The 114,305-nt window shown below is 66.4% G+C and carries 114 protein-coding genes and 2 pseudogenes (2 of these 116 running past the window's edge); 56 read left to right on the top strand and 60 right to left on the bottom strand.

The annotated features are described in order from the left end of the window. On the bottom strand, positions 1–457 hold the 5' portion of the coding sequence (locus tag GTV32_RS19205; protein WP_161061660.1) for an NAD(P)/FAD-dependent oxidoreductase. The gene continues 926 nt to the left of window position 1, outside the view; 457 of the gene's 1,383 nt are visible here — the first part of the coding sequence; the start codon lies at positions 455–457; the stop codon falls past the left edge of the window. Between the two features lie 11 nt (positions 458–468). Continuing rightward, positions 469–1,434, bottom strand: a complete 966-nt coding sequence (locus GTV32_RS19200; RefSeq protein ID WP_161061659.1) for a nitronate monooxygenase — start codon at positions 1,432–1,434, stop codon at positions 469–471. Between the two features lie 196 nt (positions 1,435–1,630). Here GTV32_RS19200 and GTV32_RS19195 point away from each other — a divergent pair, with 196 nt between their 5' ends. From GTV32_RS19195 to GTV32_RS19170, 6 genes are all read left to right on the top strand, one after another. After that, complete coding sequence (locus GTV32_RS19195; RefSeq protein WP_161061658.1) at positions 1,631–2,785, top strand: acyl-CoA dehydrogenase family protein; 1,155 nt, start codon at positions 1,631–1,633, stop codon at positions 2,783–2,785. Next, positions 2,782–3,705: an acyl-CoA dehydrogenase family protein gene (locus tag GTV32_RS19190; RefSeq protein WP_161061657.1), complete on the top strand. Its 924-nt coding sequence runs from the start codon at positions 2,782–2,784 to the stop codon at positions 3,703–3,705. Before GTV32_RS19195 ends, GTV32_RS19190 begins: the two co-directional genes overlap by 4 nt. Continuing rightward, positions 3,695–4,486 (top strand): enoyl-CoA hydratase-related protein, encoded by a 792-nt coding sequence (locus GTV32_RS19185; protein ID WP_161061656.1) that lies wholly within the window; start codon positions 3,695–3,697, stop codon positions 4,484–4,486. The genes GTV32_RS19190 and GTV32_RS19185 overlap by 11 nt, the downstream gene beginning before the upstream one ends. Further along, positions 4,483–6,567: an acetate--CoA ligase family protein gene (locus GTV32_RS19180; RefSeq protein WP_161061655.1), complete on the top strand. Its 2,085-nt coding sequence runs from the start codon at positions 4,483–4,485 to the stop codon at positions 6,565–6,567. The genes GTV32_RS19185 and GTV32_RS19180 overlap by 4 nt, the downstream gene beginning before the upstream one ends. Before the next feature lie 64 nt (positions 6,568–6,631). Beyond that, entirely contained in the window at positions 6,632–7,093 is a 462-nt protein-coding gene (locus tag GTV32_RS19175; RefSeq protein ID WP_161061654.1) for a TetR/AcrR family transcriptional regulator, read from the top strand. After that, entirely contained in the window at positions 7,030–7,236 is a 207-nt protein-coding gene (locus tag GTV32_RS19170; RefSeq protein WP_237421953.1) for a hypothetical protein, read from the top strand. The genes GTV32_RS19175 and GTV32_RS19170 overlap by 64 nt, the downstream gene beginning before the upstream one ends. Positions 7,237–7,532: 296 nt before the next feature. Here GTV32_RS19170 and GTV32_RS19165 read toward each other — a convergent pair whose 3' ends face one another. From GTV32_RS19165 to GTV32_RS19145, 5 genes are all read right to left on the bottom strand, one after another. Beyond that, positions 7,533–7,955 carry a nitroreductase/quinone reductase family protein gene (locus GTV32_RS19165; protein WP_161061653.1) on the bottom strand — a complete coding sequence of 141 codons (423 nt, stop codon included), beginning with the start codon at positions 7,953–7,955 and terminating at the stop codon, positions 7,533–7,535. 92 nt (positions 7,956–8,047) lie between these two features. After that, on the bottom strand, positions 8,048–8,716 hold the full coding sequence (locus GTV32_RS19160) for a hypothetical protein (protein WP_161061652.1): 669 nt from the start codon (positions 8,714–8,716) through the stop codon (positions 8,048–8,050). An 11-nt stretch (positions 8,717–8,727) separates the two neighbouring features. Further along, on the bottom strand, positions 8,728–10,395 hold the full coding sequence (locus GTV32_RS19155) for a hypothetical protein (protein ID WP_161061651.1): 1,668 nt from the start codon (positions 10,393–10,395) through the stop codon (positions 8,728–8,730). Positions 10,396–10,584: 189 nt separating this feature from the next. After that, the gene (locus GTV32_RS19150; protein WP_161061650.1) at positions 10,585–12,123 is read right to left on the bottom strand and encodes an AMP-binding protein; all 1,539 of its coding nucleotides are present in this window, start codon (positions 12,121–12,123) and stop codon (positions 10,585–10,587) included. Between the two features lie 90 nt (positions 12,124–12,213). Next, positions 12,214–12,669, bottom strand: coding sequence for a MarR family transcriptional regulator (locus tag GTV32_RS19145; RefSeq protein WP_161061649.1), 456 nt, complete (start codon positions 12,667–12,669; stop codon positions 12,214–12,216). Positions 12,670–12,714: 45 nt separating this feature from the next. On the opposite strand from GTV32_RS19145, the gene GTV32_RS19140 reads away from it, so the two are divergent. Beyond that, positions 12,715–13,263, top strand: a complete 549-nt coding sequence (locus GTV32_RS19140) for a maleylpyruvate isomerase N-terminal domain-containing protein (protein WP_161061648.1) — start codon at positions 12,715–12,717, stop codon at positions 13,261–13,263. Between the two features lie 32 nt (positions 13,264–13,295). Here GTV32_RS19140 and GTV32_RS19135 read toward each other — a convergent pair whose 3' ends face one another. The 7 genes from GTV32_RS19135 to GTV32_RS19105 form a co-directional block, all read right to left on the bottom strand. Then, positions 13,296–13,919, bottom strand: coding sequence for a lysozyme (locus GTV32_RS19135; RefSeq protein ID WP_161061647.1), 624 nt, complete (start codon positions 13,917–13,919; stop codon positions 13,296–13,298). Positions 13,920–14,007: 88 nt separating this feature from the next. Further along, positions 14,008–14,466, bottom strand: coding sequence for a polyketide cyclase (locus GTV32_RS19130; RefSeq protein ID WP_161061646.1), 459 nt, complete (start codon positions 14,464–14,466; stop codon positions 14,008–14,010). A gap of 96 nt (positions 14,467–14,562) precedes the next feature. Further along, on the bottom strand, positions 14,563–15,849 hold the full coding sequence (locus GTV32_RS19125) for a benzoate/H(+) symporter BenE family transporter (RefSeq protein ID WP_161061645.1): 1,287 nt from the start codon (positions 15,847–15,849) through the stop codon (positions 14,563–14,565). 94 nt (positions 15,850–15,943) lie between these two features. Then, the gene (locus tag GTV32_RS19120) at positions 15,944–16,450 is read right to left on the bottom strand and encodes a cupin domain-containing protein (RefSeq protein WP_161061644.1); all 507 of its coding nucleotides are present in this window, start codon (positions 16,448–16,450) and stop codon (positions 15,944–15,946) included. A 45-nt stretch (positions 16,451–16,495) separates the two neighbouring features. After that, entirely contained in the window at positions 16,496–17,953 is a 1,458-nt protein-coding gene (locus GTV32_RS19115; protein WP_161061643.1) for an NAD(P)/FAD-dependent oxidoreductase, read from the bottom strand. 162 nt (positions 17,954–18,115) lie between these two features. Next, the gene (locus tag GTV32_RS19110) at positions 18,116–18,571 is read right to left on the bottom strand and encodes an Rrf2 family transcriptional regulator (RefSeq protein WP_161061642.1); all 456 of its coding nucleotides are present in this window, start codon (positions 18,569–18,571) and stop codon (positions 18,116–18,118) included. Between the two features lie 4 nt (positions 18,572–18,575). Then, positions 18,576–19,334: an SDR family oxidoreductase gene (locus GTV32_RS19105; protein WP_161061641.1), complete on the bottom strand. Its 759-nt coding sequence runs from the start codon at positions 19,332–19,334 to the stop codon at positions 18,576–18,578. 122 nt (positions 19,335–19,456) lie between these two features. Here GTV32_RS19105 and GTV32_RS19100 point away from each other — a divergent pair, with 122 nt between their 5' ends. The 4 genes from GTV32_RS19100 to GTV32_RS19085 all read left to right on the top strand — a co-directional run bounded on the left by GTV32_RS19100 (position 19,457) and on the right by GTV32_RS19085 (position 22,460). After that, the gene (locus GTV32_RS19100) at positions 19,457–19,774 is read left to right on the top strand and encodes a metalloregulator ArsR/SmtB family transcription factor (RefSeq protein WP_343287459.1); all 318 of its coding nucleotides are present in this window, start codon (positions 19,457–19,459) and stop codon (positions 19,772–19,774) included. Continuing rightward, positions 19,771–20,190, top strand: a complete 420-nt coding sequence (locus GTV32_RS19095) for an SRPBCC domain-containing protein (protein ID WP_161061639.1) — start codon at positions 19,771–19,773, stop codon at positions 20,188–20,190. Before GTV32_RS19100 ends, GTV32_RS19095 begins: the two co-directional genes overlap by 4 nt. A 142-nt stretch (positions 20,191–20,332) precedes the next feature. Beyond that, positions 20,333–21,547: an acyltransferase gene (locus GTV32_RS19090; RefSeq protein WP_343287393.1), complete on the top strand. Its 1,215-nt coding sequence runs from the start codon at positions 20,333–20,335 to the stop codon at positions 21,545–21,547. A 31-nt stretch (positions 21,548–21,578) separates the two neighbouring features. Next, positions 21,579–22,460, top strand: a complete 882-nt coding sequence (locus tag GTV32_RS19085) for a siderophore-interacting protein (protein WP_161061638.1) — start codon at positions 21,579–21,581, stop codon at positions 22,458–22,460. A gap of 24 nt (positions 22,461–22,484) precedes the next feature. Here the strand turns inward: GTV32_RS19085 and GTV32_RS19080 are convergent, their stop codons facing one another. The 3 genes from GTV32_RS19080 to GTV32_RS19070 form a co-directional block, all read right to left on the bottom strand. Further along, positions 22,485–22,907, bottom strand: a complete 423-nt coding sequence (locus GTV32_RS19080) for a PPOX class F420-dependent oxidoreductase (protein ID WP_161061637.1) — start codon at positions 22,905–22,907, stop codon at positions 22,485–22,487. Next, complete coding sequence (locus GTV32_RS19075; RefSeq protein ID WP_161061636.1) at positions 22,908–23,615, bottom strand: type 1 glutamine amidotransferase domain-containing protein; 708 nt, start codon at positions 23,613–23,615, stop codon at positions 22,908–22,910. It abuts the gene before it with no gap. 125 nt (positions 23,616–23,740) lie between these two features. Continuing rightward, positions 23,741–24,580: a sulfurtransferase gene (locus tag GTV32_RS19070; protein ID WP_161062643.1), complete on the bottom strand. Its 840-nt coding sequence runs from the start codon at positions 24,578–24,580 to the stop codon at positions 23,741–23,743. A gap of 139 nt (positions 24,581–24,719) precedes the next feature. Here GTV32_RS19070 and GTV32_RS19065 point away from each other — a divergent pair, with 139 nt between their 5' ends. Next, positions 24,720–25,100 carry a hypothetical protein gene (locus tag GTV32_RS19065; RefSeq protein ID WP_161061635.1) on the top strand — a complete coding sequence of 127 codons (381 nt, stop codon included), beginning with the start codon at positions 24,720–24,722 and terminating at the stop codon, positions 25,098–25,100. Between the two features lie 19 nt (positions 25,101–25,119). Next, positions 25,120–25,683, top strand: coding sequence for a sigma-70 family RNA polymerase sigma factor (locus GTV32_RS19060; protein WP_161062642.1), 564 nt, complete (start codon positions 25,120–25,122; stop codon positions 25,681–25,683). A 209-nt stretch (positions 25,684–25,892) separates the two neighbouring features. Here the strand turns inward: GTV32_RS19060 and GTV32_RS19055 are convergent, their stop codons facing one another. Further along, positions 25,893–27,167, bottom strand: coding sequence for a hypothetical protein (locus GTV32_RS19055; protein ID WP_161061634.1), 1,275 nt, complete (start codon positions 27,165–27,167; stop codon positions 25,893–25,895). A gap of 234 nt (positions 27,168–27,401) precedes the next feature. Between GTV32_RS19055 and GTV32_RS23650 the strand changes: the two genes are divergently transcribed. The 11 genes from GTV32_RS23650 (at position 27,402) to GTV32_RS19005 (ending at position 41,632) form a co-directional block, all read left to right on the top strand. Beyond that, positions 27,402–27,593, top strand: coding sequence for a hypothetical protein (locus GTV32_RS23650; protein ID WP_237421593.1), 192 nt, complete (start codon positions 27,402–27,404; stop codon positions 27,591–27,593). After that, positions 27,578–29,209, top strand: a complete 1,632-nt coding sequence (locus GTV32_RS19050; protein WP_343287458.1) for a dynamin family protein — start codon at positions 27,578–27,580, stop codon at positions 29,207–29,209. Before GTV32_RS23650 ends, GTV32_RS19050 begins: the two co-directional genes overlap by 16 nt. After that, positions 29,206–30,642, top strand: coding sequence for a GTPase (locus GTV32_RS19045; RefSeq protein WP_343287392.1), 1,437 nt, complete (start codon positions 29,206–29,208; stop codon positions 30,640–30,642). The genes GTV32_RS19050 and GTV32_RS19045 overlap by 4 nt, the downstream gene beginning before the upstream one ends. A 76-nt stretch (positions 30,643–30,718) precedes the next feature. Beyond that, positions 30,719–32,605: an Hsp70 family protein gene (locus GTV32_RS19040; protein WP_161061633.1), complete on the top strand. Its 1,887-nt coding sequence runs from the start codon at positions 30,719–30,721 to the stop codon at positions 32,603–32,605. A gap of 88 nt (positions 32,606–32,693) precedes the next feature. Next, positions 32,694–33,494, top strand: coding sequence for a hypothetical protein (locus GTV32_RS19035; protein WP_161061632.1), 801 nt, complete (start codon positions 32,694–32,696; stop codon positions 33,492–33,494). Between the two features lie 114 nt (positions 33,495–33,608). Continuing rightward, positions 33,609–35,993: an ATP-binding cassette domain-containing protein gene (locus GTV32_RS19030; protein WP_161062640.1), complete on the top strand. Its 2,385-nt coding sequence runs from the start codon at positions 33,609–33,611 to the stop codon at positions 35,991–35,993. Between the two features lie 111 nt (positions 35,994–36,104). Next, positions 36,105–37,193 (top strand): NAD(P)H-binding protein, encoded by a 1,089-nt coding sequence (locus tag GTV32_RS19025; protein ID WP_161061631.1) that lies wholly within the window; start codon positions 36,105–36,107, stop codon positions 37,191–37,193. Next, positions 37,190–37,894: a type II CAAX endopeptidase family protein gene (locus tag GTV32_RS19020; protein ID WP_161061630.1), complete on the top strand. Its 705-nt coding sequence runs from the start codon at positions 37,190–37,192 to the stop codon at positions 37,892–37,894. The genes GTV32_RS19025 and GTV32_RS19020 overlap by 4 nt, the downstream gene beginning before the upstream one ends. Before the next feature lie 93 nt (positions 37,895–37,987). Further along, the gene (locus GTV32_RS24155; RefSeq protein ID WP_161061629.1) at positions 37,988–39,328 is read left to right on the top strand and encodes a CoA transferase; all 1,341 of its coding nucleotides are present in this window, start codon (positions 37,988–37,990) and stop codon (positions 39,326–39,328) included. Beyond that, the gene (locus tag GTV32_RS19010) at positions 39,322–40,731 is read left to right on the top strand and encodes an amidohydrolase family protein (RefSeq protein ID WP_161061628.1); all 1,410 of its coding nucleotides are present in this window, start codon (positions 39,322–39,324) and stop codon (positions 40,729–40,731) included. The genes GTV32_RS24155 and GTV32_RS19010 overlap by 7 nt, the downstream gene beginning before the upstream one ends. Before the next feature lie 124 nt (positions 40,732–40,855). Further along, positions 40,856–41,632, top strand: a complete 777-nt coding sequence (locus tag GTV32_RS19005; RefSeq protein ID WP_161061627.1) for an enoyl-CoA hydratase-related protein — start codon at positions 40,856–40,858, stop codon at positions 41,630–41,632. Positions 41,633–41,650: 18 nt separating this feature from the next. Here the strand turns inward: GTV32_RS19005 and GTV32_RS19000 are convergent, their stop codons facing one another. From GTV32_RS19000 to GTV32_RS18940, 13 genes are all read right to left on the bottom strand, one after another. Next, positions 41,651–42,061: a nuclear transport factor 2 family protein gene (locus GTV32_RS19000; RefSeq protein ID WP_161061626.1), complete on the bottom strand. Its 411-nt coding sequence runs from the start codon at positions 42,059–42,061 to the stop codon at positions 41,651–41,653. Positions 42,062–42,112: 51 nt separating this feature from the next. Further along, positions 42,113–42,973 carry an SDR family oxidoreductase gene (locus GTV32_RS18995; RefSeq protein WP_161061625.1) on the bottom strand — a complete coding sequence of 287 codons (861 nt, stop codon included), beginning with the start codon at positions 42,971–42,973 and terminating at the stop codon, positions 42,113–42,115. A 14-nt stretch (positions 42,974–42,987) separates the two neighbouring features. Continuing rightward, positions 42,988–43,476, bottom strand: coding sequence for a MarR family transcriptional regulator (locus GTV32_RS18990; RefSeq protein WP_161061624.1), 489 nt, complete (start codon positions 43,474–43,476; stop codon positions 42,988–42,990). A gap of 122 nt (positions 43,477–43,598) precedes the next feature. Next, on the bottom strand, positions 43,599–44,057 hold the full coding sequence (locus GTV32_RS18985) for a MarR family transcriptional regulator (RefSeq protein WP_343287391.1): 459 nt from the start codon (positions 44,055–44,057) through the stop codon (positions 43,599–43,601). Positions 44,058–44,169: 112 nt separating this feature from the next. Next, entirely contained in the window at positions 44,170–45,057 is an 888-nt protein-coding gene (thpD, locus tag GTV32_RS18980; protein ID WP_161061623.1) for an ectoine hydroxylase, read from the bottom strand. Positions 45,058–45,270: 213 nt separating this feature from the next. Next, positions 45,271–46,266 (bottom strand): glycine betaine ABC transporter substrate-binding protein, encoded by a 996-nt coding sequence (locus tag GTV32_RS18975; RefSeq protein ID WP_161061622.1) that lies wholly within the window; start codon positions 46,264–46,266, stop codon positions 45,271–45,273. Between the two features lie 43 nt (positions 46,267–46,309). Continuing rightward, complete coding sequence (locus GTV32_RS18970) at positions 46,310–47,173, bottom strand: ABC transporter permease subunit (protein WP_161061621.1); 864 nt, start codon at positions 47,171–47,173, stop codon at positions 46,310–46,312. Beyond that, positions 47,170–48,471 carry a glycine betaine/L-proline ABC transporter ATP-binding protein gene (locus GTV32_RS18965; protein ID WP_161062638.1) on the bottom strand — a complete coding sequence of 434 codons (1,302 nt, stop codon included), beginning with the start codon at positions 48,469–48,471 and terminating at the stop codon, positions 47,170–47,172. Before GTV32_RS18965 ends, GTV32_RS18970 begins: the two co-directional genes overlap by 4 nt. 257 nt (positions 48,472–48,728) lie before the next feature. Next, on the bottom strand, positions 48,729–50,099 hold the full coding sequence (locus tag GTV32_RS18960) for an FAD-dependent oxidoreductase (RefSeq protein ID WP_161061620.1): 1,371 nt from the start codon (positions 50,097–50,099) through the stop codon (positions 48,729–48,731). Positions 50,100–50,345: 246 nt separating this feature from the next. Beyond that, positions 50,346–50,894, bottom strand: a complete 549-nt coding sequence (msrA, locus tag GTV32_RS18955; RefSeq protein WP_161061619.1) for a peptide-methionine (S)-S-oxide reductase MsrA — start codon at positions 50,892–50,894, stop codon at positions 50,346–50,348. Further along, positions 50,891–51,367, bottom strand: coding sequence for a peptide-methionine (R)-S-oxide reductase MsrB (gene msrB, locus GTV32_RS18950; RefSeq protein WP_161061618.1), 477 nt, complete (start codon positions 51,365–51,367; stop codon positions 50,891–50,893). Before msrB ends, msrA begins: the two co-directional genes overlap by 4 nt. A gap of 41 nt (positions 51,368–51,408) precedes the next feature. Next, positions 51,409–52,389 (bottom strand): Gfo/Idh/MocA family oxidoreductase, encoded by a 981-nt coding sequence (locus GTV32_RS18945; protein ID WP_161061617.1) that lies wholly within the window; start codon positions 52,387–52,389, stop codon positions 51,409–51,411. A gap of 4 nt (positions 52,390–52,393) precedes the next feature. Further along, a complete protein-coding gene (locus tag GTV32_RS18940) occupies positions 52,394–53,059 on the bottom strand; it encodes a nitroreductase/quinone reductase family protein (protein ID WP_237421591.1) in 666 nt (221 codons plus the stop codon). A gap of 37 nt (positions 53,060–53,096) precedes the next feature. On the opposite strand from GTV32_RS18940, the gene GTV32_RS18935 reads away from it, so the two are divergent. From GTV32_RS18935 to GTV32_RS18925, 3 genes are all read left to right on the top strand, one after another. Next, entirely contained in the window at positions 53,097–53,663 is a 567-nt protein-coding gene (locus tag GTV32_RS18935) for a TetR/AcrR family transcriptional regulator (protein ID WP_161061616.1), read from the top strand. 348 nt (positions 53,664–54,011) lie between these two features. Beyond that, positions 54,012–54,398 (top strand): hypothetical protein, encoded by a 387-nt coding sequence (locus GTV32_RS18930; protein WP_161061615.1) that lies wholly within the window; start codon positions 54,012–54,014, stop codon positions 54,396–54,398. After that, positions 54,395–54,967: an AAA family ATPase gene (locus tag GTV32_RS18925; protein ID WP_161061614.1), complete on the top strand. Its 573-nt coding sequence runs from the start codon at positions 54,395–54,397 to the stop codon at positions 54,965–54,967. The genes GTV32_RS18930 and GTV32_RS18925 overlap by 4 nt, the downstream gene beginning before the upstream one ends. Before the next feature lie 29 nt (positions 54,968–54,996). Here GTV32_RS18925 and GTV32_RS18920 read toward each other — a convergent pair whose 3' ends face one another. Further along, the gene (locus tag GTV32_RS18920) at positions 54,997–55,827 is read right to left on the bottom strand and encodes an SDR family NAD(P)-dependent oxidoreductase (protein ID WP_161061613.1); all 831 of its coding nucleotides are present in this window, start codon (positions 55,825–55,827) and stop codon (positions 54,997–54,999) included. A 118-nt stretch (positions 55,828–55,945) separates the two neighbouring features. On the opposite strand from GTV32_RS18920, the gene GTV32_RS18915 reads away from it, so the two are divergent. Further along, positions 55,946–58,321 (top strand): MFS transporter, encoded by a 2,376-nt coding sequence (locus GTV32_RS18915; RefSeq protein WP_161061612.1) that lies wholly within the window; start codon positions 55,946–55,948, stop codon positions 58,319–58,321. 40 nt (positions 58,322–58,361) lie between these two features. On the opposite strand, the gene GTV32_RS18910 is transcribed toward GTV32_RS18915, so the two are convergent. From GTV32_RS18910 to GTV32_RS18895, 4 genes are all read right to left on the bottom strand, one after another. After that, positions 58,362–59,228, bottom strand: coding sequence for an ABC transporter ATP-binding protein (locus GTV32_RS18910; RefSeq protein WP_161061611.1), 867 nt, complete (start codon positions 59,226–59,228; stop codon positions 58,362–58,364). Then, entirely contained in the window at positions 59,225–60,061 is an 837-nt protein-coding gene (locus GTV32_RS18905) for an ABC transporter ATP-binding protein (protein WP_161061610.1), read from the bottom strand. The genes GTV32_RS18910 and GTV32_RS18905 overlap by 4 nt, the downstream gene beginning before the upstream one ends. After that, the gene (locus GTV32_RS18900) at positions 60,058–61,116 is read right to left on the bottom strand and encodes an ABC transporter permease (protein ID WP_161061609.1); all 1,059 of its coding nucleotides are present in this window, start codon (positions 61,114–61,116) and stop codon (positions 60,058–60,060) included. Before GTV32_RS18900 ends, GTV32_RS18905 begins: the two co-directional genes overlap by 4 nt. 149 nt (positions 61,117–61,265) lie before the next feature. Continuing rightward, positions 61,266–61,958 (bottom strand): TetR/AcrR family transcriptional regulator, encoded by a 693-nt coding sequence (locus tag GTV32_RS18895; protein WP_343287390.1) that lies wholly within the window; start codon positions 61,956–61,958, stop codon positions 61,266–61,268. A gap of 90 nt (positions 61,959–62,048) precedes the next feature. On the opposite strand from GTV32_RS18895, the gene GTV32_RS18890 reads away from it, so the two are divergent. Then, on the top strand, positions 62,049–62,792 hold the full coding sequence (locus tag GTV32_RS18890) for a nuclear transport factor 2 family protein (protein WP_161061608.1): 744 nt from the start codon (positions 62,049–62,051) through the stop codon (positions 62,790–62,792). Positions 62,793–62,856: 64 nt separating this feature from the next. Here the strand turns inward: GTV32_RS18890 and GTV32_RS24150 are convergent, their stop codons facing one another. Then, entirely contained in the window at positions 62,857–63,114 is a 258-nt protein-coding gene (locus GTV32_RS24150) for a hypothetical protein (RefSeq protein ID WP_343287469.1), read from the bottom strand. On the opposite strand from GTV32_RS24150, the pseudogene GTV32_RS23640 reads away from it, so the two are divergent. From GTV32_RS23640 to GTV32_RS18870, 4 genes and pseudogenes are all read left to right on the top strand, one after another. After that, positions 63,004–63,330, top strand: a pseudogene (locus tag GTV32_RS23640) (NAD(P)-binding protein); the annotation flags it as partial. The gene GTV32_RS24150 and the pseudogene GTV32_RS23640 sit on opposite strands and share 111 nt — an antisense overlap. Positions 63,331–63,341: 11 nt before the next feature. Next, positions 63,342–64,421: an NAD(P)/FAD-dependent oxidoreductase gene (locus tag GTV32_RS18885; protein ID WP_343287389.1), complete on the top strand. Its 1,080-nt coding sequence runs from the start codon at positions 63,342–63,344 to the stop codon at positions 64,419–64,421. After that, positions 64,421–65,260, top strand: a complete 840-nt coding sequence (locus GTV32_RS18880) for a short-chain dehydrogenase/reductase (protein WP_237421589.1) — start codon at positions 64,421–64,423, stop codon at positions 65,258–65,260. Before GTV32_RS18885 ends, GTV32_RS18880 begins: the two co-directional genes overlap by 1 nt. Before the next feature lie 163 nt (positions 65,261–65,423). Beyond that, a pseudogene (locus tag GTV32_RS18870) lies at positions 65,424–66,281 on the top strand (alpha/beta hydrolase). A gap of 15 nt (positions 66,282–66,296) precedes the next feature. Here GTV32_RS18870 and GTV32_RS18865 read toward each other — a convergent pair. Then, positions 66,297–66,893, bottom strand: coding sequence for a TetR/AcrR family transcriptional regulator (locus tag GTV32_RS18865; RefSeq protein WP_343287388.1), 597 nt, complete (start codon positions 66,891–66,893; stop codon positions 66,297–66,299). Between the two features lie 848 nt (positions 66,894–67,741). Here GTV32_RS18865 and GTV32_RS18860 point away from each other — a divergent pair. From GTV32_RS18860 to GTV32_RS18840, 5 genes are all read left to right on the top strand, one after another. Next, positions 67,742–69,799 (top strand): Ig-like domain-containing protein, encoded by a 2,058-nt coding sequence (locus tag GTV32_RS18860; RefSeq protein ID WP_343287387.1) that lies wholly within the window; start codon positions 67,742–67,744, stop codon positions 69,797–69,799. Positions 69,800–70,077: 278 nt separating this feature from the next. After that, positions 70,078–70,935 (top strand): oxygenase MpaB family protein, encoded by an 858-nt coding sequence (locus GTV32_RS18855; RefSeq protein WP_161061604.1) that lies wholly within the window; start codon positions 70,078–70,080, stop codon positions 70,933–70,935. A 294-nt stretch (positions 70,936–71,229) separates the two neighbouring features. Further along, positions 71,230–71,988: a TetR/AcrR family transcriptional regulator C-terminal domain-containing protein gene (locus tag GTV32_RS18850; protein WP_161061603.1), complete on the top strand. Its 759-nt coding sequence runs from the start codon at positions 71,230–71,232 to the stop codon at positions 71,986–71,988. Next, complete coding sequence (locus GTV32_RS18845; protein ID WP_161061602.1) at positions 71,985–73,667, top strand: acyl-CoA dehydrogenase family protein; 1,683 nt, start codon at positions 71,985–71,987, stop codon at positions 73,665–73,667. The genes GTV32_RS18850 and GTV32_RS18845 overlap by 4 nt, the downstream gene beginning before the upstream one ends. 6 nt (positions 73,668–73,673) lie before the next feature. Beyond that, the gene (locus GTV32_RS18840) at positions 73,674–74,108 is read left to right on the top strand and encodes a DUF1330 domain-containing protein (RefSeq protein WP_161061601.1); all 435 of its coding nucleotides are present in this window, start codon (positions 73,674–73,676) and stop codon (positions 74,106–74,108) included. A 1-nt stretch (position 74,109) separates the two neighbouring features. Here the strand turns inward: GTV32_RS18840 and GTV32_RS18835 are convergent, their stop codons facing one another. Beyond that, the gene (locus GTV32_RS18835) at positions 74,110–75,480 is read right to left on the bottom strand and encodes an FAD-linked oxidase C-terminal domain-containing protein (RefSeq protein ID WP_202421842.1); all 1,371 of its coding nucleotides are present in this window, start codon (positions 75,478–75,480) and stop codon (positions 74,110–74,112) included. 391 nt (positions 75,481–75,871) lie between these two features. Here GTV32_RS18835 and GTV32_RS18830 point away from each other — a divergent pair, with 391 nt between their 5' ends. After that, positions 75,872–76,807, top strand: a complete 936-nt coding sequence (locus GTV32_RS18830) for a serine/threonine-protein kinase (RefSeq protein ID WP_161062632.1) — start codon at positions 75,872–75,874, stop codon at positions 76,805–76,807. 110 nt (positions 76,808–76,917) lie between these two features. On the opposite strand, the gene GTV32_RS18825 is transcribed toward GTV32_RS18830, so the two are convergent. Next, positions 76,918–78,057 carry an amidohydrolase family protein gene (locus tag GTV32_RS18825; protein WP_161061600.1) on the bottom strand — a complete coding sequence of 380 codons (1,140 nt, stop codon included), beginning with the start codon at positions 78,055–78,057 and terminating at the stop codon, positions 76,918–76,920. Between the two features lie 133 nt (positions 78,058–78,190). Here GTV32_RS18825 and GTV32_RS18820 point away from each other — a divergent pair, with 133 nt between their 5' ends. Beyond that, positions 78,191–79,342 (top strand): FAD-binding oxidoreductase, encoded by a 1,152-nt coding sequence (locus GTV32_RS18820; protein WP_161061599.1) that lies wholly within the window; start codon positions 78,191–78,193, stop codon positions 79,340–79,342. 34 nt (positions 79,343–79,376) lie between these two features. On the opposite strand, the gene GTV32_RS18815 is transcribed toward GTV32_RS18820, so the two are convergent. The 5 genes from GTV32_RS18815 to dnaK form a co-directional block, all read right to left on the bottom strand. Then, positions 79,377–80,507: a hypothetical protein gene (locus tag GTV32_RS18815; protein ID WP_237421588.1), complete on the bottom strand. Its 1,131-nt coding sequence runs from the start codon at positions 80,505–80,507 to the stop codon at positions 79,377–79,379. 62 nt (positions 80,508–80,569) lie between these two features. Next, complete coding sequence (locus tag GTV32_RS18810; protein WP_161062631.1) at positions 80,570–80,965, bottom strand: helix-turn-helix transcriptional regulator; 396 nt, start codon at positions 80,963–80,965, stop codon at positions 80,570–80,572. A gap of 2 nt (positions 80,966–80,967) precedes the next feature. After that, a complete protein-coding gene (gene dnaJ / locus GTV32_RS18805; protein WP_161061598.1) occupies positions 80,968–82,167 on the bottom strand; it encodes a molecular chaperone DnaJ in 1,200 nt (399 codons plus the stop codon). Between the two features lie 170 nt (positions 82,168–82,337). After that, the gene (gene grpE, locus GTV32_RS18800) at positions 82,338–82,985 is read right to left on the bottom strand and encodes a nucleotide exchange factor GrpE (RefSeq protein ID WP_161061597.1); all 648 of its coding nucleotides are present in this window, start codon (positions 82,983–82,985) and stop codon (positions 82,338–82,340) included. Continuing rightward, entirely contained in the window at positions 82,982–84,838 is a 1,857-nt protein-coding gene (gene dnaK / locus GTV32_RS18795) for a molecular chaperone DnaK (RefSeq protein ID WP_161061596.1), read from the bottom strand. The genes grpE and dnaK overlap by 4 nt, the downstream gene beginning before the upstream one ends. Positions 84,839–85,249: 411 nt before the next feature. On the opposite strand from dnaK, the gene GTV32_RS18790 reads away from it, so the two are divergent. Further along, positions 85,250–85,819: a TetR/AcrR family transcriptional regulator gene (locus tag GTV32_RS18790; RefSeq protein WP_161061595.1), complete on the top strand. Its 570-nt coding sequence runs from the start codon at positions 85,250–85,252 to the stop codon at positions 85,817–85,819. Positions 85,820–85,902: 83 nt separating this feature from the next. Here GTV32_RS18790 and lon read toward each other — a convergent pair whose 3' ends face one another. After that, on the bottom strand, positions 85,903–88,230 hold the full coding sequence (gene lon, locus GTV32_RS18785; RefSeq protein WP_161061594.1) for an endopeptidase La: 2,328 nt from the start codon (positions 88,228–88,230) through the stop codon (positions 85,903–85,905). 131 nt (positions 88,231–88,361) lie between these two features. On the opposite strand from lon, the gene GTV32_RS18780 reads away from it, so the two are divergent. Then, complete coding sequence (locus GTV32_RS18780; protein ID WP_161061593.1) at positions 88,362–88,844, top strand: polyketide cyclase; 483 nt, start codon at positions 88,362–88,364, stop codon at positions 88,842–88,844. Here GTV32_RS18780 and GTV32_RS18775 read toward each other — a convergent pair whose 3' ends face one another. Then, positions 88,845–89,738: a hypothetical protein gene (locus GTV32_RS18775; RefSeq protein WP_161061592.1), complete on the bottom strand. Its 894-nt coding sequence runs from the start codon at positions 89,736–89,738 to the stop codon at positions 88,845–88,847. Between the two features lie 291 nt (positions 89,739–90,029). Between GTV32_RS18775 and GTV32_RS18770 the strand changes: the two genes are divergently transcribed. Further along, positions 90,030–90,782, top strand: a complete 753-nt coding sequence (locus tag GTV32_RS18770; RefSeq protein WP_161061591.1) for a cutinase family protein — start codon at positions 90,030–90,032, stop codon at positions 90,780–90,782. A gap of 102 nt (positions 90,783–90,884) precedes the next feature. Beyond that, positions 90,885–91,490 (top strand): dihydrofolate reductase family protein, encoded by a 606-nt coding sequence (locus GTV32_RS18765; RefSeq protein WP_161061590.1) that lies wholly within the window; start codon positions 90,885–90,887, stop codon positions 91,488–91,490. On the opposite strand, the gene GTV32_RS18760 is transcribed toward GTV32_RS18765, so the two are convergent. The 4 genes from GTV32_RS18760 to GTV32_RS18745 form a co-directional block, all read right to left on the bottom strand. Further along, positions 91,462–92,112, bottom strand: coding sequence for a dihydrofolate reductase family protein (locus tag GTV32_RS18760; RefSeq protein ID WP_161061589.1), 651 nt, complete (start codon positions 92,110–92,112; stop codon positions 91,462–91,464). The two genes, GTV32_RS18765 and GTV32_RS18760, sit on opposite strands and share 29 nt — an antisense overlap. A gap of 413 nt (positions 92,113–92,525) precedes the next feature. Further along, entirely contained in the window at positions 92,526–93,143 is a 618-nt protein-coding gene (locus tag GTV32_RS18755; protein ID WP_161061588.1) for a glyoxalase, read from the bottom strand. A gap of 78 nt (positions 93,144–93,221) precedes the next feature. Beyond that, entirely contained in the window at positions 93,222–94,379 is a 1,158-nt protein-coding gene (locus GTV32_RS18750; protein WP_343287386.1) for an epoxide hydrolase family protein, read from the bottom strand. Continuing rightward, complete coding sequence (locus tag GTV32_RS18745) at positions 94,376–95,737, bottom strand: glucose-6-phosphate dehydrogenase (protein ID WP_161061587.1); 1,362 nt, start codon at positions 95,735–95,737, stop codon at positions 94,376–94,378. The genes GTV32_RS18750 and GTV32_RS18745 overlap by 4 nt, the downstream gene beginning before the upstream one ends. A 76-nt stretch (positions 95,738–95,813) precedes the next feature. On the opposite strand from GTV32_RS18745, the gene GTV32_RS18740 reads away from it, so the two are divergent. After that, positions 95,814–97,577 (top strand): glycoside hydrolase family 15 protein, encoded by a 1,764-nt coding sequence (locus tag GTV32_RS18740; RefSeq protein WP_161061586.1) that lies wholly within the window; start codon positions 95,814–95,816, stop codon positions 97,575–97,577. Between the two features lie 108 nt (positions 97,578–97,685). Here GTV32_RS18740 and GTV32_RS18735 read toward each other — a convergent pair whose 3' ends face one another. Next, positions 97,686–98,435: an SDR family NAD(P)-dependent oxidoreductase gene (locus GTV32_RS18735; protein WP_161061585.1), complete on the bottom strand. Its 750-nt coding sequence runs from the start codon at positions 98,433–98,435 to the stop codon at positions 97,686–97,688. A gap of 159 nt (positions 98,436–98,594) precedes the next feature. Between GTV32_RS18735 and GTV32_RS18730 the strand changes: the two genes are divergently transcribed. Further along, positions 98,595–99,425 carry a helix-turn-helix transcriptional regulator gene (locus GTV32_RS18730; protein ID WP_343287385.1) on the top strand — a complete coding sequence of 277 codons (831 nt, stop codon included), beginning with the start codon at positions 98,595–98,597 and terminating at the stop codon, positions 99,423–99,425. Positions 99,426–99,444: 19 nt separating this feature from the next. Here GTV32_RS18730 and GTV32_RS18725 read toward each other — a convergent pair whose 3' ends face one another. After that, a complete protein-coding gene (locus GTV32_RS18725) occupies positions 99,445–100,386 on the bottom strand; it encodes an oxidoreductase (RefSeq protein ID WP_161061584.1) in 942 nt (313 codons plus the stop codon). A gap of 92 nt (positions 100,387–100,478) precedes the next feature. Continuing rightward, the gene (locus tag GTV32_RS18720; RefSeq protein WP_161061583.1) at positions 100,479–100,892 is read right to left on the bottom strand and encodes a hypothetical protein; all 414 of its coding nucleotides are present in this window, start codon (positions 100,890–100,892) and stop codon (positions 100,479–100,481) included. Between the two features lie 142 nt (positions 100,893–101,034). Here GTV32_RS18720 and GTV32_RS18715 point away from each other — a divergent pair, with 142 nt between their 5' ends. Then, on the top strand, positions 101,035–102,546 hold the full coding sequence (locus tag GTV32_RS18715; RefSeq protein WP_161061582.1) for an FAD-dependent oxidoreductase: 1,512 nt from the start codon (positions 101,035–101,037) through the stop codon (positions 102,544–102,546). Between the two features lie 66 nt (positions 102,547–102,612). Here the strand turns inward: GTV32_RS18715 and GTV32_RS18710 are convergent, their stop codons facing one another. Then, positions 102,613–103,149, bottom strand: coding sequence for an SDR family NAD(P)-dependent oxidoreductase (locus GTV32_RS18710; protein ID WP_237421587.1), 537 nt, complete (start codon positions 103,147–103,149; stop codon positions 102,613–102,615). Between the two features lie 103 nt (positions 103,150–103,252). Here GTV32_RS18710 and GTV32_RS18705 point away from each other — a divergent pair, with 103 nt between their 5' ends. From GTV32_RS18705 to GTV32_RS18695, 3 genes are read left to right on the top strand one after another with little or no spacing between them, the layout of a single operon-like run. Next, entirely contained in the window at positions 103,253–104,839 is a 1,587-nt protein-coding gene (locus GTV32_RS18705; RefSeq protein WP_202422740.1) for an NAD(P)/FAD-dependent oxidoreductase, read from the top strand. A gap of 15 nt (positions 104,840–104,854) precedes the next feature. Next, positions 104,855–105,289: an SRPBCC family protein gene (locus tag GTV32_RS18700; protein ID WP_161061581.1), complete on the top strand. Its 435-nt coding sequence runs from the start codon at positions 104,855–104,857 to the stop codon at positions 105,287–105,289. 36 nt (positions 105,290–105,325) lie between these two features. Next, positions 105,326–105,934 carry an NAD(P)H-dependent oxidoreductase gene (locus GTV32_RS18695; RefSeq protein ID WP_161061580.1) on the top strand — a complete coding sequence of 203 codons (609 nt, stop codon included), beginning with the start codon at positions 105,326–105,328 and terminating at the stop codon, positions 105,932–105,934. A 7-nt stretch (positions 105,935–105,941) separates the two neighbouring features. Here GTV32_RS18695 and GTV32_RS18690 read toward each other — a convergent pair whose 3' ends face one another. Next, entirely contained in the window at positions 105,942–106,799 is an 858-nt protein-coding gene (locus GTV32_RS18690) for an SDR family oxidoreductase (protein WP_161061579.1), read from the bottom strand. A 167-nt stretch (positions 106,800–106,966) separates the two neighbouring features. Here GTV32_RS18690 and GTV32_RS18685 point away from each other — a divergent pair, with 167 nt between their 5' ends. Further along, positions 106,967–108,145 carry a zinc-dependent alcohol dehydrogenase gene (locus tag GTV32_RS18685; protein ID WP_161061578.1) on the top strand — a complete coding sequence of 393 codons (1,179 nt, stop codon included), beginning with the start codon at positions 106,967–106,969 and terminating at the stop codon, positions 108,143–108,145. A gap of 3 nt (positions 108,146–108,148) precedes the next feature. Here the strand turns inward: GTV32_RS18685 and GTV32_RS18680 are convergent, their stop codons facing one another. Continuing rightward, positions 108,149–108,883, bottom strand: coding sequence for a SigB/SigF/SigG family RNA polymerase sigma factor (locus GTV32_RS18680; protein ID WP_237421945.1), 735 nt, complete (start codon positions 108,881–108,883; stop codon positions 108,149–108,151). Between the two features lie 305 nt (positions 108,884–109,188). Between GTV32_RS18680 and GTV32_RS18675 the strand changes: the two genes are divergently transcribed. Next, complete coding sequence (locus GTV32_RS18675; RefSeq protein ID WP_272918240.1) at positions 109,189–109,599, top strand: STAS domain-containing protein; 411 nt, start codon at positions 109,189–109,191, stop codon at positions 109,597–109,599. Positions 109,600–109,618: 19 nt separating this feature from the next. Here the strand turns inward: GTV32_RS18675 and GTV32_RS18670 are convergent, their stop codons facing one another. Beyond that, a complete protein-coding gene (locus tag GTV32_RS18670) occupies positions 109,619–110,071 on the bottom strand; it encodes an anti-sigma factor (protein WP_343287384.1) in 453 nt (150 codons plus the stop codon). A 181-nt stretch (positions 110,072–110,252) separates the two neighbouring features. On the opposite strand from GTV32_RS18670, the gene GTV32_RS18665 reads away from it, so the two are divergent. Genes GTV32_RS18665 through GTV32_RS18655 form a run of 3 tightly spaced genes read left to right on the top strand, consistent with a single transcriptional unit; the run spans position 110,253 to position 111,596 of the window. Next, positions 110,253–110,639, top strand: coding sequence for a hypothetical protein (locus GTV32_RS18665; RefSeq protein WP_161061576.1), 387 nt, complete (start codon positions 110,253–110,255; stop codon positions 110,637–110,639). A 31-nt stretch (positions 110,640–110,670) separates the two neighbouring features. Then, positions 110,671–111,399, top strand: a complete 729-nt coding sequence (locus GTV32_RS18660) for a methyltransferase (protein ID WP_161061575.1) — start codon at positions 110,671–110,673, stop codon at positions 111,397–111,399. Next, complete coding sequence (locus GTV32_RS18655; protein WP_161061574.1) at positions 111,396–111,596, top strand: CDGSH iron-sulfur domain-containing protein; 201 nt, start codon at positions 111,396–111,398, stop codon at positions 111,594–111,596. The genes GTV32_RS18660 and GTV32_RS18655 overlap by 4 nt, the downstream gene beginning before the upstream one ends. Before the next feature lie 7 nt (positions 111,597–111,603). On the opposite strand, the gene GTV32_RS18650 is transcribed toward GTV32_RS18655, so the two are convergent. Beyond that, the gene (locus GTV32_RS18650; RefSeq protein WP_161061573.1) at positions 111,604–112,572 is read right to left on the bottom strand and encodes an iron-containing redox enzyme family protein; all 969 of its coding nucleotides are present in this window, start codon (positions 112,570–112,572) and stop codon (positions 111,604–111,606) included. Between the two features lie 77 nt (positions 112,573–112,649). Further along, on the bottom strand, positions 112,650–112,838 hold the full coding sequence (locus GTV32_RS18645; RefSeq protein WP_161061572.1) for a hypothetical protein: 189 nt from the start codon (positions 112,836–112,838) through the stop codon (positions 112,650–112,652). Between the two features lie 157 nt (positions 112,839–112,995). On the opposite strand from GTV32_RS18645, the gene GTV32_RS18640 reads away from it, so the two are divergent. Further along, positions 112,996–114,305: the 5' portion of a thiamine pyrophosphate-requiring protein gene (locus tag GTV32_RS18640; RefSeq protein WP_161061571.1), read on the top strand. The gene runs 490 nt beyond the window's last position; only the first 1,310 of its 1,800 coding nucleotides appear in the window; it begins with the start codon at positions 112,996–112,998; its stop codon lies beyond the right edge, outside the window.

The raw sequence follows: 114,305 nt of genomic DNA, 5'->3' as shown, positions 1-114,305 counted from the left end.
CGATACCGGTGATGAAGAATCGGGTGCGGTAACGGTCACCGTCGGCGGTCGTGACCAGCCAGGTTCCATCGTCGGGATCCAGATGTGCGGACGTGACCACGGTTCGGAGCTTCATGAACGGACGCAGGTCGAGCGCATCGACCACATAGTTGAAGTAGCGCTCATTCTCGGGCTGGCCGCAGAAATGTTCCGACCAATCCCAGCCGTTCCGGAGCTCCTCGGAGAAGAAGTAGCCGTAACTGTAGCTCTCGGAATCGAGCCGCGCGCCGGGATAACGGTTCCAATGCCACGTACCCCCTACACCGTCTGCGGCGTCGACCGCGATCGCGTCGAACCCCGCAGACCGGAGTCGGTGAAGCGCTTCGATGCCCGACACCCCGCAACCGACGATGAACGCATCGAGCACCGTTTCGCCGGCGGAATCGGTCGCAGTGGCCTGTGTATCCGCTTGTGTCATGGTCTCTTCCTTCAGTCCTGGTCGATCTGCGGGCGGCGGCACGCATCGGCATATTCGGAACGCAACTGCGCGACGATCTCGCCGACGGCGGGGATACCGTCGATGAACTCGATACTCTGCCCGGCGCTCCAGATGTCGCGCCACGGAGTGATGTCTGCCGGCAGGTGATCGCTGTTGAGCGTCCCCGACGGTTCCGGCAGACGATCGGGGTCCAACCCCACGTCGGTGAGGGAGGTCGCCATCCAGTTCGCGGGGACCCCGGAGATCCCGTTCGTGTACCGAAGGTCGGTGGCCGAATCGGACATCAGAAGCTGCTTGTACCGGTCGGATGCGCGTGACTCCTGCGAGGCGATGAAGCGGGTGCCGATGTAGGCCAGGTCGGCACCCAGAACCTCGGCCGCGCGGATCGCCGCTCCGTGGCCGACCGCGCCGGCCATGACGATGACACCGTCGAACATCTGCCGCAACCGTGGCACAAGAACCAGATGGCTGACCGTCCCCGAGTGCCCTCCGCCACCTGCACCGATCGCGACAAGACCGTCCACCCCGCCCTTGATCGCACGCTCGGCATGATAGAACGATGTGACGTCGTGGTAGACGATACCGCCCCAATCATGTACGCGTTCAGCGATTCTCGCGGGATTTCCGATGGCGCTCACGATGATCTCCACACCATGGCGCCGGCAGACCTCGAGATTCTCCGCGAGTTCGGCGTCATCCATCCGCGCCGCGAGGTTGACCGCGACGGGACCGACACGCGCGTCGGAATCCTCGGACAGTCGTTCGTCGATCCCCTCGCGAATGAGCCGCAACCAGGAGTCGAACTCCTCGAGAGTGCGCGCGTTCTGACGCGGCAGACCGCCGACGATGCCACTGAGGCACGCCTCCCGCACCAACTCCGGGCCGGTCACCAGGAACATGGGTGAACAGAACGCCGGCAACGTGAGCCGATCCCGCACGTGTGAGTCAAGAGCCATGTGATTCCTTCGCTGTCAAACACTGCCCGACCACTTCTTGACGACTAGTCAACCGGTCGGCTAGGTTTTGCAGAGTACTACGAATCACGAGAGCTTGGCTAGAGGTTCATGATGAGCCTTCTGGAATTATTCCGTTGCGCGCAAAGCTTATTCACGCATCTCGCCAATCAGGCGCGCACTTGCACCAAGGAGAGCCATGGAGTTCGGATGGACGAAAGCCGAGGAAGAATTTCGCACTCGGATCCAAGAAGCGTTCGCCACCCACGCGCGGCCCGGTTGGACCCATCACGACCGTGACATGCCCACCATCAAGGACCGTGACGATTCGATCGCGTTCTGCCAGGCACTCGCCGACGAACAGCTCCTCACACCGCACTGGCCGGAGGAGTACGGCGGACGCTCGGCATCGGGCTGGGAACAGGCGATCCTCGGGGAAGAGGCGTGGGGCAGCGGCGAGCCGCGCGGACCCCAGTACATGAACGTCAACTGGATCGGACCGGCGATCATCTACGCCGGCACCCAGGAGCAGAAGGACTATCACCTGTCGCGTATCGGCAAGGGGAATGTGCTGTGGTGCCAAGGCTTTTCCGAGCCGGATGCCGGCTCGGACCTCGCCTCCATGCGCACCGCCGCCGTCCGCGACGGCGACGATTATGTGATCAACGGCCAGAAGTGCTGGACGTCCTACGCCCACCGGGCGGAATTCTGCTTCCTCTTGTGCCGGACCGATCCCAAGGCCGAACGACATGCGGGCATCTCGATCTTCCTGGTGCCCATGGACACCCCGGGCATCGAAGTCCGCGAGATCCCGTCACCCTACGCCGCTCATCTGGTGCACGAGGTGTTCTTCACCGACGTGCGGGTACCGGAGAGCTGCCGGCTGGGACCCGAGAACAAGGGCTGGCAGACCATCATGACGGTGCTGGCGAACGAGCGGGCGGGATGGGTCACGCACGAGAATGCGTTCCGGCGTCTCGACACACTCCTCGAACACCCCGACGTCGATCCCACGAATCCGGACGTGTCGGCAACGGCGGGCCGCGCCTATGCGATGGCCGAGGCCACAAAAGTGCTCAACTTCCTCGCCATCGACGAGCGCGAGAACACCGAACACGGCAAGGCACGCACCATCGCGCCGGTCGGGCAGGCAGCGCTGGGACTCCTCGAACCCGCGGTCGGCTGGGCGATCCACGAGATATCCGGGATGGAGTCGCTCGATCCCGATTCGATCGCCGGGCGCTCGATGGTCAGCATGACAGCGAGTCCCATCGCCGCCGGCGCCATCGAGATCCAGTTCAACCTCATCGCCAAGCAGACTCTGCAACTGCCCAAGGAAGGACGTCCGGCATGAAACTCACGATGACCCAGGACCAGGCCGACATCGTCGACGCGGCGGTCAACGCGGTCCGTCGCGCAACCACCGATGTGAGCGACGATGACCAGGCCCGGCGTGCCATCACCGCACTGTCGGACGGCGGGTTCCTCGACCTCGCCTCCACCGCGGGACCACTCGAGGCCGCACTGGTCACCGAAGCCATCTCACGATCGGGCGTGCTGGCCCCGGTCGGCGCCCGGCTCCTGGTCGGCGACGTCTGCGGACTGGGTGACGATCCCGTCGTCGTCGGATTGGTCGAAGGACGCCGCTCGCTGGTGCGGTATGGAACTGCGGCGGACGTGTTCGTCGGGGTCGACGGCGACGATGCGTTTGTGGCACACAGGGATCAGGCGACCATCACGCCGCTCGCAGAGGGCGTCGGTACACCGGTGGCGCGCGTCGAGATCAACAATTCGACCCCGCTCCCCGCGGCGCAGGCGGCTGCCGTGGCTCGACGATGGCGCATCGCCATGGCCGCCGAAGCGGCAGGCGCGATGGCAGGTGCGATCTCGTTGACCGTGCCCTATGTCTCCCAGCGCATCGCTTTCGGACGTCCCCTCGGCTCGTTCCAGGCAGTCCAGCACCGGCTGGCCCGCGCCCAGGTCTTCGCCGAGGGAACGAGCTGGCTGGCGCGGCATGCCGCCTGGGCGGACGACGACTACCTGGCCGCATGTGCCGCAACCTACGCCTGCATGGCCGCTGTCCAGGTGTACGAGAACACCCATCAGGTGACCGGCGGGATCGGTATCACCACCGAACACGGGCTCGTCCGGCACACGCGTCGACTGGTCGGCCTGCAACGGGAACTCGGCGGCATGAACGCCCATGCCCGTCGCGTCACCGCGTCCCGTCTCGCCGAACCGACACCAGCGGCGGTTGCCGAAAATGTCGCCTGACAACACCGAGGACCTCGTCCTGAGCAGCCAGGATGGCCTGGTGCGGACCCTGACACTCAACCGCCCGGACCGTCACAACGCGACGACACCCGCCATGCGGCAACGGCTCTTCGGTCTCTTACGGGAGGCCGAAGAAGACCGTGAGGTCCGATGCATCGTGGTGACGGGAGTCGGCCGGTACTTCTGGCCCGGTGAGGACCGCGCAGAACTGGCGCACCTCGACGCAGCCGACGTCGTGCGTAGGCAGACGAATCCCTCGTACGACTATCCGATGAGCATGACCACCCCGATCGTGGCCGCGGTGAACGGCGCCGTGGCCGGGGTGGGGCTGTCCTTCGCCTTGCAGGCCGACATCCGGGTCGCCGCCACCGGCGCGAAATGGGTTGCACCGTTCGCCAATCTCGGCCTGGTGGCCGAGGCCGGTCTGTCGTGGTTGTTGCAGCGGCATGTCAGCCGTGGGGCGGCACTGGAGATCCTGCTGACCGGCGACGCCTTCACCAGTGAGGACGCCTATCGCCTGGGTATCGTCCAACACCTCGAAGAGCGCGACGATGTCCTGGCGACCGCCCAGCGGATAGCGGCCCGCGTGGCACGCAACTCCCCGTTCTCCGTTCACAACATCCGGGAGCAGGTGACGATGGACGCGACACGGCCGTGGCGTGAGGCCTACGACGACGGCACCCGCCGCGCACTCGTGAGCCTCGACCGCGATGACTTCCGTGAGGCCGTTGCGGCGGCAATCGACAAGCGCGACATCACTTTCGGAGGAGCACACCGGTGACGCCGACAGACCGAAGCCTCGATGCCCTGTTCACACCGGCCAGTGTGGCCGTCATCGGTGCGTCCGACGATCCGGCCCGCATCGGCGGGCGAGTGCTCGCCCGGTTCCTCGACCATTTCGCCGGACCCGTCTACGCCGTGAACGCGAATCGAGATACCGTGCAGGGACATCCGGCGGCTCGCTCGATCGCCGACCTCCCTGCGGCACCCGATCTCGCAGTACTCGCGCTCCCTGCGAACCTCGTGCCCGACGCAATCGACGAACTCGCTGCGTCTGGATGCCGAGCGGCCATCGTCTTCTCGTCAGGATTCGCCGAATCAGGCGCCGAGGGCAAGGCCATGCAGGACCGGCTCCGTACGGCGGCGGCGGAGTCGGGCATGCGCATCATCGGCCCCAACTGTGTCGGCACCATGAGCCTCCCGTCAGGTGTCCTGGCCACCTTCGCGGATCTCCAGACCGACGTGACACCATCGGCGCAGCCGGGGGTCGGGATCGTCAGTCAGAGTGGCGCTCTCGGCTCGGTCTTCTTCCACGCGGCAGAAGCACTCGGCCTCCATGTGTCCTACATGTGCACCACCGGCAACGAAGCCGATGTCAGTGCGGCAGAGGCGATCGCCGCACTGGTGGAGCGGCCGGACGTGCAGGCCGTCATGGTCTATCTCGAGGCACTCAGCGATCCCGAGGTGCTGTACACGGCCGGTCGTCGCGCACTCGAGCTCGGGAAACCGATCGTCGCGCTCAAGGTCGGCGTATCCGACTCGGGTGCCAGGGCCGCGGCAAGCCACAGCGGATCGTTGGCGGCGCCCGACCGCTTCGCTCAGGCGCTCCTGGACCGGGCAGGCATCATGCGCGCCGGGTCGCCGGTGGAACTGGTCACCGTGACCGCAGCTCTGGCGGCCGGACGGTTCCCGGCCGGAGATCGTGTTGCGGTGATGACTCTGTCGGGGGGCGTCGGCATCATGATCGCCGATGCACTCGATGCCGGCGGGTTGTCGTTACCGCGGACCCGTGACGAGACCGCACGGCAGATAGAGAAGCTGATCCCGGAGTACGGCTCGGCGCAGAACCCCATCGACTACACCGCCAACGCCGTGAACGATCCGGCCGGCTTTGCCGAGATCCTCGACGCCGTGGTGACCGATGACGACTTCGACATGGTCATCATCAGCGGGCTGGCGATGGGAACCTTCGACGAGAACCTCGCCACCATCAAGCGTGTGCGCGACAAGGTGACGAAGCCGGTCGTCGTGTCGGTCTCCGGTGCGAACTCCGTGACCGTCAACAGACACGGAATCCCGTGTGTCCCGGATGCTGTTCAGGCGGCCAACGCGGTGGTCGCGCTCAAGACCTACGCGGATCTGCGGGCGCGGCGCTCGGCGGAGAAACCGCTGTTGGGCGACGGCAGCGCGCACGGAACGACACATCACACACTGACCGCCGAAGAGACCCGAGAACTACTGTCGCGTTTCACAATTCCGGTCGTGCAGGAGATCGATGCCGTCGACGAGGCGAGTGCCGTACAGGCAGCCGACACGGTGGGTTACCCGGTCGCGGTCAAGCTGGATTCCGCCGTCGCGGAGCACAAGACGGAAGTCGGGGGTATCCGGCTCGATGTACGCGACGCTGCGGGAGTTCGCGCGGCGGTGGCCGACATGCGAGCCGCGAGCGGTATGACCGGAGACGTTCCCGTGGTGATCCAGCAGATGGTCGGCCGCGGACTTGAACTGACCGTCGGCGCAATCCGCGACAGCACGCTCGGCCCGGCGGTCCTCGTGGGGCTCGGGGGCGTGATGGTCGAGATCCTCGATGAGATCGAGATGTCTCTTGTGCCGGTGAGCCATGCTGACGCCGAACGCATGCTCCGCAAGCTGTGTGGTGGGCGATTGACAACGGGACCCCGAGGCATGGACGACGCCACCGTCAAGGCCGTCGGGGACGTGATCGTCGCCCTGAGCTCGCTGATGGCACAGTGCCCCGACGTGACCGAGGTCGACGTGAATCCGCTGATAGTCGGGGAACCGGGTCCGGTGGCCGTCGACGGGCTGGTCCGAGTCGCCCGCCCGGATATGGGACAGGATTGACTACCATGGGGCCCTTGACCGGTGCAAGGAGAAGACGGAGCAATCGGATGTCCGCGGTGACGGCATGACACCACCGAAGGCCAAGCGCCCAAAGGCGACGGCGGCCGATATCGAGGCCGCTTTCGCACGTAGCTTTCTCGCGAACGGATATCGAGGCACCAGCGTCGATGCGGTCGCCAAAGACCTCGGGATGCCGAAAGGCAGCATCTTTTATCACATCGGAACCAAGGAGGCCGTGTTCTTCCGCGTGCAGATGGCCGGCATGCGTGAGTTCACGGACCGGTTGCGCGAGATCTCGGAATCCGACGAACCAGCCGAGATCCGTCTCCGTGAGGCGATCCGAGACAGCGTCCGGCGCGTCGATCCGTCCGCTGGGCCGTTGTTCGCGATGAGCCGCGACAACCATCACCTGCCCCCGAACATGCGGCCGAACTCGAGGACGTTCGCCGCGACTATCAAGCACTGTTCATCGGCATCATCGAAGACGGGGTCGCGGCGGGGACCTTTCGGCAGCAAGAGCATCTGAAGGTCGTGGTGTTCGGCATACTCCGTTTCATCGGCCTCGTGAAGGACTGGTATCGGCCCGACGGCGAACTGTCGCTCAACGAATTGGCCGACCTCTACTGGTCCTTCACCTGCCGCGGCCTCGGTCACGAGCCCGAGAACTGACGTTCGCGCACTGCCCGGTCGACCGCTCCCCGTCAGCGTCGGAGAGAACCTACGACACCAACAATGCCCGCCGACCTTCGCACGGTCGGCGGGCAGTTGCGTCAGCGGTCGATCGCGTGCGGTCAGATGACGCTGACGACGAGATTCCAGATGGCGACACCCAGGTTGTAGATTGCGATGATCATCGTCGGTCCCTTCGATCGGATTAAGGTCTGCCGGCCTCGTGGCCGAACACCGATTGGACGCAACGACTCCGACAGAATGTTCCCGGGCGCCGAGGATGCCCTACGACAGCTTCACGCCCGCCGCAGCGCGAGCACGGGAATGGTGCGGATGCCGGCGGTCTTCGTCTCGTATTCGGCGAATCCCGGATATCGACTGGCCTGCTCACCGTAGATGCGATCACGCTCCTCACCGGTCACCTCGGTGACCGCCACGTCGTACTCGTCGTCGCCGAGCTCGACGCGAGCGCTGCCCGAGTCGGTGAGGTTGTAGTACCAGGCCGGGTGAGTGGGCGCCCCGGCCTTCGACGCGAAGATGTACATCGAGTCGCCGTCGGCCGGCATGTACATCAGCGGGGTCACGCTCTGCTTTCCGGATTTACGGCCCGTGTGGTGCAGCAACACCATCGGGGCTCCCTCGAAAGGTCCGCCGACCTTCCCGTTGTTCTCGCGGAACTCCTTGATGATCTGCGTGTTCCAGTCGTCCGAGTCAGCCATGTTCGATCCTCCTGATTTGTCGACATCAGTGAACGTGCACTGCCATTCTCCCTGAACTGCCGGCGACGGGAGCCCGGCCGGACCAACAGCGACTACGCGTAGCCGAGCGCTCCACGTACCGACGCCGCATCGGCGAGGTCGGGATCGGTGGGACTGCCGGTCAGCGTGACGTACCGGCCTCCCTCGGGCCCGGCCGTCACCGTCACGGAATCGGCGAGACCGGATTCGTCCAACCGAATCCGGTCCGACAGATAGGTTCGCCACCCCAGGATGATCTGCTTGGGGGCAAGTCCGATGTCCTTCTGGGCCAGGTGGAACGGGTAGGTGCCTGCCTTGAGCCAGTCGGGATCCCACGCGGAGATCATCGCTCCCATGTGATCGGTGATCGACTCACGACCCTGCTCCGAATCCGCATCCGGCATCTCGATGTCGATGAGTAGCCGGTTGTCGGAGTGCTCGCTGCCGGCCCGTACCCGTATCTGCACGGGAAAGTTCTCGGGCCCATCTTGACGGTTGATCCGGAGCTCGTGCTCGTCGCCGCGGCGGCTGGTGGATTCGATCGCAGTCGCCAACGAAGTCGGATCGGCGATGTCGACGGGCACCGCGTCCATGAACCGGCTGCCCTTCCGCTCGACGAAGCGGACCCAGGCACCGACGGGCTGGTCCGGCATCGCCGTGAGCATCTGGCGGCCGGCGGCGACGATATCGGCGTGGGACTGTGCCCGCGGACCCCAGCCGCCGATCAGATCGATCTTGGCCATGAACAGTCACCCTACTTCTTCGTCGGCGGTTCCACCCGAACCGTGATGCGGTCGCCGTAGTCGTTCCGGTCGATCTCGGCCTGGACGTCGCGGCGCTGACGCTCATCGGCGACAACCCATTCCACCTCGGCGTCATGCTCAGCGGCGGCGTTGTACTGGTTACGCAATTGCTCGGGCATCTGCTTCGCCTCGTTCGACCACGGCTGGAGATTCCCGTCCTTGTCGTAGACAACGTCGGGGCGGTGGTACTTGACCTCGGTCCACTTCTCCTTCTCGGTCGCCGTCGGGGGTGTGACGTCGTCGACACTGACCTTTCCCGATTTGGCGTCCTTGGAGGGGATTTCGTATGTCGTGCCCGGCGGTCGGCCGGTCACCTGCTCCTGATAGTCCTTGGTCTCCTGCGACCACCCGTTGGTCGATTCCGGCACCCAGCGACCGCTGCCGCCATTGGTTCCCGCCGGGGGCGGAGGCGGCGTCGTCGTGGAGGGAGCCGTCGTGGAGGGAGCCGGCGCGGAGGGCTGTGCCGGCTCGGGAGCAGCCGGAGGAGGTGCCTGCTCGGTGGTCGGCGGTGCGGTCTCCGTAGGGCCGCTGTCGGGTGCCGGAGACTCCTCGGCAGGCGGCTCGGCGGGAGGTGCGGAGTCCTCGTCGTCGTCCCCGAAGAACTGCTCGAGGACCCAGGCGCCGCCTTCGAGGACGTCCCCGATGCCGTGGAGAAGCCCCCACCACTCGCGCCACCCTTGCGGCTGCGCCGGAGGATTCGGTGGAGCGTGCGCTTCCGGAGCGCCTTCCTCCGGATCAGGCCTGCCGGTGATGTTCGGCGCCTTGGGCGCAGGCTCGTCCGGGTCCGCCTGCTTCATCGGTGGCGACAGGATCGTCGCAGGTGGATTCTGGTCGCGTCGCTCCGGCATCTGCGGTGCGTCCGGTGTCTGCGGCGCCGGCGACGGCGGTTCCGGCGCGTCAGGGGTCGTCTCACGTGGCGACGGCTCCCGAGTAGGAAGCGTCGGACGCTGCGGTTGTCTCGTGAGGCCCGGTGTTTCCGGATCGGTCCCCGGCCGGTCGGAGGCACGATCGTCGCGCTTGTCCTTCGTGCTGTCCCCGGTTTCACGGCTGTCTCGGCCGCGACGAGGGTCCCGACGGTCGTCACCGCCCTGGGGAGCATGGGTTTTCGGGGCGACCTTGTTCGGCCCACGATTCTGCTGCGGACCGGTGGGTCGGTCGGACTTGCCGCGGTCGCGCTTGCGGTTGCTGTCGCGGTCCGACGGATCTTTGTGCGTGGTCTGTGGGGCCTTGGTGTTCGGCGAATACTTGTGCGGTCCGCGATCGGGTTTGGGTATCGACGAGCGCGGCCTTGCCGGCTTGGCCGGGCTCGGCTTGCTGCCACCGGGCGAACCGACGCCGGGACCACTCGGCGATCCCGGCGAACTCGGCGCGCTGTTGCGAGGCGCCGGCTGCTGTGCCCGCGGCTGCATCTTGCGCGCCTCACCACCCCGATCGGGCGAGGATGTCGACGGTTTGCTCTTGCCGCTCTTGGCATCTCCCGGACTCGACGAGTGCCCGGCACCTGAGCCGCTGGGAGACGCGGCGATCGCCTGCGCCGCCGGCAGGGCACCGATCAGCATCACCGCAATCGCAAGGACCAACATGCGAATCAGAACCGCCATCGATCTCGAATCCCGCATCGTCAGCTCACCTTCGTGTTGTGGATCAGGTTCGCTGCGAATGTAGGTCCGCTCGACGGCGGTGCGGTGTGCGTGCGCCGAAAAGTGCTTTACGCAAAGGACACCGACGAAAAGATATCCGCCGGCCGGGAACATTCACCTCTGCGTGCCGCATCCAACGGGTAGCGGTGGATCATGCCCGAACCGCACCTACCGCAGCGGCTCACCCCACTGCACCTGACCACGCAACCGGTTCTTCAACAGTTTCCCGCCGGCGTTGCGCGGTAGCACCTCCCCCGTCACCACCGCGAACTGTGGGACCTTGAAGTCGGCCAGGTTCTGACGGCAGTGCGCCAAGACGGCATCGAGGTCGAGTTCACCGGACTCGGACACCAGCACGGCGCCCACCTTCTCGCCCATCACGTCATCCGGTACCGGGACCACGGCAGCATCCACCACACCGGGAGCCGAGACGAGCACGGCCTCGACCTCGATGCTCGACACGTTCTCGCCGCCTCGGTTGATGATGTCCTTGATCCGGTCGACGATGTGGACGCGGCCGGCGTCGTCCACGCGCACCACGTCTCCGGTGTGCAACCAGCCGTCGACGATCGTCTCGGCGTCGGCGTCCGGTCGCTCCCAATAGCCGTTCGTGACATTTGCTCCCCGCACGACGAGCTCGCCGATCGTCGGGTCGTCGGAGATCGGCACGATGCCGATGTCCACCGACGGCACCGCGTAACCGACCGAATCGGCATGTTCGGCGGCATCCTGGTCCGGCAAAACTGTTACCAGAGAGGCGGTCTCGGTCATCCCGTACCCGTTCATGACGGTGGCCTCGCTGAACGCCGACTGGAGATCCTGCACTGTCGACGGCGCGATCGGCGCGCCCCCATACCCGACCACGCGCACCCCGGACACATCCGCGTCCGCGAACGCCGGGTGGCGGAGCAACAGTGCGTACACCGCCGGCACGGTGACCATGTAACCGATCCGCTCGGCTACCAGCACGTCGACCAGGGTGGCGACGTCGAGCTGCGGCATGATCACGGCTGTCCCGCCGACATAGGCGGCGACGAGGAGCTGAGAGTTGCAGCCGGTCACATGGAACAGCGGCACCGAGATCAGCGTTCGGTAGTCCGCGCCCACGTCACGGGAAAGGCCGGAACAGCGAATCATGTTCTCGGCGTTGGTGACAAAGGCCTCGTGTGTGGTGGGAACACCCTTGGGCCTGCCGGTGGTGCCCGACGTGTAGAAGAACGCCGCCACGTCACCCGCCGTCGCGCCGTCGACCGTGTACGGTTCACCATCCGGAAGCGGGGTGCCCGGCGCCAGGTCCAGAGTGACGCCGGCGTTCTCGAGGACGAACGCCACCTCTGGTTCGGCCGATCGGGTGTTCACCGCGACGGCGATCCCGCCCGACAGCACGGTGCCCCAGAAGGCGAGTACCCAGTCGACGCCCGCCGCGTAGCGGACCGAGACACGATCCCCCTTCCCGACACCCCGGGCACGCAGCCCGCCGGCGACACGCGCGGCCGCGTCCCAGAGTTCCGCGTAGGTGAGGCGGCGACCTCCGAGTTCGACAACCGCCTCGACGTCCGGCTGCGCAACGGCGCGGTCCCGGAGAACGTCGATGAGCGTTGCCGGGACGTCGGTGTATCGAAGCACCCCGGTGGCGTCGGGCTCCACTCCGTCCTGACCGAACGGGTTGTGGTCGCGGCTGATCTCGATGACGGCGTTGTCGGTCATGATCTGTTTGTACTCCGCGACCTTCGGCCTCCGTCGCATGTCGACCAAACGCCCGTGCACACGGATCCGGCCCTAACTCGGATCCCCCGGTCAGACGTCTGATCCCGGACCGCCGAGATCCCGTGCCGCCCGACCGAGCCTGCTGAGCAACGCCCGCGCGGTCGACCCGCCGGCATCGCCCACGGCCGAACGCAGGAACGACTCCTCCATGGCACGGATTCGCTGCTTCACCCCGCCATGTGATCGGCGGCCCGCGGGCGTCATCGACACAGTTACCCGTCTGCGGTCGGTCGAGCGGGCGCGCTCGACCAATCCACGTTCGGTCAGCTCGTCGAGCAGGTGTCCGAGCCTGGTCGGGTCCCGCCGCGTCCGGCGCGACAGTTCCGTTTGAGAGATTGCAGTGGCGTCGACGAGCGCATCGAGCACCACGTACTCCCACATCGACAGACCGGCCTCGTCCAGTATCGGCTTCTCGGCGGCCACCATCGCCCGGGCGAGCGCACCGGCCGCGGCACCGAGATCCATCTCGAGCTCATCGCCCGCCATGCGCTACCCCTTCCCTAATAATCTACCGTGGTAGATGATTAGCAGATGACCCCCATCGAACAACTCCATCGCCGTGCGCTCGCCGATGCCGACGACACGATCCGCGCACTCACCCCAACGATGATGCCCGCACCGAGCCACTGTGCGGGCTGGACAATCGAAGATCTGCTCTGCCACATGGTCGGACAGAACTTCGGTTTTGCGGCCGCGATCACCGACGGCGATGCCGACCGGTCCGCCTACCTGCCAAAACCCCGCACGCTATGGGGCGAGTCCCGAGCCGCACTGACCGCAGCCATCGACGGCGACCCCGCCGATCAGGTGCGGTTGATCGAGATCCGGCAGGAGGCGATCCCACTCGAGGTGGTGCTGGCGATTCACACGCTCGACCTGGCCGTGCACGTGTGGGACGCCGTCGGGAACGCATATCGACCATCACCCGACATCGTGGACCTCGTCGTCGCGCAGGCGGAACGGATCCCTACCGACCGAGGCGACGACGCGGTGTTCGCACCGGTCCTCGCGATCGAGAGCGGCGACGCCTGGCACCGGGCTCTCGGGCTACTCGGCCGCCGCCCCGACCGGGCCGCGTAGCAGTCGGCCGATCGCGTGGAACCGACCGGGCATCACGGCCAGAAGATCGTGCCGTTCTGGAAGTCCTGGGCATAGCGTCCGCCGACCTTGTACTGACCGCCGAGCGGCACTCCGTAGTAGCCGCCGGCGCTCTTCTGGGCCTGCCACTTCTTCAGGATTCCACCGCGGACGACCTGAACCCCGCCCGAATCGCTGAAGCAGATGACGCCGCCCTGGAAGTTGTTCAGGAGACCACTGCCCACCGAGAGCTCACTACTGGTGGGATAACCCATCGGACCGCGTTCGGCTCCCGAGGCGTACCACCGCTGGCGGATGGCTCCGCCCACCTCATGCGCATTGCCACCACCGACCGACGGATGCCAGTAGAACGACGCATCGCGCTTGAAGTTCTGAAATCGTCCGCCCTTGGCCGCCGCGTGCTCGGCGCCGGTCGGCAGTCCCCACTTGAGGATTCCACCGCTGAAGATGTACGCGTCCCCGATCTTGCCGCCCACCGAATGCCCACCGAGGACGATGTCCGCATGGGCAGGCGATGCGGGTCGGGCAACACCGAGAACGGCGCCGACCACGGAGACGGCGAGAACCATCGACGCCGCGAGGAGACGCCGCGTCATCGCGAGTGGGATCGGCCGCGGCAGAGGTGCAAGTCTCGACATGTTCCGGAGTGTACGTACACCACGCAGTGAATCCGAGAGGGGGTGATCTGGCTGATCAAGAGACTTGCGGCGCAAAGGTATTCGCTGGTCAACCCGTCTCGACAGTGCGCGCGAGGATTCCGAGCGTTGCCCGGATCGCCGCTTCCGGGAGGATCGGGAAGACACCGCGAGCCTCATCGCGAACTCGGCTCCAGTCGTAATACGAGGTCACGCGCGTGCCGCCGTCCACCGGGTCCAGTCGGTACCCGTACCGGTGATCCAACGGAGGGCGGACCATTCCGGCGATCGACCATTCGACCCACCGATCCCGGTCGAAGCCGGTGATGATCACGCGGACATCGTATTTGCCCATCGGCCGGTCATTCAGCGACTCGCGGTCCATGTGGACGAGGAACTCGTCGCCGACCGCCTGCACAGATGCGCCCTCGGCACTCTGCAGCATCCCCGAGCTGTCGATCGCGACATGCCCCGCAGGCGAACACAACAGCGCGAATATCTCCGCCTTGTCGGCCTCGATCACCCTGGCCACCTCGAACCGTTCACTCATCGCCGAAACTCCTCTGGTCGCATCGTGACCACGTCGGAAGCCACAGCGTCCACGGTATCGGCTCTCCGGCCAGGGCCGAGTCGTTCTGCAGGTTGCCTACCCTCGCGTTGCCCGCACGGCCCGGAAGTCGTCCCGCTCCACCAGGCGTGACACCGCGAGCCCGGCGATCAATCCCCAGAACGCCGAACCGATGTTCAGGAAGCTGAGATCCGAGATGGAGACGAGGAACGTCACGAGTGCGCCCATCGTGAATCCCGAACCGAACGCCGATCGGAAGGCGTTCTGCAGAGCGCCCAGCAGCGCCAGCCCACCGACGGTGGCGATGAACGCGGCGGGCATGGCGTTCATCAGCGCGACGAAGAGTGGGGCGAACAGCCCCACCATGATGGCGAGCACGCCGAACGTGAGTGCCGCGGTGTACTGCCGTTTCCGTTCCCCGCCTGCGACCAGCAACGCATTGGTGGGGCCGGCGAGACAGCTCGAGATCGCACCCACCGCCGCCGACAGCATCGACCACACACCGCAGGCGATCGTGACGACGTTGACCGGCGCCTGATGGCCCGCCGACTTCAGGACCGCGACTCCTTGACCGTTCTGCACGACGATCACGGTGATCACCAACGGGACCACCAGCTCCAGCAAGGCACGGACGCTGAATTCAGGAGTCTGCACCATCGGGGTGGCCAGCCACGACGTCGTCTCGTGCCCGAGGTGGAACTTGCCGCTCACCGCGACGGCCACCGCACCCGCCAGGCAGGCACCGATGATCGGCGGCATCCAGCGCGACAGCGTGCCGTGACATTGCAGGAGGAAGAAGGCGACCACGATCGGCAGCGCCACAATGGGATCCGCGCCGACCGAGCGCACCACGTCGATGCCGAACTGTAAGAAGACACCGGCCACCATCGCCATCACGATCGGTGTCGGCAAGGCAGACATGACCTTTCGCACCCGTCCGGTCGAACCGATGACCAGGATCAGCACACCGGAGACAAGGAACGCTCCCAGCACCTCCGCCCAGGAAAGGTGTTTCAGGGAGGCGCCGACCAAGACCGTGCCGGGGATCGTCCACGCGAACGCCAGCGGCATGCGGTACACCCAGCTCGCGATGAGCGTCAGGATGCCGTTCAACACGAACACGCCGAAGATCCACGACGACAACACGTCGGCGTCGAGCTTGCCGGCCGCACCGGCCGCCAGGATCACCGCGACCGGGCCGGACGCGGAGAAGATCAGCCCGACGACACCGTTGACGACGTAGGTGCCGCCGAGGTCGCGGAGTACGTCGCGCGGACGCAGCAGTCGACCGCTCGGACGCTCGATGACGGCGCTGGCCGACGGAGCCTCCTCGGCGGTCTCCGCAACTGACTCGGGGGCGGACATGACGTGAGATCTCCTCGTCCCGCCGGCCTGCTGTGACACGGCGCGTGGTGGCCGATGTCCGATCGTAGGGCGACGATTGTTCTACGAGAAAGACTCAGATTCGCCCCATTGATCGACAGAAGCGATCAATCGAGGCCAGATCGCTACGCTCCGTCGCACCCGGGGCGGGCGCATCCTCCGACAGTGGTTTGCCCAGCGGTATCAGGTACAGCACGTCGAGAACCACAGCCGTCGCACCCAGGTTGCGACCGACGTGAGTGTTGGCCTGTCCGCGCGGCTCCCGGATGATCTCGCCGGGCCCGTAGACCGTCGCCACGCAATCGGGTCCGGGGTGGGTGAGGGTGCCGGAGCGGACCAGACCGATCAGGTCACCGTCGTGATAGTGCCAGCCGGTGGTCCCGCCCGGCGCGACGGTGATCTCCCGGACCGCGACGTGCACGCCCGCGGGAACGAACGGCAGGAGCCCCGCGGGGATGTCACCTTCGGCGAGAGTGACCGCCGAAATCCCGGACGACGGAGTCGCTGTCGCCTGCGCGGGAAGAAGCCCGCCCACGACCGTCAACGCGATCACACCGACGAGTGCCCGGATCAGCTGCTTCATCACCGGACCTTACCGCCGACCGGGGGCGCGCGTGCGCGCTATGCGCTATGCACTCTGCCGTTCCTCCACCCGTGGGGCACGGTCGGGCGCCGCTGTGCGATCCGACCGTTCCAGGCTCTCGAGGACACCGATCGCGTTGCGCGCGAAGACCTGCTGTTCGGTGATGGCCAGCTGGGTGCGACTGCGGCTGGTGAAGGCGAAGAACCAGTCGACGAGCGTCGTGAACCGATTGCGGAATCCCACCAGATACAGCAGGTGCAGGAACAACCATCCCAGCCACGCGACGAAGCCCGAGAACTCGATGCTGCGCGATGTGCCCGGGATGGGGATCTTCGCGACCGCACTGTAGCGGGCAATCGTCGCCATCGAGCCCTTGTCCCAGTACGAGAACGGCTTACGGGCCGTCGGGTCGGCGCCGCGCAGCCCCGCCTGGATGGCCGAGGTCGCGTACTTCGCGCCCTGGATCGCGCCCTGGGCCATCCCGGGCACGCCGTCGACCGCCATCAGGTCGCCGACGACGAAGACGTTCGGATGCCCGGTCACGGTGAGGTCGGGCTCGACCTTCACCCGCCCGGCGCGGTCGAGTTCGACGTCGCTCTGCTCGGCCAGCTGACGCCCCAGCGGGCTCGCCGCGACGCCTGCCGACCACACCTTGCACTGGCTCTCGATCCGCCGTGTGGTGCCGTCCTGGTCTTTCACGACCAGGCCGTGATAGTCCATGTCGACGACCATGGCCCCGAGCTGGATCTCCACCCCGTTCTTGGCCAGACGCTTCGCGGCGCGGCGGCTCAGCTTGCCGCCGTAGGGCGGAAGCACGGCAGGCGCGGCGTCCAGGAGGATCACCCGCGACTCGGTCGGGTCGATGTTGCGGAACGACCCCCGCAGCGTCTTTGTCGCCATCTCGGCGATCTGCCCGGCCATCTCCACACCGGTCGCCCCCGCGCCGACCACCACAAAGGTGAGCAGACGTGCGCGTTCGTCCGGGTCGTCGGAGAGTTCGGCCTGTTCGAAGGCGCCGAGGATGCGTCCGCGCAATTCGAGCGCGTCGTCGATGGTCTTCAATCCGGGCGCGTACTCCGCGAACCGATCGTTGCCGAAGTACGACTGATCGGCACCCGCGGCGACGATCAGACTGTCGAACGACGTCTCGGTGACGCGCTCCAGCAGCCGCGACGTCACACTGCGCCGCTCAAGGTCGATGGTCTCCACCTCGCCGAGGACCACCGTGGTGTTGCTCTGTTTGCGCAACACCACGCGTAACGCAGGTGCGATCTGACCTTCGGAGATCAGTCCGGTGGCGACCTGATAGAGCAGTGGCTGGAAGAGATGGTGGGTGGTCCGCGCGATCACGGTGACATCGACGTCGGCCTTTGCCAGTTGTCGCGCCGCGGTGAGTCCGCCGAACCCCGAGCCGATGATGACCACGCGATGACGTGCGTTTTCGCCGCGCTCGCGGGTCGGCGCATCGATGGGTGTCTCGTCGGTGGGTGTGTCGTCGTTCATGCAGCTGTCCTCCAGGAGAGTTCTCCGGGACACCCAGGCGGACGATGCCTCTGACAGTTGCGCTCCACGCCGGTTGATTCCGGCCTCGCCAGTCGCATCCCCAGAGTAGCGAACAACCCGCGCGACGGCGAACCGTACATCTCGATGCCGGTCGCCGGTCGGTCAGGAGGCCGCCAGGATGTTCTTCAATTGGTTGATGTCAAGTGTTGCAGCAAGATCCGCGATGGTCACGCCCGACAGCGACGCTCGCCAGGCCTGCTCGGCGGCGGCCATCACCTTTGCGATGCCGCACGCGGAGACGCACTGTTCCGGCGGCGCTGCGAGAATGCCCTGCTGACGGATCTCGGTACATCGGAACGCCGGCTGCGTGCCGTCGACAGCCTGGACCACGTCGAGCACCGTGATGGCGCCGGGGCCGCGGGTGAGTGCGTATCCGCCGTCGCGTCCCTCGGCGGGCACGATCAGGTTCGCCCGCGCCAACGACTGCAGGTGTTTCGCAAGGTATGTCTTGGAGACACCGTGCAACTCCGCGAGCCGGGCCGCAGGTACCGGACGGTCGGCCTGGCTCAGCACCACGCAGCAGTGAAGTGACCACTCCACGCCGGTCGAGAGCTTCATGGCCTCACCCTATCGGCGCACCGGTCTCGAGCCAGTCGTCGAATGTCGTCGGCGCGATCCATGCATCCGCACCCGGAGTGGGCACCAGTGCCGCATCGTCGAGCATCGCGCCGAAATAGCCCGCCTCGGGATCGGTCTGCACGGTTCGCGGATCGCCGGTCGTCGCGAACAGCCGCCGGACCAGTTCGTCGATGCCGATCGCCTCGGGACCCGCGATCTCGACCGTTCCGTCGACCGGCGTCCCGACGACGATCTCGCTGACCCGGCCCACCACGTCGCGCGAGGCGATCGGCTGCAGATGCGCCGGCGTTGCATGTACGACGTCGCCACGGGCCCCCGCATCGGCGATCCCGGCGACGAATTCGAAGAACTGCGTCGACCGCACGATCGAGTACGGGATCGGGCCTGCCTGCACCATCTCCACCTGGGCGAGCTTCGCGCGCATGTACCCCGCGTCGGTGAGCCGGTCGGCGCCGACGATCGACAAGATCACGTGGTGCCCGACGCCGGCGGCCTGTTCCGCGGCGAGCAGATGCTGCGTCGAGTCCCGGAAGAACGCCAGGACGTCGTCGTCGCGCCACGACGGCGAGTTGGTGAGGTCGACGACGACGTCGGCCCCCGCGACCGCTTCCGCGACTCCGTCACCGGTGGTCGTGTCCACGCCCGAACTGCGCCCCAGCGCCACCACGTCGTGGCCCGCCGCGGCGATCTTCGCCTCGACCTGACCACCGATGAGCCCGTTGCCGAAAATGACGACCTTCATGTCGCACCTGCTCCCAGCTACTCGGATATTTACAGTCTCAGTTTACTACGATACTCCATGTCCGAGTCAATGTTCACCTCGCCACAGTTGACGCGTCGGATATTTCCGACATAACATTCCGCATCGTGTCCACCTCCGACGACGTCTTCCTCGCGTTGGCCAACCCGGTCCGCCGCCAGTTGTTGGAGTTGCTCGCCACCGGACCCACGGCCGCCGGCGACCTCAGCGCTCTCTTCACCCTGAGTCGCTCATCGGTCGCCGAACACCTGAAGGTCCTCAAGGACGCGGGTCTCGTCGCCGACGAGGCCCGCGGACGCCACCGGATCTATCACCTGACCGCTGCACCGCTCGCCGACCTGAGCGACTGGCTCCACCCCTTCGAACGCTTCTGGCGTGCCCGACTGTCCGACATCGCCGACATCGCAGAGGACCTCGAATGACCACCGATTCCACTGGCCGCTCCGCGGTGATCCGCGTCGACCAGTTCGTCGCGGCCCGCCCCGACGCCGTCTGGCGCACCCTCACCGAACCCGAACTCGTGGAGCGCTGGTGGGCGCCCGGCGACATCCGGCCCGAGATCGGACATGAGTTCACCCTCGACATGCCGGGTTTCGGACTCCAACCCTGCCGGGTCCTCGAGGTCGATCCGCCGTCCCGGTTCGTCTACACGTTCACCGCGAACTGGACGCTCACCTGGACTTTGGTGCCGGAGGGGACAGGAACGCGCCTGCTGCTCGAGCACTCGGGCTTCGACCTCGACGACACCCGGATGGCCGCGGCGTTCGACCGGATGGGTCCCGGATGGCGCGACGTCGTCCTACCGCGTCTCGCCGAACTCGCGCAGGACCGAACCTGACGAACACCCCTCTACTGAGAGTTTTCCCAGGAACGGTCCGTACACTGCCCGACGCAGGGGAAGGGATCCGATCGGGGAGGTGCGGTTGCAGACCGTCGACGACACCACACAAAAAGTTCAGACAGAGGCTGCAGCACCTCGGGTGAAACCGTCCGCGGGCCGCGCCCACACCGCCGACTTCGTCCGTGTCCTGTTGTTCGCCGGCGTGGTCATCGCACACAGCGTGAACGCCATCAACACCTCGCCTGACGTCATCCGCTCGGCCAACCTCGTCGGCACGTTCTGTCACCTCACCCGCTACGGCTTCGTCGCGGTGACGTTGTTCGTCCTGGTCCTCAGTACCCGCGGCAAGCCGATGACGCCGGTCGCGTTCTGGCGCCGACGATTCGGCCTGGTGGTCGGTCCGTACCTCGTGTGGACACTCCTGTACTCCCTGACCGACCACGTCGTCATCGCCGACAACCCGTGGCCCGGTCCCGGCACCTTCTTCAGCAATCTCGCGCAGGACGTCGTCACCGGCGAGGGCAAGTACCAGCTGTACTTCCTGCTGATCTCCATGCAGATCTATCTGGCCTTCCCCCTGGTCTCCTGGGTTCTCGACCGCACGGCGCACCGCCCCTGGCGAGTGCTCGGCGTCGCCGCCGTGATCCAGATGGCCTCGTTCGTCTTCTACCAGTACCTCCCGCGTCCGAGCGGACCGACGTGGACGCTCGTCTACGACAACCTGTGGAAGACGCTGCCGATGTACGCCCTGTTCGTCGCGATCGGAGCACTCGCCGCCGTGCACCACGAAGCGATGAACGAATGGCTGCGCTCCCACGCGGTCGCGGTGATCTCCGCGTGCGGGATCGGTACCGCCTTCAGTGTCGGCGGCTATCTGCTGGCCACGTCGCCCGGCAATGTCCCGCTGCAGGCGAACACGCCGTGGAATCCTGTGTCGCTCCCATGGTTCCTCGCAGGGCTCACGCTCCTCTGGATGATCGCGCTTGTCTGGAACGCCCGACGCGAATCGAGAGGTGCGCTCTCGTCACGGACTGTGTCGTATGCGTCGTTCCGCGCCTTCGGGGTCTTCGCCGTACACCCGTTGATCCTCGACATCCTCGGCCGCGTCGGCTTCATCGACGCCCTGTTCGAGTGGTTCCCGAACTCGGCCGCCATCCGTACCACCCTGCTGACCGCCCTGGTGCTCACGATGTCACTCGTGGTGGTCGACATCCTGCTGCGCACGCCGGTCAGCAAGTGGCTCACCGCGCGGTCGCGTGTCCCGCTACGGCGGCCGCGGAAGTCTGCGGCCGACTCCGTGGACCGCGAGACGGCCGAGCCCACTGCCGTGGCTGTCGCCACGCCAGGGACCTGACACCTCATACCTGGGTACGCTGGCGAGGATCATGGGCTTTTCGTTTGCACACGTCACGGATGCGGCCGACCTGAACCCCCGGCTTCGCCGCATCCGATTCGAGGTCCCCGACCTGGGACAACTCGGGTTACCGGGACTTGCGGACGACGCAGTCGGGATCTACTTCCCTCGTGAGGGCGAGACCTCTCCCCCGCCGATGCAGCTCCGGGACGGCGTCTGGGCGTATCACGACGTGGCGCCGATCCCCGAGGCCCGCAACTATTCGGTCCGGGCCGTCGACGCCGAGACCCGTTCGATGACTGTCGATTTTGTCGTTCATTCGCACGGCCCGGCCACCCGATGGGCTCAGCAGGCCGAACCCGGCCATCAGGTTGCCATGTCACACGCCCGCGGCTGGTATCGGCCGCCACCGAGCTCCGCATGGCAGCTCTTCGCGTCCGACCTGGCGGGACTGCCTGCGCTTGCCCGCATCCTGGAAGAGCACCAGGGCACGGCCACGATGATCGCAGTGGTGGAGGTCGTCGCCGACGATGACCTCGAGTACCTCGCCGGCGGTTCCGCACACGCCCAGATCGTTCCCCTCGTCGGCAGCGGCAACGGCGTCGGCCCCAGTGTTCTCGGCGACACGATCCGTCGACTCGACCTTCCACCGGGCGCCGGATACTGCTGGTTCGCCGGAGAGGCCGCGCAGTCCCGGGTAGCTCGAAAGTACCTCCGGCAAGAGCGCCGATGGCCGCGCGAGAACTACGACATCATCGGCTACTGGCGCGCCGAAGGCGAACGGTGGGCCCGCCGCTACGCCGAACACGGTGAGCAGTTCTTCGCCATCTACCAGCGCGCGATCGCCCAGGGCAAGGGCGAGAAGGCGGCCGCCGAGGAGTTCGACGAAGCGCTCGAACGAGCCGGCCTGTAGCGCCTGCCCGAACAGCCGGGCGGCTCAGCCGCCGGCCTGCTCGTTGTCCTTCATCGATCCCCACCCGTGCCAGCGTTCGATCTCGACGACGGCTGTCGTGCGGGGCCGTTCACGATCGGGATAGGCGCCGCCCGTGTAGAGGCGCGAGATGCGGTCGATGTCGACGAGGCCCTCGTCGTCGCGGAACTCGACCACCCGTCCCAGCAGCGTGACGTGCGTATACCAGGACTCGTCGTCGAGAACCGTGAGAGTGACCCGAGGGTCTCGCCGCAGATGCTCGAGGCGCACCCGGCCGTTGTCCATGCTCAGCAACACGCGCTCGCCGTCGAGCAGATACCAGGTGGCCGCCGAAACCGGGGCGCCGTCGGAGCGCAGCGTCGCCATCACACACGGATTGGCCTTGGCGAGAAGCTCTTTCGCCGCATCGGGGAGAGGTGGTCGGGACATCTAGTCGGCCTTTCCGAGTCGGTCGACGAGGGCTCGCGCGAGCGGCCCCGACGATGCCGGGTTCTGTCCGGTCAGCAGATTGCGGTCGGTCTCGATATGCGGGGCCCACGGTTCCTCGGCCACCACGTTCAGTCCCGCCTCGGTCAAGCGATCCTGGAGCAACCACGGCGCCTTGTCCGCCAAGCCGGCCTGCTCCTCCTCCGTATTGGTGAAGCCCGTGACTGTGTGGCCGGCAAAGGTGTTCTTGCCGTCTCCGTCGGTTGCTGCCAGCAACGCCGCCGGCCCGTGGCAGACGATCGCCAGCGGACGATCGGCCCCGTTGGCGCCGGAGAGGACCTTCCCGGCCTCCGGGTCGACGGCCAGATCCTCCATCGGGCCGTGCCCGCCGGGGACGAAGACCGCGTCGTAGTCGTCGATCACCACATCGGACAGCGCGATCGGCTTCTGGAACTCGACCGCACTCTCGACGACACTGCGGTAATGATCGGCCGCGTCTGCGGAGCCCGCGCTCTCGGCGGTCAGGCTCCCCTCGTCGACCGGGGGACGCACGCCACCCGGGGTCGCGACGGTGACGTCGTACCCTGCGTCTTTGAAGATCTCCAGGGGCGCGACGGCCTCCTCGGCCCAGAACCCGGTCGGGTGTTTCGTCCCGTCGTCGAGGGTCCAGTGATTCGATCCGGTCATCACGAACAACACGGTGCGTGACATGTCGACCTCCTCAGTCGTTCGAGTACATCCGTTCGGTGACAATTCCACCTCATCGTCAACGTACCCATCTTCGGGTCGATCCATGCCTGCGGTCGTCGAGACGGTCGCCGCGTTCCGCGGAACGCTCAGGAGCCCGTCTCTGCCGGCCGCTCCGGATCCGACGACCACTGCGACCACGAGCCGGGAAACAACGCGCCGGTGAGACCCGCGATCTCCAGAGCAGCGATCTCGTGGGCGGCGTTGACCCCGGAACCGCAATAGGCGATCACATCGGTCCCATCACCGATCCCCAAGGCCGAGAACCGCTCCCGCAGTTCGGCGGCGGGCAGGAACGTACCGTCGGGACCCACGTTCATGGCGGTCGGCGCGCTGACAGCGCCGGGGATGTGACCGGCGCGCGGGTCCACCGGTTCGACCTCACCCCGATACCGTTCTGCGGCACGGGCATCGAGCACCACGGCAGTCGAAGCGGCGGCCGAGGCGGCGACGCCGTCGATGTCGACGACGGGCAGGTGACCGCCGGTCAGCGTGACCGTGCCGGATCGTGGCGTCGCATCTCCCGACGACACCCGGAGCCCCGCCGCCCGCCAGGCACCGAGCCCGCCGTCGAGCATGCGCACATCCGACAGCCCACCCCAGCGCAACAACCACCACGCGCGGGCCGCGGCGAGGTTGCCGGTGTCGTCGTAGACGACCACCGAAGACCCGTCGTCGATGCCCCATCGACGCGCAGCCGCTTGCAGATCCGCGACATCGGGCAACGGGTGCCGCCCCCGCGCGGGCGTCGCGGGCGCCGCCAGCTCGTCGTCGAGGTCGACGAACACCGCGCCCGGGATATGTCCCTCCCGGTAGTGATCGTGACCGTGGCGGTCGGCGAGTTGCCATCGCACGTCGAGAACCACCGGTGGGTGGTCGGACAGCATCGCTTCCGGGAGCTCGTCGGCGGTGATCAACACGAGGGTCATCGGCATGCCCCCGATCATGCCTGCCCGCCGAACCCGGACGACCACGCCGGGAACAATCCGGCGGCCCGTAACATCAAACCGGTGAGCGGTCATCGACTGGTGGCGGCCCCGGACTCACACATCGATCGGAGGTCATGACATGCAGGAGGAGTCGTCGATCCTGGCCTCACTCGGCATCGACCCCGCCACCTCACCCGAACCCCCCGCGGGGGTCTGGGAAGCCGCACTTGCGGGTGCGTTCGACCCGGATGCGGTCGCCGACCCGGCGACCGTCCCCGACATGGACGACACGCCGCCTGCCGATGACGACGACGTCGTCATCGTCGACGATCCGCATGTCGACCATCACGACGCGGCGCATCACGAGACGACCGACTCCGCCACCGGCCACGTGGTCGAACCAGATCTCGACGACACCGCCGCCGACGACGGTGCCGGCCACCACGACGTGGCCGATCAGCCGGATCTGGGCAGCATCGAACATGACGACCACGGCCACGACGGCCACCACGACATCTGAATTCCGGTTGGGGGAGTTGATGGACGAAGCCGTGCTGCTCCTGCAGGCGCGCGATGGCGATCAGCACGCTTTCGCGCAGCTCGTCGCCGCCCACCGCAACCATGTGTGGGCCGTGTGCCTCAACATCTGCGGGAATCAGCACGACGCCGAGGACGCGCTGCAGAACACCCTCGTCGCGGCATGGCAGAACCTGCACAAGTTCCGGGGCGAGGCCCGCTTCTCCACCTGGGTGCATCGCATCGCGGCCAACAACGCGCTCAGCGTGGTGCGTCGCCGGAAATCCAACACCGACATCACCGACTTCACCGATCCGGAACAGCCGATCCAACTCGCCGACGACGAGGGCGGATCGGCCTTCGACGAACGTATCGCGGTGCGTGACGCCGTCCGTGACGCGCTCGCCAAGCTCCCCGACGACTTCCGCGAGGCAGTTGTCCTGCGCGAGTTCGGCGATCTCACCTACGCCGACATCGCCGCCCACCAGGGCGTCGGTGTCCAGACCGTCAAATCACGGCTCAACCGGGCCAGGACCCAACTCACGGAGATCCTGCGCGATCAGATCGGCAACAGCACCGCGCTGTAGCCGCCTCGGGAACGTCCGTTCGGCGTGGCTCTCACGAATTCGCGTCCGGCCAGGGTCGGTCAGTTCCGTCCGGCCATCACCCCACCGTCGGCGTCCTGGGCCATGCACTTCCCGTCGATCCTGACAGCGATGCGCTGTCAGGATCGACGGCCACCTGCTCCTCAACCCACTACGCTGACACGCCTCCGCTCACCGGAGGATCGACGCGACTAGTTCGCGTTCTGGTCGGCCTTGGTGAGGATCACGTACTGCGCCGAGATCGCCTGCTGGACATCCTTCGGGTTGGGCGCGCTGTAGGTGCCGACGTAGCGTCCCTTCTGGACGTAGCACAGGTACCACGTGCCGCTCTCGAGGGTTTTGCTCTGGCACTTGGCAATCGGCAGCCCGGCCGGACTGGGGGCGTCGGCCCAGCCCTGACTCCGGTTGGAAGCCAACGACGTGTCGACGATCTTCTTCGCGCCGTCGGCGGCGGTGGCTCGGTAGACCGTCGACTTCTCCACCGCGTTGGCGGTGGAACCGACGTCGGTGAGCAGCGTGAAGTCGGTCTTGGGATCGCCGCTCATCTGCGCCATGCCCCGCGGGCCGTAGACAGCGCGGATACTGGCGCCGGGAAGGGCGAGGTTCTGACCCTTCTTCAGGTCCTCGTCGCTGTAGGGCAACGCGTAGATCAGCACGTGGTTCTGATCTATGACAGGCGCACTGCTGCCGGTGATCCCGCGCGCCTTGGCCTCGTTCTTCGTCGGCGTGGCGGGGAACTTGTCGATCAGCGCGGTCTGCAGGGCGATGGCTTTCCGGATCGTCGGCTCCTGCAGGACCTGCTGAGTCGGAGGCGTCTCGTACCACTGGTAGAGCACGTACGTGTTGTGCGCGGTGAAGGCCATCATCTGGCTGTTGCCGCCGCTGTTGGTGCGCACGACATGAGTGTCGGGAAGTCCGGGAAGCGTTGTCGTTCGGACCTTGTCGGAGGCGGCGGTCGCATCGGCCATCTGTCGCGCGGCGGCCGCAGCATCGCCTGCGGTGGCATAGCGGAGCACCATGTTGCTCACGCTCTTGGCACCCGTCCGCAGCTTCTCATCGGGAGTGGCGGCGGTACCCACGAAACCCATGAGCATGTTCTTGTTCGCAGGCACCTTCGCGATGTCGGCCGGGAAGACCGGGCCGAGGCTGTTCTGGCCGGTGATCACCATCGTCGGGAGGTTGGCGTTGGTGAGGTCCTCGTCGATCTCGAACGGCACCACCACGAACTGGGCCATCCGCTGCCCTTCGACCTGAAGGATGTTGTCCTGGGTGGCCTTCCCGAATGCGGGGCGCGGATCGGTCGGATAGTTGCCGGTGTCCAGCGCGGCCACGTCGACCGAGGGCTCGGACGTCTGACCGGAGGCGGCGGATTCACTGGTCGCCTGCCCCTGCGTGGTGCATCCCGCGATCGCCGTGATCGCCGCGACGACCCCCACACAGCGCACCATCGGCTGCCAATTCCTCATCGTCTGTGTTCCCCTCGTCGTGTGCGCGCACCGGGTCTCCGTGTCCCGGTCCCGGCCGCTCGATGATCTATACATGTATTCGATGCGACGGCAGCCGGAAAGGTTCCCGCGAAAACGCCTTCACGATTGTGTTGTAAAAGTGCAGGGTAGTGCAGCATGTGAATGAACGGTGCACCCAGCGTCGGTATGCTTCGGCTGGATTTCTGTGTGGTGAGAACCGGGGGAATGTCAGAGATGGGTGAGACCGCAGCGCCGGCAGATGCCGCCGCCCAGGTGGTGGACGGTGCCGTCAAGGTGCTGCGCGCCTACCAGATGGACGCCCTGGCCGACGTTGCCGTGACCAAACTGGAGCGGGACGACCAGACTCGCACCGTCGTGGTGGTGGGGAAGTCCAACGCGGCAAGAGTTCGCTGGTCAACGCACTGATCGGCCGTCGTGACCTGTGCCCGGTCGGCGTGGATGTCACGTCCTCGGTGTCGGTCAGCGTGACCCCGGACCCCGACCTCGATGTCGACAGCACCGCGGAGCTCTTCTTCCCGTCGGGAACCCGGCCGGTGGCAACCGATCAACTCGACCAGTGGGTCACCACCGGCGGCACTCAGGTACTCGATCCGCGGGTCGAGGAACTCCCCACCGCTGCCGCCGTCGCGGTTCGCGACGCGCGGATGTCCGACGTGACCCTGGTGGACACCCCCGGCGTGGGCGGCCTCGACGTCGGTCTGGCGAAACTGGCCACCCGGTCCGCCCAACAGGCCTGCGTACTCGTGCTCGTCTGCGACGCGTCGAGTCCGTTGACCGCACCCGAGATGACGTTCGTGCGGGAGGCGACCGCGACGGTGGATTCGGTTGTCGTGGTGGTCACCAAGACCGACAAGAACCTCCGGCGATGGCGGCACATCGTCGCCGAGAACGAACGGATCCTGGCCGAGCAGCTCCAGCGGAGAGTCACCGTCGTCGGGGTGTCGAGCCTTCTTGCGGTGATGGCCGCCGACATCGCCGACACCGACCAGCGTGATCGGCTGGAAGCCGAGAGCGGGATCGCGACGTTGCGCGCCGAGCTCGCCCGCCGACTCGACGAGACATCGCGCCTGCCACACCTCGACGCCGTACGGACGTGTCTGGAGGGCCTCCGCGTCATCCGCGGGCGAATCGGCCGTGAGCTGGACGCGGTCGAGGCCGGCGCGACATCGCTGCCGGATCTGACCGCCGACCGGGACCGGCTCACCGAACTGCAGGAGCAATCCCGGCAATGGGAGCAGTACCTGGCCCGGGACCTCACGCTGCTTCGTCAGTCTGCCGTCGACGATCTCGAACGACGTCTCGACGACGTCCGCGACAAATGGACCAAGTACGTCAACACCCACGGCATGCAGGTGCTGCGGCGCAGCGAACAGAAGTTCACCGCCGACATGCAGACCGACCTACAGCGGGCGATGGCCGAGACGCTGGCAGGGTTCCTCCAGCGCTTGCACGACACGATCATCGCGCCCCGCTTCCCCGACGATCCGAGCGTGTGGGAAGAACTGAGCACGCGGATCGTCGCGTCGATGCAGGACAAGAGGATCGAGACCCATCAGGTGGGCAGCAAGCGACACGGTCTGCTCGACCCCACCCTGCTGACGATGGGGGTCGTCGGATCATCCACGCTCGGTGGGCTTCTCGGGCTGTCGGCACTGATGGGCGTGGGAGTCGTGGTCGGAACCGTATGGGTGGGAATCAACCTGAGCTTTCGCGCGATCCGGACCGGTAAGTCCAATCTGCTCACCTGGCTGCGTGAGACCATCGCCACCACCAAGGCCGCCACCGGCCGTCTCCTCGACAGCGCGGTGGCGCAGTCCCGCCCGGAGATCATCATCCGATACCGCGAATACCTCCGAGTCAACATCGACGAGTTGCAGAAGACGATCACCGAGGTCCAGAAGGCAGCCACGGCCGATGCCGCCGCCCGCGAGAAGTCGGTCAAGCGCCTGACCAGCAACCTGGAGATCGTCGACAAGCGCATCAGCGCCGCCGAACGGCTCGTCACCGGGGCGACACGGTGAACGCCCCGACCCCGGGCATCCGGCCGGACACCGATCCCGTACACGTGGCCCTCGACCGCGGTTTGCACCAATTGGCCGCGCTCGGTGGCGATCTCGCCGCGCACGCGAACGCGATCGGGACCATTCTCTGGTCGCCGCCACGGGTCGTCATCGTCGGGCGGCTCAAGGCAGGCAAGTCGACCCTGGTGAACGCGTTGATCGGTGCGCCGGTCGCCGAGACCGCGGCCTTGGAGGCGACCAATGTGGTCACTGTCTACCAAGACGGCTCGCCGTCGCGGGCCGAGGTGGTCGGGATGGACGGCCATCGACATCCGGTCGCGGTCCACCGCGACCATGCCATCCGGCTGCCATTGGAGACCCCCGACATCGCGTTCGTCGACAGGTGGCTGCCGTCGGCGGCGCTACGCCGGCTGACGCTCATCGACACACCCGGCCTGTCGACCCTGACGGTGGCCAACGATTCGGCCACCCGGCGGGTGATGATCGACGGTTTCGAACAGACCCGCACCGCATCGATCGACGCCGACGCCGCGGTGTTCCTCTTCGACGCCGCACCCCGATCCGACGAGATCGACTTCCTGGCGCGCCTGCCGTTCACGCCGCTCAACATGCTGGGCGTGCTGTCGCGGGCGGACTCGTTCGGCGAGGGCGCGCTGGGCCGGGTCGACCCGCTCGCCCACGCCGCCCGTCACGCCGAACGGATGGCAGAGCAGTTGTCCGACACGGTGAGTGCAGTGGTACCGATCTCCGGCCTGATGGCTCAGACCAGTCACACGGGGATGCTCACCGAGCAGTCGGCCGGCGCGCTGGCGCGGCTGCAGGGCATGGCACCGCTGGATGTGGTGCGCGCCTTCGACAACGACGACGCCGACAACATCCTGCCGGTGCCGATGCGCGAACACCTGCTCGCACTCCTCGGTGAGTACGGAATTCTCAACGGACGCGCGATCGCCGCACGTGGGGCGACCGCACTCAACGCATGGCTCAGCGAGCGGTCGGGCATCGCCGGACTGCATCACGTGCTGAACGAATCAACTGCGCGGTTCGCGGTACTGCATCGCGCCCACCGCATCCTCGCCCGCCTCGACCAACTCGCGTTCACCCATCCCGCGCGCGACCACATCCGATCGCTGACCATGAGCCTGCGGTCCTCTCCCGCACTGCATCTGGTGTCGGTACTCGAGGATTATCAGCGCATGCTGCGAACCGACCCCCGCGCCGTGGTCACCGAGGAACTGCACACCATCCTGGTCGCCACGTCGCCGGCCGGTCGGGTCGGACTACCCGACCAGGCTCCCGCACACGCGGTGTCCGCCGAAGCGCAGCGACGACTCGCGATGGCGCAGCAACGGTCCCTGGCGACGAGTTCGGCGGCCGAGGATGCCGCGATCGTCACCCTGATACGCACCTACACGCCGTTGAGCACCAGATGACCGGCCATCCGACACCGCCCCGAACCCCGACACCGCAGAGAACCCGACACCGCAGAGAACACAGGACACTTCACACATGTCACCCACCGCATGGACCCTGGCGATCGACTTCGGCACCTCCAATTCCGCTGCCGCACACTCGGGTGCGACCAGTGGCGGGATCGAGACGCTGTCGCTGACCCACACCAGCAATCTCATGCCGTCCGCGGTCTATGTGGGCGCCCCCGACCACATCACGGTCGGCGACGCCGCGCTCGATCGGGCCCAGCAGAATCCGGCCGGGTTCGTGGCGTCACCGAAGCGGCTGATCGGCGGCGGGCCGATGTGCACCGTCAACGGGTACACCTTTCCGACGTACGTACTCGTCGCGGCGGTGGTGGGCGCGATCGTGCAGCGGGGCAAGGCCGCCCATGCCGGGTTGCCCCCGGCTCAAGTGGTGATCACCCATCCGGAGGCGTGGGCGCAGCAACAGATTCGCGTGCTCATCGACGGCGCCGCCCAGGCGGGGATCGATCCCGCGCGCGTCACCACCATCTCCGAGCCCCGCGCCGCGGCGGCACACTATTCGCGTTCCCATGCGATGCAACCCGGCGCCCGGATCGCCGTATTCGACTTCGGCGGCGGCACACTGGACATCGCCGTCCTGACAGTCACCGACGAGAACGCGTTCTCGGTGGTGGCCGCACGCGGCAACAACGGGCTGGGCGGCAAGAACCTCGACGCCCTCGTCCAGCGATGGGTCGAACAGCGACTCGAGGACCGCGACCCGAACCTGGTCACCTATCTGCGGCGGCAGGCTCCCCTCGACGTGGTGCAGAGCCTGCAGGACTCGATCCGGCGAGCCAAGGAACTGTTGTCGGAGGCGCCGTCCGCGACCATCACCGTGCCCGCCCCCACCGGCCGACAGACCCTGCAGATCACCCGCGACGAGTTCGACGAACTCATCGCCCCGGCGGTGGACCAGGCCATGCAGCTCACCAGGGCGACATTGCTCGACGCCGGGATCACCCATCCGGAACAACTCACCGCGCTGTACCTGACCGGGGGGTCGTCGCGGATTCCACTGGTCCAGCAACGACTCGGCGAGCTCGGCCCGGTCGCCACCCTCGACGACCCGAAAACGGTTGTCGCCCAAGGTGCACTGGTCACCGCCCTGGCTGAGGCAGCGCCCGCCACCAACGAGCGCGGTGTGGTCGTCCCGGGTGCGGGCGACCTCATGCCGTCGTGGCATGGCCAGGGCCCATCGGCCGCCGGACAATCAGCGGGCCCCCGTACACCTGCGGGTGGGCAACCGTATGGGCGGCAACCGCACGTGGCCCCGGAGTTCACCGCCCCGAACCCGACCGCAGGCACTCCGCGGCGATGGGGGCGTATCGGTGCCATCGCGGTGGCGGTCGTCGCCGTCGTCGGCATCGGCGCCGGGACCGTCGCGCTGATGTCGCGCGACGACGGCACGCCCGATCCCGCGACCGCGGCCGGGGAGAGCAGCGTGGCGGCGACCGGGGAGGTCGGCAAGGACGGGGGCATGATCGTCACCGACGAAGCACAACTGATGTCGACCCTGCCCGCGCCGCTGAAGGACGCCACCACCAACTGCATCAAGGTCGGATTCTCCCGGAACGACGCGCTCAAGATGCAGTGCAACTTCTCCGACGACGGTGCATTGGCAGACCTCAAGCGGTCCGACGCCGGCTCGTACTTCATGTTGTTCGAGGTCGACGAGAGCGAGGCGAAGGCCAAGATCGTCGGCATCCGCAACGGCACCTACAGCCAGGGCAAGGGCACCCTCGTCGAGGACGACAACCGTCTCTCGGCTGCGGACATCAAGCTGGCGTCGAGTGTCTCCGACTCGTACAACATCGACTTCGCGAGCACTGCGTCGGACCTGGTGGTCACCGTCTTCGGGCTCGGTTCCGTAGAGGACGGCAAGACGTTTCTCACCCGTTCCGGATTGATTTCCTGACGGCGGGAACATTCCGGTCGGATCGCTGCATCCAATCCCCGACAACAACACAACAGCTTGGTTCACCGAACACAGGAAGGCGGACCCCATGTCCGACAGCACGCAGACCAGCAACCCGACCGTCCCCGCGAACCCCTCGATCAGCCCCGACGCACCCTACGATCCGTCGGCGCCGGAGAACTCGAGCGCTGCCGGTTCGAGCGCCGCGACCGCCCCGGCGACTCCGGCCGAGCCGGCCGACCCGACTGATCGGACCACCGACGATGCACCCACCGGCGGCGCCGAGGTCAAGTCGGCGGTCGACACCGACGGCGACGGCCGCCCCGACGTGGTGCACGCCACCGACGCATCCGGGACCGACGTCAACGCCTACCTCGACGACCAGGGCAACGTCATGCTGGTGGAGGCCGACACCGACGGCAACGGCACCTTCGAGACGCTGGTCCACGCCGGTGCCGACGGCAGCACCATCGTCGAGGTCGACTCCGACGACGACGGGAAGGCCGACACCCTCGCGAAGGTCGACGCGGACGGACAGATCCGCCAGGTCGACGTCGTGGAGAACGGTCAGGTCACCAGCTCGACCATCGACGTCGACGGCGACGGCACCCCCGACGTCCAGCTCGTCGATACCGACCACGACGGCGGGTTCGACGCGACCGTCCTCGATGTGGACAACGACGGCAAGGCCGACACGGTGCTCCGCGACACCGACGGTGACGGTCAGGCCGACACCATGGGTCACATCAACGGCGGTCCCGCCGATTCCGCCGCCCCGGACGACGACCCGTCGTTGCCCGAGGACGAACCGTCGGTTCCCGACACCGATGCCGGCGGCTACGACGATCACGGCTCGGACGACGCGCACGACATGCCCGACGTGATCTGATCTCGACTCCCCTCCCGCCGGGGGCGGCGACCTCCGTGTCGCCGCCCCCGGCGGCGTTTCACCACGATCACCGAACCTCCTCGGCGAGAACGGAAACGGACCGTGACCAACGTGATGACCCCCGGCAGCGTTTGCGTGGACGGAAACCTCCATACCCTCGGCTCCGCGCCGCACCTCACCGTGGGCCGCCACGCCGACAACGACATCGTGGTCGATCATCCGCTGGTGGCCGACCATCACCTGCACATCGACTGGCGTGGCCATGCGTGGTTGCTCACCGCAGCCGATGCGGAGGCCGCGATGTTCGCGGCCGGCCGGCCCGTCACCGAACTGACGGTCACCGGTGTGGTCCAGGTCCACCTGGGCAGTCCGGGACGGGGACCTGTCCTGGTGGTGGCGCTCGCCGACGACCGCCTCGCCACCGCGGAGCGCGACGGAAACCCGTTCGGCGGCGGGCACCCGACGTGGGGGGTGGCGTCGCCGATGCCTCGCCGGCTGCGAGGAGCACCGCATCTGCGGCCCATGCGCCAGAATGCCGACGGCGGCGCCGTCCTCTCACTGCGTGACGGCGTGTGCACCATCGGGAGGAGCCCCGACAACGACCTCGTCGTCGACGACATGCTCGCCTCTCGACGGCACGCACGCATCACCACCGGCACCGAGATCCGGATCGAGGATCTCGGGAGCATCAACGGCACGCACGTCAACGGGCATCGCGTCGACCGTTCGGTGCTGCACGACGGTGACGCCGTGACCGTCGGCAACAGCGACTTCCTGGTGTCGGGACGCGCGCTGATCCGCGGTCGTGCGCACGGCGCCGTCGACGACGGGCTGCAGCTGCACGGCGTGGGGTTGATCGTCGACGGCGACAAACAGTTGCTGCGCGACGTCGAGTTCAGCGCGGCGCCGGGCACGTTGACGGCGGTGATCGGACCGTCCGGCGCGGGCAAATCGACGGTGTCGAAGGTCGCGGCCGGACTCCAGATGCCCACCGGCGGCCAGGTGACCTTCGAGGGTCGCGACGTCCATGCCGACTACGACGCCCTGCGCACCCGGATCGGCATGGTGCCCCAGCAAGATGTGTTGCACCACAAGCTCACGCTGCGACAGGCCCTGCGGTACGCCGCGGAACTACGGCTCCCACCGGATCTCTCGGCCGACGACCGGGACACGGTGATCGGCGGAGTACTCGGCGAACTGCAACTGCTCGAGCATCTGGACACCCGGGTCGACAAGCTCTCCGGTGGACAACGCAAGCGAGCCTCGGTGGCGATGGAGTTGCTGACCGGTCCGTCGCTGCTGATCCTCGACGAGCCCACGTCCGGCCTGGACCCCGCACTCGACCGGCAGGTCATGGCCACTCTGCGACGTCTTGCCGACGCCGGACGTGTGGTCGTCGTCGTCACGCATTCGCTGACCTACCTGTCGATGTGCGATCAGGTCCTGCTCCTCGCGCCCGGCGGCCAGACCGCGTTTGTCGGGGCGCCCGCCGAGGTGGTCTCCGCGATGGGCACCGACGACTGGGCCGAGATCTTCGCGTTTGTCGCCGCCCACCCCGACACGGCGCACGAACGTCATCGGCGTACCCGGCAGCCTTCGCCACCGATGGCGCCACGACCGCCCGGCCCGGCCGCGGCAGCACCACGGGGCAGCGCGCTCCGGCAGGCCGACACCATCGCGCGCAGACAGATCCGCCTGATCCTGGCCGACACCGGCTATCTCGTCTTCCTCGTGGTGATGCCGATCGTGCTCGGCCTGTTGACGCTGGTCATCCCCGGCTCGGAGGGTTTCGCGGTCAATCGCGCGCCCGACACCGCGGGCGAAGCTCTACAGGTCCTGGTGATCCTCACGGTCGGGGCCACCTTCATGGGTACCGCGCTGACCGTGCGCGACCTGGTCGCCGAACGCGACATCTACGAACGTGAACGTGCCGTCGGGCTGCAACCCGGCGCGTATCTGTCGGCGAAGGTCATCGTGTTCGGTGCCGCGGCGATCATCCAGACCTTCGTGATGGTCGCCATCACCTACGTCGGCAAAGGTGTGCCGGCCGGCGGCGTCATCGGCCCGGCGCCGTTCGAACTGTTCTGCGCTGTCGCCGCGCTGGCCTGCGTCAGCACGCTGGTCGGACTGACGATCTCGGCAACGGTTCGTTCCACCGAGCAGACGATGCCGCCGATGGTCATCGTCGTCATCTCCCAGCTGGTGTTCTGCGGCGGCCTGTTCCGGCTCACCACCCCGGGCCTCCAACAACTCTCCTGGCTGTTCCCGTCGTATTGGGGGTACGCCGTGTCGGCGGCATCTGTCGACCTGAACACGATCTCTCCGCTGGCCCCGCAGACCGCGGGCGCACAGCTGTGGGAGCCCTCCATCATGACGCTCGTGCTGGGCTACAGCGCCCTGCTGTTGACCGCGACGGTCCTGCTCGGTGTCACCGCGTCGAAGCTGCGGCTGGAGAGGCCGGCTCCACCGCGGCCGGCGAGCGCCGTGACCCGACCGTGACCGACGTCCCGATTGCGTTGCACCGCGTGCCCCGGAACGGCACGGGCCGGCGCGTCACACCTAGCGTCGAGGTATGACTTCGCTCCGACCCCACCGCTCCCGGACCGACCGATGAGAGTGCTGGTCACCGGTGCCACCGGATATGTCGGCTCCCGCCTGGTCTGCGCGCTCGTCGAGCGTGGTGACGATGTCGTGGTGACCAGCCGCCGACCGGAATCACTGCGACGTTTCGGTTGGTATGACCGGGTCACGGCGATCGCCATGGACGCCGACGACAGCACATCCGCACACGATGCGGTGACCGGCGCGGGCGACGTCGACGCGCTCTACTTCCTCGTGCACGGCATCGGTCAGCAGGACTTCGACGATGCCGACACCCGCGCCGCCCACAACGTCGCGGTCGCCGCACGCGCAGCAGACGTGCGCCGGATCGTCTACCTGGGCGGCTTCGTACCCGACTGCGACCACGACGAACTGTCCAAGCACCTGCGCAGTCGCGCCGAGGTCGGCGCGGCCCTCGACCTACCGGACGGCCCCGATCTGGTGTGGCTGCGGGCCGCGGTGATCCTGGGTGCGGGCTCCACGTCCTTCGAGATCATCCGATATGTGGCCGACCGGCTCGCGGTGATCCCGCAACCGAGCTGGGTCGACAATCCGATGGACCCGATCTCGGTCCGCGACGTCATCCACTACCTCGTCGCGGTCATCGACCCCGCCTTCCCCGCGGGTACCTACGACATCGCCGGGCCCGACGTCGGCACACGGTACGAGTCGGTGCTGTCGGAGTACATCCGCGCCATCCGGCAACCGCGTCTCCGACTACCGGTGCCCTTCGTGAACTCTCACCTCGCCGGTCGTGTGACCGGAATGGTCGTGCCGGTGCCGAGCTCGCTCACCGCAGACCTCGTGGCTTCGCTCAGCCAGCCGATGACCGCGACCGAACACGCCATCCGCGAACTGGTCCCCGAACCGCCGAACGGGTTGACGCCGATGCGGGAGGCCATCGAATCAGCGGTCCACACCACGTCGCCGCGACCCGTGTGCGCCCTGGCCGACCCGCATCACCTGGCCGACACCGACCCCGGATGGGCCGGCGGCGACCTGATGCGGATTCGGCGCGCGATCACCGGCGGGATCGGTTCCGTGGTGGGCTTCACGGCGCGACGAGTGCGAGGCGTGGTATCCCTGCTGTCAGGATGACTGCCACTTTCGACGACCTCAGACGCCGGCTCACCGCCCCGGCACCGGCCACCCGACTCGACGATCCGGCCACCCTGACCCGGAGACGGCGAGTGGTGGCGATCTTCCTCGTCCTGGGTGCGGTGGTCCTGGGCGTCTCACTCTCGTCCGATCCGGGCGACGCGTCGTTTTATCCGCTCACGATCGCGCTCGCGGCGGTCTGGATCGTCGGCGGGATTCTCTCGGGCCCCATCCGTCTCGGGCGTTTCGGCTACCGCGGCGGGACGTCGGCAGGCGATGCCGCCGTGCTCGGCACCCTCACCGGACTGCTCGTCGGCGCGGCCTTCGTCGTCGGGGCGCTGATCACCCGGGAGATCCCGGTACTCGCGGACCTCGTCACACAGGTCCTCGACCTCGGTGACCGCGGAAGTATCGTCGCGGTCACCGTGATCACGCTCGGAAACGGAATGGCCGAGGAACTGTTCTTCCGTGGTGGCGTGTATTCGGCCGCGCAGAACCGTCATCCGGTGCTGGTGTCGACGGTGTTGTACACCCTCGCCACCCTCGCCAGTGGCAACCCGATGCTCGGATTCGCCGCGATCATCCTGGGCGCCACGTGTGCGGTGCTACGACGATCCACCGATGGCGTCCTGGCACCGATCTGCACCCACGTCGTGTGGGGTGCGGTGGTCCTGTTCTGCCTTCCGCCGATCTTCGGGTGAGTCCGGCGGGGCCGACCAGGTGGCGGCGCCTGCGCCATAGACTGGCGAGCGATGGCCGACTGCCACTCGAGGCACCAGACGAGGAGAATCGGCGTGACGACCGGATATGAGGACCGCTGGCCCACCCGGTCGCGCCTGCCGTCAGCGGTCGTCTCGGGATGGCTGGACAGATGGTGGCCGTACAGATCGCAGCGCACCGACGAGAGCGGTGATCGCCCGTCGGCCGAGTGCGCCGTGCTGCGGTGGGCGGCCGGTGGGGGCATGGCGCTGACCGGATTTCCCTCGACGGCCCCGTCCATCTCGCCTGCCACGGCATACGCGGTCCTCGACGCCGCGCTGACCGAACTCGCCCGTCTCACCGGCATCGTCGGCCACGCCGTCCACCTCCACCCCGAGGCCGTCGTCGGTGCGCGAGCCGCACTTCGCGGGTTGCGGCGGAACGGTCAGATCTCCGCAGGCGGCATGGCCAGACTGATCCGCGCGGCGGACCGATGGATCGCGATCTCACTGTGCCGGCCCGACGATGTGGCATCGGTACCGGCCATCATCGGCGATCGGGGAACCGACGATCCATGGCGTGACCTCGAGATGTTCGCCGGCCGTACCCCCGCCGCCGCCGTCGTCGACCAGGCACAGCTGCTGGGTGTCGCCGCCGCGGTGCTCGGACCATCCGTCGCCGATGCCGATCGGACGCCACTCCCGTTCCGGGTGACCGACATCGCCTCTCCCACAACCGGCCTCGCGCTGCACGGCGCCACGGTTGTCGATCTGTCATCCCTCTGGGCAGGACCGCTGTGTGGTGCCGTCCTGAGCCGGGCGGGCGCCCGGGTCATCAAGGTCGAGAGCACCGGTCGCCCCGACGGCGCCCGGATCGGTGACCCGGACTTCTTCGACTGGTTGCATCGCGGCCAGGAATCCCGCGCGGTCGATTTCACCTCCGCCGACGGACGAGACCAACTGGCGCACTTGATCGATGATGCCGACATCGTCATCGAGGCATCCCGGCCGCGGGCCCTCGACCGGCTCGGCCTGTCACCTGATCGACTGTCGCACCGACCGGGGAAGATCTGGGTGAGCATCACCGGCGGCGGCCGGTCCCGGCCCATGCAGGTGAACTTCGGTGACGACGCCGCGGTGGGCGGGGGCCTCGTCGGCTGGTCCGGCGATCAACCGGTGTTCTGTGCGGATGCGATCGCCGATCCGCTCTCGGGGATCATGGCGGCACTCGCGACCACCGCGGCAGTCGAAGCAGGTGGCGGCGTCCTGATCGATCTGTCGATGACGGACACCGCCGCTTCGTTCATCGCTGCCGAACTCGATTGTCCCGGAGCACATGCCGTCCACACCGGCTCTGCGGGCTGGGTGGTCGAATGTTCGCGTGACCGGCGGACCCGGCCCGTCGTCGCGCCGTCGGCGACGGGCCTCACGTGCTGATCCGCAACGCCACCGCCACCGGTGGCGAGGTCGTCGACATCCGCTGCGACGATGGACGCATCAGCGAGATCGGAAACCACCTCCCTCGGGGTTCGCGTGAACCGGACATCGATGCCACCGGATGCCGGGTGATGCCGGGACTGCACGACCACCACATCCATCTACGTGCGCTCGCCGCCACTGCAGACTCGATCCGGGTGGGGCCGCCGGAAACGCGATCCGCCGGCGATCTCCGAGCCGCCCTACGTTCTGCGGACACGACTGTGCCGCACGGCGAATGGCTGCGAGCAGTCGGCTACCACGAGTCGGTGGCCGGTCCCCTCACCCGCGACGTCCTCGACGCCATCGTGCCGGGCCGCCCCGTCCGGATTCAGCACCGCACCGGCGCCATGTGGATGCTCAACAGCGCGGCCTGCCGGCTCGTGGGCGCCGAGGACTGCACAATGCCCGGCGTGGAACGCGACGCCGCAGGTCATCCCACCGGCCGCCTGTGGCGGATGGATTCCTGGCTCGGCACCAGGATCGGTGACGTCGCGCCGTCGCCGCCGGACCTCGCGGCGATGAGCCGTCGTGCGGCCACGCGCGGTGTCACCGGGTTCACCGAGGCCACCCCCGGCCTCACGCAGGCATCGGTCGACGACCTCGCCTCGGCAGTGTATTCGGGCGACGTCGTGCAGCGCATCCACTGCATGAGCGGCCCCGACATCCGGCCGCCCGCCTCGCCTGACTCCGTTGCGGCACAACGATTCACCCTCGGCCCCACAAAGATCCTCCTCGATGACGACAACCTGCCGACCCTGCCCGCATTGACCGCCACCATCGCGACAGCGCACCGATCGGGGAAATCCGTTGCCGTGCACTGCGTCACCCGCCTCCAACTCATCGCCACGATGACGGCGCTGGACGACGCAGGCGTACTGGCCGGTGACCGGATCGAACACGGCGCCATCATCCCCGAGGATTGTTTCGGCTGGCTGCGCGATCACTCGACACCCGTCATCACCCAGCCGAATTTCCCACTGGAGCGGGCCGAGCAGTATCGGGCCGAGGTACCAGCCGCCGACCAGCCCGATCTCTGGCGGCTCGGCAGCCTGCTGGTCGCGGGTGTTCACGTCGCGGCCGGCACAGATGCACCTTTCGGCGGCTACGACCCGTGGACGGCGATCCAAGCCGCCATGACCGACCACTCCGGCCGCGCACCACTCGAGACTGTTTCGCCCACCGTCGCGCTCGGATTATTCTGCGGCACACCGGAACACCCCACAACCGCCCGTACCATCACACCCGGCGCGGTCGCAGACCTCATGATCGTCCGCGGCGCACCCGAGGACGTCCGGCACGGACCGTCCGCCGTCGAAGTGGCCGCCACCGTCGTCGGCGGGACGGTCGTGTACCGCCGATGACCGGGCGCCATCCCGCTTCGCACGCACGCGACGCACCCGGTGGTCGGATACCGACGCGGCCGAAGCCGACACGGTGTGGCTACGATGCGACCATGAGATTGGTATCGCTCCCGAAGGCTGGCCGATGAAACTGTTGATCGAGACCCACAATCGCGTACGTACCCTCACGTTCAACCGGCCCGATGCCCTGAATGCGTTCGACGAGGCGCTCTATGACGCCACCGCGCAGGCGCTGATCGACGCCGCCGACGACCCCGACGTCGCCGTCGTACTCCTGACCGGAAACGGCCGGGCCTTCACCGCCGGAACGGATCTCAAGGAGATGGCGCAGCGGGTCGGTGATCCGGACTTCGTGCCCGGACGATACGGATTCCCCGGTCTGATCGACGCCCTCGTGGCCTTTCCCAAACCGTTGATCTGCGCGGTCAACGGACTCGGGTTGGGTTTGGGAACCACCATCCTCGGCTTCGCCGACCTGGCATTCGTGTCGACCGCTGCGCGGTTCAAGTGCCCGTTCACCAGCCTCGGTGTCGCACCCGAGGCGGCGTCGTCGTATCTCCTGCCGCGTCTGCTCGGCCGACAGGAAGCGGCATGGCTGCTGATGTCCTCGGAGTGGATCTCCGCCGAGCAGGCGGTCGACATCGGTCTGGCGTGGCGCCTGTGCGAGCCGGCCGAGCTGCTCGACGTCGCGACGACACATGCCGAACAGCTTGCGCGGCAGCCGATCTCCAGCCTGATCGCGGTGAAGCGGACGATGAACGAACCCATCCGCGCGCAGATCGATGCGGCCCGCGACCGCGAGAACGCGGCGTTCGCCGAGTTGATGGGCGGCCCCGCCAATACCGAAGCCCTCACCGCCTTCGCCGAGGGGCGCGCCCCGGACTTCACCACCCTGCCCTGACGACCAGACGGTGAACTGTCATGCCGGGTGTGAGGCCCCGCCGGCCGCAGCGGTTTTCGCGATGTCCTCGAAACGCGCTCCCATCTCACGAGCAAGCGCCTCGGCCGCCCGGAGCGGACGCACCATCACCATGAAGTCGACGATCTTCCCGTCGTCGTCGAAACGCAGGAAGTCACACCCCGTGATCGCCAGCCCGTCGACCTTCGCCTCGAACATCAAGGCATGGTCGACCGAGTCGGCGGCACCGATCTCACGCACGTAGCGGAAATCCTCGAACACCTCGACGACGGCGCGCAGGATCGCCGATGTGATGGCCTTGCCCTCGTAGGGTGTGAACGCGACGGGACTGCGGAACACCACGTCGTCGGCGAGCATCGCCTCCACAGCGTCCAGGTCGCGGGCGTCGATCGCCTCACGGAAACTCGGCATCTCAGATCCTCTCGATCGGTCGGTCGGGCTGTCGCGAGCGCGGCCGTGACGTCAATACTGGGCGACCCGGCCCTCGCGCGGCGCCCGGTACATGGCCCACAGGAGACGTGGAACCGATTGCAACGGTAGCGGCCGTGGCCAATCGCGCGGACGGATGAGTGCGTCGGTGCCGCCGTCGACGACGATCACGCTCCCCACCAGGAAGTCCGCAGCCGGCGACAGCATCGTCATGACCCAGTCGGAGATCTGCTCGGCGGTTCCGAACCGACGGCTCGGCAGCGGAAACGCCCGAACCTGCGATCCGGTACTGCTCTCGAGCTGAGATCGCAGCAGGGGCGTCAGCACCGGACCGGGGGCGAGCACGTTCAGGCGGATACCCGAGCCGGCCCAGTCGTCGGTCACCGCCCGCGCCCGGCACCAATGCGTCACCGCGATCTTCGACGCCGCATATGCGACCGGGCCCGACACACCTCTCCGGCGGCGGATCTGTTTCACCGCCGCGTCGAGTTCGCCTGCGACCAATCGGCGGACGGCGCGGCGCGGGACCATCGGCGTGGTCGTCGTCGAGTTCGAACCGAAGACCACCACCCGGGCGTCACCGGCTGCGGCGAACGCCGCCTGCCAGGCGTCGAGGAGTTCGGTGACTCCGAGGACATTGACCTCGGCGATCATCCGCTCGCGATCCGCGCCGGGGCCGATCCCGGCCGCCATGACCGCGCCGTCGAGCCGCCCGCCCGCCAAGGCCGCGACCTCTGCGATCGCTGCTCGACGGCCCTCCGGATTCGACAGATCGGCGACCACTTCGCCATCCCGCACGTCGACGCCGATCACCGTCTCCCCCGCCGCCCGTAGGCGCTCGGCACACGCCTTGCCGATGCCTGATGCAGCACCGGTCACCACAAATGTCCCCATGAGCTCCCTCGTACTCAGTGCGCGTGCTGGCGCGCGCCCTGCTGCTCGTCCTGCCGCGCGGTGGTTCGTTCGTAGGCGTCGTTGAAGGCACGAAGTTCGTGGAGGAGAGATTCCGGCGAGCCGGGAGCGAGGTCGGCGAAGACCCTGATCAGGCGGTCGGCGCGTCGCATCCCGTCGTGTTCGAAGGCCTCGAGGCCGTCGGCGGTCGGTCGGATCAGCCGGCTGATCTGCCCTTCGACCTCGAAGCGCTCGAGATAACCGTGTTTGATGGCGGCGTTGACCTGCCGGTTGACCGTCGACTGCTCGAGATCGAGTTCTTCACTGAGTTCCCGCAGAGTGCGCGGCCGGTCATCGGAGAGCACCCAGAGGATCGCGAACGCAGATGCCTCCAGCCGTGTGCCCGGAACGACATTGGTCTTGCGGCGCCCCATCCGCAGGAGCTCCTCGGCCAGGTCACGATGGACGGGCGACGGCCAGAACGATGCGTCACCAGCACCTGACATGTCTCCGACCTTCCCTCCGTGATATCGGACAATCTACGCATGAAATCGCGTGTGCACCATACATATGTAGGATACATATGCGCCGCGGAGATCGCCAACGTCCCGCGACATCCAGCCGGCGTTCACGGCACGTCTGCGGCCGCGAGTTCCTCGAGCCCACGCAGCGCCGAGAGAGCTGCGGCGAGTGCCGAGCGCTGATCGGTCGGGAGGCTCTCGATGTGCTCACCGATCCGATCGGTCACCTGCCGTCGACGGTCCACGATGTATTCCTGACCCGCTGCGGTGAGCTCGATCAGACTGGCACGCCGGTCGGCCGGATCATCTCGGCGCCGGACGAGACCCGACTTCTCGAGCGAGGCGATCAACGAGGTCATCGACGGTTGCGCGACGCCCTGGGAGGCGGCGAGGGCGGTGATACGTTGCGGGCCGCGCTGGCGGAGTGCGGTGAGCGTGGCCGCGGACGTCATGCTCATGTCGCGCGGCCGCTGACGCACGAAGTCCGCCATCAGTGCGTACAGTACGTCAGCGGTCTCGGCGACAGTCCCGTCCGAATCGTCTGGGGATGCGAACGCAGCGGACACGTGACCACTCTATTCGTCCCGCGACGACGCTGCACAGGTTTCCTTTACGGCGCTGCCGAGACGTCGAGGGGCGGCCGCCACAGCGACCACCCCTCCTCGACGTCCGGTCAGATCACCTGTGCGCCAGATGGTCCGGTCGCGGTTGCGGGGCGCCGAACGGCTCCCGCAGGGCATTTGATTTCGCGTTGAAGACCACGAAGAGGTTGCTCCTCGGGTAGGGCGTGATGTTGCCCGACGACGCGTGCATGCAATTGGAGTCGAAGTAGAGCGCCGAACCGGCCGGCCCGGTGATCGTGTCGATGCCGAACTCGTCGGCGAGTTCGGTGACGTCACTCTCCTCCGGCGTCCCGAACGGCGGACGGTAGGACACCAGCGACTCCTCGTGGTAGCCGTCAGGGGTCTCGCCGACACAACTGACGAATCGCTTGTGCGATCCGGGCACGATCATCAACGCCCCGTTGTAGGAGTGGTTGGGCGTCAACGCAATCGAGACACTGAGCGCCCGTGGGGCAGGCATCCCGTCCTCGGCGTGCCACGTCTCGAAGTCGGAGTGCCAATAGAACGGCCCACCCGCGAAGCCCGGCTTGAGATTCACCCGACTCTGATGGACGTAGACGTCGTCGCCGAGTATTTGTCTTGCGACACCGACGATCTCGTCACGTGCACAGATCTCGGCGACCACATCACTGAGCTGGTGCACCGCGAACAGGGACCGGACGTCTCCGCTCGTGGACTCGCGGATCACCCGATCGTCCTCCCCGAGACGATCGGTGACCGCGTGCACGTCATCGAGACAGCGCGCGATGTCGTCGTCACTGATCACCGACGAAGCGGTGTGATATCCGCGCTCGTCGTATCGTCGGAGCTCTGGACCCGACAGGGGGCCGGGGGCGTTCATGTCCGCCCAGACCACCGGATGAGGTCGGGGCTCGATCTGACTGTGCTCCGACAGGCGTGTGCGATACACATCGACAGAGCGAGTTGCTGTTTGAGTTACCACGATCTAGTTTGATCCTTTCCCTCAATAGGCATCTATGGCCGGATGTTGACTTGTCATACGCCCGATGGGCGCCCACCTGAGACTTACTCGGATCGGACAGCCTAAGCAAACCTGCTGCGTATCGCAGCGCAGACGAATGCGCGGCACCGGCGCCGGTCTCGAGGACCTCGTCGGTGCCGCGCAGGCACTGGTCGGAGTGTGACGTGCGAAGTGCTACTCGAGCTCGCCCGTCTGCAGCTGGTTCGCGAAGTCCGGGTGGGTCGCGAGCCACTCGTCTACCGCGGCATCCGGGTTGGTGCCCTGATACTTCTGCGTGATGAGGTTCTCCAGATCGGAGAGTTCCTCGTCGGGAACCACGAGGTTCTTCAGCAGCTGGGCCGCTTTCGGATTCGACTCGCCGAAGCCCTTGGTGGCGAAGTTCCAGATTCCCTCTTTGCCGCCCATCGCGCCCTTCGGATCCTCCAGGTCACGGATGTCGAAGGCCGCGTACGCCCAGTGCGGTTTCCACAACGTCACCGCCACATTGGATTTCTCGGCCTCCGCCTTCTTGATCGACGCGAGCATCGCCGACGTCGACGACGTCCGGAAGGTCATGTTCTGCAGACCGTAGGCGGGGATCATCGTGTTCTGGACCACCCCGGTCTCGCCGGCACCCGGCTCGATACCGACGAGCGTGTTGTTGTAGTCAGCGCCCATGTTCTTGAGGTCGGCGATGGACTTGGCAGGCGACGAGCTGTTGACCGCGATGGTCAGGCGCGCGCTGTCGTACCAGCATCCGAGCGGCTCCAATTGGTCACCGTATTGCTTGATGTAGGTCTCATGTGTCACCGGCAGCCACACGTCGGTGATCACGTCGACGTCACCCTTGGTGGCCGCGGTGAAACCGGCCGCGGCGTCGAGAGTCTTGACGTCAGCGGTGTAGCCGTTCTTGTTGAGGATGTTCTTCATCAGGTATGCCGTTGCCGTCGACTCATCCCATCCGCTGAACGCGGCGATGGTGATGGTCTTGTCACCGCCCCCGACATCGAGATTCGTGGCGTCGGAGGCCCCCTCGGTGAGCGAGCAGTTCGCGTACTTGCTCACGGCGTCGGAGGTACCGGCGTTGCCGACGGCTTCGGACTCGGCGTTGGTGTTCTTCGCTCCACAGCCGGCGAGCACCAGGGCACCGACGGTCACGACTGCCGCGAGGACACCCAACCTTCTCTTCATCTCGTTCCTACCTCTTTCACGCCGCGAAATGTCTGGGGCCGCATCACTGTGCGTTCGCCAACCGGCCGCGATTTCCGATCGCCGAACTCAGTCGGTCCATGTAGACGGCGATGATCACCACCGACAGGCCGGCTTCGACTCCCAACGCCAGGTTCAGGGTCTGCAGAGATTCGTTGACCTGGCCACCGAGTCCACCTGCGCCCGCGAATCCGGCGATCACCACCATCGACAGCGCCAGCATGATGACCTGGTTGACGCCCGCCATGATCGTGGGCATCGCGAGCGGGATCTGGATCTGCCGCAGGATCCGGCCAGGGCTCGATCCGAACGCCTGGCCCGCCTCGACCACTTCCGCATCCACCTGGCGGATCCCCAACTCGGTGAAGCGGATGCCCGGTGGCATCGCGAAGATGATCGTCGCGACGACGCCGGGCGTCGGCCCGATGCCGAAGATGATGATCACCGGAACCAGGTAGACCAGACCCGGGAGCGTCTGCATCAGGTCGAGTATCGGACGCACGACTGCGGAGACGTATCGGTTACGCGCGGCGAGGATGCCGGTCGGTATGGCGATCACCAGAGCGATGATCACGGCGACGAGGACCAGTGCGATCGTGCTCATCGCGTTCAGCCACTGGTCGAATGATCGGATGAGATAGAAGCCGATCAGGGTGAACACGGCCAGCGGCCACCCCTTTCGAAGCCCCGCGGCGAGCAGTGCGAGCGCCGCGAGGACCAGGATGATCACGTAGTAGATCGGGCTCGACAGCACGTCGTAGAGCGCGTCGTAGAACCCGGTGATCACGGTCTTGATCGCGTCGAACAGCCAGGACGCGTGCTCGGTGATCCAGTCGAAGGCGTCCTCGACCGCGTCACCGAGGTTGAAGCGTGGATTGGCGAGACTCACGATGCCTCACCTCCCTCACGGTCGTCGACGGCGGAGTCGCCGGAGACCGCCCCCTCTGCGCCAACTCCCTCTGCGCCAACTCCCTCTGCGCCAACTCCCTCTGCGCCATCGGTCGCAGATGCGGTCTCCCTCGGCGCCATCGAGGCGAGCAACCCGACCCGGGGCACAACACCACGCAGGCGTCCGTCGTCATCGGTGACCACCAGCGGCACCGGCGATTCGGCCGCCGGCGCGAACAGTTCTGCCACGGGTGTGGACTCGGTGACGGAGACGAGCGATTCCTTTCGCAACAAGGGTGCCAATTCCTTCTGGTCGGATTTCACCGCCGCGACGGCGTCGTCGTCGGTGACATAGCCGAGGAGTCGTCGCTCACGGTCGACCACGAGAACACCCGAGGTCTGGTGCTGCCGCATCTCGTTCACGGCTCGGCGGGGTCCCGCCGACAGGGCGATCACCGCAGTCGCGGGTTCCATCACCGAGCTCGCCGTGAGGACGCGCGATCGGTCGACCTCCGCGGTGAATTTCGCGACATAGTCGGTGGCGGGATCGGTGAGGATCTCCTCCGCGGTGCCGATCTGGACGATCCGCCCGGACCTCATGACGGCGATCCGGTCACCCACGTACATCGCCTCGTTGAGGTCGTGGGTGATGAAGATGATCGTCTTGCCGAGGCTCGACTGGAGTTCGATGAGCTGATCCTGCATCTCGCCGCGGATCAACGGATCGAGCGCGGAGAACGCCTCGTCCATCAGGAGGATGTCCGTTTCCGCTGCCAGGGCTCGTGCCAGGCCGACGCGTTGCTGCATGCCACCCGACAGTTGCCCCGGAAGTCGATCTCCCCAGCCTTCGAGGCCGACGACCCCCAGCCAGTGATCGGCACGTTCGAGTCGTTCGGACTTGCCGACGCCCTGTTCCTTGAGCGCATACGCCGCGTTGTCCCGGACCGTTCGGTGCGGCAGCAGGGCGAAATGCTGAAAGACCATCGAGATCTTGTCGCGACGGACCCCTCGGAGCGCCTTGTCCGAGATCGTCGTGATGTCGGTGTCGCCGATGTGGATGTTGCCTGCCGACGGCTTCCAGAGCCCGTTGAGGGTCCGGATCAGGGTCGATTTCCCGGACCCGGAGAGACCCATGACGACGAAGATCTCTCCGGCCGCCACCTCGAAACTCGCGTCGATGACCGCAGCGGTGCCCATCTCTTTGAGGTCGTCGGGATCCGCACCCGCACGTAACCGTTTGACCACCTCGTTCTCACGCCTGCCGAAGATCTTGTAGACGTGTTCTGCGCGTAGTGCGATGTCGTGCGACGGCGTGTCCGGCTGGACAGCTTCGCTCGGGGATGGAGTCGCCAAACCCTTACCTTTCCGGTCCTGGCCGCGTCTCTCGTGACCCTTGCGGGCCGGCGACAGCGGTCACCTTCCGGATGACGCGGGTGCGCATCCGTGGCCGTTATTCGTCGGTTTGTTCGGTTGTCACCATAGTCAGGTCACGGGTGCGCCACAGCATTAGCCCTGTATCGGAGCGGCATGTGCCGTCGCCGACCTTCGCGAATCGGTCACACGGAATTCGCGGGATGCACTGGCCGCTGCGCACCACCGAGGATCACCTCGACGGCCCGCGCGGCGCTCTGGCATGCACCTTCCATCGTGGTGGTCCAGTCCGTACGCGTCCAATCCCCGGCCAGGGCCAGCCCTTTCACTGCCGTCCGCTGATCAGGCCGGATACCGGCGGTTCCAGGCCGTTGCGCGAACGTGGATTTCGGCATCCGCACCACATGACTGTGGATCACCGTGGCATCGGCGGCGGCTGGGAAGTACTTGCGAAGCATCTCCATCTGGATCTCGGTGATCTCTGCGTTCGACTTCCCGGTCAACTCGTATGCCGCAGAGACCGTCGTCGAATAGAGGTGGTGCCGCGACGAGTCGCGGTCGTGCATCCGCTGGCGATCCCACACCTGTTCGAGCACTCCCTCACCGCCGTAAAGGATCTCACCCCAATCGATCATCCCGATCGCGCGGTCGAGATAGAGGTTCACACTCACGATCGGGACCGGCGTGAGGTTGTCCACCGCTGCGTAGATCTGTTCGTGCCCGGGCACCTGATCGAGCAGGCCTTTCACGCCCCACACCGGCACTGCGCAGATCACCGCATCGGCGGAGATGTGCTCGCCGTCGCTGAGCGTGACCCCGGCGACCGCACCGTCGGCGACATCGACCGATGCGACGACCGCTCGATGCCTCACCTCCACACCGGCGTTGGCGAAGACCTTTTCGGCACCGTCGATGAACAGGGTGTCCAGATCGACTGTCGGATAACCGATCGAGATCGGCGTCCTGCTCTCGCGTGCCCGCCGGATGCCGGTCACCAGGAGATCGGCCGGCACCTTTGCCGAGGAGATGTCGGGCTTGTCTCCGGTCAACCCGATGACAATGCCGTCCCACAACGCTTCTCGTGCCGACTGCGGCATCCCGATCCGGCGGAACCACTCGTCGGCGGTGATGTCGTCGAGCCAGTCCGGTTGCCGTAGTGCCTGTTTGATCAGCGTGACCTGGGCCCTGGCGGTACGCCATCGATCCAAGCCGGTGACCCCCGGCAGGTCACCGACAGCCGCGCGGAGGCCGGCTACGCCGCCGAAGGCAGACCGACGGGTGGCACCGCCGGGCATCCGGATGGTCATGTGCCCCGGAAAGGCGACGCTCTCACGTGTGCCGACGCTGTCGAGATACCGCATCAGATGCTCGTACCCGCTCGCGAACACGTGCTGCCCGTTGTCAGGGACATCGTCGACCGCGGCCACCGGCATCGCGATCGTCCGCCCGCCGAGCGATCCGCGTCGCTCCAGCAACGTCACGCGCTGCCCTGCTTCGGCAAGCCACACCGCCGACGCCAGTCCGGCCAGTCCCCCACCCACGACCACGCAATGCATGCGGCAAGGGTAGCGGTCAGCGCTGACCGGTGTGCTCCGAACCACTCTCAAACCACCCGGGAATAGATGTCCGGTGCACCCCGTTGAACAGCGCGACGGTCTCGGGATCTCTGCCCCGGGCCCCACCCCTTTTCGCCGCTTCGAGCGGCCGCTTGCCGAGAGGCGCATTGCCCGGGACCGTTGACCAACGACGAGAAGCCGCCACCCGTGATCCGGGTGGCGGCTTCTCGTTCTTCTATCGTCTGGTCATCGGGAGCCGGCGTCCTCGCGCTTGGGCAGGACCCAGCCGACCCGCGGGAAGTGGCAGGTGTACCCCGTCGGATACCTGAGCAGGTAGTCCTGGTGCTCCGGCTCGGCCTCCCAGAACGGCCCCTCGGGCTCGATGGTCGTCACCGCCTTGCCCGGCCACAGCCCTGAGGCGTCGACGTCACCGATCGTGTCCCGCGCGATCCGCTCCTGCTCGGGCGACAGCGGAAAGATCGCGGACCGATAGCTCGTGCCCACATCGTTTCCCTGACGGTTGCTGGTGGTCGGATCGTGGATCTGGAAGAAGAACGCCAGAATGTCGCGGTACGACGTCTGTGTTGGGTCGAAAACGATCTCCACCGCCTCCGCATGACCGGGATGGTTGCGATAGGTGGCGTGCTCATTGCTCCCGCCTGTGTACCCGACCCTGGTGTCCAGCACGCCCGGCTGACGGCGGATGAGATCTTCCATCCCCCAGAAACAACCGCCGGCGAGAACAGCCGTCTCGGTGCCGGGGCGACGGGTGATCTGTCCCGTGTCGTTGGTCATGATGCGTTCTCCTCGGTGGTGGTCGGATCATCGTCGAACTGGTCGCGGTACGCGCCGTAGCCCTGCGCTTCGAGCTCCTCGGCCGGGACGAAACGCAGCGCGGCCGAGTTCATGCAGTACCGCTGTCCGCCTGCGTCCCGGGGCCCATCGTCGAAGACATGGCCCAGGTGGCTGTCGGCGCCGGATGAGCGCACCTCGGTGCGGCGCATCCACAGCTTCCGGTCCGTCGTCGTGGTGACCGCGTCGGACTCGATCGGCTTGGTGAAACTGGGCCAACCGGTGCCGCTGTCGTACTTGTCGGTCGACGAGAACAAGGGCTGTCCGGACACCACGTCGACGTAGATGCCCGCCTCATGGTTGTCCCAGTACTCGTTGCGGAAGGCCGGCTCGGTGCCTTCCTGCTGCGTGACGCGGTACTGCGTATCGGTGAGGGCGCTCACGGCCTCGGGGGTCTTGCGGTATTCGTTGGTCACGTTTCCTCCTCCTGGCGCCGCTGGCTGCGGCGACACACTGATCAACAACCGCGTTGCGCATTTTGGTCCCGCGCGTCCTGAATCTCTTCGACGACCCTCAGAGTCGCCATCGTGCGCGCGTGGTCGGAGGAAGGATCGCCCGATCCGGCCACCAGATCCGCGAACCGGCGGACCTCGTGGACCATGTTGTTCGCCGGCCCCTCGAATGAATGCTCGGTGACCGTCCCGTCCAGCAACGACACCCGTGCCGACGTCGGCTGGGCGACGTGATCGAAGGTGAGCGTCCCGCGCTCGCCCTGGATCTCGTTGACCCGATCCGATGCAGTGATCTTCGAATAGGCGAGGTCGACGAGGAACCCGTCGTGAACGGTCAATGCGGCGCCGGACCCATCAGCTCCTCCGGGGATCGGTACCGACGCCGCGAACACCTGGTCGGGTTCACCGAAGAGCTGCACCATCGCCGCCACCGTGTACACACCGAGATCCATCAGCGCGCCGCCTGCCAACGCCGGGTCGAAGATGTTCACCCGTTCACCTGCGAGAACCTTGTCATAGCGCGCCGAGCGCTGACAGTATGCGAACGAGGCGCGACGGACGGCACCCAGATCGGCGCGCGCCAGCTCCCCGACAGCGGTCAAACCGGGGTCGTAGCAATTGCGCATCGCCTCGAGGACGATCACGCCTGCTTCTGCTGCCGCCTCGGTCACGCGCTCGAACTCGGCGGCGGTCGGCACAGCGGGCTTCTCCACCAGAGCATGTTTGCCGGCCCGGATGGCCTGCAACACCTGTTCGCCGTGAATCCCGTTGGGAGAGGCGATGTACATCGCGTCGACGTCCGGGGAGCTCAGCACCTGATCGAGATCCGCACCGTATCCCGGCACCCCGGCATCGGCCGCGAACTCTGCCGCCCGCTTCCCGTCGCGCGAGAACACAGTGGTCACGCTCACCTCCGGCACCGATGCCGCAGCGTCGATGAACGAACGCGTGATCTTGCTGGTACCGACAGTGGCGATGCGGATCATGGGTTCATTGTGCCGCCGGAGATGAGCGTTCCGCGGAACGCTCACCCCGCAACCGCGGAACGCGCCCGAGGGAACTCGACATGTCCAGATCGATCCGGACCGTCACCGGCGAGGCGCCGAATGCACGAACATTCATGGCGTTCAACCAGCGGAGCGGCCGCAGACCGCAGAACTCACGTTGACGCGCGGACGGATCATCGCCGACGAGCACGATGGCCACACCTTCGATCCAGACGAACCGTAGCCCGATCCGAAGCCGGACCCGCACATCGGGATTCGCCCGTATGTTGGCGACATACCCGGCGCGAAGACCGTGTTCGGCAACAAGCCAGAACGTGTCACCCACCCGCCCATTGCCCACCGGTACCGTGCGGGTCCGACCGGTCCGCCGGCCTGTCGTCTCGATCAGCGCGAAGCCGAACGGGACGAACCCGATCCGAAACATCGCCCGCACCACAGGGTTCACGCCCCAGCGTTGGACGATCATCACCGCCCGGCGCTTCATCACAGGCGCGGCGACGGTCACGGCCACATTGGCCGCCATCACGCCCGTGATGATCCATGGCTGGATCGGGGACGACGGCGCCGTCGGATCGACAACCCAGAGCGCCCATCCAAGGCCCACCACGACCACCGCACCGGAACCGACCCATCTGACCGCGTCTACCATACGGCTGTATGGTTCCATACGGACGTATGGTTGTCCAGTGACCTCACCCCGACGACGCGCACCGCTGACCGCATCCGACCTCGACAATGCCGTGCTCGCGGTGGCCGCCGAGCACGGACTGACCAACGCCACGATCCGGAACGTGGCAGCCCACCTCGGCGTGTCCATCGGCGCAGTGCAGCATCACTTTCCGACGAAGGATGCGCTCTACATCTCGGCATTTACAGCGCTTGTCGATCGCGTTACCCAACGAATCGACGCGGTCGGCCACGCCGATGACGGGGCGCTGGAAGACGTGCTGATGGAGCTTCTCCCGATCGATTCCCGACGGCGGGCAGAGGCTCAGGTGATGATCGAGTTCTCAGCCCTCGCAACCAGAGCCGAGAGTCTGGCCGCCATCCAGGAAAGAACCCTGGCCCGCATCCGCGCGGCCCTGTGTGATGCCCTGAGCGCACGCGGAGTCGACGCACCCGGCGTCCGCGCCACCGCACTCCTCGCCATGGTCGATGGGCTCGCTCTACACGCTTCGAGCACGACCGGTGCCTATCCTCAGGAGGCTCTGGATTCGGTACTCCGGCACCAACTCACGCTCATCCTCGATTGACGGCGTGATCCTCGGTGTCGGCCTGTTCTTGGCTCGCGGCCCAGAACTCCACACCTTCGAAGTCGAGATCGCGCTGTCCGACCACCGGATGACGTAGACATTGCGCCGCCGCGAGGGAATCGGACGTCCTGGGAGCCCACCTCCTCGGCATGGCGGTAGACGATCCGCGTTGTGTTCGCGGGTCTGCTAGCACAGGCGAATAGAGAGCCCACGCAAGCCGATTCATCGCGTCGATGCCGCGCCGGCAGTTTCACACCGTGCCCGCGCACCCGCGATCGCGTCGACCACTCGCCTGATCTGTAGCAGGGTGCTACAGTGGCGTTGCACCCTGCTACAGATGGGCTTTCCATGACCAGAGCCGCAGACAAGGTCACCCGTGTCGATGCCGACCTCGTCGACAGCGCGATCGCCGAAGGCCGTCGCCAACAGCGAACCGGCCGTCAGCAACTCGAGTACTGGGCGCGCGTCGGACGAGCACTGACCACCCACGAGTCCGCGTCCGTGAAACGTGTGCAGGACGCTTTGGCGGGCACCGTGCCGACCACCGAACTCTCCCCCGACGAGGGCCGCGCATTCAACGCCCAGATCCGGGCCCGGGTGAGCGAAGAGCTCGCCTCGGCGGACTACCGCCGAGAGCTCACGGCGCGGGGCGTCACCACCGTGTCCATCGATGAGGACGGCCGCATCGTCGAATATCGTTCGGACGGAACGACTCACGTACTCGACGCCGGGTGAGACGCCTGGATCTGGTGATCGGCCCGAACGGCGCGGGCAAGTCGACGTTCGTCGAGTTGACACTCGCCCAGCTGCTGCCGACGAGCGTCTTCGTCAACGCGGACCTGATCGCACGGCAGCGCTGGCCCGACGAACCCGAGGCACGCTCCTATGACGCCGCACGAATTGCCGCGGACACACGCGACCGACTGATCGCCGGTGGGCGTTCGTTCATCGCCGAGACCGTCTTCTCGCACGAATCCAAACTCGCGCTGATCGAGCGCGCGCACGAGGCCGGGTACTTCGTCGTGGTGCACGTCCTCCTCGTACCCGAATCCCTTGCCGTCTTGCGCGTCGGTCACCGACAGGCGGCAGGCGGGCATTCGGTACCCGAACAGAAGATCCGTGCCCGCTACCGGCGACTGTGGCCACTGGCGGCCCGGGCAGTCGGTCACGCGGACGAGGCGACGATCTACGAGACCGCAACCGGTCCGGCGCCCACGATCGTCGCGGAGTTCACCGCGGGAGTGCTCGCCGGTGCCACCAGATGGCCGGACTGGGCACCGACCGAACTGCGGAACCCGGGCTGAGTGCGGTCATCGGGTGACGAGCCGGGTCGCTACCCGATCCCGACCAACCGCTCCGACGCCTGCCACAGCCCGTCGATGAGTTCTTGTCTGTGCGCCTGCGGGTTCTGCGGGCCGTTGGCCTTGTGACGGCTGAAGTACACCCCGTTGATCTCCGGATCGGCGCCACGGTTCGCCAGTTCGATCAGCGGTTCGGCCCCCTTCTCCGGCGTGATGGTCGCGACCTTCTTGAGCGGCGTCCGGTAGAGCAGTCCCACGAAGAACGAATCCCGCCCGAAGCTGGTCGCGACCGGACCGGGATGCACCGCGACGGAGACGATGCCGTCACCCTTCCATCGATCCGCGATGCCGCGGGTGAAGAGGATGTTCTCCAGCTTGCTCGTTCCGTAGCAGCGCATCTCGAGCGCCCGGCGCCGCTGGAAATCCAGATCATCCAGGTCCACCTTGCCCGCGAGGTTGCCGATGCTGGCGGTGTTCACCACCAGCGCCCCACCATCCGCGGCGAGCTTGTCGTGCAGCAGATTCGTGAGCAGGAAGCCGCCGAGATGGTTGATCTGGAAGTTCGGTTCATGCCCATCGGCGGTTCGCTTCTTCGGGTCGAAGGTGCCGCCGGCATTGTTGAGCAGCACGTCGATCGTGCCCACCCGCCCCCGGATCTCCTCGGCGAGACGCCGGACGTCGTCGAGCTTCGCGAAGTCGGCAGTCAGTGCGGTGGCGCCGGTCTCGGCGGCAACGGCCTCGGTCTTCTCGACCGAACGCCCAACGATGACGAGGTCGACGTCGGGCCCGGCGAGTTCGCGCGCGGCGACAGCTCCGATCCCGTCACTGGCTCCGGTGATCACGATGGTCCGTTGGTTGCTCACGAGTTGAGTCCTTCGATCGAGTTGCCGATGACCACGTCGACGATACGTTGCGCTCGAACGGAGTTGGCATATGCACCATACATATGTAGGGTACATAACCCAAGGAGGGTGCACACTTATGACCACTACGCCCACGGGCAACGCCCCGGCCACGAACGACACCGTGCCGGTGGACAGCGAACTGACCGACGACAATCACGCCGGTGCCGCCATGGCGGTGGTCGCCGTACTGTGTTTCGGCGGTCTCGTCGCCGCGCTCATGCAGACGCTGATCATCCCGATTCAGCCGGAACTCCCGCGGCTGCTCGACACGAACATCTCGAACGCATCGTGGGTCGTCACCGCGACGCTGCTCGCCGCGGCGGTCGCCATGCCGATCGCAGGTCGCCTCGGCGACATCTTCGGCAAGAAGCGCATCATCCTCGCGAGTGCCGTCCTGCTGATCGTCGGCTCGCTGGTGTGCGCCCTGAGTTCCGGGTTGATCCCGATGATCGTCGGACGGGCCGTCCAGGGTCTCGCCATGGGGTTCATCCCACTGGGCATCAGCCTCATGCGCGAGGTGACGCCGCCGCGCCTGACATCGATGGCGGTCTCCGCGATGAGCGCCACCATGGGCGTCGGCGGCGGCGTCGGGTTGCCGCTGGCCGCCTGGGTGGCGCAGCAATGGGATTGGCACGCACTGTTCTGGGTGTCTGCCGGACTCGCCACTGTGGTCACCGTTCTCGTCGCGTTCCTGGTGCCTCATGTCGAGGACGGAACCGGCGGTGGACATTTCGACATCGCCGGAGCCATCGGTCTGACGATCGGTCTGTGCGGTGTGTTGATTGCCGTCTCCAAGGGCAACGACTGGGGCTGGGGCTCCGGCACCACCCTCGGCTTGATGTTCGGCGGGCTCGCGGTGCTGATCATCTGGGGCGTGTTCGAGCTGCGCCACTCCGATCCCCTGGTCGATCTGCGCACCACGGCCCGCCCCGCGGTGTTGCTCACCAACATCGCGGCCATCGCGATCGGCTTCGGCATGATGGCGCAGGCCATCGTGGTGCCCCAGCTGCTCGAGATCCCGGAGGCCATGGGTGGCCTGGGACAGACACTGCTCGCTGCCGGCCTCTGGATGGCGCCGGGCGGCCTGATGATGTTGGTGTTCGCGCCCGTCTCCGGCACGCTCATCAACCGGATCGGTTCCAAGTTCACCCTGGCGATCGGGGCCACCGTCCTCGGCCTGGGCTACCTCGCCGCCTTCTTGCTGATGAACGCCCCGTGGCAGCTGGCCCTCGCGTCGGTGATCTGCTCCGCGGGCGTCGGTATCGGCTACGCCGCGATGCCGACCCTGATCATGGGTGCGGTGCCGATGACCGAGGCAGGCGCAGCGGTCGGACTCAACGGCCTGATGCGTTCCGTCGGTACCACAAGCGCGTCGGCCGTGATGGCATTGGTGCTCACCAGCTCGACGGTCGCCTATGGGCCCGCGCACGTGCCGAGCCACACGGCGTTCCGGTGGTGCTTCCTGATCGGCGCCATCGCGGCGTTCGTCGGGGTCGCGATCACGTTGTTCATCCCGATCAAGCATCGCCGTGCCACGGCAGGTGGCGGCGAGAAGACCCCACCGGCCACACCGGCGAACACCGCACCGGCAGCGCCGGAAGCGGTCGATGCGCCCGCCACGGACGGCGCTCGTCATCGAGCCACCTTCGCCGATGACGACCGGTCACACGACGGGCGGCCACGTATCACCGGGCACGTCATCGCCGACGACGGCGCGCCCCTCGACACCGCCGCGATCACCGTCACCGACACCCGCGGCCACCAGGCCGGCACGAGCGCGGTGCATGCCGACGGCGCCTACACCGTTCACGGCATCGCCGACGGCACGTACACCCTCATCGCCACCGCGCCGGGCCGCTCCCCCAAGGCCATGACGGTCTCCGTGGTCGGTGACACGGTCTTCCGCCGCGACTTCACCCTGGTCGGCGGCTCCGTTCTGCGAGGACGAGTGCGCGACGGCCAACACCCGGTGTCGGCCAACCTCGTCGTCACCGATCAGTCCGGTGCCGTGGTGAAACAGGCCCACGCCGATTCCGACGGGTACTTCACGATCAGCGGGCTGTCGGCGGGCGACACCGTCGCGGTGACCGCATCGGCACCGGGCTACCAGCCGGCCAGTCAACTGGTCACCGTCGACGGCGCCGGACGGACCACGGAACCTGTCGAGATCCTGCTGATCGCCACCAGCGGCATGCAGGGTTCGGTCCGGACGATCGACGGTTCCCCCCTCGAGGGCGCGACCGTCTCGGCGATCGGCCCCGATCAGACGATCGTCGCGTCGGTGACCACCGACGCCGAGGGCCGCTATCGTATGGAAGGACTCACCGAAGGCCTGTTCACGGTGGTGGCGAGTATGTACGAGCCCGCCGCGATCCAGGTCAATGTGGTTGCCGGGCAACGAAACACCGTCGACATCGGGTTGGGCTTCGGTAAGGATCGGGCCTTGCCGTGACGGCCGGGGGGCACCACTCGTTCGCTGGTGCCCCGGCAGACTATCCGGAGGGTCTGCGGGCGAGTACGAGCATGCGCTCTTCGATGGTCGCCCGCACCGGGCTGATGTCGGCGGTGATCCCCGACTCGCTCAGCACCGTGCGGATCGTCGTCGGATCGGTGTCGGGCACGCGAATCGATCGCCCTGCGAGGATCACCGGGATGTCTGCATCGTTGAGAGTTGCGAACGCCTGTGCCCAATCGTCGGTCCGGACGGCGAAAGCGCGAGTGTCGCCGACGATGTCGACTTCGCTGCCCTCCCCCACGAGCGCGCCACTCGCCATGAGCAGCAACCGATCACACTGCTGAGCCTCTTCCATGTAATGGGTGGTCACCAACACACCCACACCCGAGTCGGCCTGTTCGCGGATGGTGTCCCACAACCGTGCCCGCGAGAGCGCATCGACCCCCGAAGTCGGCTCGTCGAGGACGAGCACCGTGGGCTGATGGGCCAGCGCGACCACGAAGGCCGTCTGGCGTTGTGCACCGAGCGCCAACTCGCCGACGAGAGTGTCGCCGACGGCGACGAGTTGCTCCGGAAGATCAGGCACCGGCGCTCCGTATGCCTCGGCGCTGAATGACAAGTTCTGCCGCACGGTCAGATCGCGGTAGAGGCCGAGATTCTGTGGAACATAACCGAGGTGGGCCCGACGAGCGCGGTTCGGTGCGCCACCGAGCAATTCGACGCTCCCCTCGGAGGTACGGAGCAGACCCAGCAGCATGCGGATCAGGGTGGTCTTGCCTGCGCCGTTCGCACCCAGCAGCCCGACGACCTCACCCGGCTCGACAGACATGGACACATCGTCGACGGCCGTGAAGTCGCCGAAACGACGGGTCACCGCGCGGGCACGGATCACGTTCTGGGTCATCGGGCACCGACCGTGGAGTTCGCCTCGGACTCACGCTGAAGCGACAGCGCGATCACGATGTCCTCGAGGTCGGGCCGTCGGCGGTCCAGGTCGGGGCCGGCGTCTCCGTCGGGCCAGTACTCGTGCCGGGTGCGCCCCCGTCGCCACGACCAATGGGGACGCACCGGCGTCTCGGAAACGGTGATGGTGCCACGGAAACCGGCCTGCACCTCGTCGTATGAACCGCTCACGAGCGGGCGACCGTCGTCCAGCACGACGAGGTACCCCGCCCGCTCGGCCTCGTCGAGATACGTCGTCGACATCAGCACCGCGGCGCCGGCTGCGGCCGCCTCGGACACCATGCGCCACAGGTCGATCCGACTCACCGGATCGACTCCGGTACTCGGCTCGTCGAGGAGCAGCAGCTGCGGTCGATGCAGCATCGCCATCGCCACCCCGAGCTTGCGCCGCATCCCACCGGACAAGGCACTCGCCGGTCGGTCGGCGGCGACCTTCAATCCGGCGCGTCCGATCAACTCCTCCCGCCTGCGGCGCAGCTCCTGTCCGGCAAGACCATAGGCCTCCCCGACGAAATCCAGGTTCTGCCGGACGGTGAGCGCGGCCCAGCTCCCGGGCCCGGCCGACAGGAATCCGATTGCGTGTTTGCCCGGAGCGGTCACGGTTCCCGAATCGGGCGCGACCTCCCGCGCGAACGTGCGCAACAGCGTCGACTTCCCCGCGCCGTCACCACCGACGAGAGCGACCACCTGGCCGGCCGGTACATCGACGCTCACGTCCTCGAGTGCTGTGACGCCACCGAAACGCACGGTCACCGACCGCGCGGAGGCGATCATGCGGGTTCCGCCGTCGTCGCCTCGGTCTCCGACCCGTCGGACACAGTGGGTGCGAGATCACGGCGGAACCGCATGGTGGCACCGGTGAACACGACAACCGCCATCACGGTCAAGATCACCAACGGCACCCACAATGACGAGATCGGCGCATCGCGCAGCATCACTCCCTGCGAGATCATCGTGAAGTAGGTCAACGGCAGCAGGTAACCGATCCATCGCACCCCCGCAGCCATGGCGTCGAGCGGGAAGATCATGCCCGACAACAGGATCTGGGGCATGAGGAACATGAACGCCGTTTGGATGGCCTGTCCGGTCGTCTGTGAGATCGTCGAGATCAGCACCCCGAGACCGAGCACCACGAACAAGAAGATCGCCGCGCCGAGCGCGAAGACCAGCACATTGCCGTTGAACGGCACCCCGAACAACAGCATGCCGAGCGTCGTGACCACGATCATGTCGATGGCGGCGAGGACGAAATACGGCACGATCTTGCCGAGGATCACCTGACTGGGCGCGATGGGCATGACGGCCAGTTGCTCCAGGGTTCCCGCCTCACGTTCGCGGACGAGTCCGATGCTGGTGATGATGGTTCCGATGAACGTCAGGATCAGGCCGATGATCGCCGGGACCATCACCCACGACGTCTTCAGATCAGGGTTGAACAGCACATCCGTGCGAACCGCATTGCCCATCTTGTTCAAGATCGAGACGGTCGACTGGGCGGCGAACAGATTCGATCCGTCGACGAGTGCCGAGGCCTGTGCGCCCGGGGCCCCGGTCACGAACGCCACATCGACCTTGTTCTCCCGCAACAGATCACGAGCCTGATCCGCGCCGTCCGCGACCTCGGTGACGGTGACGTCGAAGTAATCCGGCAACGCCGCGGCGACTTGCTGCGCCGACGGCCCCACGACCGCCGCCGGAACCGACGACACGTAAAAGTTTGCCGCATAACCGAAGATGATCAACAGCAACAGAGGTAGCACGATCAACATGGCCAGAGTGCGCCGATCGCGCCGAAGTTCGCGGAACTCCTTGATGATCATGGCTCGCATGTGTCGATGCTAGATCTCTGGAGCCGCGGTCGACGTGAGATTGCCTGACGCGGGCTCTGGCCGCAGTATCGTGTTCCGGCTTGGAGCTGAACCTGCGGCCAGAATCCGAATCTGCAGCCAGAGTTTCAGCGAATCACCCGTGGTGACCGTCAGGACCCGAGCCCGGTGAACGCGAAGACAACGTCCACCGCGATGTCGACGATCCGCTCCGGGCCGACGGCGAAGTGCCCGTCGGTGTACTCGAGATACATCGCCACCAATGCACCCGACAACGCTGTCGAACGGACCGCCCAGTCACCGTCCTCGTCGACATCCGCGGCGTCGAGCCCCGTGTCCGGAGCGAGCATCGGCACGATCGCACGGGTGAACATCGGGATCCGCGACGCGCTGTGAGCGCGCAGGACATCGTCGGCGAGCGGCTCACGCAACAGGATCCGCGCTCGTCGCGGGTCTTCCTGGAAGAAGTCGCGCAACACCTCGAAGGCCGACCGCACCACATCGCGGAGACCTCGGCTGATGTCCACCGCGGTGAGCCGATCGAGCAAGTCGGCCTCCACGCGGTCATAGACCGCCACCAGCAGGGTCTCCCGCGAATCGAAACTCTCGTAGAAGTACCGCGGGCTGATCCCGGCCTCACGTACCACGGCACGCATCGTCACGGCGGCGGCGCCACCGGTCCCCAACAGGTCCGCGGCAGCCGCCAACAGGAGCTCACGACGATCAGACGAACGATCGTGCAGCGTTCGGCCGCCCCACACCTTCGACGAGTTCATGGAGTCGATCTTGCACCACGCGACGCAGGGCGCAAGGGTCGGCAACCCGTCCCCCGGCAAGGTTGACATCACCTGATTCCAGATGAATCATGTGATTCACGCAGGCGCGTGTTCACCGTCCGACACACGCCACACAACGGTGAATCAGGAGGCAACGGGATGTTCAACGAGGAAGAATTCCAGGAAGCGCTCGCCAGGCCGCGGCTGTCCAAACCGGTACCCGAGTACCTCGAGTCCAATCGCGCCGTTCCCATCCGGGCAATCCCGGAGGAGGAACTCCAGGCGACGACGCGCGAGTGGTTCGAGACCTTCGCCAAGAAGCTCGACTATCTCAGCAACGCGCACGGCACCGACTTCTCGTGGGTGATGACATGGGCCAAGAAGTACTGGTGGAGCTTCCTCGTCCGTGACATGAGCGTCAACGAGGAGCTGTACGCGCCGGACATCAAGTACACCGACGTGACAACCTTCGGCCGAACCATCGTGGGTATCGACGACTTCGTGACGTACAACTTCGCCTTCTTCGACGCCATCCCGGACTGGCGCTACGACCCTCTCCCCGACCAGGTCTACATCGACGTCACGCCGGAGGGGACCGTGCGAACGGTGATCCGGTACATGGGCAGTGGTCACTGGACCGGCCCGTTGCGACTGCATCCCTACGACGAGACAGCACCGACGATCTACGGCAACGGACGGTTCATCCAGGCCCCCGCGGTCGACCGCTACCACTTCAACGCCGAGGGACTGATGGAGGAGGGCGAGACCCTGTACGACTTCCTCGACGGCGTCCAGCGCGCGGGCATCCTCCCGCGCGACGACAGCTGGCAGTTCCGCACCCTCATGGCCGCCTCCAAGGTGCCGGCCATCACCCGACGAATGGGTCAGCGCCTCCGCCGCTGACCACGACGACCCATCGGCCGCTCCGGCCACCTCATGTCCGGGCCGCGACGGCGCCCGGCGGGGCTCATCGGAACTGGCCACGGCGACCGACGCCGCGACTGTGCCCCACCATCTCGACGACGAGGATGCGATGCCCGACCCAATTCGTGAACCCGACCATCAAACGGTGATCATCGGCGCCGGATTCGGAGGGATCGCACTCGGCGTATTCCTGCGCGACGCGGGCATCACCGACTTCGTCATCCTCGAACGTGCCGACGAACTCGGCGGCACGTGGCGCGACAACACCTACCCGGGGTGTGCCTGCGACGTACCGTCGCACCTCTACAGCTATTCGTTCGCCCCGAACCCCGACTGGTCCCGGACGTATGGTCAGCAGCCCGAGATCCTCGATTACCTCCGGACCGTCGCCACACGGCACAAGGTGACCGACCACATCACCTACGGCACGGAACTGCTCCACGCGAAGTGGGACGAGGACGGACGTCACTGGGAGATCGAGACCAACCGCGGAACGATCACCACGCGCTTCCTGATCACCGCTGCGGGGTGTACGGCGAGGCCAGGTATCCCGACATCCCCGGGCGAGACAGTTTTGCCGGTCCGGCCTTCCATTCTCTGCACTGGGATCACGGGTTCGACCCCGCGGGTCGACGCGTCGCCGTCATCGGCACCGGGGCCTCGGCGGTGCAGTTCATCCCCGAACTACAGCCGGAGGTCGACCGCCTGGTGGTGTTCCAACGGTCCGCACCATGGATCGTCCCGCGGATGGACCGGAAGACGACCGAGCAGGAGCGCTCACTGCTCCGTCGGATTCCACTGCTGGGCAAACTGTTCCGCGGCGCCTACTACCTCGGCATCGAGAGTTTCGGCCTGGTCAGTTTCGTCAACAACCGATTCCGCTATCCGTTCGAGGCACTGGGTCGGTTCCAACTGCGGCGTCAGGTCCGTGACCGGGGCCTACGGGCCCGCCTGACACCGGATTACATCATCGGCTGCAAACGCGCGATCTTCTCCGACGACTACCTGCCCGCACTCACACGAGACAACGTCGACGTGGTGACGACGGGCATCGCAAAGATCACCCCCACGGGTGTCGAGACGACCGACGGGACCCGCTACCCGGTCGATGCAATCGTGTACGGCACCGGATTCACCGTTCCGCCTGCCGTGTTCGAACGGGTCATAGGAATCGACGGACGCCCGTACACCGACGTGTACACGGAGAGCCCCCGCAGCTATCTCGGCACTGCGACCGCCGGGTATCCGAACTTCTTCACCACCCTCGGGGCGTTCGGCGCGGTCGGGAATCAGTCGGCGATCTACATGATCGAGGCCCAGTGCCGTTACATCGTCGACGCGCTCGGCCGAATCCGCAACGACGGCGCCACTCGCGTCGAGGTGCGGCCGTCGATCCAGGAAGCGTTCGTCGACGAGATGAATCGTCGGAGCGACGAGACGGTCTGGCTCACCGGTGGTTGCGCCACCAGCTACTACCACACCGCCGACGGCAAGAACGCCGGCCTGTATCCCGGATGGAGCTTCGAATATGCGCGCCGCACCAAGCGCTTCGACATCGAGTCATTCGAGACCGAACATCCCCGCGATCCGATGGCGGTGAGGTCCTGATGCGGCTCGATGTCACCGGCCGGGTGGTCGTCGTCACCGGCGCGGGCAAGGGAATAGGTTTCGCGGTCGCAGAACAGTTGCAGCACCGCGGTGCGCGTCTCGCGTTGATCGATGTCGACCGCGACCAGGTGGAAGCGGCCGCTCGGCGACTCGGCGACACGACATTCGCCTGCACCGCGGATGTGCGCGACCGCGCCGCGATGCGGGACGCGATGACCGCTGTCATCGCACATTTCGGTTCCATCGACGTGGTCGTCGCCAATGCGGGTGTCACGCCCCCACCTGCCACCGTGCGGGCGATGGAGGATGCCGACTTCGATCGGGTGATCGGGGTGAACCTGTTCGGGGTATACAACACGGTTCGGCCCGCATTGGACCAGATCATCGCCAACAAGGGCCACGTCGTCATCGTCTCGTCGGGCGCCGCCTTTTCGCCCGGGGCCGGCGGCTCGCCGTACATGATCAGCAAGTCCGCCGTCGGACAGTTGGGTCGCGCACTGCGCCTCGAGTTGGCTCCGCACGGAGCGACTTCCGGCACCGTGCATTTCGGGATCGTCGACACCGACATGACCCACGAGATGCTCGACGCCGACGAACTCGGCCAAGAGATCGGTGCGATGCTGCCCTGGCCGTTACGACGTCGGATCTCCGCGGAGACCGCCGCCGAGACGATCGTCGACAACGTGACGTCACGGGCGGCGGACTCGTTCGCGCCGTTCGGTTGGCGACAACTGAAATGGGTTCACGGAATGCTCAACCCCGTCATGGACCGGTTTCTCGCCAGGTCCGCAACCATGCAGCGTCTGATCCTCTCCGTCGACGATCCGCGACATCGATGACATCCATCTCACGAGCGAATGAACGGCCCCCGACGTGACCAGGGTCATCTACTCCGGCCCTCGGAGCACCCAGGCGGTGGTGACGAATCGGATCGTGCGCTATCTCGTCCGGCCGACCCTCCGCCGTGTTCCGATCACACCAGCGGCCCTCGCGGCGGGTCAGATGGTGGATCTGAGCGCGCGGATTCTCCGCCCGCGCAAATCTATTCGATCCACCCCGGTGAGAATCGGCCATCTTCGCGGACTCGAGACGCCCGCGCCGGACGCACAGGCCGCGGGCCGCGGTCTCGTGCTGTACTTCCACGGAGGCGGATTCGTCGCGGGTGGATTGCACACCCACCGTCGCATTGCTGCAACGCTTTCCACCACGACCAACCTCCCTGTCGTCTAGGTCGGTTATCGACGCGTTCCCGGCGTCGGCATCATCGACGCGGTGCAGGACTGCATCCTCGCCTATCGGTGGGCGCTACGACGCGGTCACGAACCCCACACCATTGCAGTCGCCGGTGATTCCGCCGGTGGGTTTCTCGCGATGTCGGTGGCCCTTGCCTGCCGCGAGATGGGCCTCCCGATGCCGGGCGCCGTGGTGGGCATCAGCCCGTGGCTGGAACTCGACGTGACGGACAAACTCGCGCACCAGAACTCGAACACGGAGCGACTCCTGCCCGTCACGGCCTTCGCGACCATCTGCCGACTGGGTGGAGTGCACGACGCCCCGGTACCAACGGTCGCCGATCTGTCACACGATGAGCTTCGCGCGCTACCGCCGACATTGTTGACAGCGTGCGACGACGAGTTCCTCCGGCTCGACTCCGAACAGCTCGCCGATCGGTTGTCGACGACGGGCGTGGAGCACGAGTTGCACTTATGGCAGGACATGATCCACGCATTTCCGGCGGTCATCCCCAGCAGCCCCGAGGGCAGGCAAGCTATCGGGAGCGTAGCGGATTTCATCTCGAAAAATACAGCAGCCAAGAGGTTTTCGAACCCTCATCGCTCTTCTCGACGCCATTCTGCGTGAAGCGCGAGGTGCCTGTCATGCTGCGCCCCGCGGTTGTCGCGGTTGTCGGAGCCCCATCATGTGCCGGCCGATCTCGGAAAGTTCGGCGGTCAGCGACTGCTCGTCAGTCTCCGCTGGGGCACCCGTCGCTGCCCCAGCGAGTCCGGTCATGAGCGCGGTGGCCTTGATGACTCCGCGGGGACCATCGTCGAGCTGCGTGAGCAGCTTCAATTGTCGGGCGATGAGGCTGCCCCACGTCGGTTGGTGTTGTAGCACTCGGTGGACGCTCGGATCGAAGACCAAGACTGCTGCGAGCGACCGGTTCCTGGCGACCGCGACTGCATATCCCTCCACCATGGCGTTCATCTGCATACGGGGAGTACGGCGCTTTTCCGCCTCCTCGACGAATTGACGTATCTGGTACAGCATCGGTTCCACCAACCCGATCAGTAATTGATCTCGGGTGCGAAAGTGGTAGTAGATGGCCGCCTTCGTGACGCCGAGGTCGTCGGCGATCATCTGGAGCGAAGTGCCGGCGAATCCGTGTCGGGCTATGAGGGCCAAGGCGACGTCAAGCAGCCTCTGCCGCGCGTCGGCGGGATGGCTGACATCTGGGACATCGACTGCGCTCACACTACGCATCCTAACGTCGGGTGCGCTCCGTACTAGCCGATCGGCTAGCGTCCAGTCGGGCAGTGCGGAGGTGTGATGCTTGACACAACCAGCGCGCCAACTTTACATTCGACAAGTTCGCGACTTTACGTTCGGCAAGTTGCTCCCCTCAACCCCGATCCCGTCATTTCACTGGACTGCACCCAGGAGCCCTAATGTCCAAACAGGTTTCACATCACAGCGGCTACGGTCGCCAACTCGGTCGCGCAAGTGCGCTGGCCGCGGCGGTCGGAATCGGAGTGGTTGTTGCCGCGTCGCCAGGCGTGGCAAGCGCCGACACTGGCGATTCATCCTCGGTATCGAGTTCGGCCACCGCCTCCGGGGGTAGCTCGGGAGCGTCCACGGACTCGACCGCAGGTGAAGGACAGGGAACACAGTCCGACACTCAGTCGACAACAGACGGCAGTGACTCCACGTCAACCGACACCACGGACCAGACGTCGTCGAGCACCGAGTCTGCCTCCACTGAGACCGACACGGACGATCCGCAGGCACCCACTTCCCCGGAACCGCCCGTCGCCGATGCGCCGGATGAGACAAGCGGACAGGATGGACTCTCATCCGACGGTGCACCGGCCACCGGTGAAGTGACCGAAGCTCAAGAAGACTATCCGCCGTCGATCTTCCCATCAGTCGACCCTCTGCAACCGGAATCGACTGCGGACGCGATCGATTCAGATCCTGACGATCCCGCCGTCACCGACGTCGGGCTGACACCGGCAACCGCCGGAAACTCGCAACCAGTGAGCGCAGTCGCCATGGAGACGGCAACCTCGCAGACACCGACTGCCGAAGGCAGGTCTGGTGACGTGATCACTGCGGCGACAGTTGATGTCGACACCGCGGGCGCGGTCGTCGGCGGGGCGGTCGTCCCAGTATTTTCTCCCGCTGTGCCGAAAGCGCAGGAAGGCGGTCTGGCGGGCTTCCTCAACGGCTTCATCACGAAAGTTCTCCGCCCCACCCCTGATCCGGAGGACCGCACGCCGAGTTCCCCGTTCATCTGGGCTCTGGTGGGCTGGACGCGACGCGAACTGTTCAACCAATCCCCGACCATCGACTACAACCCCACCGCGACGGTTCAGACCGGTCAGACGGTCACTGGCAATCTCGGTGCCACCGATCCCGAAGGCGACGCCTTGAGCTACGCGATCACCCAGGCGCCCAAGCATGGCACCGTGACGATCGACCAGGCGACGGGCACATACACCTATATCCCTGACGACATCGACTACGATGCCGCTCAAACTGATTCGTTCACCATCTCCGTCACCGATGGCAAGTTCAATTTGCTGACTCTGTTCCAACCGCACGGTGATCAGGCGAGTATCGACACCACGGTCCTCAGCCCGACCGTTGATCGCGTCATCCTCGATCTACCTGATGGGTACACGGACCCTGACACTCCACGGTTCGCAGCGGACGGAAACTCGATCTACTTCGCTGTGACGCCCCCCGGTGGGACCCGTTCGGAAATCCACCAGATCAACGTCGACGGGACGGGCCTCAAGTGCATCACCTGTGGCATCTCTCCCGAGGTCGCAACCGACATGGCCAGGGTGGTGCCCTATCAGGACGGTTCAGATCGGCTGATGATTCAGTCCGGAGGCCGCTACTTCGTTTACGAACCGACTGGAGATCAGCTGGTGCCGGTCATCTCACCGCCGGCCGCGGCAACTGTTCTCGATCCGCAGCGCGAGATGCGGATCTCGCCGGACGGCACCCATGTGTTGTTCAGCCAAGTCCAGTTCGGCGAAGCCGGACTCCTGACGGCCGTGCCTGTCGTGGGCACGTTCACCCGGACCACCAACGCGGCCACCGGGGCACCGGAATATCACATCGAAGATGCTCGGGTGGTCTACCCCGTGGGTGAGGGCAAGCAGTTCACTCCCGACGGCAAAGGCGTGATCATCATCGGCGGACAATACGAGGCCGGCAACGTCGACGACATCGTGGTCGATCTGGCCACGGGTGAGGCGACACGGCTGACGGCAAACCTCGACTACGACGAAGACACTGACCTCTCGCCCAACCAGCAGTGGATCGCGATCGGGAGTGCGCGTGGTCTCGACGCCCTGACGCCTATGACAAGGATCGTGCGGCCGGCGTTCTTGCCTTCACAAATCCAAGGAGCTGTGTACGAGGCATATGCGGGTTCCAACTACCGGAATGTGACGAACCAGGAGTGGGTGCTCTCGATCGAAGACGAACTGAAGGGAGAGAACGGTATTCCGTTGTTCGTCAGCGATGACCCGAATACCCCTGAGGACGAAGGCGACAACTACTCAGCACGCAGCATGGCCAGTTGGAACAACACTGGCGACGCGGTGGCATTCTGGGAGGCCAGCCCGACGGACAGCCGGCTCGTGATTGCCAACCTGAAGTACACGACCAGCGTGGGCCAAGTCCAGGGAGATCTCAGGACTCCAGATCCGACGTGGGCGCCCAAACTGAGCGAATACGTTCCCAGCCCGCTGCCATTACCTGCGGCCGGGACGTACGAGGGTGCGGGAGGCGGCACCGCGACGATCGAAGAGATCGCAGACCCAGCGAGCCCCGGCGCAACCCTCCGCACCGTCACTTACCACGACTACGTCAACGAGGACGGATTGATCCTGAACGGCACCGAATCAACGAGCGCGCCGGCCAGCCAGAATACGATCCGCTACCGCGCCGACATCACAGTCACAGGAGCCAAGACGGGATACCTGACCGGAGATGTCACCATCAACAAATTGACACGATCGATCACCCCGACAACCCCGGCAACCGACACGACGCCCAGCTCAATGATCACCTCCAGCCTCGATGGTGATGTCCTCGTACTGCTGGACCCGGCGAGGATCGCCGACGCTCGGGCCAGCGTGTAGGCCTCTCCCGAGGTATGTCGCTCGGACCGATGTCAGGGCACTGTCCTGAACAGACGGTCATGAACGGTGTGTGAGATTCACTGATAGAGGCACTCACCTTTCGCTTGGTGGAGGCGGTCCCGGCAATCAAAAGCGTTGGGAACGCCTCTGTTTGGCGTTGAAGCGGCATCGCTGAAACCCAGCGATCCATCTGATCGAGTCGTTCGCACCGCCCGGGCACACACCGAGACAATAATCTGATAACGTATGTAGTCAGATCCCTGGTCGAGGAGGGCACAATGGCAGTGGACGGCTCGAAGCGGGTCTCCCGCACGGAATCGGATGCCATGGACAGCAGCGTGTTCGCGAGGTCGCTGATGTCGATGGGCCGAACAATGAGCACAGCCAACGTGATCATGCAGTTGGCCAATCCCGCAGTCGGATACGGCGTTGCACGCAGCACGGTCGAGGACGGACGACTGGATCGGCACCCGATCAAACGGGCACGGACCACCGCCTCCTATCTCGCGGTCGCGACTCTGGGCTCCGCCGCTGATCGCCGTCACTTCCGTCAGGCCGTGAACCGCCAACATGCCCGAGTCCGCTCCGACGACGACAGTCCCGTCGCCTACAACGCCATGGACATCGAACTCCAGCTATGGGTGGCCGCCTGTCTCTACATGGGATGGGAAGACATCTACGAACGTGTCCACGGACCGCTACACGGCCTCCAACGAGAGACGTTCTACCAGCAGGGGAAGGTCTGTGGCACCACGCTGCAGATGCCGGCGGAGGCGTGGCCCGCCAACAGAGACACCTTCAGCCAGTACTGGGATGAGCAAACCTCGAAGCTGGCCATCAGCGATGAGGTGCGCGACTTCCTTCTCGGTATCGCTCACTTCGATTACGCTCACCCCTGGGTCGCCAAACGCTATGGACCCGTCAAATACCGACGCACCATCGGATACCTTCCCCAACCGTTCCGCGACGCCCTGCGAGTCGACTGGACCCCCGCCGACGAGGAGTGGTTCCGCAACTACATCGCCGATCTGGTCGCTCGTGAGCGCAGAACGCCTCTGTGGTTGTCGCAGTTGGGCTTCCGTCTGTTGCTCTGGGATGTCCGATTACGGCACCGCCTCGGCCGACCGCTGGTCTGAGACAACCGATCGCCGCCTTTCCAGTCGAGTGAATCGGCCTCCACCTTCTACTTGCCGCTGCAGACGGGAACACGGAGTGTTCCCCGTAGTCCCTCGCATTCATGTCGCGCAGAGCCTGCATGTCCTCGTCGCCGATCGTGACATCGATGTCGGCATTCGCGCGCATGTGCTCGGGCGTGGCGGTCTTCGGCGGGGACACCGTGGACGGACGGACGGACCTCCGCGCGTGAACGCCCTTGACCCGCCACCCGCCCGCGTTTATTGTTTGCCATACAAACACTTGATGAGGTGGGCATGACCAGCGCTAATGGCCGCGGAACGCGTGAAGCCGGCAAGGCGACACGTCGTGCGTTGCTGTCGGCGGCCACCGACATCTTCGTCGAGCAGGGTGAGACGGCATCGATCGCTCAGATCTGTCAGCGGGCCGGGGCCTACCCGAACCAGGTCACGTACTACTTCGGCTCCAAGGAGCAGCTCTTCGTCGAGGTCGCGTGCGCGGCGGTCCTGCGCGCCGGTCGGCACGCCGAAGACGCGGCCGCCGAGGCCACGACCGTGCGCGAGTACACCAACACCCTCATCAGCTCACTACTCGGACCACAGGCCCGCAACGTCGAACTCTTCACCACGGCCATGCTCCTCGTGTCGCGCCGTCCGGATCTGCGGGAGAACATCAGCGACACTCTGCGCAACCTCCACGAACGCGGGGAAGAAGCGCTGATGCGCACCCTGGTCCGCACCGGCTGGCAGTTACGCGCCGACATCGGCGTCGAGGCCAGGGCCTTCTGGTCGGCGATCTTCGGCCTCATCGTCCAGAAAGCCGCCACAGGAACCGATTTCGAGTATTCGATCGAGGATGCCGTCACCGTCGTCTTCACCAGTTTGCAGATCCCCGACGTGGTTCTCGACCGGCCGTTGGAGCGTGGGGGTGAGGGGGTCGATGGTCTCGATACGCCACGCACCACGTTCGCGGCCACTCGACCGGCGGCCGGGGCCGCCGGGACTCGACCGACAGAAGTGTTCGCGACCTCTCGTCGCCGAAAGGAAAGTTCATGACGCAGTTCGACACTCACACCAAACCGCAGCCTCATCTCACCCACACCGTGCTCAACCAGTCCGCACCCCGGCGTGACATCAACGAGTACGAGCTCAACACTGTTCTCGCCGAGGCGGTTCGACGCCACGACGGTGGATGGGCCGAGGACGAACTCCGCGACATCGGCGCGCTCGTCGGCAGTGCCGACTTCCAGCACGACGCCGCACTCGCCAACTCCGTCACGCCGGAGTTGCACACGTTCGACCGGTGGGGCAACCGGATCGACGAGGTCGAATACCACCCCGCCTATCACCGCATCATCGCCGCCTCCATCGCCCACGGCTCGCACACCCGCTGCTGGGACGACCCTCAGCCGGGCTCCCATGTGGTGCGGGCTGCCGGATTCATGCTGTTCGGCCAGATCGAGCCGGGCCATGCATGTCCGGTGTCGATGACCCACGCGGTCATCCCATCCCTCGAGCTGCAGCCCGACGTCGCCGCCCAGTGGGTGCCGAAGGCCCTGTCCCGCTCCTACTCCCCCGACTTGGCCGCCGACAAGACATCGGCGATCTTCGGGATGTCCATGACGGAGAAGCAAGGCGGCTCGGATGTCCGCGCCAACACCACCATCGCCAAGCCGGTTGCCGGCGGCGGCCCAGGCGGTGAATATCTGCTCACCGGCCACAAGTGGTTCTGCTCGGCTCCGATGTCGGACGCTTTCCTGGTCCTCGCGCAGGCGGAAGGACCAGCAGGCGAAGGGCTTTCCTGTTTCCTGCTGCCGCGAGTCCTGCCCGACGGCACCCGCAATGTCTTCCGCATCCAGCGACTGAAGAACAAGCTCGGCAACAAATCGAATGCGTCGTCGGAGATCGAACTCGACGGCACCGTCGCCGTGATGATCGGCGAGCCGGGCCGCGGTGTCCGCACCATCATCGAGATGGTCGCGCAGACCCGTCTCGACTGCGTGCTGGGCAGTGCGGCCGGCATGCGACAGTCCGTCGCCGAGGCGGTCTGGCACGCCCGCCACCGTGCGGCATTCGGCGCAACACTGGCCGATCAGCCGGCGATGGCCGCCGTGCTCGCCGATCTCGCCCTCGAGTCCGAGGCCGCCACCGTCACAGCGATCCGTCTCGCCCGCGCCCACGACGAGGACGCGAACGACCAAGAGCGCGCCTTCCGACGCCTCGCCACCGCGGTCGCCAAGTACTGGATCTGCAAGCGCGGACCGCATCACTCGTACGAGGCGTTGGAGTGCTTGGGCGGCAACGGTTATACCGAAGACTTCCCGCTCGCGATGCGGTACCGAGAGCAGCCGGTGATGGCCGTGTGGGAGGGATCGGGCAACGTGATCGCGCTCGACGTACTGAGGGCGATGACCCGTGAGCCCGAGTCGGTGGCGGCGTTCGACGCCGAGATCTCCCTGGCCCGCGGCGCCGACCGAGTTCTCGACGCCCACCTCGACGGGCTCCGCGATCACCTGGGTGAGCTGTCCCGCCTCGACGCGGCTTCGGCCCAGCGGCGAGCACGGTCCGTCGTCGAATCGATGGCTCTTGCCCTGGAAGCATCTCTGCTCGTACGGTTCTCACCGACACCGGTTGCCGACGCGTTCATCGCGGCCCGGCTGGGCGATGACCGGAACTTCGAATACGGCGCACTGCCGGATGGCGCCGACCTGTCCACGATCCTCGAGAGGCACTGAACTGCAATGAGCACCGACCTCCCACCCGCCGACCGCCGCGCCGTCGACCCGCACCGAGGGCAATTCGGGCAGCTCTCGGAACTGCCGGCAGATCAGCCGATCACGATGCTCAACCTGCTCAGGTTCCGAGACGAGGCCGACTACTCGCAGGCAGCGGAATTGGCTCCGCAACAGCCGATCTCCGGCGAAGATGCCTACCGAATCTATGGACGGGCGGCGACGCCGCACCTCGAAAAGGCCGGGGCAGAGGTCGTGTTCCACGGCGACTGCGGGCCGACGGTGATCGGGCCGGTCGACGAGCAGTGGGACTCGATCCTGCTGGTTCGGTACCCGAATCCGGCGGCGTTCCGCCAGATGGTCACCGACCCGGAATACCAATCGTTGGCGCGGCATCGCACGGCCGCGATCGCCGATTCGCGGCGCGTCGCGACGACTGTCTGATCTAGAGCAATACGCCGGGGTTGAGGATGCCCTGCGGGTCCAGCGCACGCTTGATGGTCGCCGTGAGATCCATGACGTCGGGGCCGACCTGATCGGGCAGCCAGTTCTTCTTGAGTCTGCCGACGCCGTGCTCGCCGGTGATGGTGCCGCCCAGCGAGATCGCCAGATCCATGATCTGACCGAAGGCTCGCTGGGCGCGGGCCGCCTCGTCGGTGTCTGCCGGGTCGAAGACGATCAGCGGATGGGTGTTGCCGTCGCCGGCGTGCGCGATCACCGAGATCAGCACCCGGTTGTCTGCCGCGATCGCCCCGACACCGTCGATCAGCGCGGGCAACTGCGGCAACGGCACCCCGACATCTTCGAGCAGGAGCGACCCGATCTTCTCGACCGCGGGTATCGCCGCCCGCCGAGCTGCGGTGAAGGCCTCACCCTCCTGCGGGTCGTCGGTGGCGAACACCTCGCTCGCGCCGTGCGCCTCGAACGCCTGCGAGATGATCTCGACCTCCGCCGCACCGGCCGGCCCGGGCGCGTCCGACTGGGCCACCAGCAGCGCGCCCGCGTCCCGATCGAGGCCCATCCGCAGCATGTCCTCGACGGCATTGATGGAGACCGAGTCCATGAACTCGAGCATCGCGGGGCGGATCTGCGACGTGATCGCGAGGACGGCCTGACTGGCCTCGTGCACTGACGCGAACGTCCCCACCACCGTGGACGCCGGAGCCTGCGGAGGCAGCAGCCGCAGCGTCACCTCGGTGATGATGCCGAGCAGTCCCTCGCTACCGACGAAGAGCTTGGTCAGCGACAGCCCGGCCGAGTCCTTCAACTGCATACCGCCGACGCGCACCGCACGTCCGTCGGCCAGCACCACCTGTAGGCCGAGCACGTAGTCGGTGGTCACGCCGTACTTCACGCAACACAACCCGCCCGCGTTGGTGGCGACGTTGCCGCCGATCGAGCAGATCTCGAACGACGACGGGTCCGGCGGATACCAGAGTCCGTGGGCAGCGGCCGCGGCCTTCACTTCCGAGTTGAACAGTCCTGGCTGCGTGACGGCGGTCCGGGTCGCGGTGTCGATGGTCAACTCGCGCATCTTCTCCGTGGAGATCATCACCGCGCCGTCGACGGCGGTCGAGCCGCCGGACAGACTCGTTCCCGCACCACGGGTGATGACCGGGATCTGGTGCTCGCCGCACCAGCGGACCGTGATCTGCACCTGCTCGGTGGTCGTCGGGCGGATCAGTGCGAGCGGTGTCCCGGCGTCGGGGTCCTGGGCACGATCCTGCCGGTATGCAGACAGGATGTCGGGATCGGTGACCACCATCCCGGGTGGCAATTCGGCTACCAGGGAATCCACGGTGATGACGTCGGCCATGGTCTCACTCTAAGGTGCGCGGGACGTCTCGCTCATGCGGCTCCGTGCAGTCCGCTCGGCAGACCTGTGCGTGGCCGCCTCGGTGCGTCGTCGGACAGTTCGTCGGCATTCGCGACCACGGTCGACGCAGAAGGTTCCCGGACCAGACCACCGGCCAGCGATCCACCAGCTCGGTGATCCCGGGGTGCTACGGCGGCCCGAACAGGCAGAATGGTTCGGGTGAGTGACTCCAACAGCGACACCATCGACGACTTCCGCATCATGCGGAGGGAGTCGGATCGACATCGGGCCGCCTTCCGGCTGACCCCCATCAGCGGATAGCCGAACCGGAAATCTCGTGGCCACCGCCGAGCACCGTGCCGTATCACCGCGACCCGACAGTTCTGACGCCGTGTTCGGGCCGGGCGATGTGTTGGCCGGCTACACCATCGACGCACTCCTCGGCAGCGGCAGCAGCGCCGAGGTCTATCGGGCGCACCGCGGCAGCGGCACCGACCCGATCGCACTCAAGGTGTTGCACACCAGGCCGAGCGACCGTCAACGGGTCCGCGAGAGATTCGATCGCGAGTTCACCATTGCCTCCCGACTCCCGCACCCGAACATCGTCCGCATGTACGCCCGCGGCGAGATCGATTCGACCACAGGCATCGAGACAAGCAGTTGCGTAACCGTTCTGTGGACGGCGATGCAGTTCGTCGAGGGTATGCCGGCGACCGAACTGATCGTCCACCGTCCCGCCGAACCGGACATCACGGCGATCACCCAGATCGGTGGACAGATCGCCGACGCCCTCGACTTCGCCCATGCGATGGAGGTCCTGCACCGGGACGTCAAGCCCGCCAACATCATGGTGTCCCGGCCCTCCGGCCGGGTCCACGCGGTGCTGACCGATTTCGGCATCGCCCAGCTGCTCGACGATGCCCGCCCGCTGGCACGCAACGGCAGAGTCCAGGGATCGATCGCCTACGCGGCACCCGAATTGCTGACTGCTCAACGCCTTTCGCCGGCAACCGATCTCTACGCGTTGGCCGCCAGCCTGTTCGAGCTACTGACCGGCGATCCGCCGTTCAAACGCGCCACGGCGTTTGCCGTCACCTATGCTCATCTCCACGATCCGATCCCGCGGTTGACCAGCGCACGTCCGTGGTTGCCGTCGGCACTCAATTCCGTGTTCGCCAAGGCACTGGCCAAGGATCCCCAGGACCGGTACGAGACCTGCACGCAGTTCACCGACATCGTCGCACGAGCACTACGGGACGTCCCGGTGCCGGAATCGCCCCGACGGCGCCGGTGGCCGTGGTCTCGGAATGCGGTTGCGGACGGGTGAACAGGTAGGGGTGATCTCGATACGGCGCCTCGCTTCGCTCGGGCCTACTCGATCAGCGGGGGGCGGGCGGCTTCGCTCGGGCCTACTCGATCAGCGTGGGGCGACGAGGTTCAGGCGGGTTGGCCCTCGATCCTGTACACCCGCATGGCGTTGTCCCGGAACACCTTCCGTAGTACGTAGTCGCCACCTTGCGGTTCGAGCAGGTCGATGAGCGCACCGACCACCATGTCGAGTGCCGTGTTGGGTTTGTCGATCGGGAAGTTGGAGCCGAAGATCAGGCGGTCGGCGCCGAAATGCGCAAAGGCATGTTCGACCAGCGGGCCGACCATCTCGGCAAGCGTGCCGCGACTGCCGATGTTTCCCCACCTCTCCCGGCCGTACCCGAGCACCGGCAATCCGAGGCCGGACAACTTGACCACCACGTTGGGGCATCCGGCGAGAGTGGTCATCCGCTCCCGCCACAGGCGGAGGATGTCTGCACGGGCGCCGGCCGTCGCGCCGGTCCGCGCTCCCACCGGTCCGAACACACCGACCGGCGATCCGAGATGGTCGACCACGATGGTCGCCTCCGGATACTCCCGCGCGAGCGTCACCACGTCATAGAGCTGATGCGAGTAGACGAAAGCGTCGAACACCAGACCCCGTTCGGCCACCTCGGCGAAACCACGCAAGAACGACGTCGACGCGAGAATCCCGTCGGCGTCCGCGCCGTTGCGGATGCGTGGATCGGGGTGCCGGGTGGTGATCCAGCGGACGCCGCGCAGACGGTCGGTGAGCGCCGCGTGCTCGTCGAGCAATTCCGCGAACATCTCGGCGCGCGGGTCGGCGTGCGCCACGATCGCCCCGAGGTTGGGCGATTGGCCGACCCCGAACGGCAGGCCGGTGACATATCGGGTCTCCTCCACGGCCGACCGTCCCGCCGGGCTGTCGGTGCGGCCGGCGGCCTCGTCACGTCGCCAATGCGACTCCATGTGCACCACGGTCTCCACCCGGACCCCGGCCACGGTGCGAACGGCGGACGCATCGGCGAGGTACTGCAAGGGCTCGTACACGCGCGCGACGGTGCTCGGTGTGAGCACGTATTCGCGGTCGGCCTGCGACACCACCATCGGGAAGACACGATCGCCCAGGGCGGGGAGAAAACTGTAGAGCCGCGACATCCGGTTCGCCGCCCACGGAGTACTCCGCGGATTCCACTGGTGCAGATGGGCATCGACTATGCCCGGCACGACGCCATCGAGCGAGCTCACACCACTGAGCCTGCCACACGCTGTGCGCGCCCGAGATCGAATGATGGATCGTCAGTGCTCGTCGAACGACCGCTAGGGTGATTAGTCTTGGGCGGAAAATCCGCGGTACCGGTACAGGGAGGTGACCCACGACGTGCCCAACCACTCACGGCACACGCTCCATCAGCTACGCACGCTGATCGCCCGCGACCCCGACCGATTCTCCGCGAACGTCTACACCAGGATGTTCGCCATCGACCCCGACCTGCGTGAACTGTTTCCCGCGGTGATGGCCGGGCAGCGCGACGCCTTCTATCGCGTCATCGACCACGTCCTCGACGTGGTGCCACGCCCCGACGGACACAACGAGCTGATCGAATTTCTCGCCCAGTTGGGTCGCGACCACCGCAAGTTCGGCGTGCGACCAGAGCATTACGGCATCATCTACCAGGCTCTCGTCGCCGAGTTCGCATCGGTGCTGGGTGAGTACTGGGACGACGAATCCGCTCAGACGGTCACCCAGGCGATGATGCTGACGACCGGCGTGATGCGCGGCGCCGCCGAGACGGCCCCACATCCGGCGTTGTGGTCGGCCGAGGTGGTGGAGAAGTTCCGGATCACCCGCGACCTCGCGGTGGTCCGACTGATCACGCGTGCACCACTGCGCTTCGCGGTCGGGCAGTACCTGGAGGTGCAGATCCCCCAGCGTCCCAGGGTGTGGCGGAATCTGTCTCCAGCCATTCCACCGAACCCGGCCGGTGAACTCGAGTTCCATGTGCGCGCGGTGCCCGGCGGCACGGTCAGCGCCGCGATCGTCGGCGAGACCCGCAGCGGCGACACCTGGTATTTCGCACAAGGGCACGGGACCCTGCACGTCGAGCGTGACCAGAAAGTACTCATGGTCGCCGGCGGCACCGGCCTCGCGCCGCTGCGAGCGCTGCTGATCGAGATGTCGAAGCGCGCCGACTCGCCACAGACCCACATCTTCTACGGGATGCGTCATCCCGGTGAGCTCTATGATCTCGCGGTGCTACGTCGCATCGCGACCACCAATCCGTGGCTGACCGTCACCGCGGTCTCGGAGGAGACCACCGACCCATGGTGGATCACCTCGACGACGACGCCGGAGACCCTTGGTATCGAGCACATCATCGGGACGCTCGGTGACGCGGTTGCGCGGAGCGGGCCCTGGGACGACCGCCAGGTCCTCATCGCGGGTTCGGCTCAGATGATCGAGGCGACACGACGACGCCTGTTGGTCGCGGGTGTGCGAGCGAGTCGGATCCAGCACGACCCCGTGATCTGAACACCACCATCCGGCGCTGACGACCCCGCGCGATCTACTGGCCGGTCAACCCCTGCCGGTTCTGCGGCGCCCATCTGTTCGCCGACGCCTCGCCGCCACCGGCGTACTCGGTCTTCGTCGTGGTCTCGGTCTCGGTCTCCGTCTCGGTGACCGTGGTCGGGTCCGACGCCGACTCCGTGGCAGTCGTGGTCCGGGTGACCGTTTGCCGATCCCGGGTCACCGTAGTCGTCTCGACGGCGGTCTCGGTCTCGGTCTGCGGCTGCGCCGTCGAGGTGACGGTCACTGTCGACGGCGCCGCTGTGACGGTCGTCGTGGGTGGCGCCTCTTCCTCGGCTGCGTCGACGCCGGCGAACACCGCCGATGCGGCGATCGCACCGAGCACCAGTGCACCGGCCATCGCCGCCCCGATCAGCCACCAGCGACGGTTCGACGAACCGCGCGTCACCGCTCCGGGTCGCAGCGCGAGGATCGCGGCGCCGACAGCAGGCGCCAGGGCCGGCTGCTCGGCGGCTGCCACCGGCCGAGCCAGTGCGTAACCCAACGCGGACACCGCGCCCGGCACGTCGGCGCCGGGTCCGGTGCACAGCACCGACGACACCGATGATCCGCCCGGTGCCGAGATCACGGCCTCGGCGACCGCGGTCGCGTGTGCGGGATCGGTCACGGGTCCCGGAGAACCGTAGGCGAACTCAGCGGTCCCGAGGACCTCGCCGGTCGCCGCGTCCAACGTCACCACGGATGAGCCGGGCGACGGGACCGCGGTCCGATCCAGGTCGACGACGGCGATGATGCCGCGGACTCCGGCGGCACCCCGCGCCACCTCGGCGAGGGCGGCGGGCACATCGGTGACCGCGACCTTGTCGTACCAGCCCGGTCGTGACGTGTCGGGAGAGAGATTCGCTTGCAGATAGCTCTGGGTGGCCGGGCGCGCGCAGGCGATACCGATCCGGTCGATCTCGTAGGGCACCGAGTCGACGAGTTCGTGAATGGCGGTTTCCGCGCTCTGCGCGGACGGGTCGGCGAGGTCGACCAGATTGCTCGCGACGATCTCGCCCTCGGCACCACGCACCACGGAGACGATGTGATCCTCGATGACCGAGATCCCGAGGACCGAACCGGTCGAGGTCGAGCCGCCCTGCGTGCGGGTGCTCTGTGTCTCGGCCATGTCCTGTCCTGTCTCCGGCGTCGTTCTCCGGAGTCAGGGTAGCGGGTGGTTCCCGGCGGTCATCAGTCGGCGTTGCGCTTGCGGCGCGGCTGCCAGACGACCAGAGCGCTGGTGCGCGGAACGGGCACGAGTTCGCCGCTGCGGCGGTGTGGAACGTTGTCCACCTCCGCTTGCAGTTCCCGAACCCGCTGTTGCAGAGCGTCCACCTGATTGCTCAGGTCGATGATCCGCTTGATCCCCGCCAGGTTCACACCCTCCTCCTGGGAGAGCCGTTGGATCTCCCGGAGCAGTTCGACGTCCCGGGCCGAGTACCTACGACCGCCGCCGCTGGTGCGTTGCGGCGTGACCAGACCGAGGCGGTCGTAGGTGCGTAGCGTCTGGGCGTGCATGCCGGCGAGTTCGGCGGCGACCGAGATCATGAAGGTCGCGCCGGCCTCGCTCTCGAACTTGCCGACCATCGTCATCGCCCCCACCCGGCACGCGGATCGAAGCCACCGGCCTTCTCTGCCTCGGCATACTTGCGCATGGCCTCCACGGCGGCGTCGTCGAGCGTCGGCGGGACCGCGACCTTCACGGTGACCAGCAGATCACCCGCGCCGCCGGACCGCTTCGGCACTCCCCGACCACGGACCCGCAGCGTGCGGCCGTCGGTCGTGTTGGCCGGGATCTTCACACCGACCGTGCCGTCGAGGGTCGGCACCGACACCGTGGCACCCAGAATCAGCTCGGAGATGCTCACGGGCAGTTGAACTTTGAGGTCGTTACCGCTACGGGTGAAGACCTTGTCCGACTGCACGTGAACCACCACGTACAGGTCTCCCGACGGGGCTCCGCGCCGCCCAGCCTCCCCTTGACCGGCGAGCCGGATCCGCTGTCCGTCCTCGACACCCGCAGGGATGCGCACGTTGATGGTCCGGGCACGAACCTTCACGCCGGAACCGTCGCAGTCGGTGCAGGGGTCGTCGATGCGCGAGCCCGTGCCCTGGCAATCCTGGCAGGGTTCGCTGAATCCGAATGCCCCCTGGTTGCGGCTCACGAATCCGGAACCGTTGCAGTTCGGGCAGACTCGTGGGCTGGTGCCGGGCTTTGCCCCGCTGCCGTGACACGTCGTGCACGGTGACGGGCTGGTCACCCGGAGCGGAACGGTGGTGCCCTGTGCCGCATCCTTGAAGCTCAGAGTCGTCTCGGTCTCGAGATCGTTGCCGCGCTTCGGACGCGACGCTGTGGACGTCCGCTGTCCGCGATTGAACAAGCCCTCGAAGAGGTCGCCGAATCCGCCTCCCGCGTCGGCGGTGTTACCGCCGTTGCCGAACAGGTCGCCGATGTTGAAGTCGGCGCCGCCCGTCGTCGTCGTATAGGTGGTGCCGCCGCCCGGGAAACCGCCGGGAAAGCCGTTGCCCCCGCCGCGGAATCGCCCACCGGCGAACATCGCGCGGGTCTCGTCGTACTCTTTGCGCTTCTCGGCATCGGACAGCACGCTGTGGGCTTCGGACACCCGCTTGAAGCGTTCCTCGGCTGCCGCATCGCCCGGGTTGGCATCCGGGTGCAACTCGCGTGCGAGCTTGCGGTAGGCCTTCTTGATCTCTTCAGCCGAAGCGTCAGAAGCAACGCCCAGGTCCTTGTAGAAGTCGTGTTCCAACCACTCACGTTGTGGAGCCACCAGACGTCACCTCCTTCGTTATGTCAATTGTCTGGATGAAGTTGTCTCCCACTCCCTGAGGAGCGAGCGCACCTGCTCCCTGAGGCGCGAGCTCGCCAGCGTCACCCGCTCCCTGAGGAGCGAGGTGGTCGCTGACGCTCGTCGCACCTCAGGGAGCGAAAAGGGTGCGCTTATTGTGCACCAGTCTGTTCGGCCGCATCGCTCGGTGCCGCGACCGGATCGGTGACTGTGACCATCGCGTGACGAATCACCTTCTCACCAAGCCGGTATCCGGTGCGATAGACGGCGCCGATCACCGGTTCTGCTCCTTCACCGTCGTGCTGGACGGCCTCGTGCAGATCCGGGTCGAACACGTCGCCCGGCTCACCGAACCTGGTGAGCCCCTCGCCCGACAGTGCGGCCACGAGCTTGTCGGCCATCGATCGCATCGGCCCGTCCTCGAGGTCGCCGTGCTCACGTGCACGGTCGAGATCATCGAGGATCGGGAGCAGCTTCTCGATCAGCACCTGCTTGCCGTAGGCGACCGATCCCTGCTTCTCCTCCGCTGCACGCCGCCGGAAGTTGGCGAACTGAGCGCGTTCACGCTGCAGATCGGTGGTCAGTTCGGCGATACGGGCATCGACCTGATCGACCTCGGCCTCCGGCTCGGCGTCCGCGGACTGGCCCTCTCGCTGGTCTGCTGCCGGCTCGGCTTCCGCCGGGCCCGGCCCGGCGCCCGCCGCGTCGCGCACCTCACCCGTCTCGGGATCGATGCGACGACGGTCGGACACCGTGACCGGCTCGTCTGGATACGTGCCGTCCGGCTCGCCAGCGGTCACTTGTTGTCCCCGGAGGTTGAGGGCTCGTCGACAACCTCGGCGTCCACGACGTCGTTGTCGCCACCGGCGGCCTCACCTTCCGGCGCTTCACCGTTGGGCGACTCCGCAGCCGAGGCGGCGTAGATCGCCTGACCCATTTCCTGGGACTCGGCCGAGAGCTTCTCGATCGCCGACTTGATGGCGGCGATGTCGGTGCCCTTGAGGGACTCGTTGGCCTCGGCGATGGCCGCCTCGACCTTGTCCTTCACCTCACCGGGAACCTTGTCCTCGTTGTCCTTGAGGAACTTCTCGGTGTGGTTGACCAACGACTCGGCCTGGTTGCGGGTCTCGGCCTCTTCGCGCCGGGTCCGGTCCTCGTCGGCATGTGCCTCGGCATCCTTGATCATCCGGTCGATCTCGTCCTTGCTCAGGCCCGAGCCCTCCTGGATGCGGATGCTGTTCTCCTTGCCGGTGCCCTTGTCCTTCGCGGTGACGTGCACGATGCCGTTGGCATCGATGTCGAAGGTCACCTCGATCTGCGGGACACCCTGCGGCGCTGGAGCGATGCCGCCGAGCTCGAACGAACCGAGCAGCTTGTTGTGCGAGGCGATCTCACGCTCACCCTGGTAGACCTGGATCTGCACCGACGGCTGGTTGTCCTCGGCCGTGGTGTAGGTCTCCGACCGCTTGGTCGGGATGGTGGTGTTGCGCTCGATCAGCTTGTGCATCACGCCGCCCTTGGTCTCGATGCCGAGGCTCAGCGGGGTCACGTCGAGCAGCAGCACGTCCTTGACCTCGCCGCGCAGCACGCCGGCCTGCAGGGCAGCACCGACTGCGACGACCTCATCCGGGTTGACGCCCTTGTTGGGCTCCTGACCACCGGTGAGTTCCTTGACCAGTTCGGTCACCGCCGGCATACGGGTCGACCCGCCGACGAGAACCACGTGATCGATGTCGCCCACGGCGATACCGGCGTCCTTGATGACCGCCTGGAACGGCGAACGGGTGCGCTCGAGCAGATCCGAGGTGATCTTCTGGAACTCGCTGCGGCTCAACTGCTCGTCGAGGAACAGCGGGTTCTTCTCGGCGTCGACGGTGATGTACGGCAGGTTGATCGAGGTGCTCTGCGAGGCGGAGAGTTCGATCTTCGCCTTCTCGGCGGCCTCACGCAGCCGCTGCATCGCCATCTTGTCCTTGGTCAGGTCGATGCCGTTCTGGCTCTTGAACTTCTCGACGAGCGAGTCGACGATGCGCTGATCCCAGTCGTCGCCACCGAGGTGGTTGTCGCCGGAGGTCGCGCGGACCTCGACGACACCGTCGCCGATCTCGAGCAGCGAGACGTCGAACGTACCGCCACCGAGGTCGAAGACCAGGATGGTCTGTTCTTTCTCACCCTTGTCGAGTCCGTAGGCCAACGCCGCCGCAGTGGGCTCGTTGACGATGCGCAGCACGTTGAGTCCGGCGATCTGGCCGGCTTCCTTGGTGGCCTGACGCTGTGAGTCGTTGAAGTACGCGGGGACGGTGATCACCGCGTCGGTGACGTCCTCGCCGAGGTAGGACTCGGCGTCGCGCTTGAGCTTCATCAGCGTGCGTGCGCTGATCTCCTGCGGGGTGTACTTCTTGTCGTCGATGTCGACGGTCCAGTCACCCTCGCCCATGTGGCGCTTGACCGAACGGATGGTGCGGTCGACGTTGGTGACCGCCTGGTTCTTCGCCGGCTGCCCGACCAACACCTCGCCGTTGCGCGCGAATGCGACCACCGACGGGGTCGTCCGTGAGCCTTCGGCGTTGGCGATGACGGCGGCCTCGCCGCCTTCGAGCACGGAGACCACCGAGTTGGTGGTGCCGAGATCGATTCCAACTGCACGAGACATGTGTTCTCCTCCTAGTTCATGGGTTGCACCCAAGTACGTGGCCGGGCCCGAGCCGTTTGCTGCACGAACCGCGGATGTTTCGTCGAGACCCGCGTCGGAACCCGAACTTCAGTGCATCCGACTCATGTCCTACTGAACAAATTCGTCGGAGTCAACCTGGGTTGAGCCCCTCGGACTCAGGTCTCTCGAAATGGTCAACGGGACCACCTGCCGGAATGTTCCCGGATGAGGCGAAAAACTTGAGTGCGGTTGACTCAATGTGGGGAGGATCTCTCCGTTCCGGCCGCTTCCATACCGCACGGTCCGGTACATAGCCGCATACACTCATGCAGCCGGGCGCACGCTCACGCCCCGGCACTCGCGGGGCGTGAACCGGGAAAGATGGAGGCGGCGTGACCACGGATCTCGTAGATGGCTGACCGGCGCAAACGTTTCGGCGAAGCCGCACTGGAGGTCGTCTCCAATGGGGGTCTTCGTGCGCTCACCCATCGCTCGGTGGACGAGGCGGCCGGGCTGCCGCCCGGCTCGGTGAACTACTACGCGCCGACGCGGGCGAAGCTCGAGGCACTGGCGCTGACCGAGGCGTACGAGCAGATGTACGCGATCGCCATCCGCACCTTCGGGCCGATCCTGGACGCCGCCGATCCCCCGACCGAGCTCGTTCTCGACTGCACGACGGATTTCGTGGTGGCCATGTCGGCTGAGACGGGACTCGTCGCGGCACGGCATGCCCTCGTCGTCGAGTCCCAGTTCGACGACGTCCTCCGTGAGCAGGTGGCCACCAATCGCACTGCCTTCGTCGCGTTCACCGAACCGTTTGTCCGGTCGAAGGCGCCGGACAGCCCGGAACGGACCGCCGAGCTGATCGTCGCCCTCGTCGAGGGCTTGATCCAGCAACAGACCCTGGTCGCGGCGTCGAACTTTCACCGCTCGATGATCCGCGCCGCGATTGCACGGATCTTCGGGTTCCAAGGGGGCTGAATCAGCGATATGAATGCGGCGTGAGCGGGCCGTCGCGACAACTGTTGTCGTCGCACTCCGCTCACGCCGCATTCATGTACAGGTCAGGCCGCGGAGACCGCCAGTTCCTCGATCGGCTCCAGCGCCTGCGTGATGATGTCGGCGACATCGACCATCGGCTTGACCTCGAGCGCTTCGAGGACCTCGGCCGGGACATCGTCCAGATCGGGCTCGTTGCGTTGCGGGATGAAGATGGTTCGCAGCCCATTGCGTTGTGCGGCAAGCAGTTTCTGCTTGACGCCACCGATCGGCAACACCCGCCCGTTCAACGTGACCTCCCCGGTCATGCCGACGTCGGCACGGACCTTGCGTCCCGTCGCCATCGACACCAGCGCCGTCACCATCGTGACCCCGGCGCTGGGACCGTCCTTGGGCACCGCACCGGCGGGCACGTGCACGTGGATGGTCTTGTCCAGGGCCGCCGGGTCGACGCCGAGCTGCTCGGCGTGTGCTCGCACGTACGAAAGTGCGATCTGTGCCGACTCTTTCATCACGTCGCCGAGCTGTCCGGTCAGTTGTAGACCGGGCTTTCCGTCGGTGCTGTTGGCCTCGATGAACAGGACGTCGCCGCCCATGCCGGTGACCGCCAGACCGGTGGCCACTCCCGGCACCGCCGTCCGTTCCTCTGACTCCGGGGTGAAACGCGCGCGGCCGATGTACTCCTTGAGATCGGATTCCCCGATCTCGACCGGTGCCTGCACCTTGCCGGATTCGAGGTTCGTCGCCGCCTTGCGGAGCAACTTCGCTAGCAGCCGTTCGAACTGTCGCACACCGGGTTCCCGCGTGTAGTTCGCGGCGATCTCACGCAACGCGTCGTCGGCGACGGTCACCTCGGCGTCGGTCAGGGCAGCCCGCTCGGCCTGCCTCGGCAGCAGGAAGTCACGCGCGATCGCGACCTTGTCGTCTTCGGTGTAGCCGTCGATGGTCACCAGCTCCATCCGGTCCAGCAGCGCCGACGGGATGTTCTCGACCACGTTCGCGGTCGCCAGGAACAACACATCGGAGAGGTCGAGATCCAGATCGAGGTAGTGATCGCGGAACGTGTGGTTCTGCGCCGGGTCGAGGACCTCGAGCAGGGCCGCCGCGGGATCGCCTCGGTAGTCGGACCCGACTTTGTCGATCTCGTCCAGCAGCACAACGGGATTCATCGATCCTGCCTCGCCGATGGCCCGCACGATACGACCGGGAAGCGCACCGACGTAGGTGCGCCGGTGACCACGGATTTCCGCCTCGTCGCGCACGCCGCCGAGCGCGACACGAACGAACGTACGGCCGAGTGCCCGGGCAACCGATTCACCGAGCGAGGTCTTGCCCACTCCCGGGGGACCGGCGAGCACCATCACGGCGCCGGACCCGCGTCCGCCGACGACCTGCAGACCACGCTCGGCTCGGCGCGCACGGACGGCCAGGTATTCGACGATGCGGTCCTTCACGTCTACCAGCCCGTGGTGATCGGCGTCGAGGATCTCGCGGGCGCCCTTGATGTCGGTCGAGTCCTCGGTGCGCTCGTTCCACGGCAGGTCGAGCACGGTGTCGAGCCAGGTCCGGATCCAACCGGTCTCGGGTGATTGGTCGCTGGCACGTTCGAGCTTGCCGACCTCACGCAGTGCAGCTTCGCGGACCTTCTCGGGCAGATCGGCCGCCTCGACGCGACCGCGATAGTCGTCAGCGCCTTCCGGCTCGTCCTCGCCGAGTTCCTTACGGATGGCGGCGAGCTGCTGACGCAGCAGGAATTCCTTCTGCTGCTTCTCCATCCCGTTGCGCACGTCGTCGGCGATCTTGTCGCTGACCTCGGTCTCCGCGATGTGTTCGCCGGTCCAGTCGATGAGCAGGGTGAGCCGCTCGGCGATGTCCGGGGTCTCCAGCAGCTGTCGCTTCTGGATGTCGGTGAGCCACGACGAGTAGCCCGACGTGTCCGCCAGCGCCGACGGGTCGGACATCTTGTTGACGCCGTCGATGATCTGCCAGGCCTCCCGGCGCTGCAGCATGGCCAGCACGAGCTTCTTGTACTCGGCCGCCAACGCCTTCACGTCGTCGGTGATCTCCGGGTCGTCGACCTCGGTGACCTCGACCCACAGTGCGGCGCCGTTACCGGGGGCACCGGTTCCGATGTGTGCCCGCTGCTCTCCCTTGACCACCGCGGCGGTCTGCCCGCCGGGCATACGCCCGACCTGCACGATCGACGCGATCACGCCGTAACTGGGATAGCGGTCGTCCAGGCGCGGCGCCACCAGGAGCTTGCCGGATTCGCTGGCCCGGGCCGCGTCCACGGTTGCCTGCGCGGCATCGTCGAGCGGGATCGGGACAACCATGCCCGGCAAAACCACCAGGTCGGCAACGAACAGGACGGGCACTGAATATGTCTTCGACATTCATCCTCCAAAGTTCAGTCTGACCGACTCAACCCTGGTGGCGGAATGTTTGTTCCCGAGCACATTTCGCCAGGAGCGGAACAGCGACGGCCTCGCGATGAGTTTCATCGCGCCGCGGTGTCTGACAACGCATGAACCAAGACATCGTGATCGCCACCGCAACTGTCGCAGCACCCGTCGCCGAAGTATTCGCCCTGCTGGCGAACCCATCGACCCATCCCGCCATCGATGGCACCGGCTGGGTGAAGCACGCTGTCGACGAGGAGCCACTGACAGAGCTCGGGCAGATCTTCCGGATGGACATGTATCACTCCAACCCCGAGCATCCAGACCCCACGTACCAGATGGCCAACCAGATCCAGGTGCTCGATCCACCGTCCGCCATCGGTTGGCGGCCGGGCATGGAGAACGAATCCGGCCATGTCGAGTTCGGTGGCTGGGTCTGGCGCTACGACCTGGTCGCACTCGGTCCATCCGAGACCGCGGTGACCCTCACCTACGACTGGTCGGCGGTGCCGGAAAACCTACGGGAGCACATTCAGTTCCCGCCCTTCGGTCCCGAGCACCTCACCAACTCGCTGCGTCACCTGTCGGAGCTCGCCAGTCCTCACTGACTACCAGGCATCGCCGCGATCGATCGCGTTGAACGCGGTCTCCAGCGGCGCCCATCCGTTGGTCGTGTCGTGCGGCTTGCCCTCCGACGCGTGCCAGTAACGCAGGTTGTACTTGCCGCCTCCGGGCTTCAACGCGCGCATGTGGGTATGGGACAGGTCATGATCGGCGTCGGCCGCATACCGATACTTGTGCTCCGCGGGACGGTCCTTGTCGTAGCCCGACCCGGCGTAGACGGTCTTGTCCTCGTCGGACCCGACCAGACTCCAGTCGACGCCCTTCGCCCAGTTCTGGTCGAGCCGGTTCTCGGGCGCCTGCAGCACCTCCAGGAATCTCGAACCCGGCACCATCGAGTCCCACTGCACGCTGTGGTACTTGAACTGATCGATGATCCCCTGGTGGGGAGTTGCGAGCGTGACCACGTCACCGACCTTGAGCTTCGCCGCCGGAAAGCCCTTCCAGTGCATCGCCGACCCCAACAGCGCCACTCGCGTCACGAGCCCGCCCATGGAATGCGCAACGATGTCGACCGATTGCCCTTTACGCGTGTTGGCATCGTAGATGCGCTTGGCCAGCGCCGCCGCCACGTGCTTGATCCTCGTATCGGTTCCGGCGTTGCCCAGGTCGACGTCGCAGTGACTGTCGCCCGCGTAGTACCCGACGGTCTGGATCGACGACCTGCTCATCCCCCTGGACGTGAAGTAGTCGATTGCGTTGTCCCACAACGACGCACAGTCCGAACGTCCCGAGTCGTTGTATCCGTGGACCAGGTAGACGGGATCGCCACCGTTCGCGGCCGGCGCGGCACTTGCACTCGGCACCGTCGCTGCCGCCAGCGCTCCCGAGACAACGGCGGCCGCCAGCGCGACCGCTACACGAATTCGCCTCGTAACCATGGATTCTCCCCTCATCACCGTTCCCCATACGCTGTGCTTCTCGAATCTCCGGGATGGTACCAACGGCAGGTGCACGCGAAATCCGGTCGGCCGGCGGACTGCTTCCCGCGATCGCCGCACCACCTCGCCGGCGCGTTCCGCGGAGGTCCCGTCGAGTGCTCGGCGGGTGGCGAAGGCGGTCGACGTCGTGACGGTCAGGTCCTTGTCGGCGCGAACTCGTCGGAGCTGAGCTCAATCGAATCCGAGTGAACATCTACCCATCCGGCCGTCCACGGCGTACGAATAAACCGCATGAACCATGAATCCCACAGTTCGACCAGCGCTCTGTCCAGCGTCGGCACACGATTGACGGTGTCGTTCCTCTGTTTGTTCGCAGCTCTCGCCGGCGGGATGGTGATGAACAGCCCGAAGGCCGCGGCCGCGAGCTGCTCCGACGTCGCGGTGGTCTTTGCGCGCGGTACCGCCGAGCCCGCGCCGCCGATCGGATTGACGGGTCAATCGTTTGTCGCGGCACTTCGGTCGCAGCTGCCCGGCAAGTCCGTCGGGGCGCAGGGCGTCAATTACCCCGCGAGCAGCAATTTCAACGACCGTCCGAAGTTCGTCAAGACGGTGGCCGACGGCGTCACGGAGGCCCAGAACGAGGTCAAGGCCATCGCTGCCAGCTGCCCGGGTACCAAGATCGTCCTCGGGGGCTACTCGCAGGGCGCCGTGGTCGCCGGGTACGCGACGAGCGGCAAGATCACCATCCCCGACCGCTATCGACAGTACGAGTCACAGGTGCCCGCTCCCCTGCCCGCCAAGGTCGCGAGCCATGTCACGGCAGTCGTGCTCTTCGCACCGCCGTCGGACCGGTTCATCAGTGACATCGGTGCGCCGCGGATTCGCGTCGGTGCCCCGTACGAGGCCAAGACGGTCCGGTATTGCATCCCCGGCGACACCATCTGCAACGGCGCACCGGTGGGACAGCCCAACGCACTGCACGTGCTCTACACGGTGAACGGCATGACGCTGGATGCCGCGCGCTACGTGGTCGGACGGGTGTAGAGCCCGACCGAGCCACTCTCTCGCGCTCATCGAAGAGAATCGATGAGTTCCTCGGTCGCGTCTGGTCACAATCGAGACAGCAGACGCGACCGAGGAGGCTCGATGACGGGCAAGGTCATCACGCACATGACGATGTCGCTCGACGGCTTCATCGCCGACCCGAACGACGACGTCGGCGAGTTGTTCGCCTGGTACGACGCAGGCGACACAGCGGTGCCGACCGCCAACGAGACCGTCGGCTTCCACGTCGACGGCGCCGACGCGGATCTCCTCGCCGACCTGACCGACAACACCGGTGCCCTCGTCGCCGGTCGACGACTGTTCGACATCACCGACGGTTGGGGTGACCAGCATCCGGTGGGTGCGCCGGTCGTGATCGTCACTCATCACCCGCCAGACGACGCCGCGGACAGATGGCCCAACACGACGTTCGTGGACGGCGTCGGGAGCGCGATCACACGAGCACGTGAGATCGCCGGTGAAAACAACGTGATCATCTCCAGCCCGACGGTCATCCAGCAGGCCCTCGACCTCGACCTCGTCGACGAGGTCTGCGTCAGTCTCGTCCCGGTGCTCTTCGGCGAAGGCATCCGATACTTCGGCCCCCTGGCGCACGGTCATCGGCTCCTGTCGGACCCGACCGTCATCCAGGGACGCCGCGTCACGCATCTGCGATACGTCACCGTCTCCAGAACAGGTGATGCGTGACCGCACCGCTCGGACTCGGCACGGTGTCGCGGTGATAGCGATCGAGCAGCTCGTCGGGTGACTCCCAGAGTCGTACGCCGGACCCGAGCTCGACACGCTCGGCGACCGCGACGTGCAAGGTGTCGATGAGACCGGCGGCGAGGAACTCCCGCACGGTTGTGGCGCCACCGCCGAGCCGGACGTCCCTCCCGTCGGCAGCCGCTTTCGCTTTTTCGAGGGCGGACGCAGGGTCGGCGTCGATGAAGTGGAACGTGGTATCCGACAAGGTGAACGACGGCCGAAGGTGGTGGGTCAGGACAAAGACCGGAGTGTGGAACGGCGGCTCGTCACCCCACCAACCGAGCCAGTCGTGGTCGGTCCACGGCCCGCGATGCGGGCTGAACTTGTTGGCGCCCATGATCTCGGCGCCGATGTTGTGGGAGAAGTCCCGCACGAGATGGTCGTCGAGGCCGCGGCTGCCGCCGGGATCGGTGCGGTTGGGCCAACTCGCGGTCGCGCCTGCCCACGCCATCATCGACGCCGGGTCGGCGTGGCCGAACGGCCGTTCGAGACTTTGTCCGTCGCCGGCGCCGAATCCGTCGCGCGACACGGTGAAGTTCTGGACTTTGAGCAGCTGGCCCATGCGATGCTCCCTGCACTCTCGACGGTGATGAAAGGTGAGACTCCGCGCGTCCGCGGAAATCATCGTGCCCGATCATGTTCGGCGAGTCGACGACGTCGAGTCGTGCGAGTCCGCGATCGACACGAGGATCACGACGCGAGCCGAGTCGCGCTCTGCATTGCCACACACATCTTCATGTCTGTTGCACGCACACGATCTGATGCCCGCGAAGCGTGAATGCGGTCCCGGCCAGTGAGCCGTTGTGCCAGGTGCGAAGGATCGGGTTGTGTTCCGGTTCAGCGCTTCTGCCCGAGAAGATCTCTCACAGCTCTATGACGCAGCGCGGCATCGATCGGTTCCAGTGATCGGGACGCGATGTCAGTGATGCCGCATCGCGAGCACCGAGGTCTGCGTCGAACCGTACTGATTTCTTCCTATGTGGTCGCGGTCGGCTCCCAGACGAAACCGTCGGGGTCGGTGAACGACTCACCGGCACTACCCACGATCACCCGATGCGATCCGCTGCCATCGGCGTCCACCCCTGCGTCCTTGGCTGCGGCACGCCGGCCATAGAGCGCCAACTTCACCGAGTCGGATGCGCTCGCGAACTCGACGTATTTCCGGCCGAAGCTCTTCGCGACGTCGAGGCCGTGGTCGACGTAGAACTTCTTGCTGGCGGCCACGTCGTCGGCGCCGATGAGAAGCACGATGTCGTCGACCTGACGGGCCGGCGCTCCCGACGCCTTCTTGTTCGACGTCGCAACCTTCCAGATGGCCCCATCCGGCGCCTGGATCACGCCGCCGTAGCCCCAGAACGACTTCTTGACCGGTTTGAGTTCGGTTGCACCCGCGTCGAGAGCGGGATGGATGAGCGAGTCCACGACCCCTGGGTCGGCCACGACCAGCGACAGGACGAATCCGCGGAAGCCGGCGGTCGGCTGCTCGGCGGTCCGGAACCGGAGCCGGTCATCCAATCCGAAGGCTTTGTCGTAGAAGGTCTTCGCCGCAGCGGTGTCGGGAACGTCGAGGGTGATGCCGGTGATTGTTGTCATGCAGATGACGTTAGGCCCGATCGGGCCGGAACACTTCTTGATTCCTGCTCGATCGCCACCCGGACTCGTGCGGACCGATCAGCCGGCGAACTCCTCGCGGAACGGACGGAAGAAGTCGCGGAGTTCCTGGGCGTAGCGCTCAGGCTCTTCGAACGAGGCGAAGTGCCCGCCGTGTTCGGGCTCGGTCACGCTGACCACGTTCGCGGTCCGCTCGAGCCAGTCGCGCGGCGGTTTGAGCTCATCTCCGCCGAACAGCGAGAAGCCGGACGGCACCTCTACGCGCCGGGTGTGCTGATCGAGTGGCATCACCGCATTGGCGTGGTACACGCGCATCGACGACCCGATGCACCCGGTGACCCAGTACTGGGTGAGCAGGGTCAAGATCTCGTCCTTCGTGAACACCTTCTCGATGTCACCGTCGCAGTCACTCCACCCGCGCAGTTTTTCGACGATCCACGCCGCGAGACCCGCAGGCGAATCCGTGAGACCGACTGCGACCGTATCCGGCTTGGTGCTGTGGATCGCCGCGTAGCCGCCTTCGGTGCGAGACCAGACCGTCCCGGCCTCGATCCACGCCCGTTCGTCGTCGGTGAGGTCGTCCGGATCACCGCCATACCTGGGCATCCCGGCGTCCGTGCGGTGGACGGCGACGACTCGCTCCGGTTGATCGAGCGCGAGGTATCGGGCGACATGACTGCCCATGTCCCCACCGGCGGTACCGAATCGCTCGTACCCCAGCTCGGTCATCAGCTCCGCCCACAGCATGGCCACCGCGATCGAATCGTAGGGATGCGCGGGTTGCTCGGAGTAGCCGAAGCCGGGCATGTCCGGGACGATCACGTCGAAGGCGTCCGCCGGATCGCCACCGTGGGCGGCGGGATCACTCAGCAGCGGGATCACCTTGAGGTACCGCCAGAACGAGTCCGGCCAACCGTGATTCAGCAGCAACGGCATCACGGGTGCGCTCCGGTCGGTTGCTCGCGCATGGACGACGTGTATCCCGAGGCCGCCGAGCGTGACTCGCAGGTGTGGCAGTCGCTCCATCGTGGATACCTGTGCCGACCAATCGAATTCGTCTGCCCAGTAACCGATCAGCTCTCGGAGGTAGTCGGTGTCGGCGCCCAGCGACCACCCGGCGGGAGAATCCGGCCAGCGCGTCGCCCTCAAACGCGTTCGCAGATCGTCGAGGACCTGTGGGTCCGTGCGCAGGGACATCGGCTGCGCACGGGCGCTCACCACTGCGGCCACCCCGTCGGGCCGCTCGATCCGGCCGGGTACTCGTCGATCGGCACCTGATCGTTCCGCCAGGCGTCGAGGATCGGCTCGACGATACGCCAGCATTGTTCGGCGGTGTCGCCTCGGACCGCGAGCGTCGCGTCGCCGTCGAGAATCCCGGACAGCACCTCCGAATACGCCCGGGGCGACCCTACGCCCAGATCGGCCTCCAGCCCGGTTGCCTTGAGGTCGAACGGATGCGAACCGTCATGCACGTTGACCCGCAACGACATCGTGTCCGGACCGAAGGAGAATCTCAGGACATTTCTCGCGGCCTCACCGCGGAACTGTTCTGGCAGGTGACGTACCGGCCGAAAGGTGAGTGCGATCTCCTTGACCGCGGGTTCGATCGCCTTGCCCGACCGCAACGTGAACGGCACACCCGCCCAGCGGGCGGTGCGCACCTCGAAGGTCGCCTCGGCGAGCGTCTCGGTGTTACGCGACGGATCGACGCCCTCCTCGTCGGTGTAGGACGGCAGCTGATGTCCGTCCACCTCACCGGCGGTGTACCTCGCGCGATGCGAGGCACGAACGGGATCACCCTCCCAGACGCGGGTGGCACGCAGGGCGGCCGCGGTGGCGTCACGTAGATCGCGCTCGCCCAGCGACGCCGGCGAATCCATCGCCACCACCGAGAGCAACTCCAGCAGATGGCTCTGAAGCATGTCGACGAATGCGCCCGCTTTGTCGTAGTAACCTGCACGACCTTCGAGGCCGAGCGTCTCGTCGTAGCGGATGAGGACCGATTCGATGTGATCGGCCGACCAGACCGGCTCGAACACCCGATTGGCGAACCGCACCCCGATCAGGTCCAGAAGGACCGACTGACCCAGGAAGTGATCCACGCGGAACACCTGGTTCTCCGGGACGAGGCGCGCCAACGTCTCGTTGAACTCGTGGGCGCTCGCCTCGTCCGTACCGAACGGCTTCTCCAGGGCGAGCATCGTTCCGGCGGGCAGGTCCACACCCGTCATCGCCTGACACGATTCCTGCGCGATCGCGGGCGGGACGGCGAAGTACAGGATCGGGCGGCCGTGCGCCGCCCCGAAGATCGTGCGAAGCCCCTCGGCGGAACCGATATCTGCTTGCAGGTAGGTCGTCGAGTCCGCGAGTCGCGCGGCCGCGGGCGCCGCGTCGCCACCGAACGCGTCGCGTACACGGCTGCGCCACTGGTCGTCGGAGATCTCTCGACGCCCCACCCCGACAAGACGAACGTCGCGATCCGGTTCGAGCGAGAGCAGTTGCCCGAGTGCCGGCAGCAGCAGGCGTGACGTCAGGTCGCCCGTCGCACCAAGGATGAAGAGTGTCGTGTCGGCCATGCCCGACGGTAACGCGCATCGAACTCACGATGGCCGAACTCGCCGATACGCGCCCGATGACGGTAAGAATCGACGTATGCGCCCGAACATCGAGGACTATGCACTGATCGGCGACTGCCGTACCGCAGCACTGGTATCGCGCCGCGGCGAGATCGACTGGTTCTGCGTGCCCCGCTACGATTCTGCGTCGATCTTCGCTGCCCTGCTCGGCGACGAGGAGCACGGTCATTGGTCGCTGGCGCCGCGCGACGGATCGGCGCAGTGCAGTCGCCGGTACACCGGCGACACCCTCGTACTCGTCACCCGGTGGGAGACGAGCACCGGCGTCGCCGAGGTGCACGAGTTCATGCCCCTCGACGGCGGCCGCGTCGATCTCGTGCGCCGCGTCGTCGGGGTCTCGGGCCACGTCGAGTTCCAGACCGATCTGCGGATGCGTTTCGACTACGCGCGGGCGGTGCCCTGGGTGCTACAGGTCGGTGACGCCGAGGGACCCGCGCTGCGTGCCATCGCGGGCCCGGACGCAGTGGTCGTGCGCGGCGTCGCGCTGCACGCCGACGGGAACGTGCATCGCGGCTTCTTCACCGTGGAGCCTGACGTCACCGTCGACCTCACGCTCACCTGGTACCAATCGCACCTGTCCGAGCCCGCTCCCCTCGACGTCGAGACGCTGCACGACCAGACGGTCGGTTGGTGGACCGGGTGGTCGAGTCGCATCGATCACTCCGGACCGCACCACGACCAGATGGTCCGGTCGCTGATCACGTTGCGCGCGCTCAGCAATCTCGACACCGGGGGGATCGTCGCCGCCGCGACCACGTCGCTTCCGGAACAGTTCGGCGGCAGTCGCAACTGGGACTACCGGTACGTCTGGCTACGTGACGCCTCGCTGACCCTGGAGGCGCTGGTCAATCACGGCTTTCTCCGGGTGGCCGAACACTGGCGGAACTGGCTGATGCGCGCGATCGCCGGCAACACCCGGGAACTGCAGATCATGTACGGCATCGCCGGCGAGCGCGACCTCGAGGAGCGCAACCTGCCGCACCTGCCCGGCTACCAGAACGCCGCACCGGTCCGGATCGGGAACGGCGCGGTGAACCAGTACCAGGGCGACGTGATCGGTGAGGTCCTCTGCGGCCTCGAGTCCGCGCGCGAGGCCGGGCTCACGGAGACCCCGCTGTCGTGGTCACTGCAGAAGGCCTTGCTGGAGCAGGTCGAGGCGAATCTCGAACGTCCCGACAACGGGATCTGGGAGATGCGCGGCGACCCGCACATGTTCACCCATTCACGCGCGATGATCTGGGCGGCCTTCGATCGGGGTGTGCGCGCATGCGAACGCTTCGATCTCGACGGCTCGCCCGATCATTGGCGCGAGCTCCGCAACCGGGTCCGGGACGAGATCGACAGCACCGGGGTCGATCCGGTGTCGGGACGGTTTGTCCAGTACGCCGGCACCGACGAAGTGGATGCGTCGTTGTTGTTGCTTCCCCAGGTCGGGTTCTGCGCGGCCGATGACCCTCGCATGCTCGCGACCGTTGCGGAGATCGAACGCGTGCTGATGCGCGGCGGCCTGGTTCATCGGTATCGCACCGGCTCCGGTGTCGACGGACTCGACGGCGACGAGCATCCGTTCCTGGCCTGCACATTCTGGCTGGTCACGCAGTACGCGATGAGCGGACGGCACGACGACGCGATGGAGCTGATGGACCATGCGTGTGCGACCGCCAACGACGTCGGGTTGTTCTCCGAGGAGTACGACGTCGGCAGCGGCCGCCAGGCAGGTAACACGCCGCAGGCCCTCTCCCACCTGGCGTTCGTGCGGGCGGCGGACTCGTTGACGTGATCGGCGCCCTTCGTGACGCTCGCAAGCTCGCTCCTCAGGGACCAGGGGACCCTCGCAAGCTCGCTCCTCACGGAACCGGGGACGCTCCTCAGGGGGTGGGGGAACGCCTCAGGAAGCGGCCTGGTGTGCGAGGGCAGCCATCAGGTCGTCGTAGTTGCCCTCTTGCGCGGAGAAGCGCAGCGGCTTGACCCGTTCCACCAGGATCTCGCGGGTCGCGGTGGGCAACAGCGCCATCACCTCGTCGAGGAACTCCTCGAGCGGCATGGCCCAGTCCGCGGTTGCCTGTCCCGGCATGAGCTCGGTACGGACGGCAGGCGGAACCAGCTCCAGGACGCTGATGCCCTTGTCCGCCAACTGGAGTCGCAGACTGTCGGTGAACGAATGGATCGCGGCCTTGGTCGCGCTGTAAGTCGGGGTGCCGGCCATCGGCGTGAACGCCAATCCCGACGACACGGTCATGATGGTGGCGTCGGGGCGCGTGGCGAGGAATTCGGCGAACGCCGCCACGAGTCGCAGCGGACCGAGGATGTTCGTCTCCACCTCGACGACGGCGGTCTCGAGGAAACCCGCACCGCTCAGATCCTCTGCACGCATGATGCCTGCCATCGCGATCACGACGTTGGTCTCCGGGTACCGCTGCTGCACGTCGGTCGAGGCACGAGTGACGTCGGCTGCGTCGGCGGTGTCGATCCGGATCGTCTCGATGCCGGGATGGTCGGTGGCTATCTGATCCAACAGTTCCACGCGCCGTCCGCCGACGATGACCCGATTGCCGGCTTCGTGGAGGCGCAGCGCCAGCCCGAGACCGATACCGGAGGTGGCTCCGGGGATGAAAATGGTGTTGCCGCTGATCTTCATGATTTCTCCTTCGCTCCGACGTGGTGTCACCTCGACTTCACCGTCTTCGCGCCGGCGCATCAAGGATGCGGTCATCCACGGATCGCCGATCCCTGGATACCGGCATGAGGATGCGGAACAGTGGTGGACAGCCACCGCGCAGCACAGAATCGAGGTTCAGTGATCGACCGCCCCGGACTCGCCGAGTTCCTACGGCGCCGGCGTGAGGCGCTCGCCCCGGCCGACGTCGGCCTGCCGCCCGGCCGTCGTCGCCGGACAAGCGGACTCCGTCGCGAAGAGGTCGCGATGATCGCCGGGATGTCCACCGACTACTACAGCCGTCTCGAGCAGCAGCGCGGACCACAACCGTCCGATCAGATGGTCGCAGCGATCGCGCGTGCGCTGCATCTCACCCTGGACGAGCGAGACCACCTCTTCCGCCTCGCCGGACACAATGCCCCTGACCGCAAGGCGATTCCCGACCACGTGGGTCCGGGCATGATGCGCATCCTGGACCGCCTCGCCGATACACCCGCGATGGTGGTGAACAGCGCGGGCGAGACCCTCGTGCAGACGTCGCCCGCGGTCGCACTGGTCGGCGACGAAACACACTTCACCGGGCTCGCTCGCAGCGTCGCCTATCGGTGGTTCACCGATCCCGCCACCCGACAACGCTTTCCGGCCGATGACCACGACCACCACGCGCGGGCACACACCGCCCGACTCCGGGCGGCGGTGACCCGCGAAGGGCCGGGTTCACGCGCGGGTGAGGTCGCCGAGGCGTTACTCGCGGCGAGTCCGGAATTCGCCGAGGTCTGGGGCCGGCACGACGTCGCGGCGTCGCTGACCGATCAGCGCAAGCGCCTTCTCCATCCGGAACTCGGGCTGATCGAGGTGTTCTGCCAGACCCTTCTCGACCCCGACGGTTCGCAAGCCCTGCTCGTCTACACGGCAACACCGGGCACCGAGAGTCACCAGAAGCTGGCCATGCTGAGCGCGGTAGGGGCCTGAGGCCGACGCCGCAGAGCAGTCACCGCGAAAAGGCGTAGGTCACTCCGGTCAGTTCTTCTGCCTTGTCCCACAACCGGCTTCCGAGCTCCACATCGAACACGCGAGGACTCGGCACCACGAGCACCGGCGGTCCGGTGAACTGCAACGGCCCCGACGGTCCGTAGTACTGACCCCCGATCGCGCCCGGGTCGCAGGCGGCCCGTACCGACGGCAGCGCACCGTCGGGTCCCTCCATGATGAAGGTGCGCCGCAGCCAGTGCAGCGACGGCGTGGTGAACAACCACTGCAACAGACGACCCGAATCGCGCATCACGCCACTGTGGGTGGCTCCGGGATGCGCGGCCAACGAGATCGGCGTCGTATGTCCGCTCGCCACCAACCGACGCTGCAGTTCGACCGCGAACACCAACTGGGCGAACTTCGCCCGGGAGTAGGCGCGAGACGTGCTGAACGTCCGATCCATACCGAGGTCGTCAAGGTCCACGACGCCCGCGCGGTGCGCGTTGCTGCCGACCGTGACCACTCGCGCCGCATCTGCGGCGAGCATCGGCTCCAGCACGAGTCCGGTCAAGGCGAAGTGGCCGAGGAAGCTGGTACCGAAATCCATCTCGAAACCGTCCGCGGTCAACTCACGACGTCCGGCCATCACGCCGGCATTGTTGACCAGCACGTCGATCCTGGGATGGCTGCGCAGCATCTCATCGGCCGCCTTGCGCACCGATGTGAGGTCTCCGAGATCCAACTGCACGATGTCGACGTGTGCGTCGGGCACGGTTGCTCGGATGTCCGACCGCGCCGCGGTCGCGGCGTCGACGTTGCGGCAGGCCATCACCACCCGCGCCCCGAGCCGGGCGAGATGTCGCGTCGTCTCCAGACCGATACCAGAATTGGCACCGGTGATCACTACGGTCTTGCCGTCCATCCGCGGCGACTCAGCCGCGGTCCATCCGCTCGTGGACATACCCGATCCCCCTCGTGACACGCGAAACCAGAGTGCCACAGATGCGGTTCGGCGCCGCGTGACGGGCCCGCGATGACCTGGTGGCCGCGTCCCTACGGATTCCCTGGCGCCGCCGCGGCCTGCGGCGGCATATGCCTGGCACGGCACGCCACCTGTACCCGCCCGTCGTCTCCGGTGGTCACCGACGCCTCGTCGGTCGTCGCTTCCACCAGGCGCCAGGCGAGACCATCGGTCGGCAGGCTCAGCTGGTCGGCCAACTGCCCGACGATCGTCACATCGGTGGACAGTTCCCGCGTGGTCACCGCGTACGTGACCGTCGCACCTCGCGGCGAGCACGAGACCACCAGTTCTCCGATGGCATCGGCCATCACCGTGAGGTCCGTGACGGTGTCCGCGCCGAGCCCGGCACCGTCGAGCATGACGCTCAGGGTGCTGCGGAGAAGTGGCAGGCGGCCCGGTTCGGCCGGCGCCGTCACCTCCAAGGAGACGTCGCGTGGCACATCCATACAGAGTCCTGGTCTCGTCGGCCTTGTTCTTTCAGCAGTCTGGATACCCGGGAAGGGGTTGCGCAAACACCGACCCACGCGCCGGGACGTGGGTACCGCCGAACAGGTTTGACCGCCGGGCACCCTGGGCAACCCCCACAAGATGGACTCACTGTGGTTAGACGACGCCGAACCGATGGAAGACGGCCTCGCCGATCCGACTGCGATGCACATCGATGGCAGGAACTACGACCATGTCGTGGTGGGTGCCGGGATGACCGGGCTGGTGACAGCCCTGCTCCTGGCCCGTGCCGGTCGATCGGTGGCGGTGATCGAAGCGCGGAGAATCGGCGCCGCCGCAACGGGCAATACGACGGGGAAACTGTCACTTCTGCAGGGCACCCGGCTGTCGTCCATCAGCCGGCACCACGGGGCCACAACGATCCACGACTACGTTGAGGCGAATCGTGCGGGGCTGACCTGGCTGAACGGCTACTGCCGCGATCGGGGTCTTCGCATCGAGGAGCGCACCGCCGTCACGTACGCGACCACAGAGTCAGGGGCCGCGCTCGTCGCAAAGGAGCACGAGGCGTGCCGAGATGCCGGCCTCGAGACCGAAGAGTTCGACTGTGCCGAACTGCCTTTCGAACCACTGGCGGCCATCCGGCTGACCGGCCAGGCTCAGATCGACCCCATGGTGGTGCTGCGGGCGGTGGTCGACGATGTTCGCGATCTCGGCGGCGAACTCCATCCGGGCGTGCGGGTTCGGAGCCTCAGGCATGCGAAGAACGGCCACCGGGTGGTCACCGACGCCGGCACGGTGACCGCCGGGTCCGTCGTGATCGCAACCGGCACCCCGTTCCTCGATCGTGGCGGCTTCTTCGCTCGGCTACACGCCCAGCGTTCGTATGCGGCGGCATACAGCGTCGACGGGCCCATCCCGCAGGAGATGTACCTCTCCGCCGACACCCCGTCCGTCTCGTTGCGCACCGCGCCACGGCCCGGGCACGAGAAGGAGACCCTGCTGCTCGTGGGCGGTTTCGGACATGACGTCGGCCGGACTCACTCGGAGGGCGGTCACGTGGACGACATGATGGCGTGGACCACCCGGCAGTTCCCGACAGCACGCTTGGTCGCGCGGTGGTCCGCGCAGGACTATCGTTCCATCGACGAGATGCCCTACGTCGGATCACTGCTTCCCGGCCTCGACAGCGTGCAGGTCGCGACCGGGTTCGCGAAGTGGGGACTGACCAACGGGGTGGCCGCGGCGTTGGCCATGAGTGGTCGGCTCCTGGACTCCCCTCCCGCGTGGTCGAATAGCTTTCGGCCTTGGCGCGGTTCCCAATTGGGCGCAGCGCCATCGGCGCTGTCGACGAATCTGTCGGTCGCCACACACATGGTCGGCGGCTATCTGGCACTGCTCGGATCGGCACGCGGCGTGCCGGCGGACGGGCAGGGACAGGTCGGTCGCGCCGGTGTGGAACCACGCGGCGTGTGTACCGTCGAGGGCTCGACGACCAGCGTCACACCGATCTGCACCCACCTCTACGGAGTACTGCGGTGGAACGATGCCGAACGCTCGTGGGATTGCCCGTTGCACGGCTCTCGCTTCGCACACACCGGCGAGGTCCTCGAAGGCCCCGCGACACGTCCACTGGCCACGCCGGACGACTGAGTCGCGCGCCGGGGTTTCCTCACGACGTCCGTGCAGATCCCGAGAGTTCGCGGTCACGCGCAGTTCTCACGATCCGGCCGAACACGGGACGCTCGAGCAGACCGGCCGGACGCATGAGAGCGCCGGCAAACGTCCGGGCCGCAGTGTCGATCGCACGGGCATCGAGCCCGACCATGATGCGATCCCGGTCGGCGAGCACGCCGGCCAGGATCGCGACAGCGGCCGCGGTCGGCCGGGTACCGGGCAGGCGACGTTCAAAGCCATTCCGGCGACCATCGTGATCCCGGCGTCGTTGACGACCACCGCAGGCGGGCCGTGGCGCGCCACCACATCATCCGCATAGCCGACGACCTCGTCGCCACATGCGACGTCGAGTACCGCGGTCACCGTCGAGGCGCCGCGGTCACGACAAAGGGCGGCCGTCGTCTCCAAACCGGGACTGTCGATGTCGCTGAGCAGCAGCGGGACACCGCAGCAAGCGAGGCGCAGCGCGAGCGCCCGGCCCATGCCCGAGCCGGCACCGGTGATCACCACCGGCTTGCCCTCACAGAGGCGTCGGAGTCGCCAGTTCGTGGTTCGCGGATGCCATATCGAGTGCACCATCCACGAGTGTTACCCATCACACCCGTCGGCCATGCAGGGTTATCCCGGAGTGAGCTGGGTACCCGACGAATCGCACCCGCACGCCGACGACCAGGAGGTGGCCATGGACACCGCAGATGCGGTCGTGATCGGCGCGGGCCATCACGGTCTGATCGCCGCCATCCGACTTGCCGACGCCGGGTGGGATGTCACCGTCCTCGAGGCCCAGCCCGAGGTGGGCGGGGCGGTGCGCAGCGCAGAACTCACCCCTGGCTACATCACCGACCTGTTCAGCGCCTTCTATCCTCTCGCCGTCGCGTCGCCCGGGTTCGCCGACCTCGATCTCGAAGCACATGGCCTGCGCTGGAGCAGCGCGCCCGGCCCCTTCGGACACCCGAACGGGCCCGCGGACCGCAATGCGATGGTCGTCCACCCCGACCCGACCAAGACCGCTGCCCGACTCGCCGCCTACGACCAGCGCGACGAACGCGCGTGGCTCGACCTCGTCGAGCAATGGCAGACGATCCGCCCCCAGCTGCTCGGACTACTGTTCCGACCGTTCCCACCCGTGCGTGCCGTGGTGGGTCTACTCCGGGCCACCGGTACCGCGTCCGCGGTACGCCTGGCCCGTTTCCTCCTCCTCCCGGCGAACCAGATGGTGCGGGAGTTGTTCCACAGCGACCATGCGCGACTCTTGTTCCTCGGGAACGCGCTACACGCCGACATCCCCCTCGACGCACCGGGCAGCGGGATGATGGGCTATCTGCTGACGATGCTGGCGCAGGACTCCGGCTTCCCGGTTCCGGTCGGAGGTGCCGGTGAACTGACGGCCGCACTCCGTCGCCGGTGCGAGAGCGCCGGCGGCCGCGTGGTGGTGGACACGCGGGTCGAACGCATCGAGGTCCGTGGCCGACGAGCGTCTGCGGTTATCGATGCCGGCGGTCACCGCTGGCCGGCCGCCCGAGCGATTCTCGCCGATGTCTCGGCACCTGCGCTCTACACCCGTCTGTTGCCGGCGTCGGAGGTGCCCACGCGGGTTCTCGCCGACATCGCGGACTTCGAGTGGGACACCCCGGTGGTCAAGATCAACTACGCGTTGAACGGCACGATCCCTTGGCACAGCCTGAATCTCGCCGAAGCGGGCACCGTCCACGTCGGTGTCGACATGCAGAATGTCGCGCATGCCACCGCCGACATCGAATCCGGGCGCATACCGCAGCATCCATTTCTCCTGTTCGGCCAGATGACAACCGCTGATCCGAGCCGGTCACCCGCAGGAACAGAGAGCGCGTGGTCGTACAGTCACCTACCGCGCGGCGTGGTCGACGAGGATTCGGCGCAGACGCTCGCCGAACGGATGGACCAGGTGATGGAGGACCACGCACCGGGTTTCACCGAACAGGTCATCGATCGACATGTCCAGACGCCTGCCGATCTACACGATCTCGACGCCAATCTCGTCGGCGGCGCAGTCAACGGAGGTACCGCACAGTTGTTCCAGCAGCTGATCTTTCGCCCGACGCCCGGCCTGGGCGGGCCCGTCACGCCGGTCGAGGGTCTGTTCCTGGCGAGCGCGAGCGCCCACCCCGGCGGCGGCGTCCACGGCGCGTGCGGCACCAACGCCGCACGCGCGGCCTTGGCCGCGGCCGGCCCCCTCGGCCTACCACGTCGCTACCTCAACCGAAAATTGCTGCACCACTTGATGTCCTGATCCTAGGAGGCACAGATGAACAAGGTCACACGACGTACCGAAGCCACGCCGGCACAGGTCTGGGCGGTGCTGTCCGAGGGGCGGCTCTATGGCTCGTGGGTGGTGGGCGCTTCCCGAATCCGCGACGTCGATCCCGACTGGCCGCATGCCGGGGCACGCATCCACCATTCCGTGGGTCTGTGGCCCGCGCTCCTCGACGACGAGACCGTCTCCCTGCAGTCCAAGGCCGGACTCCTCGAACTCTCGGCGGCCGCATGGCCTTTCGGTCGCGCTCGCATACGTATCACCGTCGAGAAGGAGAGCGAGGGGTCGCTGATCACGATGGAGGAGTTCGTCGAGTCCGCCCCGCTGCGCTGGATACCGCACATGGTCCAACAAGCTGCCATGGCTCCCCGGCTCGATGAATGCCTGGCCCGCCTCGCCATGTTGGCCGAGCGGGATACGCAGTGACCGTTTCCCGGGTGCCACACGCGGGTAGACCGCGTCATGACCATCTCAGCAGTCGCCATCACGTGCACCCTCAAACCCTCCCCCGCACCGTCGAGTAGCGAACTGATCGCTCGTCAGACGCTCGACGCCTTGAGCACACAGGGGGTTCGGGGCGAGATGCTACGAGCGGTCGACCACGACATCCACCCGGGAGTCGACCGTGACATGGGGGACGGGGATGCATGGCCCCGGATCCTCCAGCGCGTTCACGCCGCAGACATCCTGCTCTTGTCCACCCCGACGTGGCTCGGCCAGATGTCGAGCGTCGCACACCGGGTCCTCGAGCGCCTGGACGCCGAGATCTCGCAGACCGACGACGCGGGTCGTCCGAGCATGCTCGGCAAGGTCGCCATGTGCGCGGTGGTCGGCAACGAGGATGGCGCACACAAGATCATCGCGGACGTTTTCGGGGCGATGAACGACATCGGGTTCAGCATTCCCGCCCAGGGCAGCACCTACTGGAACGACGAAGCCATGGGTGGCCGTGATTTCAAGGATCTCGACACTGTGCCGACAGCCGTCGCGGACGCGACGAACGCCGCTGCCCGCAACGCTGCCCACCTCGCACAGTTGTTGTCGCAGCAGAGGTATCCCGCATACGAATGAGTGACGATCAGCCCGGTAGCGTCTCGCCTCCGAGCGGCGCAAGCACCTCTCCCGAATAGTAGGACGAGAGCTGTTCGGCTGCGAAGAAGACATATGACGGCGCGATCTCGTCGGGCTGCGCCGCGCGCCCGTACGGGGTCTGCGTACCGAAGTCGGCAACCTTGTCGGCAGGCATCGTCGCCGGGATCAACGGTGTCCACACGGGGCCAGGCGCAACACAGTTGACACGAATCCTGCGCTCCAACAAGGCTTGGGCAAGCGAATAGGTCAGCGCGGTGACGGCACCCTTGGTCGCGGAGTAGTCGATCAACTGCTTGTTGCCACGCAGCCCGTTGATCGAACCCGTGTTGATGACGGCTCCGCCGCCGGTCAGATGGGGAACCGCCGCACGCGTCGTGTGGAAGAAGCTGTCGATGTTGACGTCGAAGGTGTGACGCCACTGCGCGGGTTTCAGATCCATGAAATCGTCGACGGGACTCTGGAACGCGACGTTGTTGACCAGGATGTCCAGACCGCCCAGCTCGGCGACGGTCCGTTCGACGATGTCGGAACAGTGATCCGGATCCGCGAGGTCGCCCACAAACGTTCGCGCGGTTCGCCCCTCCGACTCGATCAGCTCCGCGGTGTGGCGCGCATCGTCGCCTTCTTCGAGGTAGGCGATCGCGACGTCGGCGCCCTCTTTCGCGAACGCCACGGCCACGGCCCGTCCGATTCCCGAGTCACCGCCGGTGATGAGTGCCTTCTTGCCGGCCAGCAGATCGCGCCCGCGATATCCGCGCATCTCGTCGCGCGGCTGTTCGGACATGTCCGCCGTGTGCCCCGGATATCCGATGGTCTCGGCCGTGTGTTCATTTCCATCGTTCATCGCCATCGGTTACCCGCGGCAGGTGGGCGACAAACGCGCCGGGGCTCGTCGTGACGAGGTTTGGCGCCGGCCGCCAAGGGGCACGCTGTCTGCACGCGAAGCGTTCCGGGGCCCGCCCGGTGCGCTCCCGACGGAGGACGGACGTACCTCCGGCGAAGGAGGACACGATGCGTGCAGTGACATGGCAGGGCAAGCGACATGTGACGGTGGAACGGGTGCCGGACCCGAAGATCGAGGAGCCGTCGGACGCGATCATCAAGGTGACGTCGACCAACATCTGCGGGTCGGATCTGCACCTCTACGAGGTCCTCGGGGCGTTCATGGAACCAGGTGACATCCTCGGGCACGAACCCATGGGAATCGTCGAAGAGGTCGGCACCGACACCGGCGACCTCGCGGTCGGTGACCGGGTCGTCATTCCGTTCCAGATCTCTTGTGGCGCTTGCTACATGTGCGACCAGGATCTCTACACCCAATGTGAGACGACCCAGGTCCGAGACCAGGGAAAGGGTGCCGCCCTCTTCGGGTACTCGAAACTGTACGGATCGGTCCCGGGTGGCCAAGCCGAGTATCTACGTGTCCCGCAGGCACAGTTCACCCATATCAAGGTGCCGCACGACGGGGCGGACTCGCGGTATGTCTACCTGTCCGATGTACTGCCCACCGCGTGGCAGGCGGTGGCCTACGCCGATATCCCACCGGGCGGTTCGGTGACCGTTCTGGGGTTGGGCCCCATCGGCGACATGGCTGCCCGCATCGCCGCCCACCAGGGCGCGGAGGTCATCGGTGTCGACCGTGTCCCCGAACGCCTCGCACGACTCGACGCACGCGGGATCACCACCATCGACCTCGACGAGGTCGACGACATCGGCGACGCCATCCGCGACCGCACCGGGGGCCGCGGTAGCGATGCGGTGATCGACGCGGTCGGGATGGAGGCCCACGGCTCCCCCGTCAACAAGTTCATGCAGCAAGCGGTCGGCCTCCTTCCGGATTCGGTCGCGGAACCGTTGATGAAAAGGGCTGGGGTGGACCGGCTCGCCGCTCTCCACTCGGCGATCGACGCGGTCCGTCGAGGCGGGACCATCTCACTCAGTGGCGTCTACGGCGGAACTGCCGACCCACTTCCGATGCTGACGTTGTTCGACAAGCAGATCCAGCTACGCATGGGGCAGGCGAATGTCAAGAAGTGGGTCCCCGACATCATGCCACTGTTGCGCGACGACGACCCGCTCGGTGTCGATTCCTTTGCCACACATGAACTTCCCCTCGACGACGCCCCGCACGCATACGACATCTTCCAGCGGAAGGCCGAGGGCGCGGTCAAGGTGATCCTGAAGCCGTGACGGTCAGCCCGCCTCGTCGGGCGACGGCTGCTCGTCGAGGGCCAGTTCGTCGCGCAACGAACTGAGCGTGCGCGACAGCAACCGCGAGACGTGCATCTGCGAGATGCCGACCTTCGCCGCGATCTCACTCTGCGACATCGCGTGAAAGAACCGTAGCGACAAGATCTCTCGCTCGCGGTCGGGCAGGCGTTCGAGTGCCGGCCGCAACGTGACGAACTCGTCGATCTGGGAGATCCGCTCGTCGTCGGAGCCGAGCGTCTCACGGATCGACCGGCCCTCGTCGTCGGGCTCGGCGTCGATCGACCTCGCGTGATACGCCGAGCGTGCCATCAGGCCGTCGATGACCTCGTCGACAGGTAAGTCGAGATGTTCGGCGATCTCACTCGGCCGCGGCGATCTCCCGAGCGTCTGCACCAGTTCATCGCTCGCCTTGCTGATGCTCAACGAGGTCTCCTTGGCCCGCCGAGGGACCCGGATCGACCACATGCTGTCGCGAAAGTGCCGCCGGACCTCACCCATGACGGTTGGCACCGCGAACGACAGAAAACTTGCGCCACGTTCGGCATCGAAACGATCGACCGCGTTGACCACACCGATCCGCGCGACCTGCAGGAGGTCATCGAACGGCTCACCGCGATCGCTGAAACGCCGGGCGACATGGTCGGCCAACGGCAGGCAACGTTCGACGATCTCGTCACGCATTGCCGCACGGCGATCGGCATCACCCTCATCACGCATCGTGCGGAGGGCACGCACCACATCCGCATAGTCGTCGCCTCGCGAGCCGCGAGGCTTCTCCGCAGGTGGAGACGCCAACCGGTACCTCCTGTCGAGCATCATCCCGATGTCCCAAAACCCTATCTGAGCGACGGTACTCAGTACCCCTGACCCGCAGGTCCCAAACCTCCCTTGAACCCGTCCAGGGGAAGTCGTACGGTGAGTACTAGCGGTTCAGTCAGCAGCTGCGGGCAGACGGGACCAGTGGCAGGTATGCCCAGACGTGTCTCGTCTCACTCGACCGATCCAAAGGACGGACACGCGCAATGACCTTGAGCACTCATATTTCTTTCCGATCCGCATCGGAACCCATCGCCCGACCGCGAGTTCCCGGGCAGAACCTCACCGCAAGCAAATCGTATTGCGTGCAGCGCTTTTCCGGCGACATCGATATGCAGACCATCGCCGACCTCGCGGCGGCATTGGACCGGGTACTCGGGCGCAAACCCGACTGCGTGGTCTTGGACCTGTCCCGGGTGCACTTCCTGAGCGCTTCAGGTCTTGCGATCCTGTCGCAGTTCGGATCTGACGCGGCGGATCAGGCGATACCGGTTGCGGTGGTCGCCAAACGTGAGGTGGCGCGCCCCATCGAGGCCTGCGGGCTCGTCGGCGTCCTGCCCATCTACGCTTCGGTCGAAGAAGCCGGTTCGGATCTGACAGAATCCCGTTCGCACTGAACCTGGTTCGCGCCCGCCGTCACGCGACGTGATGGCGGGCGCGACGTTTCGCGAGCACCACCGTTGCGAGGCGACGACGGTCGACGTCCGAATACGAGACCGACTGGCTGTCGGTGACGGTCTCGATCACACGCCAGCCGAAGCCCGATGTGTCCAGATCGATCTCATGCGGCATCTCCCCTTCGACGCGAACGACGACCCCCGTCGGGCTGACGATGAGTACGACACAGAGTTCGCCTTCCGGCGCCGAGATCGACACCAGTTGCGCGCAGACCTCGTCGATCCCGAGATTGATGTCTGCGACGTCGTCGACCGTCCAGTCGTCGATGAACAGCGTTCGCTCCACCACCGACCTGAGGATCGGCAGTCGGTCGGATCGGGCGGCCACGCGCAACTCCACCGGCGTGTCCGCTGATTGCATGAGCTCGTCGATCATCTCCGGGTGGTCGGTGACGGCGTGGTTCTCGCCCACTGGCACTCCTAAGCGACGGTTCGGTGACACGTCATTCTTACCCGCGCGTCCCGGACCCGAAACCCGCCGGTCGCAATTTCTGTGTCGCAACCGCCTGACTCGAGTTTCGCCGCACGGTGGCCTGGGTATCCACCGCCCCTCACCAATCCGTCGATGGCGACCGGGAGCGAAGGATTCACCGATGAACGCAGAGACTACCCCGGGCGTCCCGCACAGACGCCCCCACAAAGACACCGGCGGACCGGGCGGCACAGCGCGACGCAGTGCGCCGCACGCCCGATTTCTGACGATGATGGGCCTGGTGGGATACGCCACGCTCCTTGCCGCGGTGGTGTTGGTCGTGCTGGCGATCGGCGCCGCGGCGGGCGACCACGCAGACGCGCACTGGTACGGACTGAGTGCTGCCGTCGTGGTCGTGTGTGCCGCGGCTCTGCTCGGGACGAGTCGCTATCTGTCCGCCCGCCGGCCCGGCGACACCCGCATCCAGCAGGACCCGTTGCAACCGGAGGTCACCGTCGAGGAGGAGCACCGGTACGAGGAACTGTATCGAGACGACCCGGATCGATGAGATGATCCGGACATCGAAAGGACTGACGTGCATGACCGCTCCGTGTGAAGACGCCACGCCCGAATCAGCTCGAGCGTTGCTCGACGCGGGCATCGTGTATCGGCCCCAGCATGATTCGTATCTACTGGTCGAGGCAGTCCGGTCCAGCGGGTTGGCGCGCTCGGCAACCGCCGCAGACCTCTGTACCGGCAGCGGCGTGATCGCTCGCGAGGTAGCGCTCATGGGAGCGCGCTCGGTGGTGGGCGTCGATTCGTGCCCCGACGCCGTCCGGGTCGCCCGATCCATGTGTGCACAGGCTCCCGGCCGGGTCTCGATGGAACACTCCGACATCGCCGGGCTGCTCGGTAGGGACCGTTTCGACCTCGTCACCTGCAATCCGCCCTACGTGCCGACGCCGGCCGATGGGTCGATCCGCGAGCGCAAGAGTCCCCGCAACGCGTGGGAAGCCGGCGTCGACGGACGTGCCGTGCTGGACATTCTCTGCGCCGCCGCACACCGCCTGCTCAACCCGGGCGGTAGCTTGTTCGTCGTCCAGTCCGAGTTCGCCGACATCGACGCCTCGATCCGGACGCTCGAGACAACCGGTCTCGACGCTCGCGTGGTTCTCAGTCGTTCGATACCTTTCGGACCGGTACTCACCGCACATGCCGGGTGGTTGAGGGAAACCGGCCGACTCGCACCCGGGCAGCAGACCGAGCGGCTCGCCGTCATCCGGGCAGACAACCCTCGAGCCGCCGCCCCGAGAGAGGTCACACGATGAGCGAAGAGCGACAAGCGTTGCCCGTCCGTGTGATCCGTGGCGGACCGGTCATGATTCCGGGGCCGGTGGACATCGAGCTGCCCGACGGGACGCAGGTACGGTCGGACCGGTTCATGGTCGCGGTGTGCGCCTGCGGCCGTAGCCGTCGTTACCCACTCTGCGACACCAGCCACCGCCGTCGACGGCGCCAGGAGTAGCCCCTCCTCACACGATGTGTCGGCCGTCCTCCCACAGGGCACGCAGGTGATCGTCGAAGGCATCCTCGACCACGAGGAACGCACGTATGCCGAAGACCACATCCACCTCGAGTTCTGGCTCCCCTCGTACCAGCGTCCCCACCACATCGTGGCGAAGAACCTGCTCGTGCACCGCATCGGCCTCCACGTGCTCCCGGTAGAAGTGTCGGCAGGCCTCCGGGGCGTCCAGGTTCTCGAGCCCGGTCAGCAGGCGCTGCGAACCGGTCGGTGATGTGATCTCGGTGGCCGCCAGGTGCCCGACCGCCGCCGCGCGCAACGATCTGTGCAAACCGAATGCCGACATGAGGTTGACCGGCGCGAGCGCCCAGCCCGGGGCCACGTCGAGATATCCGAGGTAGTCGGGGCTCAGATCCGCCGCCGCGAGCAGATCGGCGAACAGCTCCTGATGGACGGCGTCGGCGCGCCCGCCACCGAACTCGTCGAACTCCACGGCGACAAATGCCGCCTTGGATGCGCCCCGGAGTCGCGGTATGGCCCAAGCGTGCGGATCGGCTTCCTTCAGGTGATACAGCGAACGCAGTGCGAAGAGGTCACGGTACTGCTGCCAGGTCCCACCCTCTGCCAGCCGGAACGAGACCCCGTCGCCGGTCGTCGGCTCGACGCAGAGTTCGTCCATCTCGGCCTCGGCGGACGGAGCATCCAGCGTGCCGACGTGGGCACGGATGGCGTCCAGGAAACGACGTTCCAATTCACGACGGAACGCCAGCACCTCGGGGTCCCACTCACGTTCGTCATCGACTCCGACGAAACCCACATAGTGGAGCTCGTAGGCGATGTAGAGCGCCAGTTGGAGGTCGTCGCCATACGGATCGGCGGCGTCGACGTCCGGAGCCCCGAGTGGGACATCGGTCGCGAGGGCGTCGATCAGGCTCTGCGAGAGCGGACCACGAGATCGCGGCAGCGTCGGACGGACCATGCGAGTGGTTGTTGCGGCTGCCAATTGGTACCCCTGCTCTCGTGTCTGCCTTCTCATCATCGAGTATCCGCTCGATGTCAGTCGGGCGGCTCGGCATCCCCTTGCTGATCCGGCGCCGGATCCACCGTCTTCGCCCCGCGTTCCGGGGTGTCGACGTGCTCTTCCTCGAGCTCGTCGACCTTCTCACGTGCGTCGTCGGGCGAGGGAGCCGGCTTTTCCGAGGCCTCTCGACGAGCGGTTTCGGACGGATCGGCTTCTGACGACATCTCCACCTCCTCATCAGTGTGTGCGACAGGTTGGGTTTCCCGGTTCCCGGCCGCGTCAAACCTGCCGTCATCGAGGTCGACGTCACCCGATGTGTGACCTACCGACCGCGCGGGTACTGCCCCGAGGGTTCGTCGACAACAAGAGGAGGCTTCTTCGATGGGTGAGACGGTCGCCGACCAGGTGTTGGCCAGGCTGCGCGAGTGGGGTGTGAGCCAGGTGTTCGGCTACCCCGGAGATGGGATCAACGGCTTGATGGCGGCGTGGGCCGACGCCGACGACGACCCCTCGTTCATCCAGTCCCGGCACGAAGAGATGAGCGCTTTCGAGGCGGTCGGATTCGCGAAGTTCTCCGGTCAGGTCGGCGTCTGCACGGCGACGAGTGGGCCGGGCGGTATCCATCTGCTCAACGGACTCTACGACGCCAAACTCGACCATGTACCGGTGGTGGCGCTCGTCGGGCAGACGGAGCGTTCCGCCATCGGCGGCGCGTACCAGCAGGAGATGGACATGCACTCGCTGTTCAAGGATGTCTGCAGCGACTTCGTCCAGATGTGTACGGTGCCCGAACAGATTCCGAATCTCATCGATCGCGCATTCCGGATCGCGATGACCGAACGCGCCCCGACGGCGGTGATCTTTCCTTCTGACGTGTTCGAGCTCCCTTACTCGCCGCCGCAGCACGAGTTCAAGCATGTCCATTCCAGCCTCGGGATCGAGCCGGACACCGCCGATCCCGATCCCGACGCTGTTGCGCGTGCCGCCGACGTGCTCAACGCCGGCAGCAAGGTCGCGATGCTGGTGGGCCAGGGAGCCCGTGGATGTACCGACGAGCTGGACCAGGTCGCGGAGATACTCGGTGCCGGCTGTGCACAGGCGCTTCTCGGCCGTGACGTCCTGCCCGACACCCTCCCGTGGGTCACGGGCTCCATCGGGCTACTCGGCACCACCGCGAGCTATCACCTCATGCGCGACTGTGACACTCTGCTCACCATCGGGTCGAATTTCCCCTATGCACAATTCCTTCCCGAATTCGACCAGGCCCGCGGCGTACAGATCGACCGCAGCGGCAAGCTCATCGGGATGCGCTACCCCAACGAGGTGAACCTCGTCGGCGACGCCAAGCGAACGCTCCGGGCCCTCCTACCGCTCCTGCGCCGCAACGAGGACCGGTCGTGGCGCGACAGCGTGGAGAAGAATGTCGCGCGATGGCAGTCGACGGCCCAGCGCCAGGCCATGACGGACGCCGACCCGGTCAATCCGATGCGGATCTTCCACGAATTCTCGGAACGGGCGCCGTCCGACGCGATCATCACGGCCGATTCCGGGAGTGCCGCCAATTGGTACGCCCGGCACATCACGTTCCGCGACGACATGCGCGGGTCGCTCTCGGGCACGCTCGCCACGATGGGCGCGGCGGTGCCGTACGCGATCGGCGCGAAGTGGGCACACCCGGAACGGCCTGCGAT

The organism is Gordonia sp. SID5947 (assembly GCF_009862785.1).
In the GTDB taxonomy this organism is placed as follows: Bacteria; Actinomycetota; Actinomycetes; order Mycobacteriales; family Mycobacteriaceae; genus Gordonia.
This window is presented reverse-complemented; position numbering and strand designations above follow the sequence as displayed.

Bases quoted from the DNA above. Each gene is read 5' to 3' on its own strand.
- GTV32_RS19200 (WP_161061659.1), bottom strand. From the start codon at position 1,434: ATGGCTCTTGACTCACACGTGCGGGATCGGCTCACGTTGCCGGCGTTC.
- GTV32_RS19195 (WP_161061658.1), top strand. From the start codon at position 1,631: ATGGAGTTCGGATGGACGAAAGCCGAGGAAGAATTTCGCACTCGGATC.
- GTV32_RS19190 (WP_161061657.1), top strand. From the start codon at position 2,782: ATGAAACTCACGATGACCCAGGACCAGGCCGACATCGTCGACGCGGCG.
- GTV32_RS19185 (WP_161061656.1), top strand. From the start codon at position 3,695: ATGTCGCCTGACAACACCGAGGACCTCGTCCTGAGCAGCCAGGATGGC.
- GTV32_RS19175 (WP_161061654.1), top strand. From the start codon at position 6,632: ATGACACCACCGAAGGCCAAGCGCCCAAAGGCGACGGCGGCCGATATC.
- GTV32_RS19165 (WP_161061653.1), bottom strand. From the start codon at position 7,955: ATGGCTGACTCGGACGACTGGAACACGCAGATCATCAAGGAGTTCCGC.
- GTV32_RS19160 (WP_161061652.1), bottom strand. From the start codon at position 8,716: ATGGCCAAGATCGATCTGATCGGCGGCTGGGGTCCGCGGGCACAGTCC.
- GTV32_RS19155 (WP_161061651.1), bottom strand. From the start codon at position 10,395: ATGCGGGATTCGAGATCGATGGCGGTTCTGATTCGCATGTTGGTCCTT.
- GTV32_RS19150 (WP_161061650.1), bottom strand. From the start codon at position 12,123: ATGACCGACAACGCCGTCATCGAGATCAGCCGCGACCACAACCCGTTC.
- GTV32_RS19145 (WP_161061649.1), bottom strand. From the start codon at position 12,669: ATGGCGGGCGATGAGCTCGAGATGGATCTCGGTGCCGCGGCCGGTGCG.
- GTV32_RS19140 (WP_161061648.1), top strand. From the start codon at position 12,715: ATGACCCCCATCGAACAACTCCATCGCCGTGCGCTCGCCGATGCCGAC.
- GTV32_RS19135 (WP_161061647.1), bottom strand. From the start codon at position 13,919: ATGTCGAGACTTGCACCTCTGCCGCGGCCGATCCCACTCGCGATGACG.
- GTV32_RS19130 (WP_161061646.1), bottom strand. From the start codon at position 14,466: ATGAGTGAACGGTTCGAGGTGGCCAGGGTGATCGAGGCCGACAAGGCG.
- GTV32_RS19125 (WP_161061645.1), bottom strand. From the start codon at position 15,849: ATGTCCGCCCCCGAGTCAGTTGCGGAGACCGCCGAGGAGGCTCCGTCG.
- GTV32_RS19120 (WP_161061644.1), bottom strand. From the start codon at position 16,450: ATGAAGCAGCTGATCCGGGCACTCGTCGGTGTGATCGCGTTGACGGTC.
- GTV32_RS19115 (WP_161061643.1), bottom strand. From the start codon at position 17,953: ATGAACGACGACACACCCACCGACGAGACACCCATCGATGCGCCGACC.
- GTV32_RS19110 (WP_161061642.1), bottom strand. From the start codon at position 18,571: ATGAAGCTCTCGACCGGCGTGGAGTGGTCACTTCACTGCTGCGTGGTG.
- GTV32_RS19105 (WP_161061641.1), bottom strand. From the start codon at position 19,334: ATGAAGGTCGTCATTTTCGGCAACGGGCTCATCGGTGGTCAGGTCGAG.
- GTV32_RS19095 (WP_161061639.1), top strand. From the start codon at position 19,771: ATGACCACCGATTCCACTGGCCGCTCCGCGGTGATCCGCGTCGACCAG.
- GTV32_RS19085 (WP_161061638.1), top strand. From the start codon at position 21,579: ATGGGCTTTTCGTTTGCACACGTCACGGATGCGGCCGACCTGAACCCC.
- GTV32_RS19080 (WP_161061637.1), bottom strand. From the start codon at position 22,907: ATGTCCCGACCACCTCTCCCCGATGCGGCGAAAGAGCTTCTCGCCAAG.
- GTV32_RS19075 (WP_161061636.1), bottom strand. From the start codon at position 23,615: ATGTCACGCACCGTGTTGTTCGTGATGACCGGATCGAATCACTGGACC.
- GTV32_RS19070 (WP_161062643.1), bottom strand. From the start codon at position 24,580: ATGACCCTCGTGTTGATCACCGCCGACGAGCTCCCGGAAGCGATGCTG.
- GTV32_RS19065 (WP_161061635.1), top strand. From the start codon at position 24,720: ATGCAGGAGGAGTCGTCGATCCTGGCCTCACTCGGCATCGACCCCGCC.
- GTV32_RS19060 (WP_161062642.1), top strand. From the start codon at position 25,120: ATGGACGAAGCCGTGCTGCTCCTGCAGGCGCGCGATGGCGATCAGCAC.
- GTV32_RS19055 (WP_161061634.1), bottom strand. From the start codon at position 27,167: ATGAGGAATTGGCAGCCGATGGTGCGCTGTGTGGGGGTCGTCGCGGCG.
- GTV32_RS23650 (WP_237421593.1), top strand. From the start codon at position 27,402: ATGGGTGAGACCGCAGCGCCGGCAGATGCCGCCGCCCAGGTGGTGGAC.
- GTV32_RS19040 (WP_161061633.1), top strand. From the start codon at position 30,719: ATGTCACCCACCGCATGGACCCTGGCGATCGACTTCGGCACCTCCAAT.
- GTV32_RS19035 (WP_161061632.1), top strand. From the start codon at position 32,694: ATGTCCGACAGCACGCAGACCAGCAACCCGACCGTCCCCGCGAACCCC.
- GTV32_RS19030 (WP_161062640.1), top strand. From the start codon at position 33,609: ATGACCCCCGGCAGCGTTTGCGTGGACGGAAACCTCCATACCCTCGGC.
- GTV32_RS19025 (WP_161061631.1), top strand. From the start codon at position 36,105: ATGAGAGTGCTGGTCACCGGTGCCACCGGATATGTCGGCTCCCGCCTG.
- GTV32_RS19020 (WP_161061630.1), top strand. From the start codon at position 37,190: ATGACTGCCACTTTCGACGACCTCAGACGCCGGCTCACCGCCCCGGCA.
- GTV32_RS19005 (WP_161061627.1), top strand. From the start codon at position 40,856: ATGAAACTGTTGATCGAGACCCACAATCGCGTACGTACCCTCACGTTC.
- GTV32_RS19000 (WP_161061626.1), bottom strand. From the start codon at position 42,061: ATGCCGAGTTTCCGTGAGGCGATCGACGCCCGCGACCTGGACGCTGTG.
- GTV32_RS18995 (WP_161061625.1), bottom strand. From the start codon at position 42,973: ATGGGGACATTTGTGGTGACCGGTGCTGCATCAGGCATCGGCAAGGCG.
- GTV32_RS18990 (WP_161061624.1), bottom strand. From the start codon at position 43,476: ATGTCAGGTGCTGGTGACGCATCGTTCTGGCCGTCGCCCGTCCATCGT.
- GTV32_RS18975 (WP_161061622.1), bottom strand. From the start codon at position 46,266: ATGAAGAGAAGGTTGGGTGTCCTCGCGGCAGTCGTGACCGTCGGTGCC.
- GTV32_RS18960 (WP_161061620.1), bottom strand. From the start codon at position 50,099: ATGCATTGCGTGGTCGTGGGTGGGGGACTGGCCGGACTGGCGTCGGCG.
- msrA (WP_161061619.1), bottom strand. From the start codon at position 50,894: ATGACCAACGACACGGGACAGATCACCCGTCGCCCCGGCACCGAGACG.
- GTV32_RS18945 (WP_161061617.1), bottom strand. From the start codon at position 52,389: ATGATCCGCATCGCCACTGTCGGTACCAGCAAGATCACGCGTTCGTTC.
- GTV32_RS18940 (WP_237421591.1), bottom strand. From the start codon at position 53,059: ATGGTAGACGCGGTCAGATGGGTCGGTTCCGGTGCGGTGGTCGTGGTG.
- GTV32_RS18930 (WP_161061615.1), top strand. From the start codon at position 54,012: ATGACCAGAGCCGCAGACAAGGTCACCCGTGTCGATGCCGACCTCGTC.
- GTV32_RS18915 (WP_161061612.1), top strand. From the start codon at position 55,946: ATGACCACTACGCCCACGGGCAACGCCCCGGCCACGAACGACACCGTG.
- GTV32_RS18910 (WP_161061611.1), bottom strand. From the start codon at position 59,228: ATGACCCAGAACGTGATCCGTGCCCGCGCGGTGACCCGTCGTTTCGGC.
- GTV32_RS18905 (WP_161061610.1), bottom strand. From the start codon at position 60,061: ATGATCGCCTCCGCGCGGTCGGTGACCGTGCGTTTCGGTGGCGTCACA.
- GTV32_RS18900 (WP_161061609.1), bottom strand. From the start codon at position 61,116: ATGCGAGCCATGATCATCAAGGAGTTCCGCGAACTTCGGCGCGATCGG.
- GTV32_RS18895 (WP_343287390.1), bottom strand. From the start codon at position 61,958: ATGTCAACCTTGCCGGGGGACGGGTTGCCGACCCTTGCGCCCTGCGTC.
- GTV32_RS18890 (WP_161061608.1), top strand. From the start codon at position 62,049: ATGTTCAACGAGGAAGAATTCCAGGAAGCGCTCGCCAGGCCGCGGCTG.
- GTV32_RS18880 (WP_237421589.1), top strand. From the start codon at position 64,421: ATGCGGCTCGATGTCACCGGCCGGGTGGTCGTCGTCACCGGCGCGGGC.
- GTV32_RS18855 (WP_161061604.1), top strand. From the start codon at position 70,078: ATGGCAGTGGACGGCTCGAAGCGGGTCTCCCGCACGGAATCGGATGCC.
- GTV32_RS18850 (WP_161061603.1), top strand. From the start codon at position 71,230: ATGACCAGCGCTAATGGCCGCGGAACGCGTGAAGCCGGCAAGGCGACA.
- GTV32_RS18845 (WP_161061602.1), top strand. From the start codon at position 71,985: ATGACGCAGTTCGACACTCACACCAAACCGCAGCCTCATCTCACCCAC.
- GTV32_RS18840 (WP_161061601.1), top strand. From the start codon at position 73,674: ATGAGCACCGACCTCCCACCCGCCGACCGCCGCGCCGTCGACCCGCAC.
- GTV32_RS18835 (WP_202421842.1), bottom strand. From the start codon at position 75,480: ATGGCCGACGTCATCACCGTGGATTCCCTGGTAGCCGAATTGCCACCC.
- GTV32_RS18815 (WP_237421588.1), bottom strand. From the start codon at position 80,507: ATGGCCGAGACACAGAGCACCCGCACGCAGGGCGGCTCGACCTCGACC.
- GTV32_RS18810 (WP_161062631.1), bottom strand. From the start codon at position 80,965: ATGGTCGGCAAGTTCGAGAGCGAGGCCGGCGCGACCTTCATGATCTCG.
- dnaK (WP_161061596.1), bottom strand. From the start codon at position 84,838: ATGTCTCGTGCAGTTGGAATCGATCTCGGCACCACCAACTCGGTGGTC.
- GTV32_RS18790 (WP_161061595.1), top strand. From the start codon at position 85,250: ATGGCTGACCGGCGCAAACGTTTCGGCGAAGCCGCACTGGAGGTCGTC.
- lon (WP_161061594.1), bottom strand. From the start codon at position 88,230: ATGTCGAAGACATATTCAGTGCCCGTCCTGTTCGTTGCCGACCTGGTG.
- GTV32_RS18780 (WP_161061593.1), top strand. From the start codon at position 88,362: ATGAACCAAGACATCGTGATCGCCACCGCAACTGTCGCAGCACCCGTC.
- GTV32_RS18775 (WP_161061592.1), bottom strand. From the start codon at position 89,738: ATGGTTACGAGGCGAATTCGTGTAGCGGTCGCGCTGGCGGCCGCCGTT.
- GTV32_RS18770 (WP_161061591.1), top strand. From the start codon at position 90,030: ATGAACCATGAATCCCACAGTTCGACCAGCGCTCTGTCCAGCGTCGGC.
- GTV32_RS18765 (WP_161061590.1), top strand. From the start codon at position 90,885: ATGACGGGCAAGGTCATCACGCACATGACGATGTCGCTCGACGGCTTC.
- GTV32_RS18760 (WP_161061589.1), bottom strand. From the start codon at position 92,112: ATGGGCCAGCTGCTCAAAGTCCAGAACTTCACCGTGTCGCGCGACGGA.
- GTV32_RS18755 (WP_161061588.1), bottom strand. From the start codon at position 93,143: ATGACAACAATCACCGGCATCACCCTCGACGTTCCCGACACCGCTGCG.
- GTV32_RS18745 (WP_161061587.1), bottom strand. From the start codon at position 95,737: ATGGCCGACACGACACTCTTCATCCTTGGTGCGACGGGCGACCTGACG.
- GTV32_RS18740 (WP_161061586.1), top strand. From the start codon at position 95,814: ATGCGCCCGAACATCGAGGACTATGCACTGATCGGCGACTGCCGTACC.
- GTV32_RS18735 (WP_161061585.1), bottom strand. From the start codon at position 98,435: ATGAAGATCAGCGGCAACACCATTTTCATCCCCGGAGCCACCTCCGGT.
- GTV32_RS18725 (WP_161061584.1), bottom strand. From the start codon at position 100,386: ATGTCCACGAGCGGATGGACCGCGGCTGAGTCGCCGCGGATGGACGGC.
- GTV32_RS18720 (WP_161061583.1), bottom strand. From the start codon at position 100,892: ATGGATGTGCCACGCGACGTCTCCTTGGAGGTGACGGCGCCGGCCGAA.
- GTV32_RS18715 (WP_161061582.1), top strand. From the start codon at position 101,035: ATGGACTCACTGTGGTTAGACGACGCCGAACCGATGGAAGACGGCCTC.
- GTV32_RS18710 (WP_237421587.1), bottom strand. From the start codon at position 103,149: ATGGTGCACTCGATATGGCATCCGCGAACCACGAACTGGCGACTCCGA.
- GTV32_RS18705 (WP_202422740.1), top strand. From the start codon at position 103,253: ATGGACACCGCAGATGCGGTCGTGATCGGCGCGGGCCATCACGGTCTG.
- GTV32_RS18700 (WP_161061581.1), top strand. From the start codon at position 104,855: ATGAACAAGGTCACACGACGTACCGAAGCCACGCCGGCACAGGTCTGG.
- GTV32_RS18695 (WP_161061580.1), top strand. From the start codon at position 105,326: ATGACCATCTCAGCAGTCGCCATCACGTGCACCCTCAAACCCTCCCCC.
- GTV32_RS18690 (WP_161061579.1), bottom strand. From the start codon at position 106,799: ATGAACGATGGAAATGAACACACGGCCGAGACCATCGGATATCCGGGG.
- GTV32_RS18685 (WP_161061578.1), top strand. From the start codon at position 106,967: ATGCGTGCAGTGACATGGCAGGGCAAGCGACATGTGACGGTGGAACGG.
- GTV32_RS18680 (WP_237421945.1), bottom strand. From the start codon at position 108,883: ATGCGTGATGAGGGTGATGCCGATCGCCGTGCGGCAATGCGTGACGAG.
- GTV32_RS18675 (WP_272918240.1), top strand. From the start codon at position 109,189: ATGACCTTGAGCACTCATATTTCTTTCCGATCCGCATCGGAACCCATC.
- GTV32_RS18665 (WP_161061576.1), top strand. From the start codon at position 110,253: ATGAACGCAGAGACTACCCCGGGCGTCCCGCACAGACGCCCCCACAAA.
- GTV32_RS18660 (WP_161061575.1), top strand. From the start codon at position 110,671: ATGACCGCTCCGTGTGAAGACGCCACGCCCGAATCAGCTCGAGCGTTG.
- GTV32_RS18655 (WP_161061574.1), top strand. From the start codon at position 111,396: ATGAGCGAAGAGCGACAAGCGTTGCCCGTCCGTGTGATCCGTGGCGGA.
- GTV32_RS18650 (WP_161061573.1), bottom strand. From the start codon at position 112,572: ATGGTCCGTCCGACGCTGCCGCGATCTCGTGGTCCGCTCTCGCAGAGC.
- GTV32_RS18645 (WP_161061572.1), bottom strand. From the start codon at position 112,838: ATGTCGTCAGAAGCCGATCCGTCCGAAACCGCTCGTCGAGAGGCCTCG.